The 115,343-nt window shown below is 42.2% G+C and carries 108 protein-coding genes, 6 tRNA genes, 1 other RNA gene and 2 pseudogenes (1 of these 117 running past the window's edge); 53 read left to right on the forward strand and 64 right to left on the reverse strand.

What is annotated here, in order from left to right; genetic code table 11:
- Positions 1-228: 228 nt before the first annotated feature.
- The 5 genes from FTU98_RS04610 (at position 229) to bioD (ending at position 4,962) form a co-directional block, all read left to right on the forward strand.
- The gene (locus FTU98_RS04610) at positions 229-960 is read left to right on the forward strand and encodes an alpha/beta fold hydrolase (protein ID WP_180050569.1); all 732 of its coding nucleotides are present in this window, start codon (positions 229-231) and stop codon (positions 958-960) included.
- A 99-nt stretch (positions 961-1,059) separates the two neighbouring features.
- On the forward strand, positions 1,060-2,343 hold the full coding sequence (gene bioA / locus FTU98_RS04615) for an adenosylmethionine--8-amino-7-oxononanoate transaminase (protein WP_179988561.1): 1,284 nt from the start codon (positions 1,060-1,062) through the stop codon (positions 2,341-2,343).
- Positions 2,340-3,497 (forward strand): 8-amino-7-oxononanoate synthase, encoded by a 1,158-nt coding sequence (locus FTU98_RS04620; protein WP_004972348.1) that lies wholly within the window; start codon positions 2,340-2,342, stop codon positions 3,495-3,497. Before bioA ends, FTU98_RS04620 begins: the two co-directional genes overlap by 4 nt.
- An 8-nt stretch (positions 3,498-3,505) precedes the next feature.
- A complete protein-coding gene (gene bioC / locus FTU98_RS04625; protein WP_179988531.1) occupies positions 3,506-4,315 on the forward strand; it encodes a malonyl-ACP O-methyltransferase BioC in 810 nt (269 codons plus the stop codon).
- Positions 4,312-4,962, forward strand: coding sequence for a dethiobiotin synthase (bioD, locus tag FTU98_RS04630; RefSeq protein WP_096902081.1), 651 nt, complete (start codon positions 4,312-4,314; stop codon positions 4,960-4,962). Before bioC ends, bioD begins: the two co-directional genes overlap by 4 nt.
- Positions 4,963-5,366: 404 nt before the next feature.
- On the opposite strand, the pseudogene rluB reads toward bioD, so the two are convergent.
- From rluB to FTU98_RS04660, 6 genes and pseudogenes are all read right to left on the reverse strand, one after another.
- Positions 5,367-6,287, reverse strand: a pseudogene (rluB, locus tag FTU98_RS04635) (23S rRNA pseudouridine(2605) synthase RluB); the annotation flags it as partial.
- Positions 6,288-6,328: 41 nt separating this feature from the next.
- Positions 6,329-6,922, reverse strand: coding sequence for an SMC-Scp complex subunit ScpB (scpB, locus tag FTU98_RS04640; protein WP_004972340.1), 594 nt, complete (start codon positions 6,920-6,922; stop codon positions 6,329-6,331).
- Positions 6,919-7,713: a ScpA family protein gene (locus tag FTU98_RS04645; RefSeq protein WP_096902076.1), complete on the reverse strand. Its 795-nt coding sequence runs from the start codon at positions 7,711-7,713 to the stop codon at positions 6,919-6,921. The genes scpB and FTU98_RS04645 overlap by 4 nt, the downstream gene beginning before the upstream one ends.
- Before the next feature lie 219 nt (positions 7,714-7,932).
- Positions 7,933-8,214: a hypothetical protein gene (locus FTU98_RS04650; protein WP_180006171.1), complete on the reverse strand. Its 282-nt coding sequence runs from the start codon at positions 8,212-8,214 to the stop codon at positions 7,933-7,935.
- Between the two features lie 68 nt (positions 8,215-8,282).
- Complete coding sequence (locus tag FTU98_RS04655) at positions 8,283-8,900, reverse strand: L-threonylcarbamoyladenylate synthase (protein ID WP_004972336.1); 618 nt, start codon at positions 8,898-8,900, stop codon at positions 8,283-8,285.
- A gap of 91 nt (positions 8,901-8,991) precedes the next feature.
- Positions 8,992-9,654: an elongation factor P hydroxylase gene (locus tag FTU98_RS04660; protein WP_180050572.1), complete on the reverse strand. Its 663-nt coding sequence runs from the start codon at positions 9,652-9,654 to the stop codon at positions 8,992-8,994.
- Between the two features lie 98 nt (positions 9,655-9,752).
- Here FTU98_RS04660 and FTU98_RS04665 point away from each other — a divergent pair, with 98 nt between their 5' ends.
- From FTU98_RS04665 to lysM, 6 genes are all read left to right on the forward strand, one after another.
- Positions 9,753-10,310: a DUF177 domain-containing protein gene (locus tag FTU98_RS04665; protein ID WP_104853113.1), complete on the forward strand. Its 558-nt coding sequence runs from the start codon at positions 9,753-9,755 to the stop codon at positions 10,308-10,310.
- Between the two features lie 76 nt (positions 10,311-10,386).
- Entirely contained in the window at positions 10,387-10,572 is a 186-nt protein-coding gene (gene rpmF / locus FTU98_RS04670) for a 50S ribosomal protein L32 (protein ID WP_000290730.1), read from the forward strand.
- Positions 10,573-10,776: 204 nt separating this feature from the next.
- A complete protein-coding gene (gene fabD, locus FTU98_RS04675) occupies positions 10,777-11,763 on the forward strand; it encodes an ACP S-malonyltransferase (protein ID WP_180050575.1) in 987 nt (328 codons plus the stop codon).
- The gene (gene fabG, locus FTU98_RS04680) at positions 11,760-12,494 is read left to right on the forward strand and encodes a 3-oxoacyl-ACP reductase FabG (protein WP_019837736.1); all 735 of its coding nucleotides are present in this window, start codon (positions 11,760-11,762) and stop codon (positions 12,492-12,494) included. The genes fabD and fabG overlap by 4 nt, the downstream gene beginning before the upstream one ends.
- An 83-nt stretch (positions 12,495-12,577) precedes the next feature.
- Entirely contained in the window at positions 12,578-12,814 is a 237-nt protein-coding gene (gene acpP / locus FTU98_RS04685) for an acyl carrier protein (protein WP_001279871.1), read from the forward strand.
- Between the two features lie 246 nt (positions 12,815-13,060).
- On the forward strand, positions 13,061-13,534 hold the full coding sequence (gene lysM, locus FTU98_RS04690; RefSeq protein ID WP_004972325.1) for a peptidoglycan-binding protein LysM: 474 nt from the start codon (positions 13,061-13,063) through the stop codon (positions 13,532-13,534).
- A 342-nt stretch (positions 13,535-13,876) separates the two neighbouring features.
- On the opposite strand, the gene FTU98_RS04695 is transcribed toward lysM, so the two are convergent.
- From FTU98_RS04695 to FTU98_RS04700, 4 genes are all read right to left on the reverse strand, one after another.
- Positions 13,877-15,160: a ribonucleotide-diphosphate reductase subunit beta gene (locus tag FTU98_RS04695; protein ID WP_154320991.1), complete on the reverse strand. Its 1,284-nt coding sequence runs from the start codon at positions 15,158-15,160 to the stop codon at positions 13,877-13,879.
- Between the two features lie 139 nt (positions 15,161-15,299).
- Positions 15,300-15,434, reverse strand: coding sequence for a hypothetical protein (locus FTU98_RS13925; protein WP_004972322.1), 135 nt, complete (start codon positions 15,432-15,434; stop codon positions 15,300-15,302).
- 62 nt (positions 15,435-15,496) lie between these two features.
- Positions 15,497-15,619, reverse strand: a complete 123-nt coding sequence (locus FTU98_RS13930; RefSeq protein WP_257220019.1) for a hypothetical protein — start codon at positions 15,617-15,619, stop codon at positions 15,497-15,499.
- 290 nt (positions 15,620-15,909) lie between these two features.
- On the reverse strand, positions 15,910-18,732 hold the full coding sequence (locus tag FTU98_RS04700; protein ID WP_180050579.1) for a ribonucleoside-diphosphate reductase subunit alpha: 2,823 nt from the start codon (positions 18,730-18,732) through the stop codon (positions 15,910-15,912).
- Between the two features lie 587 nt (positions 18,733-19,319).
- Between FTU98_RS04700 and bfmR the strand changes: the two genes are divergently transcribed.
- Both bfmR and bfmS read left to right on the forward strand, forming a co-directional pair.
- On the forward strand, positions 19,320-20,036 hold the full coding sequence (bfmR, locus tag FTU98_RS04705) for a response regulator transcription factor BfmR (RefSeq protein WP_070152993.1): 717 nt from the start codon (positions 19,320-19,322) through the stop codon (positions 20,034-20,036).
- A gap of 62 nt (positions 20,037-20,098) precedes the next feature.
- A complete protein-coding gene (gene bfmS / locus FTU98_RS04710) occupies positions 20,099-21,766 on the forward strand; it encodes a sensor histidine kinase BfmS (protein ID WP_368856235.1) in 1,668 nt (555 codons plus the stop codon).
- A 91-nt stretch (positions 21,767-21,857) separates the two neighbouring features.
- Here bfmS and putP read toward each other — a convergent pair whose 3' ends face one another.
- The 5 genes from putP to FTU98_RS04735 form a co-directional block, all read right to left on the reverse strand.
- Positions 21,858-23,360 (reverse strand): sodium/proline symporter PutP, encoded by a 1,503-nt coding sequence (gene putP, locus FTU98_RS04715; RefSeq protein ID WP_180050582.1) that lies wholly within the window; start codon positions 23,358-23,360, stop codon positions 21,858-21,860.
- 221 nt (positions 23,361-23,581) lie between these two features.
- Entirely contained in the window at positions 23,582-24,439 is an 858-nt protein-coding gene (locus FTU98_RS04720) for an SPFH domain-containing protein (RefSeq protein WP_004972306.1), read from the reverse strand.
- Position 24,440: 1 nt separating this feature from the next.
- On the reverse strand, positions 24,441-24,926 hold the full coding sequence (locus tag FTU98_RS04725) for an NfeD family protein (protein WP_096902094.1): 486 nt from the start codon (positions 24,924-24,926) through the stop codon (positions 24,441-24,443).
- Between the two features lie 129 nt (positions 24,927-25,055).
- Complete coding sequence (locus tag FTU98_RS04730; RefSeq protein ID WP_096902052.1) at positions 25,056-25,973, reverse strand: patatin-like phospholipase family protein; 918 nt, start codon at positions 25,971-25,973, stop codon at positions 25,056-25,058.
- A gap of 62 nt (positions 25,974-26,035) precedes the next feature.
- The gene (locus tag FTU98_RS04735) at positions 26,036-26,689 is read right to left on the reverse strand and encodes a 1-acyl-sn-glycerol-3-phosphate acyltransferase (protein ID WP_004972299.1); all 654 of its coding nucleotides are present in this window, start codon (positions 26,687-26,689) and stop codon (positions 26,036-26,038) included.
- A 227-nt stretch (positions 26,690-26,916) separates the two neighbouring features.
- On the opposite strand from FTU98_RS04735, the gene FTU98_RS04740 reads away from it, so the two are divergent.
- Complete coding sequence (locus FTU98_RS04740) at positions 26,917-28,200, forward strand: MFS transporter (RefSeq protein WP_218948268.1); 1,284 nt, start codon at positions 26,917-26,919, stop codon at positions 28,198-28,200.
- 270 nt (positions 28,201-28,470) lie between these two features.
- On the opposite strand, the gene FTU98_RS04745 is transcribed toward FTU98_RS04740, so the two are convergent.
- Positions 28,471-29,148 carry a YetF domain-containing protein gene (locus FTU98_RS04745; RefSeq protein ID WP_180050585.1) on the reverse strand — a complete coding sequence of 226 codons (678 nt, stop codon included), beginning with the start codon at positions 29,146-29,148 and terminating at the stop codon, positions 28,471-28,473.
- Between the two features lie 149 nt (positions 29,149-29,297).
- On the opposite strand from FTU98_RS04745, the pseudogene FTU98_RS04750 reads away from it, so the two are divergent.
- Positions 29,298-29,686: pseudogene (locus tag FTU98_RS04750) on the forward strand (endonuclease domain-containing protein).
- Between the two features lie 148 nt (positions 29,687-29,834).
- On the opposite strand, the gene FTU98_RS04755 reads toward FTU98_RS04750, so the two are convergent.
- Together FTU98_RS04755 and FTU98_RS04760 are read right to left on the reverse strand one after the other, a co-directional pair.
- Entirely contained in the window at positions 29,835-30,410 is a 576-nt protein-coding gene (locus FTU98_RS04755) for a hypothetical protein (RefSeq protein WP_136144609.1), read from the reverse strand.
- 64 nt (positions 30,411-30,474) lie between these two features.
- The gene (locus tag FTU98_RS04760; RefSeq protein ID WP_180050588.1) at positions 30,475-33,369 is read right to left on the reverse strand and encodes a valine--tRNA ligase; all 2,895 of its coding nucleotides are present in this window, start codon (positions 33,367-33,369) and stop codon (positions 30,475-30,477) included.
- 251 nt (positions 33,370-33,620) lie between these two features.
- On the opposite strand from FTU98_RS04760, the gene FTU98_RS04765 reads away from it, so the two are divergent.
- From FTU98_RS04765 to FTU98_RS04775, 3 genes are read left to right on the forward strand one after another with little or no spacing between them, the layout of a single operon-like run.
- Positions 33,621-34,289: a hypothetical protein gene (locus FTU98_RS04765; protein WP_004972289.1), complete on the forward strand. Its 669-nt coding sequence runs from the start codon at positions 33,621-33,623 to the stop codon at positions 34,287-34,289.
- A gap of 42 nt (positions 34,290-34,331) precedes the next feature.
- Positions 34,332-35,138, forward strand: a complete 807-nt coding sequence (locus tag FTU98_RS04770) for an SDR family NAD(P)-dependent oxidoreductase (protein ID WP_004972288.1) — start codon at positions 34,332-34,334, stop codon at positions 35,136-35,138.
- A gap of 56 nt (positions 35,139-35,194) precedes the next feature.
- A complete protein-coding gene (locus FTU98_RS04775; protein WP_180050591.1) occupies positions 35,195-35,992 on the forward strand; it encodes a hypothetical protein in 798 nt (265 codons plus the stop codon).
- A gap of 27 nt (positions 35,993-36,019) precedes the next feature.
- Here FTU98_RS04775 and FTU98_RS04780 read toward each other — a convergent pair whose 3' ends face one another.
- From FTU98_RS04780 to sdsA, 8 genes are all read right to left on the reverse strand, one after another.
- Positions 36,020-36,481 carry a YbjQ family protein gene (locus FTU98_RS04780; protein WP_004972286.1) on the reverse strand — a complete coding sequence of 154 codons (462 nt, stop codon included), beginning with the start codon at positions 36,479-36,481 and terminating at the stop codon, positions 36,020-36,022.
- 31 nt (positions 36,482-36,512) lie between these two features.
- Complete coding sequence (locus FTU98_RS04785; RefSeq protein ID WP_004972285.1) at positions 36,513-36,869, reverse strand: YbjQ family protein; 357 nt, start codon at positions 36,867-36,869, stop codon at positions 36,513-36,515.
- Positions 36,870-37,010: 141 nt separating this feature from the next.
- Positions 37,011-38,456: a multidrug efflux RND transporter AdeIJK outer membrane channel subunit AdeK gene (gene adeK / locus FTU98_RS04790; RefSeq protein ID WP_178319252.1), complete on the reverse strand. Its 1,446-nt coding sequence runs from the start codon at positions 38,454-38,456 to the stop codon at positions 37,011-37,013.
- Positions 38,456-41,635, reverse strand: coding sequence for an efflux RND transporter permease subunit (locus FTU98_RS04795; RefSeq protein WP_004972283.1), 3,180 nt, complete (start codon positions 41,633-41,635; stop codon positions 38,456-38,458). The genes adeK and FTU98_RS04795 overlap by 1 nt, the downstream gene beginning before the upstream one ends.
- 13 nt (positions 41,636-41,648) lie before the next feature.
- Positions 41,649-42,911 carry an efflux RND transporter periplasmic adaptor subunit gene (locus FTU98_RS04800; protein ID WP_004972282.1) on the reverse strand — a complete coding sequence of 421 codons (1,263 nt, stop codon included), beginning with the start codon at positions 42,909-42,911 and terminating at the stop codon, positions 41,649-41,651.
- 21 nt (positions 42,912-42,932) lie between these two features.
- Positions 42,933-43,550: a phosphatase PAP2 family protein gene (locus tag FTU98_RS04805; RefSeq protein WP_180050594.1), complete on the reverse strand. Its 618-nt coding sequence runs from the start codon at positions 43,548-43,550 to the stop codon at positions 42,933-42,935.
- 142 nt (positions 43,551-43,692) lie between these two features.
- A complete protein-coding gene (locus tag FTU98_RS04810) occupies positions 43,693-45,753 on the reverse strand; it encodes a site-specific recombinase (RefSeq protein WP_179993602.1) in 2,061 nt (686 codons plus the stop codon).
- 12 nt (positions 45,754-45,765) lie between these two features.
- The gene (gene sdsA, locus FTU98_RS04815) at positions 45,766-46,743 is read right to left on the reverse strand and encodes an All-trans-nonaprenyl-diphosphate synthase (RefSeq protein WP_104853134.1); all 978 of its coding nucleotides are present in this window, start codon (positions 46,741-46,743) and stop codon (positions 45,766-45,768) included.
- A gap of 472 nt (positions 46,744-47,215) precedes the next feature.
- Here sdsA and rplU point away from each other — a divergent pair, with 472 nt between their 5' ends.
- The 7 genes from rplU to FTU98_RS04850 all read left to right on the forward strand — a co-directional run bounded on the left by rplU (position 47,216) and on the right by FTU98_RS04850 (position 53,381).
- Positions 47,216-47,527, forward strand: a complete 312-nt coding sequence (rplU, locus tag FTU98_RS04820; RefSeq protein WP_180050597.1) for a 50S ribosomal protein L21 — start codon at positions 47,216-47,218, stop codon at positions 47,525-47,527.
- Between the two features lie 19 nt (positions 47,528-47,546).
- Positions 47,547-47,801 carry a 50S ribosomal protein L27 gene (gene rpmA, locus FTU98_RS04825; RefSeq protein ID WP_004760935.1) on the forward strand — a complete coding sequence of 85 codons (255 nt, stop codon included), beginning with the start codon at positions 47,547-47,549 and terminating at the stop codon, positions 47,799-47,801.
- Between the two features lie 230 nt (positions 47,802-48,031).
- On the forward strand, positions 48,032-48,730 hold the full coding sequence (gene lolA, locus FTU98_RS04830) for an outer membrane lipoprotein chaperone LolA (RefSeq protein WP_179990204.1): 699 nt from the start codon (positions 48,032-48,034) through the stop codon (positions 48,728-48,730).
- A 455-nt stretch (positions 48,731-49,185) separates the two neighbouring features.
- On the forward strand, positions 49,186-49,983 hold the full coding sequence (locus tag FTU98_RS04835) for an RsiV family protein (RefSeq protein ID WP_180050600.1): 798 nt from the start codon (positions 49,186-49,188) through the stop codon (positions 49,981-49,983).
- A gap of 120 nt (positions 49,984-50,103) precedes the next feature.
- Positions 50,104-51,375, forward strand: a complete 1,272-nt coding sequence (serS, locus tag FTU98_RS04840; protein WP_004972265.1) for a serine--tRNA ligase — start codon at positions 50,104-50,106, stop codon at positions 51,373-51,375.
- A 63-nt stretch (positions 51,376-51,438) separates the two neighbouring features.
- The gene (cysG, locus tag FTU98_RS04845; RefSeq protein ID WP_179991149.1) at positions 51,439-52,809 is read left to right on the forward strand and encodes a siroheme synthase CysG; all 1,371 of its coding nucleotides are present in this window, start codon (positions 51,439-51,441) and stop codon (positions 52,807-52,809) included.
- A 92-nt stretch (positions 52,810-52,901) separates the two neighbouring features.
- Positions 52,902-53,381: a tRNA (cytidine(34)-2'-O)-methyltransferase gene (locus tag FTU98_RS04850; protein ID WP_004972260.1), complete on the forward strand. Its 480-nt coding sequence runs from the start codon at positions 52,902-52,904 to the stop codon at positions 53,379-53,381.
- A 194-nt stretch (positions 53,382-53,575) separates the two neighbouring features.
- Here the strand turns inward: FTU98_RS04850 and FTU98_RS04855 are convergent, their stop codons facing one another.
- The 6 genes from FTU98_RS04855 to rpoD all read right to left on the reverse strand — a co-directional run bounded on the left by FTU98_RS04855 (position 53,576) and on the right by rpoD (position 60,135).
- Positions 53,576-54,970, reverse strand: coding sequence for an APC family permease (locus tag FTU98_RS04855; RefSeq protein ID WP_004972258.1), 1,395 nt, complete (start codon positions 54,968-54,970; stop codon positions 53,576-53,578).
- 267 nt (positions 54,971-55,237) lie between these two features.
- Positions 55,238-56,422, reverse strand: a complete 1,185-nt coding sequence (locus tag FTU98_RS04860; RefSeq protein ID WP_096901030.1) for an iron-containing alcohol dehydrogenase — start codon at positions 56,420-56,422, stop codon at positions 55,238-55,240.
- 1 nt (position 56,423) lies between these two features.
- On the reverse strand, positions 56,424-56,957 hold the full coding sequence (locus FTU98_RS04865) for a hypothetical protein (RefSeq protein WP_179991148.1): 534 nt from the start codon (positions 56,955-56,957) through the stop codon (positions 56,424-56,426).
- Positions 56,958-57,032: 75 nt separating this feature from the next.
- Positions 57,033-57,689 carry a lipoyl(octanoyl) transferase LipB gene (lipB, locus tag FTU98_RS04870; RefSeq protein WP_004972253.1) on the reverse strand — a complete coding sequence of 219 codons (657 nt, stop codon included), beginning with the start codon at positions 57,687-57,689 and terminating at the stop codon, positions 57,033-57,035.
- Between the two features lie 152 nt (positions 57,690-57,841).
- On the reverse strand, positions 57,842-58,135 hold the full coding sequence (locus FTU98_RS04875) for a YbeD family protein (protein ID WP_019837061.1): 294 nt from the start codon (positions 58,133-58,135) through the stop codon (positions 57,842-57,844).
- A gap of 113 nt (positions 58,136-58,248) precedes the next feature.
- The gene (gene rpoD, locus FTU98_RS04880; RefSeq protein WP_180050603.1) at positions 58,249-60,135 is read right to left on the reverse strand and encodes an RNA polymerase sigma factor RpoD; all 1,887 of its coding nucleotides are present in this window, start codon (positions 60,133-60,135) and stop codon (positions 58,249-58,251) included.
- Between the two features lie 373 nt (positions 60,136-60,508).
- Between rpoD and FTU98_RS04885 the strand changes: the two genes are divergently transcribed.
- Both FTU98_RS04885 and FTU98_RS04890 read left to right on the forward strand, forming a co-directional pair.
- Positions 60,509-60,712: a PA3496 family putative envelope integrity protein gene (locus FTU98_RS04885; protein ID WP_180050606.1), complete on the forward strand. Its 204-nt coding sequence runs from the start codon at positions 60,509-60,511 to the stop codon at positions 60,710-60,712.
- Between the two features lie 78 nt (positions 60,713-60,790).
- On the forward strand, positions 60,791-61,315 hold the full coding sequence (locus tag FTU98_RS04890) for a YecA family protein (protein ID WP_004972244.1): 525 nt from the start codon (positions 60,791-60,793) through the stop codon (positions 61,313-61,315).
- A gap of 105 nt (positions 61,316-61,420) precedes the next feature.
- Here the strand turns inward: FTU98_RS04890 and FTU98_RS04895 are convergent, their stop codons facing one another.
- From FTU98_RS04895 to FTU98_RS04915, 5 genes are all read right to left on the reverse strand, one after another.
- Positions 61,421-61,963 carry a hypothetical protein gene (locus FTU98_RS04895; RefSeq protein ID WP_096901027.1) on the reverse strand — a complete coding sequence of 181 codons (543 nt, stop codon included), beginning with the start codon at positions 61,961-61,963 and terminating at the stop codon, positions 61,421-61,423.
- Positions 61,964-62,188: 225 nt separating this feature from the next.
- Positions 62,189-62,605, reverse strand: a complete 417-nt coding sequence (locus tag FTU98_RS04900) for an ABZJ_00895 family protein (protein ID WP_004972241.1) — start codon at positions 62,603-62,605, stop codon at positions 62,189-62,191.
- A 48-nt stretch (positions 62,606-62,653) separates the two neighbouring features.
- Positions 62,654-63,268, reverse strand: coding sequence for a DedA family protein (locus tag FTU98_RS04905; RefSeq protein ID WP_004972240.1), 615 nt, complete (start codon positions 63,266-63,268; stop codon positions 62,654-62,656).
- 75 nt (positions 63,269-63,343) lie between these two features.
- On the reverse strand, positions 63,344-63,631 hold the full coding sequence (locus FTU98_RS04910) for a hypothetical protein (RefSeq protein ID WP_179996282.1): 288 nt from the start codon (positions 63,629-63,631) through the stop codon (positions 63,344-63,346).
- 342 nt (positions 63,632-63,973) lie between these two features.
- Positions 63,974-64,906 (reverse strand): rhodanese-related sulfurtransferase, encoded by a 933-nt coding sequence (locus FTU98_RS04915; protein WP_104853141.1) that lies wholly within the window; start codon positions 64,904-64,906, stop codon positions 63,974-63,976.
- Positions 64,907-65,123: 217 nt separating this feature from the next.
- Here FTU98_RS04915 and FTU98_RS04920 point away from each other — a divergent pair, with 217 nt between their 5' ends.
- Positions 65,124-65,609, forward strand: a complete 486-nt coding sequence (locus FTU98_RS04920; protein ID WP_004972234.1) for a DUF1289 domain-containing protein — start codon at positions 65,124-65,126, stop codon at positions 65,607-65,609.
- 95 nt (positions 65,610-65,704) lie between these two features.
- On the opposite strand, the gene panD is transcribed toward FTU98_RS04920, so the two are convergent.
- From panD to FTU98_RS04975, 11 genes are all read right to left on the reverse strand, one after another.
- The gene (gene panD / locus FTU98_RS04925; protein ID WP_004972232.1) at positions 65,705-66,085 is read right to left on the reverse strand and encodes an aspartate 1-decarboxylase; all 381 of its coding nucleotides are present in this window, start codon (positions 66,083-66,085) and stop codon (positions 65,705-65,707) included.
- A gap of 146 nt (positions 66,086-66,231) precedes the next feature.
- Positions 66,232-66,813, reverse strand: coding sequence for an aminoacyl-tRNA hydrolase (gene pth, locus FTU98_RS04930; RefSeq protein WP_004972230.1), 582 nt, complete (start codon positions 66,811-66,813; stop codon positions 66,232-66,234).
- Between the two features lie 18 nt (positions 66,814-66,831).
- Entirely contained in the window at positions 66,832-67,128 is a 297-nt protein-coding gene (gene rplY, locus FTU98_RS04935; RefSeq protein WP_004972228.1) for a 50S ribosomal protein L25, read from the reverse strand.
- Between the two features lie 101 nt (positions 67,129-67,229).
- A complete protein-coding gene (locus FTU98_RS04940; RefSeq protein WP_004972226.1) occupies positions 67,230-68,183 on the reverse strand; it encodes a ribose-phosphate pyrophosphokinase in 954 nt (317 codons plus the stop codon).
- 36 nt (positions 68,184-68,219) lie between these two features.
- A tRNA-Gln gene (locus FTU98_RS04945) sits at positions 68,220-68,294 on the reverse strand.
- 93 nt (positions 68,295-68,387) lie between these two features.
- Positions 68,388-68,462 (reverse strand) — tRNA-Gln (locus FTU98_RS04950).
- A gap of 19 nt (positions 68,463-68,481) precedes the next feature.
- Positions 68,482-68,556 (reverse strand) — tRNA-Gln (locus FTU98_RS04955).
- Positions 68,557-68,583: 27 nt separating this feature from the next.
- Positions 68,584-68,658 (reverse strand) — tRNA-Gln (locus FTU98_RS04960).
- A complete protein-coding gene (ispE, locus tag FTU98_RS04965; protein ID WP_131260682.1) occupies positions 68,657-69,487 on the reverse strand; it encodes a 4-(cytidine 5'-diphospho)-2-C-methyl-D-erythritol kinase in 831 nt (276 codons plus the stop codon). Before ispE ends, FTU98_RS04960 begins: the two co-directional genes overlap by 2 nt.
- 19 nt (positions 69,488-69,506) lie before the next feature.
- Entirely contained in the window at positions 69,507-70,085 is a 579-nt protein-coding gene (gene lolB, locus FTU98_RS04970; RefSeq protein ID WP_154320977.1) for a lipoprotein insertase outer membrane protein LolB, read from the reverse strand.
- An 8-nt stretch (positions 70,086-70,093) separates the two neighbouring features.
- Entirely contained in the window at positions 70,094-71,806 is a 1,713-nt protein-coding gene (locus FTU98_RS04975; protein ID WP_180050609.1) for a tetratricopeptide repeat protein, read from the reverse strand.
- Between the two features lie 78 nt (positions 71,807-71,884).
- Here FTU98_RS04975 and hemA point away from each other — a divergent pair, with 78 nt between their 5' ends.
- Positions 71,885-73,159: a glutamyl-tRNA reductase gene (hemA, locus tag FTU98_RS04980; RefSeq protein ID WP_131260679.1), complete on the forward strand. Its 1,275-nt coding sequence runs from the start codon at positions 71,885-71,887 to the stop codon at positions 73,157-73,159.
- A 63-nt stretch (positions 73,160-73,222) separates the two neighbouring features.
- Here the strand turns inward: hemA and FTU98_RS04985 are convergent, their stop codons facing one another.
- Together FTU98_RS04985 and FTU98_RS04990 are read right to left on the reverse strand one after the other, a co-directional pair.
- Positions 73,223-75,193: a DNA primase gene (locus tag FTU98_RS04985; RefSeq protein WP_180050612.1), complete on the reverse strand. Its 1,971-nt coding sequence runs from the start codon at positions 75,191-75,193 to the stop codon at positions 73,223-73,225.
- Between the two features lie 198 nt (positions 75,194-75,391).
- A complete protein-coding gene (locus FTU98_RS04990) occupies positions 75,392-76,372 on the reverse strand; it encodes an outer membrane protein assembly factor BamD (RefSeq protein ID WP_154320974.1) in 981 nt (326 codons plus the stop codon).
- Between the two features lie 71 nt (positions 76,373-76,443).
- On the opposite strand from FTU98_RS04990, the gene rluD reads away from it, so the two are divergent.
- The 3 genes from rluD (at position 76,444) to FTU98_RS05005 (ending at position 78,920) form a co-directional block, all read left to right on the forward strand.
- The gene (rluD, locus tag FTU98_RS04995; protein ID WP_004972212.1) at positions 76,444-77,496 is read left to right on the forward strand and encodes a 23S rRNA pseudouridine(1911/1915/1917) synthase RluD; all 1,053 of its coding nucleotides are present in this window, start codon (positions 76,444-76,446) and stop codon (positions 77,494-77,496) included.
- 71 nt (positions 77,497-77,567) lie between these two features.
- Positions 77,568-78,311 (forward strand): peptidoglycan editing factor PgeF, encoded by a 744-nt coding sequence (gene pgeF, locus FTU98_RS05000; protein ID WP_167845845.1) that lies wholly within the window; start codon positions 77,568-77,570, stop codon positions 78,309-78,311.
- Between the two features lie 39 nt (positions 78,312-78,350).
- Positions 78,351-78,920, forward strand: coding sequence for a flavodoxin family protein (locus tag FTU98_RS05005; RefSeq protein WP_004972210.1), 570 nt, complete (start codon positions 78,351-78,353; stop codon positions 78,918-78,920).
- A gap of 78 nt (positions 78,921-78,998) precedes the next feature.
- Here the strand turns inward: FTU98_RS05005 and smpB are convergent, their stop codons facing one another.
- The gene (smpB, locus tag FTU98_RS05010; protein ID WP_004972209.1) at positions 78,999-79,475 is read right to left on the reverse strand and encodes an SsrA-binding protein SmpB; all 477 of its coding nucleotides are present in this window, start codon (positions 79,473-79,475) and stop codon (positions 78,999-79,001) included.
- Between the two features lie 179 nt (positions 79,476-79,654).
- Here smpB and coaD point away from each other — a divergent pair, with 179 nt between their 5' ends.
- The 4 genes from coaD to FTU98_RS05030 all read left to right on the forward strand — a co-directional run bounded on the left by coaD (position 79,655) and on the right by FTU98_RS05030 (position 80,966).
- Positions 79,655-80,146: a pantetheine-phosphate adenylyltransferase gene (gene coaD / locus FTU98_RS05015; RefSeq protein ID WP_004972207.1), complete on the forward strand. Its 492-nt coding sequence runs from the start codon at positions 79,655-79,657 to the stop codon at positions 80,144-80,146.
- Between the two features lies 1 nt (position 80,147).
- On the forward strand, positions 80,148-80,411 hold the full coding sequence (locus tag FTU98_RS05020; RefSeq protein ID WP_004972206.1) for a YfhL family 4Fe-4S dicluster ferredoxin: 264 nt from the start codon (positions 80,148-80,150) through the stop codon (positions 80,409-80,411).
- 27 nt (positions 80,412-80,438) lie between these two features.
- An RNA gene (gene rnpB, locus FTU98_RS05025) (RNase P RNA component class A) lies at positions 80,439-80,816 on the forward strand.
- Positions 80,817-80,889: 73 nt separating this feature from the next.
- A tRNA-Met gene (locus tag FTU98_RS05030) sits at positions 80,890-80,966 on the forward strand.
- A gap of 38 nt (positions 80,967-81,004) precedes the next feature.
- On the opposite strand, the gene FTU98_RS05035 is transcribed toward FTU98_RS05030, so the two are convergent.
- A complete protein-coding gene (locus FTU98_RS05035) occupies positions 81,005-81,418 on the reverse strand; it encodes a hypothetical protein (RefSeq protein ID WP_179990215.1) in 414 nt (137 codons plus the stop codon).
- Between the two features lie 193 nt (positions 81,419-81,611).
- Between FTU98_RS05035 and FTU98_RS05040 the strand changes: the two genes are divergently transcribed.
- A tRNA-Met gene (locus tag FTU98_RS05040) sits at positions 81,612-81,688 on the forward strand.
- A gap of 143 nt (positions 81,689-81,831) precedes the next feature.
- On the opposite strand, the gene FTU98_RS05045 is transcribed toward FTU98_RS05040, so the two are convergent.
- The 3 genes from FTU98_RS05045 to gltA all read right to left on the reverse strand — a co-directional run bounded on the left by FTU98_RS05045 (position 81,832) and on the right by gltA (position 85,795).
- Positions 81,832-83,457 (reverse strand): NAD+ synthase, encoded by a 1,626-nt coding sequence (locus FTU98_RS05045; protein ID WP_004972204.1) that lies wholly within the window; start codon positions 83,455-83,457, stop codon positions 81,832-81,834.
- Between the two features lie 355 nt (positions 83,458-83,812).
- Positions 83,813-84,328, reverse strand: a complete 516-nt coding sequence (locus FTU98_RS05050) for a hypothetical protein (protein ID WP_180050615.1) — start codon at positions 84,326-84,328, stop codon at positions 83,813-83,815.
- Between the two features lie 192 nt (positions 84,329-84,520).
- Entirely contained in the window at positions 84,521-85,795 is a 1,275-nt protein-coding gene (gene gltA, locus FTU98_RS05055; protein WP_096901013.1) for a citrate synthase, read from the reverse strand.
- A gap of 1,156 nt (positions 85,796-86,951) precedes the next feature.
- Here gltA and sdhC point away from each other — a divergent pair.
- From sdhC to sucD, 9 genes are all read left to right on the forward strand, one after another.
- Positions 86,952-87,350: a succinate dehydrogenase, cytochrome b556 subunit gene (sdhC, locus tag FTU98_RS05060; protein WP_026438062.1), complete on the forward strand. Its 399-nt coding sequence runs from the start codon at positions 86,952-86,954 to the stop codon at positions 87,348-87,350.
- The gene (sdhD, locus tag FTU98_RS05065) at positions 87,350-87,715 is read left to right on the forward strand and encodes a succinate dehydrogenase, hydrophobic membrane anchor protein (RefSeq protein WP_004972200.1); all 366 of its coding nucleotides are present in this window, start codon (positions 87,350-87,352) and stop codon (positions 87,713-87,715) included. Before sdhC ends, sdhD begins: the two co-directional genes overlap by 1 nt.
- Before the next feature lie 12 nt (positions 87,716-87,727).
- Positions 87,728-89,626: a succinate dehydrogenase flavoprotein subunit gene (gene sdhA / locus FTU98_RS05070; protein ID WP_168418040.1), complete on the forward strand. Its 1,899-nt coding sequence runs from the start codon at positions 87,728-87,730 to the stop codon at positions 89,624-89,626.
- A gap of 14 nt (positions 89,627-89,640) precedes the next feature.
- A complete protein-coding gene (locus FTU98_RS05075; RefSeq protein ID WP_180050618.1) occupies positions 89,641-90,351 on the forward strand; it encodes a succinate dehydrogenase iron-sulfur subunit in 711 nt (236 codons plus the stop codon).
- Positions 90,352-91,234: 883 nt separating this feature from the next.
- The gene (locus FTU98_RS05080) at positions 91,235-94,057 is read left to right on the forward strand and encodes a 2-oxoglutarate dehydrogenase E1 component (RefSeq protein WP_179990217.1); all 2,823 of its coding nucleotides are present in this window, start codon (positions 91,235-91,237) and stop codon (positions 94,055-94,057) included.
- Positions 94,058-94,073: 16 nt separating this feature from the next.
- Positions 94,074-95,288 (forward strand): 2-oxoglutarate dehydrogenase complex dihydrolipoyllysine-residue succinyltransferase, encoded by a 1,215-nt coding sequence (odhB, locus tag FTU98_RS05085; RefSeq protein ID WP_004972191.1) that lies wholly within the window; start codon positions 94,074-94,076, stop codon positions 95,286-95,288.
- Positions 95,289-95,348: 60 nt separating this feature from the next.
- Entirely contained in the window at positions 95,349-96,782 is a 1,434-nt protein-coding gene (gene lpdA, locus FTU98_RS05090) for a dihydrolipoyl dehydrogenase (RefSeq protein ID WP_004972188.1), read from the forward strand.
- Between the two features lie 174 nt (positions 96,783-96,956).
- On the forward strand, positions 96,957-98,123 hold the full coding sequence (gene sucC, locus FTU98_RS05095; protein ID WP_180050621.1) for an ADP-forming succinate--CoA ligase subunit beta: 1,167 nt from the start codon (positions 96,957-96,959) through the stop codon (positions 98,121-98,123).
- An 11-nt stretch (positions 98,124-98,134) separates the two neighbouring features.
- Positions 98,135-99,028 carry a succinate--CoA ligase subunit alpha gene (gene sucD / locus FTU98_RS05100; protein WP_180050624.1) on the forward strand — a complete coding sequence of 298 codons (894 nt, stop codon included), beginning with the start codon at positions 98,135-98,137 and terminating at the stop codon, positions 99,026-99,028.
- Between the two features lie 592 nt (positions 99,029-99,620).
- Here the strand turns inward: sucD and trpS are convergent.
- A complete protein-coding gene (trpS, locus tag FTU98_RS05105) occupies positions 99,621-100,634 on the reverse strand; it encodes a tryptophan--tRNA ligase (protein WP_004972183.1) in 1,014 nt (337 codons plus the stop codon).
- Between the two features lie 206 nt (positions 100,635-100,840).
- On the opposite strand from trpS, the gene FTU98_RS05110 reads away from it, so the two are divergent.
- The 3 genes from FTU98_RS05110 to FTU98_RS05120 all read left to right on the forward strand — a co-directional run bounded on the left by FTU98_RS05110 (position 100,841) and on the right by FTU98_RS05120 (position 103,127).
- A complete protein-coding gene (locus FTU98_RS05110) occupies positions 100,841-101,767 on the forward strand; it encodes a DUF808 domain-containing protein (RefSeq protein WP_004972181.1) in 927 nt (308 codons plus the stop codon).
- Between the two features lie 34 nt (positions 101,768-101,801).
- Positions 101,802-102,707 (forward strand): neutral zinc metallopeptidase, encoded by a 906-nt coding sequence (locus FTU98_RS05115; RefSeq protein ID WP_180050627.1) that lies wholly within the window; start codon positions 101,802-101,804, stop codon positions 102,705-102,707.
- Between the two features lie 84 nt (positions 102,708-102,791).
- Positions 102,792-103,127: an MGMT family protein gene (locus FTU98_RS05120; RefSeq protein ID WP_004972177.1), complete on the forward strand. Its 336-nt coding sequence runs from the start codon at positions 102,792-102,794 to the stop codon at positions 103,125-103,127.
- A gap of 155 nt (positions 103,128-103,282) precedes the next feature.
- Here FTU98_RS05120 and FTU98_RS05125 read toward each other — a convergent pair whose 3' ends face one another.
- From FTU98_RS05125 to carA, 6 genes are all read right to left on the reverse strand, one after another.
- Positions 103,283-103,723 carry a universal stress protein gene (locus tag FTU98_RS05125; RefSeq protein ID WP_004972175.1) on the reverse strand — a complete coding sequence of 147 codons (441 nt, stop codon included), beginning with the start codon at positions 103,721-103,723 and terminating at the stop codon, positions 103,283-103,285.
- A 189-nt stretch (positions 103,724-103,912) separates the two neighbouring features.
- On the reverse strand, positions 103,913-104,551 hold the full coding sequence (locus FTU98_RS05130) for a CatB-related O-acetyltransferase (RefSeq protein WP_180050630.1): 639 nt from the start codon (positions 104,549-104,551) through the stop codon (positions 103,913-103,915).
- Positions 104,552-104,686: 135 nt separating this feature from the next.
- The gene (locus FTU98_RS05135) at positions 104,687-104,899 is read right to left on the reverse strand and encodes a hypothetical protein (protein ID WP_004972171.1); all 213 of its coding nucleotides are present in this window, start codon (positions 104,897-104,899) and stop codon (positions 104,687-104,689) included.
- Positions 104,900-105,014: 115 nt separating this feature from the next.
- The gene (gene greA, locus FTU98_RS05140) at positions 105,015-105,491 is read right to left on the reverse strand and encodes a transcription elongation factor GreA (protein ID WP_004972169.1); all 477 of its coding nucleotides are present in this window, start codon (positions 105,489-105,491) and stop codon (positions 105,015-105,017) included.
- A gap of 82 nt (positions 105,492-105,573) precedes the next feature.
- Positions 105,574-108,804, reverse strand: a complete 3,231-nt coding sequence (carB, locus tag FTU98_RS05145) for a carbamoyl-phosphate synthase large subunit (protein ID WP_004972166.1) — start codon at positions 108,802-108,804, stop codon at positions 105,574-105,576.
- 15 nt (positions 108,805-108,819) lie between these two features.
- Positions 108,820-109,959 carry a glutamine-hydrolyzing carbamoyl-phosphate synthase small subunit gene (gene carA / locus FTU98_RS05150; RefSeq protein WP_180050634.1) on the reverse strand — a complete coding sequence of 380 codons (1,140 nt, stop codon included), beginning with the start codon at positions 109,957-109,959 and terminating at the stop codon, positions 108,820-108,822.
- Between the two features lie 323 nt (positions 109,960-110,282).
- Between carA and FTU98_RS05155 the strand changes: the two genes are divergently transcribed.
- On the forward strand, positions 110,283-110,765 hold the full coding sequence (locus tag FTU98_RS05155; RefSeq protein WP_004972162.1) for a hypothetical protein: 483 nt from the start codon (positions 110,283-110,285) through the stop codon (positions 110,763-110,765).
- Between the two features lie 125 nt (positions 110,766-110,890).
- Here FTU98_RS05155 and FTU98_RS05160 read toward each other — a convergent pair whose 3' ends face one another.
- A complete protein-coding gene (locus tag FTU98_RS05160) occupies positions 110,891-111,430 on the reverse strand; it encodes a DOMON-like domain-containing protein (protein WP_154320967.1) in 540 nt (179 codons plus the stop codon).
- A 6-nt stretch (positions 111,431-111,436) separates the two neighbouring features.
- Positions 111,437-111,760 carry a ribosome assembly RNA-binding protein YhbY gene (yhbY, locus tag FTU98_RS05165; protein WP_004972158.1) on the reverse strand — a complete coding sequence of 108 codons (324 nt, stop codon included), beginning with the start codon at positions 111,758-111,760 and terminating at the stop codon, positions 111,437-111,439.
- 297 nt (positions 111,761-112,057) lie between these two features.
- On the opposite strand from yhbY, the gene rlmE reads away from it, so the two are divergent.
- The 3 genes from rlmE to folP form a co-directional block, all read left to right on the forward strand.
- Positions 112,058-112,708 carry a 23S rRNA (uridine(2552)-2'-O)-methyltransferase RlmE gene (gene rlmE / locus FTU98_RS05170; RefSeq protein ID WP_180050637.1) on the forward strand — a complete coding sequence of 217 codons (651 nt, stop codon included), beginning with the start codon at positions 112,058-112,060 and terminating at the stop codon, positions 112,706-112,708.
- A gap of 136 nt (positions 112,709-112,844) precedes the next feature.
- The gene (gene ftsH / locus FTU98_RS05175) at positions 112,845-114,734 is read left to right on the forward strand and encodes an ATP-dependent zinc metalloprotease FtsH (protein WP_004972155.1); all 1,890 of its coding nucleotides are present in this window, start codon (positions 112,845-112,847) and stop codon (positions 114,732-114,734) included.
- Positions 114,735-114,911: 177 nt separating this feature from the next.
- Positions 114,912-115,343, forward strand: partial view of a dihydropteroate synthase gene (folP, locus tag FTU98_RS05180; RefSeq protein WP_096900999.1) — the 5' portion only. 423 nt of this gene lie beyond the right edge of the window; only the first 432 of its 855 coding nucleotides appear in the window; its start codon is at positions 114,912-114,914; its stop codon lies off the right edge, out of view.

Raw genomic sequence — 115,343 nt, forward strand, 5'->3', positions numbered from 1 at the left:
GTTCAAATGGCGATTCAGCGTTTAATTGGTTTTGGGAAAAAAGAAGAGTTTAAGGAAATTTTGGCAATTTTAAGAAAGCAGAATCCTGATAGGATAAGGGTTCTGTGAAATTTGTCGTGTACAGAGATCAATTGGTTTTTTTAAGGATGTATCTTGGTGCTTTGCAGATGTCGATTGAGCCGATTCAGTATTATACTGAGGTGATTTTCTAACTTGAGAGCAAGCCACGTGCAACAACAGATTTTATTGATTACAGGCTGGGGCGGTGGTACTGCACTCTTAAATCCGTTACAGCAAGCCTTAACTGCACAAGGTTTTCGGGTTGAGCTCATCAATATTTTTAACGCTACTGATGCTCAAGTCATGCAGCAACAGGTTGAATTTGCACGTCAGTTTGATGTAATTGTGGGCTGGTCACTGGGTGGGCAATTGGCAACGCTACTGGTCGATGCGATTGCCAGCCAATATGCAGGATATAAAACCTTAATTACCATTGCATCCAATCCGTGTTTTGTTGCACAAGCCGATTGGGATACCGCTATGCCACAAGCCACGTTTGCCCAGTTTAAACAATCTTTTGCACAAGACCCAATTCTGACCCTAAAGCGTTTTGGTTTTATGGTGTGTCAGGGTGTCACTAGTAGTAAAACCGACCTATTACAATTACAAAGTTTGGTTCAGCCACAGCCGCAATCTTTGCTTCAACACGGTTTGGATTTATTGGAAAACTTAAACTTGGTGACTAAGCTTAAAAATTATACAGGTCTGCAGTATCATCTTTTTGCCGAGCAGGATGTTTTAGTTGATTGCAAAGTTGCAGCTAAACTGCAAAATTTAGCTGCAAAGTTTTTAAGCGTAGATGTTTTGCAAGGCTCGCATGGGCTGCCATTGTTCCATGCCGATGAGTTGACTAGCAAAATCTGCCAATATTTACAGAAAAACCCGCCAACAGGTCCATAAGTGACAAATCTCGCAATTTATTTTATCTGTAGACAGGTTTAAGATTTAGCACATCAAGTTTTTTACAAGATCAAGGATGATGGTGGGATGACAGAACAGATGGATTTGGCTTTTGATCGTGAACATCTTTGGCATCCTTACACCTCTATGACTCAGCCCTTAACAACCTTTAAGGTTAAGCGGGCATTTGGCAGCACCATTGAACTTGAAGATGGTCGCCAGTTGATTGACGGCATGTCATCGTGGTGGTGCGCGATTCATGGCTATAACCATCCTGAGCTGAACCGTGCTGTGACTGAGCAACTCGACAGTATGGCGCATATCATGTTTGGTGGATTGACCCATCGTCCTGCTATTGAGTTAGGGCGTTTGTTGCTCGAAATTACCCCACCGAGTTTAGATAAAATTTTTTATGTAGATTCAGGCTCCGTCGCCGTTGAAGTGGCGCTGAAAATGGCTGTGCAATACTGGACTGCACAAGGCAAAACTGAAAAAACCAATTTTATTACCACCCGTTCTGGCTATCATGGCGATACATGGAATGCCATGTCGGTTTGTGATCCTGTTACAGGGATGCATCAGGTTTTTGGCTCAAGTTTGGCGCGTCGTTATTTTGTATCTGCACCACAAACAGGTTTTGACCAAGAGTGGAATCCTGCCGATATTGCAGAATTGGCACAAAGTTTGGCCGAGCATCATCAACAGATTGCCGCCATGATTATTGAGCCGATTGTGCAAGGTGCAGGCGGCATGCGCTTTTATCATCCTGAATATTTGCGTCAAGCCAAATTGCTCTGTGAACAATATGATGTGTTGTTAATTTTTGATGAAATTGCCACAGGTTTTGGGCGTACAGGCAAGTTGTTTGCATGGGAACATGCTCAGGTCGAACCCGATATTATGTGTATCGGCAAAGGGCTGACAGGCGGTTATATGACTTTGTCTGCCACATTGACCACGAAGCATGTTGCAGAAATGATTTCGCAGGGTGAGGCAGGTGTGTTTATGCATGGCCCGACCTTTATGGCAAATCCACTGGCCTGCGCGGTTGCAGTAAAAAGTACCCAATTATTATTAGAACAAGACTGGCAAGCCAATATTCAACGCATTCAGCAGCAACTTGAACAGCATTTAACGCCATTGGCTAATTTGGCATGGGTGCAGGATGTGCGGGTTTTAGGTGCAATTGGTGTGGTGGAGCTAAAACATGCTGTCGATATGCAAAGCCTGCAACAAGAATTTGTGCAACGCGGTATTTGGGTGCGTCCATTTGGTAAATTGGTTTATGTGATGCCGCCGTATGTGATTACAGCAGCAGAACTAAATACTTTATTGCAGCAATTGGCTGAGGTGGTGACAGGTATGCAAGGAGCGAGCGCATGAGTTTACTCGATCACTATGCAGAACAGCTTGATCAGCTTCGCCAACAGGGCAATTTTCGTCAATTTCGCAGCAATCAGCAGCAAGGTAAAACAATTGAAATTCAGCAACAGCAGATGCTGAATTTATCTTCCAATGATTATTTGGGTTTAGCCTCTGATTTGCGCTTACGTGAACAGTTTTTTGATGAAACGCCCAATGCACAGCGTTTAATGAGTGCATCTTCATCACGTTTGCTGACTGGAAATTTCCCTGCCTATGAACAGCTTGAAGCCACATTAACGCAATTATTTCATGGGCGAGCTGCCTTGCTGTTTAATAGCGGCTATCACATGAATATTGGTATTTTACCTGCATTGGCAGATGCGAAAACCCTAATTTTGGCCGATAAACTGGTACATGCCAGCATGATTGATGGCATTCGTTTGTCATCTGCAAAATATTTGCGTTATCGGCATAATGATTTGGCACATTTGCAGCAATTGCTGACGCAATATCATGCCGATGATAATTATGAACGCATTATTGTGGTGACTGAATCCATTTTTAGTATGGATGGTGATGAAACTGATTTAGCCGCATTGGTCGCGCTGAAACAGCATTTTGCCAAAGTCATGTTATATGTCGATGAAGCACATGCGATTGGCGTACGTGGGCAGCAAGGTTTAGGTTGTGCCGAACAATATGGCGTGATTGATGCCATTGATTTTCTGGTTGGGACGTTTGGCAAAGCCGTTGCTTCAGTTGGGGGATATTTGATCTGTGATCCGATTATCCGTGATTACCTAATTAATCGGATGCGCCCGCTAATTTTTAGTACCGCACAGCCACCTATTTGTATGGCGTGGACGCAGTTTATGCTGAATCAGATTGTGCACATGCAGGCACAGCGTCAGCATTTGGCGGCCTTGAGCCAATCTATACAGCAGGGGATTCAGGCCAAAGGTTTTGCTTGCCCATCAACTTCGCAAATTGTACCTGTGATTATTGGCGACTCTACTGCAACTGTAAGCAAAGCCCGACAGTTACAGACTGCAGGTTTTTATGTGATGCCTGTACGTCCACCGACTGTGCCGCAAGGCAGTTCAAGACTGCGGATTTGTTTAAATACGCAATTTGAAACGGCAGATTTAACACAGTTACTGGATTTGCTTTGAGTGTGCGTATGCGTATAGATAAGGCACAAGTGGCACAGCGTTTTGCCCGCGCTCATCAGAGTTATAAAACGCATGCCGTGGTACAGCAGCAAATTTGTCAGCAGTTAATGGCAAAAATGCAGCAATATATTGTGCAGCAAAAGTTGTCAGATCAACCTCAGCCTTGCTTTGAAAACGTCTTGGAAATCGGCTGTGGTTCAGGGAATTTAACCGACTTGCTACTGCGTGAATTTCAAATTCAACAGCTGACTTTAAATGATTTATATGCCGAAGTGTTGCATGCGTATCTGCATCATCCTCAAACAACTAGTACGCAAATTCATGGCTTAATTGGCGATATAGAACAGCTCGATTTTCCGCAGTCTTTGGATTTAATTTGTTCGAGTTCGGCTTTGCAATGGGTGGAAGATTTTGGAGCATTATTGCGCAAGGCGAATCAAGCGTTAAAGCCGCAAGGGTATTTGTGCTTTTCGACGTTTGGCCCTCAAAACTTGACTGAAATTAAGCAATTAACAGGTCAAGGCTTACATTATTTGAGTATGGATGCGTTACAACAACAGCTTAAACAGCAGGGCTTTGAAGTATTACACTGTTCAGAGCAGCTTGAATCATTAAGTTTTGAACATCCTAAACAGATTTTGCAGCATTTAAAAGCCACAGGTGTCACGGGTACAGCACAAGGGCAGCGTTGGAACAAAACGACTTTAACCGAATTTTATCGGGGCTATGAACAGTTTAGTCAGCAGCATAGCTCACAGCAAAAAAGTTATACGCTCACGTATCATCCTATTTATTGTCTTGCACGGAGAATGCCATGACAGCTCAAGTCTATTTTGTGAGTGGTATTGATACAGGGATTGGCAAAACCTATGCCACGGGTTATTTAGCCAAGACCATGAATGAACAGGGTATTCAGACCATTACCCAAAAACTGATTCAAACGGGCAATCAAGACGTTTCAGAAGATATTGAGCAGCATCGTAAAATTATGGGCAGTGAATGGTTGCCTGAAGATGATGACAAACTCACCATGCCTGAAATTTTTAGCTATCCTGCTTCACCGCATTTGGCTACACAAATTGATGGTCGTGAGATTGACTTTGCTAAAATTGAGGCTGCGACTGCGCAACTGGCAGCAAAGTATGATGCAGTATTATTAGAAGGTGCGGGTGGACTCATGGTGCCGCTGACCACAGACCTACTCACCATCGACTATATTGAGCAAAAACAATATCCTGTTATTTTGGTGAGTTCTGGGCGTTTGGGCAGTATTAACCACACTTTGCTCAGTTTGGAAGCTTTAAAAACACGTGGTTTGAATTTACATGCATTGGCATATAATTTGAACGATGAATCACAAGACCCTTTAATTTCGCAGGATACTGCCAAATATTTAAAAAATTATTTGTCAAAAAGCTTTCCAAAAGCACAGTGGATTGAAATTCCTGTATTGCCAAATATTTAATTTTTATTATTTTTTGTCCAACCAATTTGCCCAATAAAAAAGCCACACATGAACGTGTGGCTTTTTATCAATTTGGCGTATTTCAGCTTTTAGAATTTTTTAAAGCTTTTATTGCCAAACGGTTTGCGTGGTGCATTTTCGTCACGACGTTCACGGTTGCCGTAGCTGTTGCCATCCTGACGTGGTTCACGGTTGCTGTAGCTGTTACCATCCTGACGTGGTTCGCGGTTGCCATAGCTGTTACCGTCTTGGCGACGCTCACGGTTGCCATAGCTATTGCCGTCTTGGCGACGTTCGCGGTTGCCATAGCTGTTACCATCTTGACGACGCTCACGGTTGCCGTAACTGTTACCGTCTTGGCGTGGTTCGCGGTTGCCGTAACTGTTACCGTCTTGGCGTGGTTCGCGGTTGCCGTAACTGTTACCGTCCTGACGACGTTCACGCGGTGCAAAACCTGTGTTTTGTGCAGCTTCTTCGATGTCACGACGTTGCTGACGCAAGAAACCACCACGACGTGCTGCCAATGGTTTTTCTTGCATACGCTCATTGCGACGTTTTGCCATGCCGTACAAACCTGTGCCTTGACGTGGTTTTAATTCAACTGCTTTGGCAAGGTTGTCGATGTCATTTTTATCCAATTCCATCCAGCGACCTGTACGCAATTCACGCGGTAAAATTACCGTGCCGTAACGGGTACGCAATAGACGGCTGACTTTCAGACCTTGTGATTCAAAAATACGACGAACTTCGCGGTTACGACCTTCTTTTACCACCACTTGATACCAGCGGTTAATACCATCACCGCCAATTTCAGAGAAAGATTCAAACTTGGCAGGGCCATCATCTAGCACTACGCCGCGCAGCATGTTGTTTTTCAGTTGTGGTGTCACTTCACCCATCACACGAACTGCATATTCACGTTCAATTTCGTTCGATGGGTGCATTAAACGGTTGGCTAATTCACCATCGTTGGTGAATAGCAATAAACCTGTCGAGTTAATGTCCAGACGACCAACCATTACCCAACGATCATTGGCAATTGCAGGCAGGTTATCAAATACAGTTGGGCGCTGTTCAGGGTCGTTGCGTGAGCAAATTTCGCCTTCTGGTTTGTAGTAAATCAGAACGCGACGACGAATTTCATCTTCAATTTGGAACTGAACTTTACGACCATCGATGCGAAGCTCATCACCTGGTTCGATACGTTCACCCACTTGGGCAACTTGGCCGTTGACACTCACACGACCAGCGGCAATGACTTCTTCCATATAACGGCGAGAACCCAAGCCTACTCGTGCGAGTACCTTTTGCAACTTTTCACTCATGACAGCATAACCTTAGAAATGATCATCAACAGTTTACCTATTCAAGACACAGACGCAGATGCATCGAGTGCCATGAAAGCTTCCTTGGCATCCTGTAGGGGAGGCAATTGACTTAAGGAATTCAAGCCAAACGCATTTAAAAATTGAGGCGTTGTAACCAACAACGCAGGTCTTCCTGGGAGTTCTCGGAAACCTGATTCTTTAATCCAGTTCCAATCAAACAATGTGCGTAAAATTTGACTATTGTTTGATACTCCGCGAATTTGTTCAATATCTGCTCGGGTCACAGGTTGGTGGTAGGCAATCACCGCCAGTATTTCTAGCAGTGAGGGCGAAAGTCGGGTCGGACGTTCAGGCCACACCTGTGTAATAATTGTACGATACTTTGCCCGCACCTGAAAACGGAAACCTTGTGCGGTTTCGATCAGTTCAATCGAGCGACCATGTTGTAACATGGCCAATTGTTGTAAAAACTGGCGTAATTGCGCTTTGCTATATTTATCTTGAAAAGCTTCTTTCAGACGCGCTAAAGACACAGCACTGTCACTGGCAAAAATAATTGCTTCGAGTTGCATCAGCACTTCATGCTGTTGTTCGCCTTCAGACAAGCTCGAAATTATGGGTTCTGGATTCATGCCTGCGCCCCTTGAATGCTCAATGGTGCTTCAATCCCACTGCTGATAATGCACACTTTTTGCTGGCGAGTCAGTTCTAAAATCGCCATAAAGGTCACAACCATGCCCATGCGTCCCTGACTTGGTTTTAGCAACGCATCAAAACTCAGTACTTCACCCGATGCGAGTTTGGCTTCAATAAATGCAATCCGTTCTTCAAGTAAAACAGGTTCTTGCAAAATTTGATGGGTGACAGGTTCAGGACGATTAAAAATACAGAACAAGGCATCACGTAATTGATCGGCTGCATAGCCGACATTATTGACTGCGGTATGCCCTAAGCTAACATTGGTAGCAAAAGTATCGCGTTCTAAAACAGGCATTTGCCCCAAGCGTTCAGCCGCTTGTTTGACTCTTAAATAGGTTTCTAAACGGTCAATCAGCTCTTGTTTTGGGTCTTTTTCAATACTGCTGATACTAGCAGGTTTAGGCAACAATAGGCGAGATTTTAAATCGGCCAGTAATGCCGCCATCACCATATAATCGGCAGTCAGTTCAATATTTAGCGATTTCATGGCATCCATATACGACAAATATTGCGATGCAATCGGGGCAATATCTAACTGAAGTAAATCGAAGCCATTTTTTTGAATCAAGTAAATTAAAAAGTCGAGTGGTCCTTCGAAATGCTCTAACAGAATTTCAAATGCTGCAGGAGGAATATACAAATCCTCAGGAATCGACTCTTGCCACTCATCTAACACACGAATGTGTTGGGCAGGTTCCATCGCATTGTGGAGGGATTGATTCATTACAGTGTTGGGCCACGCGAATTTTCAAAAGCATGCAAATGCTATTTCCGCTTCAGATAAGAAGGAGATGGAGAAATAGCTCAGAATTAATAGCGGTTAGTCTAAAGGATATCGTGATTGAAATAAATCTGTTCTACGACCAAATATCAAAAAAAGCCTAAAATAAATCGGGATTGAGGGAGATTTAAGGCAAGTTGTAAAAATTAACTCATTCAATCTTTAAGTATTTATTTCTGTTTTATTCTGTAATGCGTATTCAATCATTGCCATGCAGCTGTCTTGTAAACACAGATTACGAGTTTGCGATTGCGCTAAAAGTGCTTTACATAGTGCTGCATCTAAAAAGTAAGTATAAGAATCGGGAGGTTCAGGTATTGTTGCTGTGAATGTAGTTTGGGAACACACGATTGCATCGGACTCTAGCGTCCACGGATGTTGCACATAAATGTGCATCTCATCCGAAAACTGCTGCAAATTTAACAATACCTGAAATAAAGTCATGGGTTTAATTCGTGCAAGTAAGGCTTTTAAACCGTAGTGCTGTCAATCGCTTTGCAGGTGGTGAATGCTTATTCAAAAGCACTCACATCTCCCACACCACGACGCACAATTTGCGGGTTGTCGCCCGATAAATCAATAATACTGGTGGTGCTAAGTGTGCCTAAGCCACCATCAATCAGTACATCAATACGTTTGTTGAGTTGTAGATCAATCTCGTATGGATCATCTAAAGGGTCTTCTTGCCCCGGTAAAATCAGGGTGCTGGTCAGTAAAGGTTCGCCTAATTCTTTAAGCAGCATGCGACAAATGGGGTTGCTTGGAATACGCAAACCAATGGTTTTTTTATTGGGATGCATCAAGCGACGCGGAACTTCACTGGTCGCAGGTAAAATAAATGTGGTGACCGCAGGCGTATTGTTTTTCAGTAGACGATACATGGCATTGTCCACTTTGGCGTAGGTGGCAATATCCGATAAATCGGCACAAATAATGGCGTATTGGTGTTTTGCGCCTAAACCACGAATTTGTGAAATGCGCTCCATCGCGTTTTTATTACCAATTTGGCAACCAATCGCATAAGCAGCATCGGTTGGATAGACCACCACATCGCCTGCGCGTATGCGTTCAACCGCTTGGCTGATTAGACGCGGCTGTGGATTTTCAGGATGTACTCTTAAATGCAACATATGAATTCCTCAGTAGCGTAAATGTGACGTTAGGCTCATTATGAAAGGGGATTGATGTCAGTTGCAATCATTGCCTTGTGCTTTATTACATTTAATCCAAATTTTTTCGTTCAAACTCTGCAATTTGTAATGTTTTGCCACCTCGGGTGCAGTAACAAATACATTCAATCAAGCGTTTTGCATCGCGTGGTAATTTGGCTTCGCCATTAAAATAACGCTGCACTTGTGCAAAGACATTGTCTTTAAAAGTGCTGCCATCTCCACCTTCACCCGTCAGGTTGTCTAAAGACACGCGGAATTTACGCCCAAACGCTTGAGCAAACAGCCATTCTATTGCCTGCGGCTTTATTTCGACTTGTTCAAACAAGGCTTGTTGTTCTTGAGTGCGACCATCGGGGGCATACCAATAGCCTAAATCGGACAATAGGCGGCGTTGTTCACCTGCAATGGTCCAGTGGCTAATTTCATGCAGTGCACTATTAAAGAAGCCATGCGCAAATTGAATTCGTGCAGGTTGGTCTGTTGTTGCAGGAAAGTACTCAGGTTCAAAGTCACCTTTGACCAAGTTCACATTTAGGTGGGAAAACCAGTGATTAAAGTGTAAGATGAGCCAGTCCACCTGTTCCGCTTCTGTATTCAGTTTGGCCCAGTCCGAGAGTTGCACTTGGGGGGGCGAAGTGTCAGAATTGGTGGTTGGAAGTGTGCTCACAAGTGATGAAAAATTCACTTCTGTTTGCGGCTGCAACAGATGCATGACTGTGTTACCCAAAATTGGTCTGTCTAAATAAGTACAAAATTGTATCTTAATCTTTGACAGAGTACTGATGAATTTGTAGAATTGCCGCCTTAATTATGTCAGCAAATACCTTTCCGGCACAGATTGAGCCGTTTAAATGGGCTGAACAGGGCTTTACATGGTCAGGTAATCTGCCATTGTCTCGCTTTGCTCGTATCGCCCGTGAAGCTGTTGGATCAATTGATGATCAATTGGTTAACATAGACTGTAAGCTATCAATGGATGCGTATCATCGCATTGCATGGCTAGATGGTCATATTGAAACGAAAGTTCCAATGGAATGCCAGCGTTGCTTGGGTTCTGTAGAAATAGACCTCGTTTCAGATTTTCATCTAGCTCTTGTAGATGATGAGTCACTGATAGAGCGCTTGGATGAGGATGCTGATTTCATTGTATTAGGTGAAAGTGAAGCCACCAGCAAAGGCGATTATGACTCGCCAGCGACGGCTAATTTACTGACACTTATAGAAGATGAATTGTTATTGTTGTTGCCTTTATCTCCTAAGCATGATGCTTGCGAGCATAAGCATCAACCTGCCATTCAGAACATTGCTGAAGAAAAACGTGATAATCCGTTTGATGTTTTGGCAAGTTTGAAAGGTAAACTTAACTGAAAATTATGTTATAATTTCCAGTTAAGACAACTCAATTTGTTCTGATCCATTTTTTCGATCTTTGTAAGGAGCCATCATGGCCGTTCAGCAAAACCGTAAAAGTCGCTCTCGCCGTGACATGCGCCGTTCACATGACGCTTTAACCGAGAATGCATTAACTGTAGACCAAGCTACTGGTGAAACTCATCGTCGTCACCACGTAACTAAAGATGGTTTCTACCGTGGTCGTCAATTATTCGCTAAAGCAGCAGATGCTGAATAATTGGTGATGTATTAAGCGTCAAGCTTAGTAGAAAAAATGGGAGCGTAAGCTCCCTTTTTTTGTGCCCGATTTTTGTTGTATTTGGCAATTACTAAAAGCAAAATTAAGTGTTAAATTTTCGCTCCATAACTGAGCTTACATGAGAGGGTGTGGATTGTAGCTGCTAAAAACTACAATTTGCGCATCTTAATTAAAGGATTTTTTATGTCTGCTAAACGACTCGAGCAAGCAGCTCAAGCCACTAAAACTGCATTTGTCTTTCCTGGTCAAGGCTCCCAAAAAGCCGGTATGTTGGCTGAGCTTGCAGAACAGTTTAGCAGTGTGCGCGAAACATTTGCTGAAGCCTCTGAGGCGATTGGCTTTGATTTATGGCACATTGCACAAAGTGGTGAAGGTTTAGACCAAACAGAATTTACTCAGCCGGTATTACTCACTGCAAGTATCGCATTATGGCGTGTGTGGTTAGAGCTGGGTGGTGTTGCACCAAAATACTTGGCAGGGCACTCATTAGGCGAATACAGCGCATTGGTTGCAGCAGGCAGCCTAAGCTTGGGCGATGCAGTCAAATTGGTGAACTTACGTGGTAAGTTAATGCAAAATGCTGTACCACAAGGGCAGGGCGCTATGGCGGCTATTTTGGGTCTTGAAGATGCCAAAGTGCTAGAGCTATGTGAACAAGTCAATGTGCAAGGTCGTGGCTCGGTAGAAGCAGCGAACTACAACGCGCAAGGCCAAGTCGTGATTGCAGGCGATAAAACTTTAGTCGAAGCTGTTATGGCATTGGCCAAAGAAAATGGTGGTAAAGCTATTGCCCTGCCTGTATCTGTACCTTCGCACTGTTCATTGATGAAACCTGCGGCAGAACAGTTTGCACAAGCTTTGGAACAAACTGCCATTGAGCTACCGCGTATTCCTGTAATACAAAATGTCAACGCTGGAATCGCGGCAGATGTTGCGCAATTAGGTCAGGCACTCACTGCGCAATTGTATCAATCGGTGCAGTGGACACAAACTATGCAATACCTACAAGATCAAGGTATTGAATATATCGTGGAATGTGGCCCAGGCAACGTATTGGCGAATCTTGCGAAGCGTTTACCGAATATCGAAAAAGCATTCCCACTCGACACACAAAGTCGTATGGAAGATGCGCTAAATGCCATTTTGGTGGCAGAAGGGAAAATTGCATGACACAAGAACGTAAAGTTGCATTAGTCACAGGTGCAAGCCGAGGGATTGGTGCAGCCATCGCTCAGCAACTTATTCAAGACGGTTTTTTTGTGGTAGGTACTGCCACTTCTGAAGCGGGCGCAGAAAAATTATCGGCAAGTTTTGCAGAAAACGGTGCAGGTAAAGTTTTAGATGTTCGTGATGGTGCTGCCATTGATGCCTTAGTTTCTGACATTGAACAAAGCTATGGTTCAGTTTTGGTATTGGTCAACAATGCGGGTATCACCAAAGATAATTTGTTACTGCGTATGTCAGAAGATGATTGGGATGACATTCTCAACATTCACTTAAAGGCAGTTTACCGTTTATCTAAACGTGTCTTGAAAGGCATGACCAAAGCACGTTTTGGACGCATTATTAATATTAGTTCTGTGGTGGCACATTTTGCGAACCCAGGACAAGCCAACTATTCTGCGGCAAAAGCCGGTATTGAAGCATTCAGCCGAAGCCTTGCCAAAGAAATGGGCAGTCGTCAAATTACAGTAAACTCGGTTGCGCCGGGCTTTATTGCAACTGAAATGACAGATCAGTTAAGTGAAGAAATTCGCAAAAAAATGAGTGAGCAAGTGGCATTAAACCGTTTAGGTGATCCACAAGATATCGCAAATGCAGTGAGTTTCTTGGCTTCTGACAAAGCTGGTTACATCACTGGTACAGTGTTACACGTAAATGGTGGTTTATACATGAGCTAAGCTCAAGTATAAACTTTCAAAATTTTATAGATTCAATTAAACTAACGGCATTAAAAACGCCACAAGCAATGAGGAGAATTCCTGTGAGCGATATCGAACAACGCGTTAAACAAGCGGTTGCAGAACAACTTGGTCTTAAAGCTGAAGAAATCAAAAACGAAGCATCTTTTATGGATGACTTAGGTGCTGACTCTTTAGACTTAGTAGAGCTTGTAATGTCTTTCGAAAACGATTTTGACATCACAATCCCAGACGAAGATTCTAACGAAATCACAACAGTTCAATCAGCAATTGACTACGTAACTAAAAAACTTGGTTAATTGTTGATTTCAGCTCTGCTGAAATGAAAGCCACCGCAAGGTGGCTTTTTTATGTGCTGGAGTTTTAAAATGAAACATGAAAAACGGCTTGTTTTTGAATATGTGATGCAGTTTACATTTTGTTACCAAGCTAATGTCTAATCACAACCGAAGTGGCTTATTTTTTAGTTATAAATAAATGAGAACATCGTGCTCATGCAAATGAGTGACGCTTTATAACAGCAGAAAAGAAAATAGGAGCACCTCATGGGTCTTTTTGATTTTGTAAAAGGGATTGGTAAGAAAAATACAGCACCTGCAGAGCCACAAGCTGCACCAAGCACACCTGCAGAACCATCAGCACAAGAAATTGCCAATAAACTTTTGGGGCATGTGAAAAGTTTAGGCTTACCTGTGACAGGTTTATCGGTGAGTTATAACGCAACTACTGACTTAGCGACAGTGCGTGGACAGGTCAACAGTCAGGCAGACCGTGAAAAAATTATTCTTGCAGTGGGTAATATTGACCATGTTGCACAAGTAGATGATCAACTCACAGTTGCAACCCCAGAACCAGAAAGCAAGTTCTATACAGTAAAATCAGGCGATACCTTATCTAAAATTTCTAAAGAATTTTATGGGGATGCCAACCAATACAACAAAATCTTTGAAGCTAACCGTCCATTATTGAAAAATGCCGATGACATTTTCCCTGGTCAAGTGTTGCGTATTCCAGCTTAAATGTGAGCAGCCTGAATAAAAAAGGCGCGTGATGCGCCTTTTTTTATTTTATTTTTTGTCATTTTTGGGGGGTTAGATTATTGTCCTATTCTCATAATGAATAAAAGAAGTAAAAAAACGGCTTTGTTTTATAAATATTTTGTAAGATGACGATTTTTAAAGGTTTGTAGAAATTTTAAAAATAAATAAATTAAACAAAATCAAATTTTTAGGTATTTGTACAACCTAGCCATTAAATACTAGATCGTATCTATAAAAAAACCGCCATGAATGGCGGTTTTCTCAATGACAACTCATGTGTCGCACAATGACAGCATATGTATCGCGTGACGCAGCGCTGTATTACCAGCTCAATGCACCGCCAGTCTGGTAATCGGTTACACGCGTTTCAAAGAAATTCTTCTCTTTACGCAAGTCCATCATCTCAGACATCCATTGGAACGGGTTGTTTACGCCAACAAACTGTTCAGGTAAACCGAGCTGACTTAAACGACGGTTACAGATGAATTTCAAATATTCTTCCATCATACCTGCGTTCATGCCCAATACACCACGTGGCATAGTGTCACGCGCATATTCAATTTCAAGCATCGTGCCTTCAAGAATCATTTGAATCACTTCTTGCTGGAATTCTGCAGTCCACAAGTGTGGGTTCTCAATCTTGATTTGGTTAATCATGTCGATACCAAAGTTCAAGTGCATAGATTCATCGCGTAAAATGTATTGGAATTGCTCTGCAACACCGTTCATTTTGTTACGACGACCCATCGACAAGATTTGGCTGAAACCGCAGTAGAAGAAAATACCTTCAAGTACACAATAGAATGCGATCAAGTTGCGTAGCAAAATTTGGTCGTTTTCAGGTGTACCTGTTTTGAAAGTAGGATCACTTAAAGATTGCGTGTACTTCAAGCCCCATGCTGCTTTACGCGCAACCGATGGTACTTCGCGGTACATATTGAAGACTTCGCCTTCATCCATACCTAAAGATTCGATGCAGTACTGGTAAGCGTGAGTGTGAATCGCTTCTTCAAAGGCTTGACGCAAAATGTACTGGCGGCATTCTGGGTTGGTAATGTGGCGATAAATAGCCAATACCAAGTTATTAGCAACCAATGAGTCTGCAGTAGAGAAGAAACCAAGTGAACGCATAACAATGGTGCGCTCATCTTCAGTTAAACCATTTTCAGACTTCCACAACGCGATGTCGTGGTTCATGTTCACTTCTTGCGGCATCCAGTGGTTTGCACAACCATCTAGATATTTTTGCCATGCCCATTCGTATTTGAACGGTACAAGCTGGTTTAAGTCTGCACGACAGTTGATCATGGCTTTATCATCAACCTGTACGCGAGATGCGCCCATTTCTAGTTCTTCAAGACCAGGTGCAACGTCCAATTGATCTAGAGCGTTAGATGCTCTTGCCAACGGATCGGTTGAATCTGTTGCTCTACTTCTAGGGGCTGCAGCGGGTTGTGCAGCTGCCACAGGCGTCTGTGGTTGCTCTGCATGAGATACCATCTGCGTATCATGCGCTTTTTGCGGCTCGACGGGCGCAGACTTGTGTTCAGGAGCAGCCGGTTTTTGCGAATCATCTTCGAAATCGTCCCAACTTAGGATAGACATATCAATTCTCTCTTCGTTGCTTTATATCTTTTATGGACATCCAGCTACGCTGAGATGTCTTAATATACGCTTAATTTGTGAAAGCAAAATTAAGTTTTGCTCATCTTGGTCTGAAAAATGTACATTCCGACCAATTTGCTCACGACTTATTTTGCTTTCGCTGTTGTTTTGCCGCTTGTACCCAAAAGTAAGCAATTGGTGCGTAAAACAACACTACAAAGGAAACCAGCAAGACCGCGAGTCCTAACATATAGTTGTGGGTCATGTGTGGCATGGTGGATTCCTTTTAAGTTTTATAAAGTGAATCTTAGCCAAAGCTAAGATTCACAGCTAAAGTCATTTTTTAGATGATTTAGTTGGCTTCACGGTTTCAATTACAGTAGTTTTTGGATGTTTTTTAGCATACTCCAAAGTTACGTATTGACCTGTGATTGCACTACGAGCAGCTTTATTAGCCATGACTCAATACCTCACGGATACAAAATCAAGATGACTCTTACTGGCTCAATAGATAATTCAATGTTAGAATCTCTATCGCATTCTCATATGCCAGCCTCGTCGTGACCATCTTGGTATCACTTCGAGGTTGAAAGCCTTCTACGAGTTTTGATCGGCCTGTAGAGGGCTTTTTTATTGCCTAAATTTTTTAAATCTCCTAAATCCCCCTTTTGCAAAGGGGGGTACTCCAGCCATTTGCTTCGAGGAATCCCCCCTCCTTTTAGGAGGGGTTAGGGGAGGTCAAGTGAAGCTTATTGACACGCCTCACAATCAGGATTATCAATACTACATGCCATTGGCACTGGTGCTGCTTGAGCAAAATCTCCATCAACAGCTGCTGCCGCTTCTGGTGCAGGAGTTGCTACAGGCGCTGCCGTAACAGTTGCAGGTTTTACTGCGTTCAATGCACCTGTGTTAATGGTTGATTTCTCTGCAGATGTTGCACCTAATGCACGTAGGTAATAAGTCGTTTTCAGACCACGCAACCATGCCATTTTATAAGTCAGGTCAAGTTTCTTACCGTTTGCACCTGCAATATACAAGTTCAACGATTGCGCCTGATCAATCCATTTTTGACGACGTGATGCTGCATCTACAATCCAGCGTGGTTCAACTTCAAACGCAGTCGCAAAAATTGCTTTAAGCTCTTCAGGAATACGTGAAATTTTTTGTACTGAACCTTCAAAGTGTTTCAGGTCGTTAACCATCACAGAATCCCACAAATCACGCGCTTTCAATGCACGAACAAGATAAGGGTTGATTACCGTAAATTCACCAGACAAGTTCGATTTCACATATAAGTTTTGGAATGTCGGCTCAATAGACTGAGAAACACCACAAATATTTGAAATAGTTGCTGTTGGTGCAATTGCCATCACGTTTGAGTTACGCATACCATCTTTTTGAACTTTGGCACGTAGGCTGTCCCAATCTAAACGCTGTGTACGGTCAACTTCAAACATACGCTCAGGACGTGATTTCGCTACGATGTCTAAAGAGTCGATTGGCAGGATGCCTTGATCCCACAATGAACCTTTAAATGTTTCGTAAGTACCACGCTCAACTGCCAAGTCACTTGAGGTTTGAATCGCGTAGTAGCTAATCACTTCCATAGACTCATCGGCAAAATCAACTGCAGCATCTGAACCATAAGCCAAGTTCATTTCATACAGCGCATCTTGGAAGCCCATGATGCCCATACCCACAGGGCGGTGTTTCAAGTTTGAATTGCGTGCTTGCGGCACTGCGTAGTAGTTGATGTCGATCACGTTGTCGAGCATACGTACTGCAGTTTTAATAGTACGTGCTAATTTTTCACGGTCTAACACACCACCTTGAACGTGTTGCACAAGGTTGATTGAACCCAAGTTACATACCGCAATTTCATCTTGGTTGGTATTGAGGGTAATTTCAGTACATAAGTTAGATGAGTGCACTACGCCAACGTGTTGTTGCGGTGAACGTAAGTTACATACGTCTTTGAATGTGATCCACGGGTGACCTGTTTCAAACAACATTGACAACATTTTGCGCCATAAGTCCTTCGCACGAAGTTTTTTATGCAGCATGTTAGTTTCTTTAGCAATGCTTTCGTAGTACGCATAACGCTCAGCAAAAGCTTCGCCCGTCAAGTCGTGTAGGTCTGGTGTTTCAGATGGCGTAAACAATGTCCATTCTGCATCTTCAAAGACACGTTGCATGAACAAGTCAGGCACCCAGTTGGCTGTGTTCATATCATGGGTACGACGACGGTCATCCCCTGTGTTTTTACGCAGCTCTAGGAATTCTTCGATGTCTAAGTGCCAAGTTTCTAAGTACGCACATACCGCACCTTTACGCTTACCACCTTGGTTGACCGCAACAGCAGTATCGTTCGCTACTTTTAGGAACGGAACAACACCTTGAGATTTACCGTTTGTTCCTTTGATGTAGGAGTTCAAAGCACGTACTGGTGTCCAGTCATTGCCTAAACCACCTGCCCATTTAGACAGCATCGCATTGTCACGCATCGCGCCATAAATGTTGTAAAGGTCATCGGAAATTGTAGTTAAGTAACAGCTTGATAACTGTGGGCGTAGCGTACCTGAGTTAAACAGGGTAGGCGTAGATGCCATGTAGTCGAAGCTAGACAATAAGTTATAGAACTCGATTGCACGTGCTTCACGGTCATCTTCATTGAGCGCCAGACCCATTGACACACGCATAAAGAACAATTGTGGAAGTTCAAAGCGTACGCCATCTGAGTGAATGAAATAACGGTCAAATAAAGTTTGCAGACCTAAATAGGTAAACTGGTTTGAGCGTTCAGGTTGAATCGCTGCAGCAAGTTTGGCAAGGTCAAACTCAAGTAAGTCTGCAGAAAGCAAATCAAGTTCTACACCTTTTTTCAGGAAAGTTTCTAATGCTTCGCCTTCAGGTGTATCTGTTGCCAAACCTAAAAATTCTAAGCCTGTTGCTACCAAGTCATTACGCAATAAACGCGCAGTCACATAGGTATAGTTCGGCTCTTGCTCAATACGGGTACGAGTCGCCATCATCATGGTGGTTGAGATGTCAGACTCTTTTACACCGTTGTAGAGGTTTTTCACGGTTTCATCAATGATGGCATCTACATCAATGCCTTCTAAACCTTCTGCCGCTTTATTCACGGTTGCTTTTAACTCACCTAAATCTAGTGGTTTAAGCTGACCGTTTGCATCAGTGACTTGTAAAGTTGGGTGATGGTTTTCACCTGCTTGCTTACGTGCTTCTGAGCGTTGTTCACGGTAGATGACATAAGCACGAGCAACTTTTTGCTCGCCTGTACGCATGAGCGCAAGTTCAACTTGGTCTTGAATTTCTTCAATGTGAATGGTTCCGCCAGACGGTAAACGGCGGTTGAATGTGTTCAACACCATTTCAGTCAGTTGTTCGATCCGATCATGAATGCGGCTTGAATCGGCGCTTTGTTGACCTTCTACAGCCAAAAACGCTTTGCCAATTGCAACTGCAATTTTTTCAGCATCAAAAGCGGCAACATCACCAGTGCGTTTAATCACTTGTAATTGACCAGGGGTTGAGGTGATTACGCTCATGTCAGCATAGCTCCATTGTCATCTATTGTTATGTTTATGGACCATTAAACTGGGCAAAACTTAGGCCGCAGTGATTGAGGAATAAACACAAGACTTAGTGGTTTAAAATTGAATTGAACACAAGATACGGGAAAATTGAGGGTAGATCAATATTGACTTTTTTTTAAATTTTGACTTTTTCTGAATTAAAATTTATCTCAAAAATACCGAATTTTGTCCTATTGGCTATAAGCCTTATCAGACAAGGGCATAGCATAGCAAAGCTCGGAAAAACTGCTTATAGATAACCTTGTGGATAACTTGGAAAGTTAGGAGATAATTTTTCTAAATCAAGCAAGGGCTTGATCTAGTGCAAAAAATACCCATTTTGTAACTTTATATTTCTTAAATATGTTTAAAAATCACCAAAACTAGAAAAGTACTATAAATTCAATGCTTAATAAAAATATAACAAAATACTACGCAGATGTATCATTTTGGTGAACAGTATCTTGTTTACAATGTAAACGTGTGTATATTGCAAACTATATCAAGCCCTATCTCTCAGATTTTAAAAGGATAGGTTGAATCCAATAAAGGGACAGACTATGAGTCAAGAAGAAAAGTTAACAAAAATTTTAATTGTTGAAGATGATGAACGTCTTGCACGACTTACGCAGGAATACTTAATTCGTAATGGTTTAGAAGTTGGGGTAGAACCAGATGGCAACCGCGCGATTCGCCGTATTATTGCCGAGCAACCAGATCTTGTGGTGCTCGATGTGATGTTACCAGGTGCCGATGGTTTAACTATTTGCCGTGAAGTTCGTCCACATTATCACCAACCGATTTTGATGTTGACTGCACGTACCGAAGATATGGATCAGGTGCTAGGTTTGGAAATGGGTGCCGATGACTATGTTGCAAAACCTGTGCAGCCGCGCGTATTGTTGGCGCGTATTCGTGCTTTATTACGCCGTACCGACAATGTGACTGAAGATGAAGTCGCACAGCGCATTGAATTTGATGATTTAGTGATTGATAACGGTGGCCGTTCTGTGACTTTAAATGGTGAATTGGTTGATTTCACCAGCGCAGAATATGACTTATTATGGTTATTGGCTTCGAATGCAGGGCGTATTTTATCTCGTGAAGATATTTTTGAGCGTCTGCGCGGCATTGAATATGATGGTCAAGACCGTTCAATTGATGTGCGTATTTCGCGTATTCGTCCAAAAATTGGCGATGATCCTGAAAATCCAAAACGTATTAAAACGGTACGCAGTAAAGGTTATTTGTTCGTTAAAGAAACCAACGGCATGTAATACGCTTTTTTCTGAGTTTAATACCGACTCAAATATAAAATAAGTCACATAGGACGGGTTTTGTGCTTAAACACAGTATATTCTTGCGCATCTATGCAGGATTGGTGATCTTAGTTGCGGTAGTTGCCATTTTGGCTTACTTATTGGTGCAAATCATCAACTATCAGCGTGCGCAAGAATATCGTGAGTCTTTAACTGATGGTATGGCTTATATTATTAGTGAAGGGATTGCACGACAACAAAACGAACAGCAAAAGAAAGACTGGATTTCTGATGCATCGGATTTGCTAGAATTGCCCATGTATTATGTGCAGGCAGACAAAGTAGATTTGTCGCGCACAGAGCTTCGACGGATTAAAGAACGTAAAGCCGCTGTGCGCTTTGATGCCAAAAATATGATTGCCTATATTATTTTGGGCATGAAAGACGATCCCAAGCATTTTCTCTACATTAAGGTGCATAAAATTAGGGAGCGGCAGATGAGAGCGCTGCCGATTTTTGTGCTGGACTACCTGAGCTTTTATCCAGGTCAAGAGCGCGAATATCTGGAAAAAATTAAAAAGCACTTCTATTATCCCATTGAAATTGCCGATATCCGAGACATTAACCTCGACCCTGAGCAGATTAGCCGTTTGCGTCAGGACCAGAGCGTGCTGCTGTATAAAGACAGTGTCAGCATGCGTGGTACAACCATCTCGATTGTGTCACCGATGCCAAACTCCCCCTCAGAAGTTTTGGTTTTAGGGCCTGTACCGTTATTTGACTGGATGCCATTCCAGTTGGCAGCAGGTATTACCTTGCTCAGTATGTTTATGTTGAGTTTAGGGGTTTACGGTCTGATCTTGCCTATGCAGCGTAAAATTCGCCAAGTGAACTATGCCTTAGACCGTACCAAATCGGGCGATTTAAACATGCGTTTGCCTGTAGATGGCACAGATGAAATGGCAAGTTTAGCATCGAGCTATAACAGCATGTCCGACCATATTCAGCGTTTGATTGAGGCGCAGCGTGAACTGATGCGTGCTGTTTCGCATGAGCTGCGCACGCCTGTGGCACGTATCCGTTTTGGTATGGAAATGCTGGCAGAAGAAGATGATTATGAATACCGCTTACAGCAAGTCGAAATGATTGATAAAGATATCGAGGCTTTAAACACCTTGATTGATGAGATCCTGACCTATGCCAAGCTTGAACAGGGCATGCCATCTTTAGAGATTGAAAAAATTGTTTTGGTTGAAGTGCTAGAGCAGGTGGTTACGGAAACCGAAGCGCTGAAAACTCAAAAAGATATTCAGTTGCTTGCACCACCTGTAACGTTGGAAGTGGAAGCTGAACGCCGTTACCTGCACCGTGTGGTACAGAATTTGGTGGGCAATGCAGTCCGTTACTGTGAGCATAAAATTTTGATCAGTGGCGGCATTAACGAGCAAGGCATGGCCTATGTTTGTGTGGAAGATGATGGGCCAGGGATTCCTGAACAAGACCGTGCACGTGTATTTGAAGTCTTTGCCCGTTTGGATGACAGCCGTACCCGCGCTTCAGGTGGTTACGGTTTAGGATTACCTATTGTGAGCCGCATTGCTTATTGGTTTGGTGGGAAGGTTGAAGTCGATCAGAGTCCGAACTTGGGCGGTGCACGTTTTACGATGGTTTGGCCGGCCAAACGGTTTCGTAAGCCAAGAAAAAAAGCCGCAGCAGAGAAAGAAAAAACCACCGATTCATTGACTTGATTTGAGTGCATCAAAACTAATTTTAGACATAAAAAAACCAGTGCAATTCAAGGCACTGGTTTTTTTTATTGCTTTTTTATCTCTATGCAGATCAATCTACAGCTGATTGCGATTCTTTATATTGCTGATCGGCCTGTTCAAAACGGTCTGTCACTTCATGACTTGGTGCTTTGCCCAATAAACTGACCACCACAATCGCAATCCAAGAACACACAAAACCTGGAATAATTTCGTAAACATCCGTATCTGCGCCTAAGTTTTTCCAAAGAATGACCATGGCTGCACCCACAACCATCCCCGCCAATGCGCCATTTAACGTCATACGTTTCCAGAACAAAGAAAGAATGATGAGCGGGCCAAATGCAGCACCAAACCCTGCCCATGCATAAGACACTAGCCCGAGTACTTTTGCTTCAGGGTTACCTGCCATCCAAATGGCCAATAATGCAATCATGAGTACCATGCCACGACCGACCCAAACCAATTCATTCTGTGAGGCATTCTTGCGTAAGAAAGATTTGTAAAAGTCTTCGGTTAAGGTACTTGAGCAGACCAAAAGCTGACAGCTTAAGGTACTCATGACCGCTGCTAGAATTGCAGCCAAAACTACACCTGCCACCCATGGATTAAACAAAATTTTTGTCAGTTCCATAAATACAGTTTCAGGGTTGGCATTGACCACACTTGCAAGCTCAGGATGTTGCTGGAAGTAAGCGATACCAATAAAACCTGCTGCAACTGCGCCGCCTAAACACAGGGTCATCCAAGTCATACCAATACGACGTGCATTCGGAATAGACTTGACTGAATCAACTGCCATAAAACGCACTAAAATATGTGGCTGTCCAAAATAGCCTAAGCCCCATGCCATGAGGGAAATGATCGCGACCCAGCTTAAATCTCCGACTAAATTCAGCGCCTGCGGACGAGCCGCTTCTAAAGCAAGTGTGACTTGGCTTAGGTCAGAAAAGCTGAGTAGGGTAATGATAGGGGTCAGCAAGAGCGCAAAAATCATCAAGCCAGCCTGAATGGTGTCCGTCCAGCTGACTGCCAAGAAACCACCAATAAACACATAGCTGATGGTGGCAATAGCACTAATCCACAATGCAGTGCTATAAGGCAGATCAAACATACTTTCAAATAAACGCGCACCTGCAACCATGCCCGAAGCACAATAAATCGCAAAGAAAATTAGAATTACGCAGGCAGATACAATCCTTAAAATTTTTCTTTGATCATTAAAACGGTTAGAAAAATAATCAGGCAAAGTCAGTGCATTGTGCTGTACTTCGGTGTGTACTCGTAAACGACCTGCCACCAAAAGCCAGTTTAGCCATGCGCCAATAATCAGACCAACGGCAATCCACATTTCAGACAAACCTGAAAGATAAATGGCACCGGGCAAGCCCATCAGCAACCAACCACTCATATCGGATGCGCCTGCAGAAAGTGCAGTGACAAAACTGCCAAGGCGACGACCACCTAAAATGTAGTCCGAGAAATTTCGAGTCGCGCGATAAGCCAATAAACCAATGACAATCATGGCGACAATATAAAACAGGAAAGTAATAATGGTGGGGTTGAGTGCGCTCATACAGTATCCATTTGGGTTTTGGACAGTCGATGAAAATACAGACTGCTGCTAGACGTGAGTCACTCAATTTTGTGAGTGCAGACATCTCATCTGCGGTGCTGATTTCATCAAGAAACGCGAAATTTAACCATACATTAAAAAATATTTCAGATTTTTTTCTGAATGGGCATAAAATAGGCAGCTTGAAAGCTGCCTATCATCTTGATGTTTATCTGATTTGCTTATGGATTATTGCGACCCATAACACCACGAATGGTATTCAGGACATCTGCAGGTAAGACCACAGTTTTGGCATTGTTGGATTTCGCCATATCTTGCATGGCTTTTACATATTGCTCACCCAATAAGTACGCCACAGGAATTTCTTTATCACCTACCGCAGAGCTGACCATTTCAATGGCACGTTGAGAAGATTCTGCCAATACAACTTGCGCTTCTGCATCACGACGTGAAGCTTCCAAACGACCATCGGCTTCTAAAATAGCCGCTTGTTTTTCACCATCGGCTTTGGTTACGGTAGCACGACGCTGACGTTCTGCTGCAGCTTGTTCTTCCATAGCTGCCTGCATGGTATGCGATGGTTTAATATCCTGAATTTCTACAGTTTTAAGGGTAATTCCCCAGTCTGAAATATCATCAGAAATGGCTGCTTTGAGTTTGGCTTTGATGTGATCGCGCGAAGACAAGGCATCATCCAAATCCATTTCACCCACAATAGAACGCAATGAGGTTTGAACAAGGTTTTGAATCGCCCAAGTATAGTTTTCAATGCCATACACTGCTTTTTCAGGAGTCGTGAGATTAATGTACGCTACCGCATTCATGAGCAGAACTGCGTTGTCACGGGTAATGACTTCCTGAGATGGAATATCTAATACAATATCTTTGGTGGTGACTTTATAGGCCACTTCATCGACATAAGGAATGACGAAGTTAAGTCCCGGTGCAAGTGTGGTGTGGTATTTACCCAGACGTTGCACAATCCACTTATAACCTTGCGGAACAATTCGCACGCCTTTAAAAATGGTAATTCCAACAAAGGCTAAAATCGCTAAAACAATAATAGATCCACCAGACATTTTAATTTCTCACTTTTTCATTGTCATGTGCGCTGTGATGCGGCTGCACCACCAAATCATTACCCAAAATATCAATCACGCGAATACGATCTCCCACTTGCACAGGGCTTGTGGTGCGGCAGTTCCATTCGTCTGAACCAAGTACGGGCATCGGGAAACGGACTTTAATTTGATCATGTTCCAAGTTGGTTTGAATAACCATGCCAATTTGTCCAATAGTGGCTTCGCGTGACAAGCCTGCTTTGGTTTTATCGGTAGATAAGGGTTTGATAAATTTAAACCACGCCAAGGTACATAGTACCGACAAGATAATCCACATCACCAATTGGGTGGTGGTACCCATCATGGGGAACATCCAGTATAAAATACCGACCATGACTGCCCCAATACCAAACCATAAAGCGGCAAACGCAGGCAAGACTAGTTCTGAAAGCATTAACAGAACGCCTAGTACAAACCAGTGCCAAGGTTCAAGAACGAATTCCATACATCTACTCGCGTATTTTTACGATTGGTTAATTCTAATTGCTTAGAGAAACGCATCGACTTAAAAAGATGCGCTCTCATCACTTTAACAGATCAATAAGTTTATGAATATTAAAAAAATCACTGAATCCTAAAATTTCGGACGCGGTGCAGGTTTCAGCGCGGCAGGTGATTTTTTAAAGTTATTGATGGCTTGCAGAATTGCTTTGACCTGTAATTGTGCGGCTTTTTCACCTTCTAAAATGGTTTGGTTACTGGCTTTTAAATCTAGAGTACCAATATGTCCAACTTTAGGTTGAATCACAATATTGGCCTGCGCCAATTCCTGATTGATACTTTGCTGTCCCATAATATTTAAAGTTTGATCGAGTAAGCCCCACATGCTGACAGGTTGATTGCCTGTTGGACGTGCAGAAATATCCACTGCAATGACTAAGTCGGCACCCATCGCTTTAGCCGTCTGTACGGGAATTGGGCTGACCAAGCCGCCATCCACATATTGTGTTCCGCCAATGGTGGCAGGTACAAAAACATTCGGAATACTGCAAGAGGCACGTACGGCTTGACCAGCATTGCCTTTAATAAAGTCGGCTTTACGTCCATTATCTAAACGTGTGGCAACGGCAGCAAAACGAATTGGAAATTTTTCAATCGGTTTATTGGCTACGTGTTGATTGACAAAGTCTTGTAACTTTTGACCTGCAATAAAACCCTGACGGTTTAAGGTTAAATCACGAATGTCGGATTCTTTAAAGGTTAGGGCAATATGTTGGAGCTGATAAGGACTTTTACCACTGGCGTATAAACTGCCGACAAAGCTGCCTGCACTGGTGCCTGTGACAATTTTTGGTTTAATCCCGTGAGACTCTAAAACTTTAATGACGCCAATATGTGCAAAACCTTTAGCACCACCGCCACCCAGCGCCAGTGCAATTACAGGTTCACGTGCTTGGATAGGTGTGGTGCTTGGCGGTGTTTTTGTTGTTTTGTCGCAGCCAGCCAAAGTTAGAGCTAGTACGCCCACTAAAGAATAACGAATCAGTTGCATATCAAATCTAAATTTAGATCAAAGAATATTGCGCCCATCTGAACAAAAAATAGAAACTTTGACTAGCCCTTTTTCAAAAGCTTTTGTAACGGTTTTGCCAACCAATGTGGATTTTTAGCCGAAAACTTGCCGTGATATTGCGTATAAATTGCATCTAAATCTTGAGCATAATCGCCCGTAGGATGAAACACGCCCAAAATATGAATGGTTTTGTGTGCATAATCAAAAGAGAACATCACAATTGGGATATTGGCGCCGTAGGCAATATGGTAAAAGCCACTGCGGATATTTTCGGCTTGTTTACGTGTGCCTTCGGGCGCCATACCAATCCAGATTTTTTCTTTTTTTCGTACAATCTCAATAATATCTTGGGTATGTCCTTGAGGAGAATGGCGCACCACAGGAATTACCCCAATCCAGTTTAAAAGTGGCTTGAGTGGGGTTTCAAATAAAGTGTGCTTACCAAAAATAGTAATTTGAATACCTAAACCGAGTAGGGCGGTAAAACCATGCCACGCATCAATATTTGACGTATGCGGTGAGATAATAGCAACTGCTTTGGGCAAGTTGGGAAATTCGCCCACCATTTGCCAGCCTTGCGCCAAAAAAATATTTTTAAATAAAGCACGACTGCTGGCTGTTCCACGTTGTGGAACTTGGTCGGGTAACTGTGGAAATTGCCGTGCACTGCGTGCAAAAGGATTGGTGATTTTCATGAATGCGATGTCATCCTGACGTGCGTGATTAACAACAATAAATACCCAATATCATGACGCATGAATCTAAATCTATTCAAGATATTAGACTTTCGCTTTGTCTGATTCATTGGCAAAATAGTCGAAATCTGAATGTGAAAGTGATGAAAAATAACAATCCATTATTCAAAATTTTAGTGTAGTACTGCGTTTTTTTGATCTTTTGCCCATATCTAAATTGAGATGCTATGCCCAATTTGCGCCAAACTTATTTGTTGTTATTTTCTCTGTATTGGGCGCAGGGCTTGCCTGTTGGTTTTATGACCCATGCCTTGCCTGTGATTTTACGTGCGCAAGGTGTGTCTTTGGCACATATTGGCGGTTTCGGTTTGTTAATGCTGCCATGGTCAATCAAAGTGTTTTGGGCACCTTTGGTGGATCGCTTTGGACATTCATATTTTGGGCATTATCGTAGCTGGATTTTGCCGTGCCAGTGGCTGAGTGTTTTGGTGCTGATTGGGCTGTCCTTTTTACCGATTGAGTCCTTAAATCATCCTATATATTTGTGGGTGTTTTTTGTGGCTTTGCTCGGTATGAACTTGGTCGGTGCAACCCAAGATATTGCCACCGATGGTTTGGCGGTCAATATTTTACAAGCCAAACAGCAACATTGGGGTAATACCTTTCAGGTGGTTGGTTCACGACTGGGCTTTATTGTCGGTGGTGGAGCAATTCTGTGGGCATTGGATTGGCTAGATTGGCAAAAAACCTTTCTGATTTTAGCGGGATTGGTGTTTTTAAATACCTTGCCAATTTTAATGTTTAAAGAGCCACAACATGCTGCTAAACAAGTGCTTGTTCAAGCTCAAAGTAAAATGTCATTTCACGCACGTCTTGCTGCGATTCGTGAATATCTGCGCTATTTTGTGGAAACGCCTGTACTGTACGCATGGCTATGGGTGTTACTCAGCTTTAAAATTGCCGATGGTTTGGCTGGCCCTTTATTAAAACCTTTAATGGTAGATTTAGGCTTAAGCTTTTCTCAAATTGGCATTTATGTGACCATGTTGGGAGCCATGGCCGCTTTGTTAGGTGCAGGCATCGCAGGGTTGATGCTGAAATGGTGGTCTAGAGCGCATGCCCTCATCATTTTTTCTGTGCTTAAAATTTTGAGTTTAGTGGCCTATGCTTATTTGGCTGAATTGTATGAACAGCAAGTTGATGTTGCACACTGGCTGATTTATAGCATTAATGCTGCAGAAGATTTGTGCTCTGCCATGTTACTTGTGGTGATGCTGACCTTGATTATGCAGTACAGCCGTAAACAATACGCAGGGACCGACTTTACATTTCAGGTTGCGATTATGGCGACTGTGAGCGGGGTACTCTATACCCTGAGTGGAATGTTGGGCGATGCTTTAGGCTATGCGAATTACTTGCTGTTGATTTGTATTGTTGCGATTTTTTGTATTGTACCGATTTGGAAATGGGCAAAGCTTGCGAAAAGCGCTCGCTCGTCAGCACTTGAATAAGAAGGTAGATCATCAATGTAGAATAATAGGCTTGAACCACGTTAAAAAGTCATTGCGTGGAAAAAATAAAAGCGACCCTTAAAGAGTCGCTGGAGTATAAAAGGTATCCACATTGAAGCCAATACCGATCTCGTTTTTGTATTTTCAAAAATTATTATTTGCGCTTTCAGTGCTTCACTTCGGCAGCGCAGGCAGTATAACTTTAAATTATGACAATCCTGCGACAGTTTAAGTCGCATAGAGATGTGTTGCAGGTAAAATCAGCATATTCTAGCTGCGGTATGGGGTATTGATTGCCTGTGTCCATTGTTGGTGATTACAACGCGGGCAGACTTCATTGGCATGTTTAAGTAAACGGACATGCCCGCAATACATGCAGGCATAATAAGTGTGTGGAACTATGCGGTACGCGAGTTGGCAAGCTTTAGGAAATAAGGGTAAACCATAGCGTGTGGCATCGCCATGAAAAAACAACATGCTGAATTTTCCATCACTTTCTAGTAAGCCAACACGTACTTGCCCTAAATGCTCCACGCCTTGTTGGCGCATTTCGGCAAAGAATTCATCATGCGACATTTTACCGTACTTAATTTTTTCTAAGACCAATTCACCATCTTCTACAATATATAGCGATTTACCTTCAATCAAATCTTCAAAGGGTTGGTATTTCATCATGAGCCATGTGGTCAGGCGATACATCCCAATCACCACTGTCATCACCGCCAAGGCATGTACCAAGGGTAAATCTTCAGTGAACATAGGGTCGCCCGCAATAGAACCGAGCGATAAAATAATGGCCAATTCAAAAATAGAAAGCTGGCGTACTCCGCGTTTTCCTGTGAGGCGTAAAAATAGAATAATCATGCCAAACATGAGTGCAGCACGAATCATTAATTCTGCAACAAATGTCCATGTGGTGTCGTGAATGAAGATGGTGAACCAATCCATAGATTGTCTATTTTGTTATTTTGATGCTTGATACTATGCTTAAATTGAGTGGGTAAAATAGTGGTTTTGAGTAAAGAACTGCAATTATTTTAGTGGTTTAGAAACATAGAAATTTGTTATATTGCCTAAAAACTATAAATACAAAAATAATGAATCAGAAGATGAATTCACAACTATTACAATTTGCCAAATCTATGCGTCATGCTGCTACGGATGCTGAAAATTTGCTGTGGCAACTACTTAGTGCAAACGCTTTATGGTGCTCAAATTTAGACGTCCGTAGATGATTGAACCGTATATTGTAGATTTTTACTGTCATGAGATTGGCTTGGTCATTGAGTTGAATGGCGGTCAGCACAATACGGAAAATGGTCAGGCTTATGATGTCGAGCGCACTCAGTTTTTAGAGACTTTGGGCTTAACTGTCGTGCAGTATTGGAATTCTGATGTGTTGGGAAGGGTGGATGTGGTGTTGGAGGATTTGTGGCAGGTGTGTTCTGAATTGAAAAATACCTCTTTTATTAAAGAGGTATTTTGAAAATTATCGACGATTGCTTGATTCAAAATCTACACGGGGATCAGCACTTTCCGTAGTTACTCTGTAATTTGACGGTAAATTAACAGAATCTTTAACCCATGTAGGTCTAGGACGGCTAGAAGCTGTTAGGGTTGTTAAAGTATTTTGATTATTTCTTGATGTAGAGTTTTGAGAGTTCTGTGTATGTCTGGACATTGCATTCTCCCGTTAACCATAAAATTAATAGATATAGACATAATATGCTAAAAATAGCTGCTGCACAATTAATCTCTGAATAAGCTTTTTCTAAAGCAATAACTTTGTCTTCAAGCATTTGGGCATTTCGAGAAATTAAATCCTGATAAATTTCTCCCATATACCACAGGCATGTTCTTTCGTCATTATCCATAAAAGTGTTAATTAAATTGGTGTCATCCAACGGAACTTTTTCTAGTGCAGAAAGACTAAGTACTTTTGCAATTTTATACCAACAGCTTAGAATTGCTATAAACAAGATTACACATAAAATATATAAAATCCATTTAGTTAATGAAGTGCAAGCATAAGCAGTAAAAGTTTCTAACTTGGTTAGTGCTGCTGAGTAGGCAACTATCACAATACCAACCATTGTTGAATATTTAATTGCTTTATCATCCAGTGATTTACTTCTATCGATCTCTAGTTGATATTCATGCTTGGAAACTTCAAATAGAATTTTATATTTATTGATGTCATCTTGGCTCATATTGAAAAACAAAGGGCTGAATAATCAGCCCTTTATACACAAATTAGATCAAACTAACAACACATTAAAGCGCTGCAATCTGCTCCATATTCGCTTTAATTTTCGCTAACTGATCTGCAAATTCAGCAAGTTTCACTTTCTCGCCTTCAACCACAGCCGCAGGGGCTTTCGCCACAAAACCTTCATTTGCAAGTTTAGTTGCAATTTGGTCATGCTGCTTTTGAACCTTGTCTAAGTCTTTTTGTAGACGACCCAATTCTGCTTTCGGGTCAATCAAACCCTTCATTGGAACGAATACAGACACGTGACCGACTACAGAAGAAGAAGACAATGGTGGTTGTTCACCATCTGCCAAGAAGGTAATGCTTTCAACTTTCGCCAATGCTTTAAACAACGGTTCAATACGAGAAATTTGTGCTTTTTCTGCTTCAGTCGTGTTCTGTAAAAGTACAGGCAATAAACGTGCATTACCTAGACCCATTTCACCACGAATGTTACGCACCGCACCAATCAAACCTTGTAGCCATTGCATATCTGCTTCGGCTTGTTCGTTGATTTTGGCTTCATCTGCAACAGGGTAGTTTGCCAACATAATGGTTTCGCCACCCAAGCCAATCATTGGCGCAAGGGTTTGCCAAATTTCTTCAGTTAAGTACGGCATGATTGGATGAGCAAGACGTAAAGAAGCTTCCATCACCGCAAGCAATACACGACGAACTTCGGCTTTGCGTTCTTCAGAAACAGACTCATCATTCAGAACAGGTTTGGTTAGCTCTACATACCAGTCGCAGTATTCATTCCAAATAAAGTCATAAATCGCTTGCGCAGCCAAGTCTAAACGGTAAGTTGCAAACGCTTGATGAACAGCTTGCTCTGCCTTTTGTAAACGGCTCACAATCCACTGTTCAGGCAATTCCCAAAGGTCTTGACGTGCCTCTTGACCAACCGTTTGACCTTCAACATTCATCAATACAAAACGGGTAGCATTCCAAATTTTGTTGGCAAAGTTACGATAACCTTCCACACGTTTCATATCAAACTTGATGTCACGACCTGTATTTGCCAATGCGCAGAAGGTAAAACGAACCGCGTCTGTGCCATAAGCCTGAATCCCTTCTGGGAATTCTTTGCGGGTCGATTTTTCAATTTTCGCTGCTTGTTTCGGGTTCATCAAACCCGTCGTGCGTTTCTGTACTAAAGTTTCAAGATCTACACCGTCAATCAAGTCTAATGGGTCAAGCACGTTGCCCTTAGACTTCGACATTTTTTGACCTTCGCTGTCACGTACCAAACCGTGAACGTAAACTGTTTTGAACGGTACTTGTGGCGTGCCATCTTCATTCTTCATGAAGTGCATGGTCATCATGATCATACGCGCCACCCAGAAGAAGATGATGTCAAAACCTGTCACCAATACATCAGTGGAGTGGAAGGTATTTAAGAAGTAGTTTTCTGCATCTTTCTTGGCATCACCCGTCCAACCTAAGGTCGAGAATGTCCAAAGTGCAGAGGAGAACCATGTATCCAGTACGTCTTCGTCTTGGTTTAATTGAACATCGGCAGGGATATTATTTTTCGTACGAACTTCTTCTTCGTTACGACCTACATAAACATTGCCTTCAGCATCGTACCAAGCAGGAATACGGTGACCCCACCACAATTGACGCGAGATACACCAGTCTTGAATGTTGTTCATCCACGCCATATACATATTGCTGTATTGCTCAGGCACGAACTTGATGCGACCATCTTGCACCGCTTCAATTGCAGGTTGCGCTAACGGTGCAATTTTCACATACCATTGGTCAGTCAATAATGGCTCAACAATTACGCCCGAACGGTCACCGCGAGGTGGTTTCAAGGTGTACGGTTGGATTTGATCTAACCAACCTTCGCTTTCCGCTTGTTCAACTAATTTTTTACGTGCTTCAAAACGCTCTAAACCAATGTAGTCTGCAGGTGCAGGAATGGTTTTAGAAATTTGTTCGCCTGCTTTCGCAATATATTCAAACTCAGCCAATACTTCAGCATTTTTGTTGAAGATGTTGATGATTGGCAATTCGCAGCGTTTACCCACTTCATAGTCATTGAAGTCGTGTGCAGGGGTAATTTTTACACAACCTGTACCGAATTCTTTATCGACATACTCATCTTTTACGATTGGAACGGCACGACCTGTAATTGGGAGGATGATGTTTTGACCAACAAGGTGCGAGTAACGCTCATCATCAAGGGCAACCGCAACCGCAGTATCACCCAGCAATGTTTCAGGACGAGTGGTTGCCACTACAATGTGATCTTTACCATCGTGAGTGCGTAGTGATTTATCTTCAAAGAAATATTTGAAGTGCCACAATGAACCTTGTTCTTCTTTATCCGACTCAACTTCTAAGTCAGAAAGGGCAGTTTGTAATTTTGGATCCCAGTTTACAAGGCGTTTGCCGCGGTAAATTAAACCTTCTTCGTGTAGTTTCACGAAAACTTCTTTCACCGCATTCGATAAGCCTTCGTCCATAGTGAAGCGTTCACGTGACCAATCTACCGAAGAACCTAAACGGCGGATTTGACGGGTAATGTTACCGCCAGATTGTTCTTTCCATTCCCAGACTTTTTCGATGAATTTTTCACGACCTAAGTCATGGCGGCTGATATTTTGCGCGCCCAATTGACGCTCTACTACCATTTGTGTGGCAATACCCGCGTGGTCTGTACCCGGTTGCCATAAAGTATTTTTACCCGACATACGGTTAAAACGAGTCAGGGCATCCATAATGGCATTGTTAAAACCATGACCCATGTGCAAGCTACCAGTGACGTTTGGCGGCGGAATCATGATACAGAATGATTCGCCCTTTTCAGATGGCTTGAAATAGCCGTTGTCTTCCCAAGTCTTGTACCATTTTTTCTCGATCTCGGTTGGATCGTAGGTTGTAGCAATATTTTGCGCTGAATCAGTCATAGTAAGAACAGGTTAAAAGTGAATAAAAAATTGCAACTATTGTAGCAAAAAAATTGCCCGCTAAGCGAGATTCAACTCAGCCAAACTTATCGCAATTGGCAGTTGGGCAAACTCATCGTATGATGGGCGACAAGTATGATAAAAACTTCAAGTTCTCCGTTGCCTGTAACACTGTTTTAAACTGGGTTTAAGCAATGGATTTTAAAATAGATGAAAACACATCAATACGGTCAAAATAGGCAAGTTCAGTTATGACTTATGCTGTATCTTTAAAATTAAAACCAGAAACATATCAAAGATTTCAACACATTCATCAACAACTCAATGCAGGTGAATCGGAAAGTTTATCTAAAGCTTTGGGGGCGGTACTGACCGATATTTCTTGTGAAATTATTGAGCAACTTTTTGGTGAATTGTCACGTTCTAGTCATTCACTGGATGGTGAATCTGAAAAAATTATTCAGCAAGTCATACAAACCATGCAAAAATATATGCCATGGTCGGTGTCGTTTTTTGGCAATGAACGCTTAACGCCTATGGTGAATTATCTGGCAAGCATGATGTATCAGCAGGAAGGGCAAGGTTTTGTGACTTATCCTGTCGATAGTATTGTTATGAAAGAAACGTTGGGTTGTATTGAGCAAATTCGGCAGGGCAACAGTGCATGTATTGCGCCTGCATTTAAAGGGTTTACTCAAATTATTGATCAGGGCGTGGGTTATTTAATTCGTGATCCGAAAAAAATGCTGAAATTTAATTTGGTGGTCGATAAAACTTTAAACGGCGTGATTCATTTGACTACGCAACTGGGGTATAAACGCCTAGAAAAAATGGGTGCGCAATTCGATTTGGAAAGTGCAGAGATATATTTAAACCATTTTCTTGGGTTTTTGCAGCATCCTGCAAAACCTAAGACTTAAATTTTGATGACTTAAATTTTTAAATAACGCGGACAAACGGTTATGGCAAAACGGGAAAACTTGGAACATAAAGTGGTGTGGATTACAGGTGCATCTTCTGGCATTGGTAAGGCATTGGCAAAAGAGTGTGCTTTACAAGGTGCACAAGTGATTTTAACCGCACGTCGTTATGAAGAACTTGAAAAAGTACGCGTGAGTTTGCTGAATCCTGAACGTCATCTTTCTGTATGTGCAGATATTACCAATGAAAGTCAGGTGTTACATGCGTATGAACAAGTTTTGGCACGTAAAGGACGCATTGACTGGCTAATTAATAATGCAGGTTTAAGTCAGCGCGCTTTAATTGCTGATACGACCATGCAGACTGAACGCACCATTATGGAAGTGGATTATTTTTCTCAGGTCTTTCTGACCAAAACTGTCTTGCCGACCTTTTTACAGCAAAAACATGGTCGCATTATTTTTGTATCTAGTGTTGCAGCATTATTGGGTACGCAATATCGCGCGTCATATTCTGCAGCGAAAAGTGCCATTCACATGTGGGCGAATAGTTTGCGTGCCGAAGTAGCGGAGCAGGGCGTACAGGTTTCAGTTGTTTTCCCAGGCTTTGTAAATACCAATGTGTCTTTTAATGCATTAAATGGTGAAGGCAAACCACAAGGACATCAAGATGAAGCCATTGAAAATGGTTTAGATGCTGATGTTTTTGCTAAAAATACAGTTAAAGCACTCATGGCAGGCGATGAATATATCGTGGTCGGGGGCGCTAAAGAAAAACTGGGCGTGTTGGTGTCGCGTTTATCGCCAAGTACTTTATATAAAATGATTCGTAAAACCAAAGTGAAGTAATTTTTAATCAAAGTGACTTCAAAATAAAATAATAAAAACAAAAAGAAGGATGAGCCATGCGTTTAATGATGAAAGGTATTTTTTTATTTATCAGCGCGTGGTTTTTCGCTTTCTTAGGGATGACTCAAACGACATTTGCCAAATTACAAACAAACGATGATTCGTTGTGTAAACAACCTGAATATATTGAAAAGATTTTACGACAGCACACAAATACAACCACAGTGAATGAGGACTTTTTGGCTTGTGCGGATTTCCCCAATGTTCCTGAACAAACTTTAATTGCTTATGCTGAAACTCAGACAAAAGATGATCAACCTGTAGATGATTATCAGCTGACTTTTTTAACCGTAAATAGTAAAACGCAAAAGCTTCATTCAATCTATCACGTGAAAGAGCTTTTGCCTTCAGATGCAATTGAACTGCGTTCTATCCATTTAGATTTGGCGCCGTATCAAGTTTCTGAAAGCTTAAGGGCAATTGGTTTAAGAAGGAATTATGCAGGACGTTCAAGTGCCAATCCTTTTTCGGCGCAAGTACTCGATTTATATGATTTACAACATAACAAGAAAATTTTAAACGGCTTAATCGTAGCGCGCTATCAGGCAGAAACCGATACACGTTGTAATGCCAAAGTAATAGAAAGCAAAGCTATTTTAATGATCTTGCGAAATACAACTCGACAATATTTTGATATGCAATTACGTGATCGTATTCAACATTATGAAATGTCGGGAGATTTAGAAAATTGTAAAGAAACTAAACGAGTGTCTACTCAACAGCGTTTCACTTTAAAATTTGATGGTCGGCAATATCAAATTCCTCAGCCTTATCGAGATCAGTATTTATACTAAATTCTTTACAAACGCTGAAAGATGTACTCAGCGTTTTGCAGAGAATTGACTAACGCTATTTTGAACCGCCGTTCCATAAGCAAAGACTTCGACCATGCCGCCTTGCATCCCCAATTCTGTGGTGCTTAAACGCAGCCCCATAATATGATTTGCGCCCATTTTTTCAGCTTCTAATTTTAAACGGACGATGGCTTCACGACGCGCCCGCTCGACAATACTTTCATAACTGGTCAAGCGCCCGCCAAAGAAGTTCTGAATATTGGCAATCACAAACTTAAAATAATCATGAGAAATGACCACATTGCTGTGTATCAATTGCCCAAAATTGGGACTGGTCTGGAAGCGGTTATTATCAATCTGAATATAACTTAAACGCAGTTCTTGCTCGGCTAAATATTTGAAATGTTTGCGTTCGTTGTGTCGCCCAAAACCAAAGCCTACGGCAAATAAAATCGCAAAGACAACAATTTGCAGAATTAAATTATCCATGTGATGTTATTCCTGTTCAATAATCTTTGCTTTAGTGTGATGCTGGAAATGGGTCTGGAAGTTTAGGAATATCTGCCTCGACCACCACTGCTGTACCATAAACAAACAATTCCGAAGCACCTTGAGCGATATTTGAAGTAGAAAAGCGAATCCCAACAATAGCATTGGCACCTAAACCACGTGCTTTAGCAATCATACGATCCATCGCTTCTTGGCGTGATTCTTCTAGTAATTCGGTATAAGCCGTTAATTCACCACCGACAATATTTTTGAGTCCTGCCAAGAAGTCACGCCCCACATGCTTACTGCGTACGGTGCTGCCATAGACCACATCAATTTGCCGTGAAATACGATGACCTGGTACAGATTCAAGATTACTAAGCAACATAAGATTCTAATATTTAAAAACAAGACGTATTGAAGATATGAAATGTGCTTGCAAAAAGCAATAAAAAAGCCCACCGAAGTGAGCTGATTTAGTCTTTATATCTGAGCTGTTAAGCAGCAAATTTAAGGTAGACGCAAAGACTTATTGCGCTTTACGTTCTGCCGATGATGCAGGTTGTGATGTGGCATCTGAAGTATTGGCTTTCACACCGCCACCCAAAGATTTATACAACTCCACCTGATTGTTCAAATTGGCTTGTTCCAACAACAATAAACCTTGTTCTGCTGCATAAGACGTACGCTGTGCATCCAACACGGTTAAATAGTTGTCAATGCCTGCGCGGAAGCGTGCATTAGATAATTTATAAGTGGTATTGGTCGCATCAACCAAGCGTTTTTGTGCCGCTAAACGATCACCAATATTTTGACGAACTGCCAAAGCATCATTCACTTCACGGAATGCAGACTGAATTGATTTTTCATAGTCAGCCAAAGCAATTTGTTGATCCGTTTCTGAAATTTTGATGTTGGCTTGGCGTGTGCCCCAATCAAAAATTGGCAAGTCGATGCTCGGGCCTACTGCCCAAACAAAACTGCCCGATTTAAACAAATCACTCAAGTCAGTTGATGCATAGCCTGCATTGCCCGTGAGGCTAATGCTTGGGAATAAACGTGCTTTTGCTGCACCAATATTGGCACCCGCAGCCGACAGTCGATACTCTGCAGTACGAATATCAGGACGGTTATTCAGCAAGTCACTTGGTAAGCCAGCGCCAATTGCGGTAGTTTTGGTAATGTGCGTCACACGCTGCGTTGGCAATAACGCACTTGGAACTTGTTCGCCCACCAACAAGTTCAGCAAGTTTTGTGCTTGCGCGACTTGGGTTTTGTAGTTGGCGACATCATTACGTGCAGTTTCAACTGAAATTTGTGCCTGACGGACAGGTAATTCACTATCAATGCCGACATCAAAACGCTTTTTGTTGAGGTTATAAGACTCAAGCTGTGTTTTTAAGGTTTGGTCTGCCAGTTTTAAATTGGCATTGGCAAAAGAATAGTTGAGCCATGCTTGCGCCACCTGACCAATCAAGGCAATTTGTGTGGCATCACGCGAGCTTTGAGTTGCCAAGAAGTTATCTAATGCATTGTCTTTTAAGCTGCGTACACGACCCCAAAAATCTAGTTCGTAGGCAGTTACACCTAAACCAACGTTATAGCGTGTGTGTGTGCCTAAAGCAGTACCTTGGTCTTGACGCAGTACGCCACCGCTAGCACCAATGGTAGGTAACTGGTTGTTTTCGGTAATTTGATAGGCTTGTTGGGCACGTTGGATATTCAGCGTCGCTGTGCGTAAATCACGGTTATTGTTCAATGCCATATCCAAAACTTGTAATAAGCGTTGATCGGCAAAGAAATCTTTATAACCTTGTTCAGCCACTGAAGTACCCGATGCAGCAGCAGTATAGCTGCTTGGAATACTTGCCTGAGCGACGGGCTCTGGCCCACGCATACTTTGACAAGCTGTCAAAGCAAGCGCGAGGGCAGAAACCGCAATACCACGGCCTGTATGCGACCATAAGTTTTGCATCACGATACATGCTCCTGATTATTTTGTTGTTTTGGTTTGTATTTAAAGATACTTCTAATCCAGACATAGAATACAGGAATAAAGAAGATCCCTAACAAGGTTGAGCTAATCACACCACCTAACACACCATAACCTACTGAGTGTTGGCTACCTGCACCCGCACCTGATGAAAGTGCAAGCGGCAATACACCAAAACCAAAGGCCAAAGTGGTCATAATGATTGGGCGTAAACGCATTTTTGCAGCATGCAAGGTCGCTTCAAACAGGTCTTCACCTTTTTCTTGTAGCTCTTTGGCAAATTCCACAATCAAAATCGCGTTTTTGGCTGATAAACCAATCACGGCAATAATTGCCACTTGGAAGTAAATGTTGTTGGATAGGTTCGGGTTTTTGAACAAGATCATGCCCCCGAAGGTGAGCAATAATGCTCCGACAATACCCAACGGTACCACCAACAGCACCGAGAATGGAATAGACCAGCTTTCATACAAGGCTGCCAAACACAAGAATACAATCAGTAATGACAGTGCATAGAGGAATGGTGCCTGATCGCCCGATTCACGTTCTTCAAGTGATAAACCTGTCCATTCATAGTCAAAGCCGTTTAAGCCCATAGATGGAAGTTTTGCGACAATTTCTTCCATCGCTTGCATGGCTTCACCAGAGCTGACACCTGGCGCAGGTGCACCCTGAATGTTCTTGGCAGATACGCCGTTATAGCGTTCCAAACGAGGTGAACCATAAGTCCATTCACCTGTTGCAAAGGCAGAGAATGGCACCATTTCACCACGGTTGTTGCGGACATACCACTTGTTCAGGTCTTCAGGCATCATGCGTGAATCAGATTCGGCTTGCACATAGACTTTTTTCACGCGACCACGGTCAATAAAGTCATTGATGTACGAACCACCCCAAGCCATGCCCATGGTGCTGTTGATTTCAGCAATGCTGACACCTGCCGCACCTGCTTGCGCTTGGTCAATAATAATACGGTACTGTGGTGTATCTTCCTGACCATTTGGACGTACGCCCATTAAGCGAGGGTCTTTAGATGCTTCACCCAACACAATATTACGTGCCATGGTGAGTTTTTCATGACCATTGCCCGCAGCATCTTTCAGTTGCAAGTTAAAGCCTGAGCTGACACCTAATTCTGGCATCGCAGGAAGCTGTAATGGCATGATGTAAGTGGCATCTTTCACAATCATGTTCAGTGCCATACCACGCTGGATAATTGCACCAACTTGAGATTCAGGGCTTGTACGCTCACTCCAGTCTTTTAACTTAATGAACGCCATACCTGCGTTTTGACCAACGCCTGAGAAAGAGAAGCCTGAAACACTAAATACCGACTGCACATGCTCTTTTTCATTTTCTCTGAAAAAGTTGGTCATGCTGGTCATGGTGGCGTCAGTACGTTCCAAAGTTGCATTTGGTGGGAGTTGTACCAATGTCATCACCACGCCCTGATCTTCATCAGGCAAGAATGATGATGGTAGTTTTTGGAACACTAACACAATAATGCCCAGTACCACTGCATATAAAACCCCCGAGAAGATTTTATGATGCGTCATGCGGTTAACACCACCTTGATATTTAACCGAGAGCTTATCGAAACTGCGGTTAAACCAGCGGAAGAAACGCGCAAAAATACCGTTGCTTTCAGGCTTGTTTGGATCGTGTTGTTTAAGAATCGTGGCACATAGGGCAGGGGTAAAGGTCAACGCTACGACCAGTGACAACACCATTGCAGTCACAAGCGTAATTGAGAATTGACGATAAATAACGCCTGTAGTCCCACCAAAGAATGCCATAGGTACGAATACCGCAGACAATACCGAGGTAATCCCGATCAGTGCGCCTGAAATCTGTTTCATCGACTTTTCAGTCGCCGCCACAGGGTCAAGATGTTCTTCGACCATGACACGTTCTACGTTTTCCACCACGACAATTGCGTCATCGACCAATAGACCAATCGCCAGTACCATGGCAAACATGGTCAGGGTGTTAATCGAGAAGCCAAACATGTTGATCACGGCAAAGGTACCCAGTACCACTACAGGCACGGCCATGGTTGGAATAATTGTGGCGCGCCAGTTCTGCAAGAACAGGAACATCACAATAAAGACCAAAATGATCGCTTCAATTAAGGTTTTAACAACACTCTTAATTGAAAGTTCAATAAATGGCGTGGTATCAAAAGCCAACTCATCCTTTAAACCCGCAGGGTAGTTAGGACGTAATTGCTTAAGGCGTTCTTCTACAGCAGCAGCGGTATCTAGGGCGTTAGCACCTGTAGATAATTTAATTGCGACACCGCCCGCAGGCTTGCCGTTGTATTTAGAAATAAACTGATAGTTGTCTGCACCAAGTTCAATTCGTGCGACATCACCCAAGCGCACTTGAGCGCCCGAAGCGGTATTTTTTAGGAAAATATTGCTGAATTGTTCAGGTGTTTGCAGCAAGCTTTGTGCAGTTACCGTAGCATTCAAAGCCTGACCTTGAATTGCAGGCGCACCGCCCAATTGACCTACCGCAACCTGTGCGTTTTGGGTACGAATCGCTTGAGCAATATCACTTGGTGTGACTTGCAAGCTTGCCATTTTGGCAGGGTCCATCCAAATACGCATTGCGTATGAGCCACCAAAGACTTGTACTTCACCCACACCTGCAACACGGCTCAGCGGTTCAGAAATGTTAGAGTTAACATAGTCTTTAATATCATCGGCAGACAGGCTTTCATCAGGTGAATAAAAAGCGAGAACCTGTAAGAAGCTCGCTCCTGATTTGGTCACTTTCACGCCTTGTCGTTGCACATCATCAGGCAAGAGCGCCGTAGCAGATTGCAATTTGTTCTGTACTTGAACCTGTGCAATATCTGGGTCGATACCTTGTTCAAAGTTTAACGTAATGGATGCAGAACCGTTCCCCGCACTGTTGGATGAAATATAGCGCAGACCATCCAAGCCGTTCATTTGTTGTTCAATAATTTGCGTTACTGTGTTTTCCACAGTTTCAGCAGATGCACCCGGATAGGTTGCAGCAATGGTGACCGTTGGCGGTGCAATGGTCGGATATTGGGCAATTGGCATATTGGTGAGGGTAATAATCCCCGCCAACATGATTACCAATGAAATCACCCATGCAAAAATGGGGCGATGAATAAAAAAGTGAGCCATTAACGTCTACTCCTTATGTATTTGAAGTAGCTTTTGATTCAGTTGCTTGGGCTTCTGAGGCTGGTTTGGCATCCCCCGATTTTGCTGGTGCAGCAGGTGCAGCTTGAGGAGCAGCGCCTTGCGGTTGATACGGCTTAGCGACCACTTGCTGTTCAGGTTTTACTTTGGCAATACCTTCGACAATCACTTTATCGCCAGTTTGCAAACCTTCAGTCACAATCCAGTTGCTGCCTTGCGTACCAACTGTGGTCACAGGACGCGGTTCAACAATACCTTTGGCATTCACAATCATTGCCATTGCCTGACCTGTTGGGGTACGGCTAATCGCAGCTTGTGGAATTAAGATTGCGTTAGGAATCACACCTTGCACAATTTGCGCAGTGGCAAACATACCCGGCAATAATAAATGATTTGAATTTGGGAACACGGCGCGTAAAGTCACGGTGCCTGTTTCTGGGTTCACGCTGGCATCAGAAAAAGCCAAACGACCTTCAACAGGGTAGTAGCTGCCATCTTCAAGTTTTAATTTTACTTTGGTGTTGTTGCTGCTATTTAAACTACCTTGACTCAATTGCTGACGTAAACGTAGTAACTCTGCGCTGGACTGATTGATGTCTACATAAATTGGGTCTAAGCGTTGAATCGTCACCAACGGTTCCGCCTGACTAGCCGTAACCAATGCACCTGCAGTCACAGTAGAGCGGTTAGTTTGCCCTGAAATTGGGGCACGTACAGTCGAATAGCCTAGGTTAATTTCGGCATTGCGTACTTCTGCTTGAGTCGCAGCAACATCGGCTTCGGCAAGTTTTACCTGTGCCACAATGTCATCATATTCTTGTTTAGAGATTGCATTGCTGCCTACCAACTGACGGTAACGACCTTCTTTAATGCGTAACACATTCAATTGCGCTTGCTGGCGGGTGAGTGCTGCACGGCTACTGTCTAGACTGGCACGGTTGGTACGTGAGTCAATTTCATAAAGCGCCTGACCCTCACGCACGTAGCTGCCTTCGGTAAATAAACGTTTCAGAACCACACCACTGGTTTGTGGGCGAACTTCTGAAATTTCAAAGGCTGTGGTACGTCCAGACAGTTCTACAGACTGTTCCACGCTTTGTGGCTGTGCCACCAGTACGCCAACCTCAGTCGGTGGCATTTGCTGAGCTGCACCTGCTTGCTGTGCATCTTTTGGATCTTTGCTACAACCCACAAGTGCTAAACTTGTGGCTAATGCGCAAGCAGTCAGGGCAGGAGCCCAAAGCTTTGCAGACATCATTCTTTCACCTCTATTAGATTTTTATCTAAACTTATGTATGGGTTTGTCTTGCAGATATTGAGCGCAAAACAGATACCACAATGTGATCCAAATAAAACTTATGCTCCAACCAGAGAGGACATCTGAAGGATAGTGCACTCCCAGATACACACGGGAAATGCCCATCAGCAACATCCACAACCATGCACATACAGATAAAATTTTATGCGCTGAATGTTGCAAACTCAGGTAAATCACCAAACAACCTAAAGTTGCAGCATAGAAACTATGGGCGCTTGGAAATGATGTGCCAAAAGTTTCCACTAAATGCAATGCTTCAGGCGGGCGAGGTCGCGCGAATAGGTATTTGAGCAGCCATGAAAGCGCAATACTTACGACCAGTCCTACACTGATAAAAACAATTTTTGTGTATTTTTTATACCATGCCAAATAGAAACACCATAGGCAGGTTAAAAATAATACAAATGGCATGCCACCTAATACAGAAAGTGTGATTGCCAATTGATTCAAATGTGCGGTGCGCTGGGTACTTAAAAACTCCACACTGGCAACATCAAATTGTTGCCAACTTGGAATGTTTAGCACTAACACACTGATTATAAATAGTAAACTACCGAGATAAAGCAGTATTTTAGGCATGCTAAAAATCCCTGTAAGTTTAACCGATTTGAGCACGGTTGATGAATGGAATAAAGTGTACTAGTCAGTACACTTTATTTCAAGCCAATGTAAATGAGAAGAATTTCTTTTTTTGTTACTTTGTGCGCAATGTAAATGTGCACTAAATTTTAGCATTTCGTTCAGTATTTGAGGATGAATCGTCATCCACTGTAATTGGTTGTTTCGGTGGCCAAAAGAAATCACTTGGACGGGTTAAGAAGTGAGTAAGCACCAATTTTGCCAAAGGTTTCCACTGTTCAAAACGTACCCGACGCGCACGCAATGCCACAATAATGGTTAAAGTAAAGCTGACAAATAAGTTGGTTAAACCAATTAGCAGCACGCCTAAAAAGGACACAATAATCAGGCCAATTTCAGGTGAGCCATTAATATTCATTAAACCCTGAATAAAGTTGGCAGAAGCGAAGGCAATGTGGCGAATATCAATCGGTAAACCCAAAATATAACCCAGCGTAGCGGTACTGCCGAGCATAATCCCGAACAGGAAATTACCTGCCAAAGCCCCTAAGTTTCGTTCTATATAATTGGCAAATATATTGAGACGTTCTTGTCCGAGTAACTTCTTTAAATGCAGATGAGCTTTTAAGCGCGGCCCGACTTTACGATACACCGCCATGTTATCGAAATAACCTGCAATCAAACCAGACAGAAATAAAAATACCCCGGCAATAGCGGCATGCGGAATGGCAAGTGACGTAAACGGATTCAAGTCGTGTAGCAAATGGGATGCTTTGGTGTGTGACATCAACGGTTCATGCAATATGGCATCCCAACTAAACGCAATTAAGGCTGCAACTGGAATCGCAATCGAAATATTGCCCAAAATAGCGACGAATTGCGTACGGATAATATTAATAATTAAGGCTGCAAGTTCGGCGATTTGCGCCATCTTAGAGCCTTTGCGGTGTTGAACCGTCGAGGCGAGTGCTGCTGCTGTCATTGCGGGTTGTTTAGTGGCAACGGTAAAGTGCAAGACATGAATTAGCATAAAACCAAATGAATAAATCATGCTGTTGATGATAGCCTGCATCATCGGGGCAAGGACTAAACGCGAGGCGAGGGTTTTTAAAGTCGCCATCATGGCAATTAAAACACCTGCACCTGCTGCAGCTTTATACATGCTCCAAAAACCGTCTTTATCGGTACTTACATAATGCTCACCCGTTTTACTGGCATTTTCAGTAACTTGTAAGGCAATTAACTCACTATTTTCTGCAAGCAAGGAGCGTACACTGCGTTCGCTATACAATGCCGCAGTTACATCTACCAGTAATTGTCCTGCCGAAACATAACGGACTTTGTCTTGCGCCACGATTAAATTCAGCAACAGTTCAATCCGCTCTAAACATTGTTCAAGTAAAGACAATAAGTAGGTCAGACTGATGCTGACGCCAGTTCGTTTGGTGGCACGACGAATTTTACTGCTGACATCATGACATTGGTCAATCATCACCAAAGCTTGAGAGGCATCGGGTGGTTGAATGGCACTGATTTGATCGTGTTGTTGATCGGCAACTTTATAAAGCTGAATAAACTCGTTGATTTCGCGGTTTTGTGCCAAAAAAGGTGAATCATATTCACTTAGTTCAGGATAGGCACTAATAAATTCAGGATATAAACCAATGCCGCTGACCCGATATGACAGCACTGTTAGAGCTTTAATAATTTCACTGCGAATCAGGCGTTTTTGTGTTTGTCCGCCATGTCCGCGATTCAGTAAAGTAAATAGTTGCTGCCATTCGGTATCTTCAATATTGTCGAGCCAGTATTTATCACTACGTAGTGGAAAAACTCGACGGACTAAATCTTGCAGTTGGCTTTCATCATTAATCAGCGGTAAAAAGTGCGCGCCCAAACGCTGAAACAACTGATTCCAAAAACCATCGAGCGATAAAATTCCCGTGTCGGCATATAAACTGGTTTGTTTGTATTGATTGATTAGACGTAAAACAAAATGTTGCAAGGTTGAGCTGGCATCGGGTGTCAGCAGCAAGGCTTGTAAGAAAGCTTGAAACTTTTGATGAGTTTCTTCTAAATCTTGAGTGTCACTAGGACGGATACGATTGACCAGTTCAATCAGCAGATTTTCATCCAGAACAGCTTTGGGTGTATCCAGCTGTTCTTGCATTTTTCTAAATAAGTCGTTGAGTTTTATATGCATAAGCTATTTAAATTATTGAATGCGATGTAAAGCCAATAAGGCTAAATTCTTTAAGGCCTGACGATACTCCGAGTCTGGCAGTGCTTCTAAAGCGGCAATTGCGGCTTCTGTTTCTTCTGTGGCACGTTGGCGGCAATAATCGAGGGCGCCAGAGGACTGCACAATGGCAATAACCTGATCGAGGTCAGAAGTACCACCTGTCGCAATACTGCGACGAATAATTTGATGTTGTTCGCCAGTGGTATTTCTTAATGCAGAGATTAAAGGCAAAGTTGGTTTGCCTTCCATTAAATCATCGCCAATATTTTTACCTAATGTTTCAGCGTCTGATGTGTAATCTAAAATATCATCAATAATTTGGAAGGCATTGCCAAAGTGTCCTGCAAATAAACGCAACGGCTCACGGTACTGTGGCGTGCCTGTTAAAATTGCTGCACCTTCAGTGGCAAGTTCAAATAAACGTGAAGTTTTGCCGTGAATAATGTCTAAATAAATTTGTTCTGTAGTGTCAGGTTGATGCTGTGCCTGTAATTGTAAAACTTCACCTTCGGCAATTTCACAAGTCCCTGTAGAAAAGTCTTTTAGCAATACCAAATCGTTTAAATCGACCAATAAGTCAAAGGCGCGGGAGATTAAAAAGTCACCGACTAAAACCGCTGTTTGGTTATTCCAAGTGGCGTTAGCAGTAGGTCGACCACGACGTAAACCAGACTCATCCACCACATCATCATGCACCAAAGTTGCGGTATGCAGCATTTCAATAATTGCAGCCAGTTTACGTTGACGCTCTAAATCTTCTGCACCACAAGCTTTGGCAGCAAGTAAGCACATAATTGGACGCATGCGCTTACCGCCAGCTTCGACCACATGCTTACTAACCGCCATCACTAACGCGACTTTAGAGGTAATCCCTTCATTAATAAATGTATCCATCGCGGCAAAATCAGAAGCAACAGGGGCGAGAATGTCTTGCTTAAAGTCGATGGTCATGTGAAGAGAAACCTCAATAATATTGAATGACAACTTAGTTGAATCAGTTGTAACTTATGTTACAGCCAAGAAAACTGCTTAAGTCTGCGAAAATAACGCAATGAATGCAATAGTTAGGCAACTGCCAAATGCTGTAATTGTTAATTCTACTAGAAAATGAAGTCAATAACTTTGTGGGTAAATTCAGTTATTTGCTCAAGTTGGGCCTGATTTTAACAAGCACAGCAGTTTACGCCAACACAATCTGTCTGTATTGATTGATCCATTGAATATGGATGAGGCTGCAGAAAGTCATTTACGCGGCTGGGTATTAAATAATCAACCTTGTTGTGCAATAATTGCCGTAAATGGCTTGTTGTTTGTGCGAATATCGCTTAAAATCTTTGCCCTTGAATAACCCCCAGTGGCGTTCGTTTTAAGATCGATATATCCCTTTATCGGCACGACGACACGGGCATGTTTGGAGTACATTATGTACGCAGTAATCCAAAGCGGTGGTAAACAGCACCGTGTTGTTGAGGGTGAAACCCTTAAAGTTGAATTATTGAAAGCTGAAACTGGCGCAACTATTACGTTTGATGACGTATTAATGGTTGTAAACGGTGACAACGTTCAAATCGGTGCTCCAGTTGTTGCTGGCGCTAAAGTAACTGCAGAAGTGATTGGTCATGGTCGTCACGACAAAATCCGTATTGTTAAAATGCGTCGTCGTAAACACTACCGTAAGCAACAAGGTCACCGTCAATGGTTTACCGAGTTGAAAATTACTGGTATTGCAGGCTAATCACTAGGAGTAAATAGACATGGCAACTAAAAAAGCCGGTGGATCGACTAAGAACGGTCGTGATTCGAATCCTAAGATGTTAGGTGTTAAAGTTTACGGTGGTCAAACTGTAACTGCTGGTAACATCATCGTTCGTCAACGTGGTACAGAATTCCACGCTGGTGCAAACGTAGGTATGGGCCGTGACCATACTTTATTTGCTACTGCTGACGGCGTAGTAAAATTCGAAGTGAAAGGTCAATTTGGCCGTCGCTACGTATCTGTTGAAGCGTAAGCTGAAATAGTGAAAAAACCCACAAGTGATTGTGGGTTTTTTTATGCTTGTATGATGGAAAATTAGGGTCAAAGGATAACTTTTAGTTCTTCATCATGATGGATAAATTTCTACATTTTATATTAATAAGCATACAAAACTTCTTATTTTCTATCATATTAGCGCCAGAAATTGGTTTAAGATGGGACATCCAAAACATTGCGATTGAGCAAATATAAAAAGGTGAATCTATGAATATGCTTCGTAAAACGATGTGTGCTGTGGCATTGGGTGCAACCACTTTGGCGCCAATCATGAGTACTACAGTGTTTGCTGCGCCAGTGGCAGCATCGGAGCAACAAGCGACAGCAAACCTTGTTAAACAATTGAATGGTATTAAAAGTTTTACCGCCAATTTTGAGCAAACCACAAAAGTTAGCAACAATGGCAAGGCTTTGCCAAACCGTGGTTTATCGGCACAGCACATGAACCAGAATTTTAAAGGGGTTATGAAAGTTGAGCGTCCGGGTAAATTCTTTTGGGAAACCACCAGTCCAGCCAAACAAACAATTGTGACTACGGGTAAAACCGTATGGATTTATGACCCAGACTTACAACAAGCTGTACGCCAAAGCCTAGATGATCAAGTGGCAAATACGCCTGCGTTGTTGCTTTCGGGCAATACCAATCAAATCATGCAGTCGTATCGTGTGACCCAGCCGAATAAGTCAAAGACTTATTACACCTTATACCCAAAAAGTGATGATGGCGTATTTCAAAGTTTAACCATTAGTTTTGGTGCACGTAACGCGCCAACCTTAATGATTTTGCAGGATTCATTGGGACAAACCACGCATGTGCGTTTTAACAATGTGAAAGTCAATGCCAAAATTCCTGCATCGACTTTTAATTTCACGCCGCCAAAAGGCACGGACATTATTGATCAATAATTGAATGTTTTATACGTTCTTTTAAAAGCATAATTTGCTATCCCTTTCTAGCCTTCTCCCACAGGGAGAAGGTTTTCAGCTTCAGCATAGCGGAAATTTATTTGAATATTCTTCCTGAGAAATCCACAATTTCTGTGGATAAATCTCGGGATAATTCATATTTTGCAGTATGCGGGATATAGATTGAGTCATCACAGATCATTATTTTATATTAAGGATTTGTTATCAAAATTTTGATTTATAATGAAAAAATAAAAATAATCACGCAAAAATTTGAGTAGTAATTTTAAACAGTTTTATCCACCGATTATTCCGTTACACAACTGCTCTAGGATTGAACAGCAAGAGTTATCTATAGTCTTGACTAATTCAATTGAAGCAATTTTATCGCAAGATTTGTGCAGGCTTGCATTTCAAATCATTAGACTTTGTGAATCGTGGCTGAGGGGAATTTAATGCAATATTTAAAATCACAGGTGTTTTTGGGTGCTGTCGCTTTAAGTTCAGTATTGCTATTGACTGCATGTCAGCCAAAGAGTGAGGCAACTTCTAAAACCGAAGCAGAGCAAGCTGCGCCTGCATCTATCGCAGCTGATATTCCTGTGATTCAAGCTAAAGTGGTGGCGCTTAAATTGCCACAACAGCAAATTTGTGATGAAGGTGGTTGTACTGCTTACGATATTCAGACGGTAAAAACCAATGTGGCGTGGATTGATGAATATTTTATGCAGCGCTTGCAAAAGGCAGACCCAATTGCATTTTCAAAAGCTGCGGCATCAACTGCAACGCCAAAGGTAGAAGAAACTGATCCTATGCGGCTGAGTCAGAGTTCAAGCTATGTGCGATATATCGGGCAACATGCCAATTTAGCGACGTTTAGTTTGCAAAGCTACAGTTACCCTGCGGGTGCGGCGCATGGTATCCATCACCAAGAATTTGTGACTTTTGATTTAAAACAGAAAAAGCGTTTGGCGTTGCAAGATATTATGCTGCCCAATACGGAAGCCAAAATGACCGAAGAATTGTTTAACCATAATTATAATTGGTTAAATGAACATGATATTTCCCGTGAAAAGTTTAAATTGAGCGATAATTTTTATTATGGCGCTAAAGGTTTGGTCTTTGTCTATCCGTTGTATGAATTAGCATCTTATGCAGAAGGTATGCCTGAGTTGATTCTGCCTTACTATGCGACGGAAAAATTAATTAAGCCTGAATATTTGCCAAGTTTGCCGCAGTATCCTCGCCAATAAAATTGCACAAAAATACGCAGAGATTGCTGTAATAAGGTGCAGCCGTGAATCGGGTTACTGTATTTTTTAACCCGAAGCGCTTACACTATAGCCAGTTTTTTTCTTATTCCAAGATTGGCTATGATTGACCCGAAATTACTCAGAAATAATATTGAGGCTGTAAATTTAGCCTTGGCAAAACGTGGTGTGCAATTAGATGTGGCAGAGTGGGCAGCACTTGAAGCACGTCGTAAAGAATTGCAATCTAAAACCGAAGCATTACAGGCAGAGCGTAATTCGGGCGCAAAACAAGTCGGTCAGATTAAAAAAGCAGGTGGTGATGCTTCTGAAATTATGGCGCGTATGGCTGCTATTGGCGATGAAATCAAAGCCGCTGAAGTGGCTTTGGCAGAGTTGCAAGATGAGTTAGAAGCTAAATCATTGTCTATTCCAAACTTGCCAGATGAGTCTGTGCCTGAAGGTAAAGACGAAGCTGATAATGTAGAAGTATTGAAATGGGGCACACCACGCCAGTTTGATTTTGAAATTAAAGATCATACCGACCTTGGCGAAATAATGGGTGGTTTGGAATTTGAAACTGCAACCAAATTAACAGGTTCTCGTTTTAGTGTTTTAAAAGGGCCATTGGCACGTTTACAACGTGCAATTACACAGTTCATGTTAGATACACATACTGTTCAAAATGGTTATACCGAAGCGTATGTGCCGTATTTGGTCAATGCAGATTCATTGCGTGGTACAGGTCAGCTGCCTAAATTTGAAGAAGATTTGTTCAAATTACAAGGTGAAAAAGAATACTATCTAATTCCAACTGCCGAAGTTCCAGTAACCAACTTTGTGCGTGATGAAATCATTGACCCTGAACGCTTGCCATTAAAATATGCAGCGCATACCCCTTGTTTCCGTAGCGAAGCAGGTTCTTATGGTCGCGATACTCGTGGTTTAATCCGCCAACACCAATTTGATAAAGTCGAAATGGTGCAGATTGTAAAACCAGAAACCTCAATGCAGGCTTTAGAAGAATTGACTGGACATGCAGAAGGTATTTTGCAGGCACTTGGTTTACCGTACCGTAAAATTATTCTATGTGGTGGCGATATGGGCTTTGGCGCAACCAAAACCTATGACTTAGAAGTTTGGGTGCCAAGTCAAAACACTTACCGTGAAATTTCATCATGCTCGAATATGGGTGATTTTCAGGCACGCCGTATGAAAGCACGCTACCGTGCCGACCAAAAGAAAACTGAATTTGTGCATACATTAAACGGTTCAGGTTTGGCGGTAGGACGTACTTTATTGGCTGTTATGGAAAACTATCAACGTGCCGATGGTTCGATTGAAATTCCTGCAGTATTACGTCCGTACATGGGCGGTTTAGAGTTTATTGACTAAGTTGAGTGCAGGTCGACTTAGGATGAAATTGCTTACAATCAGATTTAAATATTGAGGTTTAGTGTGGATATTTTTCCAATCTCGTTAAAGTTGCAGCAGCAACCTTGTCTGATTGTGGGCGGTGGGCATATTGCTTATCGCAAAGCGGTGTTACTGGCTAAAGCGGGCGCAAAAGTTGATGTGCTTGCCCCTGAAATTGATGTCAATTTATTGCAACTGGTGCAACAAAGTCAGGGGCAGTATGTACAGGATGTTTTTAGTCCATCTACTGCGTTACGTCACTATCGTTTGGTGATTGCTGCAACGGATAACAATTTGGTCAATCAGCAAGTTTTTGCAGCTTGCGAAGCCGAAAATGTGCTGGTCAATAGTGTTGATGATCCACCACATTGCCGTTTTATGGTGCCTGCCATCATTGACCGTTCGCCTTTGGTGATTTCAGTCGCGAGTAATGGCACATCGCCTGTATTGTCACGTCAAATTCGTACACAACTGGAAAGTACCATTCCGCATGGTATGGGCAAACTGGCAGAGTTTTCAGGTCAGTGGCGTGCCGCAGTAAAACAGAAAATTGTCAATCCAGATGAGCGCCGTATTTTTTGGGAGGAACTCTATGCGAGTCCCCTGAAAGAACAGGTGTTCAATGACAATCTTGAGGCTGCTAATCAAAGCATCCAACAAGCTTTGGCTGAATGGGACACGCCAAAAGGTGAAGTCTATTTAGTGGGTGCAGGCCCTGGTGATCCTGAATTATTGACTTTAAAAGCACTGCGTTTAATGCAGCAAGCCGATGTGGTGATTTATGACCGTTTGGTGTCTGCTCCCATTTTGGAGTTGTGCCGCCGTGATGCCGAAAAAGTTTATGTCGGCAAAGCACGTTCCAATCATGCCGTGCCGCAGGAAGGCATTAATGCCTTATTGGTCAAATACGCACAAGCGGGTAAACGTGTCTGTCGTTTAAAAGGCGGTGATCCCTTTATTTTTGGGCGTGGCGGTGAAGAAATTCAAGAATTGTATGAAGCAGGTGTGTCATTTCAGGTCGTACCGGGCATCACCGCAGCCTCGGGCTGTTCGGCTTATGCTGGTATTCCACTGACTCATCGAGATTATGCGCAAAGTGTGCGTTTTCTTACTGGACATTTAAAAGAAGGTTCGCCTGAATTGCCGTGGTCAGAATTGGTGTATGAACAGCAAACTTTGGTGCTGTATATGGGCTTGGTTGGCTTAGAAAGCATTTGTGAAAAACTGATTGCACATGGACAACGGGCGGATATGCCTGTCGCCTTAATTTCTAAAGGCACGACACCTGAACAAAAAGTGGTGGTGGGGACGTTGGCGGATATTGCCAGTAAAGTCGCACAGCACCACATTCAGGCGCCTACCTTGACCATTATTGGTGAAGTGGTCAATTTACGTGAACAGTTGAAATGGTAATGAATCTCCCCCAACCCCTCTTTTAAAAAGAGGGGAGTTCCTACATTTTCTAAAGGGAGCTGGGGAGGGATTGTGAAAAGTAGAGAAAATTTGTGATCCACGTTGTTTTATATGAGCCTGAAATTCCAGCCAATACAGGAAATATCATTCGTTTGTGTGCCAATACAGGTGCGCAATTACATTTGATTAAGCCATTAGGTTTTGAGTTGGATGATAAAAAGCTGAAACGTGCAGGTTTGGATTATCACGAATGGGCACGTATGCAGATTTGGGACAATCTTGAGCAATGCTTGGCTGATTTAGACAGCAAAGGCGTGGGTTTAGATGCGATTTATCCATTAACCACCAAAGGCACAGAAACACCACATACTTCGGATTTAAACCGACCTGTTGCCTTGTTGATGGGGCCTGAAACACGCGGTTTGCCAGAAGCCGTACGCATGTTGTTTCCGCAGCAGCACTGGATTCGTTTACCCATGGCAGAAAACTCACGTAGTTTAAACTTGTCCAATGCAACGGCTGTGATTGTGTATGAGGCATGGCGTCAGCAAGGTTTTAAAGCATTGCTCTAATTTGAGCATCAATTCATTTCAAATTTAATGCGATCTTTAGCATCAATGCGTACAATTGATAGATAAAAAGCTGAGACAAAACTGTACTCAGCTTTTTTGTTTTCGCTATTTTGCTGATTTAACGCTGCAATCCATTTGAGGCATAAGAAAAGGCGCATAAAGCGCCTGATCTTAAAGTTGTGATGCTATTTGTCTTAGCGATCATCAAACTCATTGTGCTGCGGAGCAGGGTGTTTAAAGCCTTTGGTTTTATAACCGAGGTATAAAACCCCAAACATTGCCCACCATAAGCCATACTTCAATGAAGTTTCATCGACTTCGAGCCATAAAGCAAAGACTGCAATAAAGCCGCACAACGGTACGATCACAAAATTGAGAAGGTCTTTAAAGCCTTTGGTACGACCATCACGTAGCGCGTAACGTGAAATCACCGATAAATTCACAAAGCTAAATGCGGTGAGGGCACCAAAACTGATTAATGAAATGACAAAATCCAAGTTCATAAAACCAGCAGTTAACGCCACAGCACCTACAATTAAAATATTGTATGAAGGTGTATAGCTACGTGGGCTGATATGACCAAAGATTTTTTTGTTAATCACGCCATCACGACCCATCACGTACATTAAACGCGAAACGCCTGCATGAGCCGAAATACCAGATGCCATTACCGTTACAATAGCAAAGGCAAGCACATAAGACTGGAACAGCGAGCCGCCTACCAAGAGCAGAATTTCTGGCTGCGTTTCTGCAATATTTTTAAAGTAGCTGCCCGGTTCATTTGGGAAGAAAATCTGCATGAAATAGGTGCTGACAATAAAAATTACACCCGCAATTAGCGCAGTTAAGAACATTGCCTTCGGTAAGGTTTTTTCAGTGTCTTTGGTTTCTTCTGCAAGTGAGCTGAGTGAGTCAAAACCTGTAAATGAGAAGCAGAGTAGGGTTGCACCTGTAATCAATGCGCCTACCGAAGTAAGTTCATTCCAGAAAGGTTCTAAGCTCCATAACTGATAACGTTGCTCGGCAGTAATTGGACCATCGGCATTGAAGCCTGCCTGAAGTTTGGTGTACATCATCCATGTAAATACGCCAATGACCACCAACTGTACCAAAACGATCATACTGTTAAAGTTGGCGACAAAACGCGCGCCACGCAAGTTGACACCCGTCATAAATGCCGTGAGTACCACCACCCAAATCCAGTGATTCACATCAGGGAATAAGGCTTCCAGATAAATCACCGCCAAGATGATGTTGACCATTGGCGAGAGTAAATAATCTAGCCAAGATGACCAACCCACCATAAAACCAACGTTGGGATGAATCGATTTTTGTGCATAGGTATACGCCGACCCAGAAGAAGGATAACGACGAATCATGTGACCATAACTTAAAGAAGTTAAAAGAATGGCAACCAGTGCAAAAATATAAGATGTGGGTACGTGAAAATGACTTTCTTCCGATACTAAGCCGAAAGTGTCGAATAACGTCATCGGTTGAATGTAGGCTAAACCAATAATAATAATGTGCCAGAGTCCTAGCGTTTTTTGCAGTTTAGCTGCCGATTGAGTCCCAGAGATATTTGTCAACGGCGTTATCCTCTTAATCGTTGATCAAGGATCAGTCATGTTTGTTCAGGATTGTTTGAGACGAACAATCCCCCCTACATAAAAAGTAAAAACGCGCCAATCTACTCCATAATGACGCGCCTTGTCAGTATCTTTGCTTTCTTTTTTAGCAGAAAAAACGCCATATTGATGAAAAAACATCAGACGCAGCAGTCTACCAATGAAAAGCCCGATGTTTAGAAAAACATCAGGCTAGATTTTCGGCTATGTTCGCCTATTTTGTAGGAATTACCAAGCCTTTTTTAAGATAGCTTTGAGTTCTTCTAAATTGGCTTCTTTCGGGTTGTAAATAATCGAACCATCGTTCAGGGCTTTTTCAGCGACTTCATCTAATTGTGCTTCGCTGACTTTACCAGTTTCTTGTAAAGTGCGTGGCAATTTGGTCAGTGCATATAAGCGGTCACGAATAGCTAAGAGTGTCGCAATGGTTTTATCGGCACGTAAATGTGCAGGGGTTTGCGCATAGACGTCTGCGCCTGCCAACGGTAATAGCAGCTCGGCAATTTTATCGGCATTGACGTCTTTGTTGTATTCCAACACGTATGGCAAGAATAAATTCATGCACAGTCCATGTGGCAAATGTGCCACAGCACCCAAGGCATGACCTAAGGAATGCACCAACCCGACCATAGAGTTTGAAAACGCAATCCCCGCCATAGTCGATGCTTGTGCCAGTTCCAAACGGCCTTGTTCATCGCTTGGGTTGTCTAATACATTGAACAGGTTATTGCTGATTTTTTTAATTGCTGCAGTAGCATAAGCATCAGAAATTGGGTTGGCTGCCATGCAACTATAAGCCTCAATGGCGTGCGTCATGGCATCCATAGCCGTCATTGCCGTTAAATGTGGTGGCAAAGTTTGCGTCATACGTGAGTCTAAAATGGCTGCATGTGGCATTAAGTAATACGATGCAAATGGCATTTTGACGTTCTTTTCGGTGTCGGATACCACCGCAACCATAGTCACTTCTGAACCTGTGCCTGATGTGGTTGGAATCACAAAAAAAGGTTTCAGTGGACGTGGTAAGTTATGCGCACCTGAATATTGCAATAAGTCATCACCACCTTCACTGACTAAAATATTGGTGGCTTTAGAGGTGTCAATGACTGAACCGCCACCCACCGCGATAATGGCATCACAGTTGTTTTCGCGGTACAACTGCGCAGCACGGCGAACTGTCGCCACACTTGAATCTTGCGGGACATCATCAAATACATAGCCAATCACGGCATCGGTAGATTCAAAAGCCGCTTCAATCGGTGCAAGCAAATTGTTGGAACGCACGCCTTTGTCGGTAATGATCATTGGGCGCTGCGAACCGAGTGTCGCCAATTCAAACGGAATATGTTCAAGCGCGGCATGACCTGCAATGACTTTGACTGGGCAAAAAAATTCGTAATAAGGCTTCGCCATGTTATGCACTCCGTTTGAAATAAGATTGGGCAACTTTTAGATAGATACTGGCTGCACCTGATAGTTTTTCTTTTAAGCTGAGTTCAGTCGGATATTGTTTTACCGCCAGTTCTGCCAGTAATTTAGGCAAGATCAGTGCTTCCATTTTGTTCAGGCAACGTACCAAGCGAATTGCATAAGACACATCACCATCGGCAATCATGCGGTCATGCGCAAAGGCCTGTGCGGTACTTTCCTGAAATGAAAACACTAAAAATGCATGATTTAAGTGTTTAAAGGTAATGGTTAAATCGGGTTTTTGTGCCGTATTCTGTAACAGTTCTAATTGATGATCTGCAGTGACTTTGGCAACAAAGGCTGGACCATTCGGAAAAACTTTCATAGACAACACAAAGTTGCTGGGAAATTTGGCAACTTCTTGTTTAATTTCTTCATCGACCTGACTTGCCATGACTAAACCTCTGCCAATCACATCCATCATGAGTTTGACATAGGCCAGTTGCAAAGCGGGTTTCACAGATTTAGTTGAAATCACGCGCTGAATCCCTGTGTTATAAATCATTATTTAGAGTAAATACTCTATTTTATTTCTTATTGAAAAGAAAGCCATTTATACGTGAATGACTTGAACGTCATTAAAGTAACCGCTGTTTTGTAAAGTTTCAATGATATCTGCGCAGAAGTTTTCAAAATGTGGATAGTCATTGACTAAATCCATCACACGTACCATTTCCAAACCTGCATAGCCGCAAGGGTTGATACTTTGAAAACCAGTCAAGTCACAATCAATATTAAGGGCTAAACCATGATAACTACGGCCTTTACGAATTTTAAAACCAAGTGAGCCAATTTTCCGTTCATTGACATATACCCCCGGTGCATCGGCTTTGGCATAGGCTTCAATGCCGTATTTTTTAAGCAGCTCAATCATCAAGTTTTCAGCATAAGATACCAAAGTGCGGACATTCCAGCCTAAACGGTTCAGGTCAAACATGAAGTAGGCGACCAATTGGCCTGGGCCATGCCATGTGACTTGACCACCACGATCAGTCTGTACCACAGGAATATCTGTCGCCATTAAAATATGTTCGGCTTTGCCTGCTTGCCCTTGGGTCAGTACATTCGGATGTTGCAAAATCCAGAGTTGGTCAGGGCTGTCTGCATCACGTTGTTCAGTCCAGTCTTTCATTTCCTGAAAGCGAGCTTGATAGTCAGTCAGGTCATGATATTGACGAATAATCAGGTTTGGCCGTTGTGCAGTATCCACAGTGATGCAGTCCTATCCATAAAAGCAAGAAATTGATTTTATTATACGAAAATGTGGCGGCTGTAGGGGATTTGTGGATTGAATAAGATTTTGGCAGCGCAGAAACAAAAAACACGCCCGAAAGCGTGTTATTTGAAAATCAATCTACAAAATTACAATGCAGTTTTAATCAGTGGGCAAGCTGCCAAATCTGCATAAATGGCATGCACTTGTTCCAATTCTTCAAAACGCAATTGTGCTGTAATTGAATGATACTTGCCTGTGCGTGATGGGGTAATGCTGATGCTTTGTGCATCAAACTCAGGGAAGTGCTTCACTAAAATTTCAACCACAGCAATACGCAGTTCATCACCCGCGTCACCAATGAGTTTAATTGGGTAATCCATTGGAAACACCCAAAGATGCTCTTGTAGTTCACGAGATGGGGTACGGTTGAATAACGTCATAAGCGTGTGTCTCTATCTCTATATCAAACGCCTGCATAGGGCAGGCGTTTTTTGTCTTGTTGAATAAATGAGGCTGAATTTAAAAATTTCAATAGCTCATTTATGCAGCAATCTTAGTCATTTTCCAAGAACGAGCGTAAGTGTTCAGAACGAGAAGGGTGACGAAGTTTACGTAAGGCTTTGGCTTCAATCTGACGGATACGTTCACGGGTCACATCAAACTGCTTCCCAACTTCTTCCAAAGTATGATCGGTTGGCATATCAATACCAAAACGCATTTTCAGAACTTTGGCTTCACGTTCAGTCAAGTTTTCAAGCACTTCACGAGTCGCTTCTTTTAAGCCTTCAGAGGTTGCCGCATCAACAGGTGAGGTGATGTTGCTGTCCTCAATGAAGTCACCCAAATGTGAATCTTCATCATCACCAATTGGCGTTTCCATAGAAATCGGCTCTTTGGCAATTTTCAGAACTTTACGAACTTTAACTTCATCCATTTCCAAGCGTTCGCCTAATTCTTCTGGAGTCGGTTCACGACCCATTTCCTGAAGCAATTGACGCGATACACGGTTGATCTTGTTAATGGTTTCGATCATGTGTACTGGAATACGAATGGTACGCGCTTGGTCGGCAATAGAACGGGTAATCGCCTGACGAATCCACCATGTTGCATAAGTCGAGAACTTATAACCACGACGGTATTCGAACTTGTCTACCGCTTTCATCAAGCCGATGTTACCTTCCTGAATCAAGTCTAGGAATTGTAAACCACGGTTGGTGTATTTTTTTGCAATCGAAATAACCAGACGCAAGTTGGCTTCAACCATTTCTTTCTTCGCACGACGGGCTTTGGCTTCGCCTACTGCCATACGCTTAGAAATTTCTTTGATGCCTTTAACATCTAAGCCTAACTCTTTTTCAATGTCGGCAATTTTTTGTTGGAACGCCAAAATATCTGGACGTACTTTTTCCAAATAGCCTTTTTGGTCGGCAGGTGCTTTGGCAATGTGCTCGTCTAACCAAGCAAAGTTAGATTCCTGACCTGGGAATGAGGTACGGAATTGAGTACGATCCATACGACCACGACGCACCGCATAACGCATCACTTCACGTTCAGCAGTACGAATTTGTTCATGTGTACCACGAATCATTTCCGAAATAATATCGAATAAACGTGGCGTAAATTTAAACATCATGAATACAGTCGCTAAAGCTTCTAAAGCCTCTTGAGCTTCGGCACTTTCACGACCATGTTTTTCAATGGCAGCAATTTTTGCAAGATAAGCCTGTTCCAATTCACCAAAACGCATTCTTGCAATTTCTGGGTCTGGACCTGAATCTGCTTCAGATTCTTCTTCGGCTTCAGCTTCTTCTTCCTCATCGTCATCATCAAGTTTGACGTCTTTGGTTGGTTTGTTGCTGGTGTCTTCTTCTTTGTCTAACTCGGCTTCGTCTTCTAAAACTTCTGGAATTTCTTCATCGGTTTCAGGGTCTAAATAACCTGATAAAATATCGGCAAGGCGACGTTCGCCTGCTTCATAATCTTTATATTCTTGCAGTACCACTTGCACTGCGTTTGGCCAGTAGGCAATCGAGTGAAGTACATCGCGAATCCCTTCTTCAATACGTTTCGCAATGCTAATTTCACCTTCACGCGTTAACAGCTCAACCGTACCCATTTCACGCATATACATACGCACAGGGTCTGTGGTGCGACCAGGCTCATTTTCTACAGAGGCAAGTACCGCTGCAGCTTCTTCTTCAGCAACTTCGTCGGCAGCTTCCGCATTATCCTCGAACATTGCATCATCAGATTCAGGCGCACGTTCATGCACAGGAATACCGACGTCTTGAAGCATTTGAATAATGTCTTCAATCTGCTCGCTTTCTGTGATTGAGTCCGGGAGATGATCGTTAACCTCAGCGTAAGTTAGGTAACCTTGCTCTTTGCCTCGGCTAATCAGAGCCGCTACTTGCGAAGTAGGGGAATTCATATCGCTCATCTTTGCTTACTCTTCGTTGAATCTGTGGCAGTGAAAAACCGTGCATGATAGCACAATTCGCTTTAAATAGGGGGTGAATTGATCAATCAAGCATGATTTTAAAATGATGTTTGAATGAAGAATGTGATAGGAATATGGGGCTTCATTACTGTTTTTCAAGTCAATTTCCTTTTTGCCCGCAAAATATTTTTATGATTGGGGCGAATCTCAAATAATGATACTAACTTGTTCATAAATACACAAATTTGCCGCAATGTTGCAAGCTGTCTATGTTGCAGTTTTTTGAAAAAAATAAATAAAACTTGACAATATTTATAAAGGCAGATAAATAGCGGCTAGACCCTTCACATTTTTTCATTCTGAGGTAGTTTTAGTGTCTTCTACAGATTTTGAACTAGATGATAACTACGGTGATGATGATGTTAATTTCGATGAGGCATCAAACAAAATAAGCGCGAAAGAATCTTTAGAAAAGCGCCGTTTGATTGATGATTTACTCGCACAACGTCGTTTGGAACGTGAGCTCAAAGATTTTGATTATGATTTTGACGATGACGACGATTTTGACGATGGATGAAGATGACTAAAATCAGGTACTGTATCTGGCATTGAAAATGCTATGCTACACCCCTAAATTGACACCGATGGATTTGAAATGACTGCTTTAGATTTAGACCTGTTAAGTGAATATCTAGATGGTGACCAAAACGAGTATGGTCTAGACTTCGCTGCAACGCATGGTTTCTTGTGTGCCATTGCAGTTGGACCTCAATTTGACCCATGGTTAAATGAATTGTTTGAAGGCAACCAAAAGAAAGTGCCTGCTGAAATTATTGCGCAAATTCAGGCTTGGTTAGAAAGCATTCGCCAAAGTTTAGCCAATGAAGAAGGCATTGAGTTTCCATTTGAAATTGAAGAAGCAGAAGTTGATTCAAGTTTGGGTGATTGGAGCGTTGGCTTTGTCGATGCGATGTTCTTAAACGAAGAAGCATGGTTTACGCCTGAATTTGAAGAGCAATTGGTTGATTTAACTTTGCCAATGATGGTGTTTAGCGGCATTGATGAAGAAGATCCACAAATGGAATCTTTCCGTCGCAATGGTCAGTTAATGGACGAAATTGCAGAAGAAATTCCTGAAAACCTGAATGAATTATATTTGATGTACCACACGCCTGATTAATGGCTTGGTTTACATATTGTGTAATATGTAATCCTCATAAAAAAAACGCACTGCGCAAATCGCAGTGCGTTTTTTATTATGGCGCTTCAATGATCATGTTACCAATTAGCGTGTCGCACGATCCCAAGCATCTTTGACAGCAAATTTAGCTTGTTCCCACGTTAAGCGTGAACTGCCTTTAATTTGCTCCCATTTGCTTCTTAGATCGGGCTCAACATCTTCGAAACGTGTGTGCGTATCATAATGTGGGCGGTTTTCATAACCAATGCGATAGGCATTTTGATAGTCACGATCATAATCTAAATCATGATAATGGTTGCGTGTTTCTGTAAAGTAGGTTGTATTTAAGCTATTGGTACGCCAGTAAGCTTCTTCTTCGGTAGGGTTCACAACTTCTGCTGCACCTTTACCTGCCAAACCACCCACTACAGCGCCTACAGCACCACCGACCACAGCACCTACTGGACCACCCAGCGCACCTACTGTTGCACCAGTAGCCGCACCGCCAACAGCACCTAAACCAGTACCGACAGGGTGTGCACCAGGTTCTCCTGTAATTGGATCGGCATTTAAGCGATCACGTTCTTCTTTTGGTAAGTTCTTAACCACATCACGGTCAATTTTTTCATTGCGTTCAAAATCTGACATTCGAATCACCTTTTTATCTTTGTATGCGTTATAGCGTTCCTATATTCATAAATCGCTATGAATAGGCTTAATCTACGCTGCTACAATGTAGGCTTATAGCCTATTCAGAATGCATTTCAGTTACAGCGCATGTCAGACGTAAATTTATGTGTGATATATCAGCCTGATGTTGATTTTAAGTGTTTGATGTTGCGGTTCAGTGTGAAATACGTACTTTAGGTAAGCTTATAAGTACTTTTTTTGATAATAACGGTTCGCATACCAACCATAGGCAACATGAAAAACTGCACCATGAATCGCAATCAAACACAGCATCACCACCGCAGCCAGTGCTAGTCCTGCTTTATCTGCAGCTTTTAAAATGGCTTCTGCATTCGGATTCATCAGCACCAAGAAAAACACAAAGAAGCTACCAATAATAATTGCCACCGCACTTGAGCCCCAAACCAGTTGAATTTTTTCATCACTGCTCGGTAAGCGTTGTTCTTTTTTGACAAAATGTCCTGCGCTAATGAATGCTGCGGCAATTAATGCAGGGAGCAAGGTCAAGCCACCTAAGTTCAGACCAAAAATCAATACGGTAATGAGTAAGACCAGCGTAATACTGTAAACCGCAGCAAAAAATAATAAATATGGTTTCATGTCTGATTTTCCCCAAAAAATTGATTCAATTGCGCAGCAACACAAGCATTAGTCACGCATTTTACGGCGATGCCTACGGTATAAAATAATTGCGATGACTAAGAGCACCAAGCCTATAATGACATGGCTGACCTGACTGAAAATTTGCTGCATCAATTGTTGGTTTTCACCAAAATAATAACCCACGCAAGCTAAAAAAGTGGTCCAAATAATTGTGCCTAAACCACTATAAAACATAAATTTCCAAAATGGCATGTGGCTCATGCCTGCAGGAATACTGATGAGAGAACGAATAGCGGGAATCATGCGCCCAAAAAATACAATCCGATGTCCATATTGTTCAAACCAATGCAGGGAGTTTCGGACGTCTTGTTCTTTAATCCATAGATATTTACCGTAGCGATTGACCCAGTGGTAAATACTTTCATGTTTGCAGCGATAACCTACCCAATATAACACTGCCGCTGCGAACAACGAGCCGATACAGCCTGCAATGATGACACCCAATAGCAGTAATTGCCCTTGCGATGCAGAATAGCCTGCAGAGGGCATAATAATTTCAGAAGGAACGGGTGGAAAAACATTATCCAGAAACATTAACAGGGCAATACCAAGGTAGCCCAGTTGTTCCATAATGGAAATAATCCATTCAGTTAAGTTCATGCCAGTTGTGCTTTAGAAAAGTGCTTCTATCCTAAGCAGTACTGGACGAACAGTAAAGTCTTGCGCAATCTAGACTTAATCAAGCTCTGCATGGGTCAGGGTATAGATATATACACGTCTTAAGCTATATGCCACAAGTATAGGAATGGCACAGAGCAGGGCGTAATTCAAGAAATGCGCTTGCAGATGGTAGCCCACAAATGCTGCAATAATACCGCCTAAAATTGCACCTAAAGCCACAATAAAAGTATGAGATTCATGTTCCAAACCATCTTGCATTGTTGTGCTATGCGCAGCAGTCACAGATTTTACAGGCGTAAAACGTAGTGTGTGCATTGAATTTGAAATTGTTGTTTTAGGCATAGCGTCACTCCTGATTGCGGCATATAAATTTAGGAATACATAACGATCCTTGAATTTTGGGTTATGGGAGATGTTGAGTTTGTGCTAAACATCTGCACCAATATAGCCACAGATTTTGTGGCTTATTTTGATTGAATGCTATCACCCAATCTGGGGATATTGCGCAATGCTTGGTAAACAAGCGTTGTATTTTTATGTTCTATGTAATCTTGCGTGAAGCATATATGTAGACATAAAAAATCCCCATACTGGATGAGGACTTTTTCAATATGATTAGAGTGGTCGATACAACATCAACATGGCTTTTGTTAGACCTTGTTGATGTGTATGAGCCTGTACGGATTACAGACGTTTACGTTTAGCTGCGGCAATTTGTGATTGGCGCATACGGAAACCTTCTTTTTGTTTCTCACTGGTTTTATCAATACAGTACACACAAGATACACCGTGTTCATAGCTTGGTAATTCAACTTCTTCAGGCAGTAATGGCCAACCGCAAGCATGACATTTGGTGTTTTGACCTTCTTGCATACCATGTGTCACCGCAGTACGGCCATCAAATACGAAACATTCACCTTCCCATAAGCTTTCATCTGCTGGTGTTTCTTCTAAGTATTTAAGTACGCCACCTTTTAAGTGGTAAACCTCGGTAAAACCTTCTTGCAACAATAAAGAGGTCGATTTCTCACAACGAATCCCGCCTGTGCAGAACATCGCAATTTTTTTATCTTTATGCTGTTCTAGGTTTTGTTTCACATATTCTGGAAATTCACGGAACGTTTCAGTTTTCGGGTCAATTGCGCCCTTAAACGTTCCTGCTTTGTATTCATAGTCATTACGGGTATCAATCAGAATGACATCGTCACGGGCAATCAGTTCATTCCATTCTTTCGGGTCTAGGTAGTGACCGACTAAATCACGTGGTTTTACTTCTACACCCAAAGTCACAATTTCTTTTTTCAGCTTGATTTTCATTTTACGGAATGGCTTTTCAGAGCTGTGCGACTCTTTGTATTCCATTGTAGTAAAGCCTTCATTCAACAGAAATTGGTGAACTTGATCAATCGCGGCACGATCACCCGCTACAGTTCCATTAATGCCTTCACCTGCCACAATAAGAGTACCGCAAAGGTTGATTGAATTTACCAAATCTAATAAGCGTTGTTGAAGATCGGCAGGATCTGCAACTTCTTTGAATTGATAAAGTGCGGCAACAACCCAAGTCGTGGTCGCTGGCTGTTCTACAGGTGCAAGCTGTTCTACAGTAGCGTTCATGGAGTACTCCAATAGATGAAAGACAAAAATTTAAGGCGCATATTCTAACCTGCTTTGTGTGAATATGCGAGAAAACCGAGTGCGGTACATGGTTTTAAAGCACGACACAACATTTTAAAAATGTAGCAGAACGGGGTATGATGCCACTCGTTTCAAAGAAGAATGTTGTGTTCATGTTGATGCGCCAACAGGTGTTGTTAAATATTGGAGTGTTGTGTTGAGTAAGGATCGTCAAATTGCCACTTTAACCCCGTGTGCAGGTCGTTGTTCTACGGTGTTTGGTGATGCTGTCTGTCGAGGTTGCCGTCGCTTTAACCATGAAGTGATTCAATGGAACAGTTATACGTCTGAACAACACACTGCCGTTTGGCGTCGTTTAGATGCACAGCTCGATCAGATTTTAGTGCCTATGTTGCCTTTTGCTGACCTGCGTCATGTCGAAGGGTTTATCCGCTCTAAGCGGGTGCGTTTACGTGATGATGCTTCAAAAGGGCGTAAGTTGTATCATGCACTGAAAATTTGTGAAAAAAATCGACATTTTACCGATGAAAGTGGCTTGGGCATTCACTACAAAGAAGTGCGACCTTTGTGGCAGGAATTTGAGCGTCGCGTGTTGGCGCTTGCAACCGCAAGTTATGATTTTGCATTTTTAAGGGCTGATGGTATTAGCCATAGCTTATTGCATAGCTTGCACGATGACTAATTTGTAATTCTTGCGATTAAAGACTAGAAAGACTTTTATTGAGCCATAAAAAAACTCGCAAAATTTGCGAGTTTTTTATTTTATACAGGAATGGCTTAAGCCACTTGTACAGGAATACAGTTTGCAGTGTGGCTTACGGTATTGTCTGGGTTTGCATAGACCAAACGTGGTTCGTGCGCATTGGCTTCTGCTTCAGTGAAGTCACCAAAGGTTGCAATAATAATAATATCGCCTACATCGGCTTGGTGTGCAGCACCACCATTGACTGAAATGATGCCTGAGTTGTCTTCACCACGAATTGCATAAGTTGTGAAGCGCTTACCATTGGTCACGTTCCATACGTGGATTTCTTCATATTCACGAATGCCAGCCAAATCCATGAGTGTTCCGTCAATTGCACATGAACCTTCGTAGTGAAGTTCTGCATGAGTTACAAAAGCACGGTGGATTTTGCATTTTAATAAACGAGATAGCATGGTGAGCGTCTCCTTAGTGGACCTAAGATTTTATCTTATGGTTGAATTCAAACACTGCTTGCTGGATGTCAGTTCCGAGCAGAAAGCGCATTTTGCTCTGAAAATTGCGACATGGCAAGTGTGATTGTTCAACAATTGTGGATTCATCAGTTCGGTTTATAGGCATTGATTTGATTCATGGCTTGTTGTACTTCGCCATTGACCAGTAACTTGATACGACCTAATGCATGTGCAAGTGCATCATCCATTAAAGTTTGCTCGCTACTTGGTGCTTTGCTCAGTACATGACCAGACACGCGTTCTTTTGAACCCGGATGCCCAATACCAATGCGTAAACGATGGAAGTTTGGACCTGTGTGCGGCACGATGTCACGTAAACCATTATGTCCACCATGACCACCACCCGTTTTTAGGCGAATGATCCCTGGGTTCATATCCAGTTCATCATGAGCAATCAGCATTGCTTCAGGTGCAATTTGATAGAATTTGGCGAAGGGAACAACACTTTGACCAGAACGATTCATAAAGGTTGTGGGTAATAACAGACGAACGTCTTGACCTTCGATATTACCACGTCCGCTGATCCCGTGAAATTTAGGATCGGCTTTTAATGTAATGCCATATTGATCTGCAAGGCGTTCTACAAACCAGAAGCCTGCATTATGGCGGGTTTGGGCATACTCTTTACCAGGGTTGCCCAAACCAACAATCAGTGAAATATTAGCCACTAATTATACCATGAACACTTATGCGCGTTTGAAGTCAGCGTGCATAGGTGTGTTTTTAGCAGGGTGACGTTGTAACGCTTGGATTTTCACGTTTTCAACTTTGTCGCCTACTTTGATTTCTACAACTTCTTCAAAGAAAGCATTGCTTTCTAAAGCTTTTACAAGCTCACGAAGTTCTAAAGTGATTGTTACAGGCTCAGCGTCGCCACCATAAATGATAGCTGGAACTAATGCAGCGTGACGAAGGCGGCGGCTCGCACCTTTCCCTTGGTTAGCTGCTTCACGCGCTTGAGCGTTTAATACGAAGTTTGCCATGATAGACATCCTTATTTTGAGTTTAAATAAACTAGATCTGCGACCAATCTAGTGATAGAAAACCCTGCCAAGTGGCAGGGCTTTGAAAATTTAGCGCTCTATTATAGATAAGAATCGAACATTGCGCTAATAGATTCTTCGTTGTTAATACGGCGAATTGTTTCTGCAACCATACTTGCTACAGATACTTGGCGAATTTTACCAAGTGCTTGAGCTTCTTCTGAAAGAGGAATGGTGTCTGTAACAACCAGTTCATCAATCACAGAATTTTTCAGGTTTTCAATCGCTTTGCCTGAAAGTACAGGGTGGGTAGCATAAGCAACAACGCGGCGAGCACCAAAAGTTTTAAGTGCATCGGCAGCTTTGCATAATGTACCTGCAGTATCCACCATGTCATCTACAATGACACAGTCACGATCTTTTACATCACCAATCAAATGCATCACTTGTGATTCATTCGCTTTTTGACGACGTTTATCGATAATTGCAAGATCGATATCACCCATTTGTTTTGCAACAGCGCGCGCACGAACCACACCACCAACGTCTGGTGAAACTACCATGAGATTGTCGTGTGACTGTTGACGCAGGTCAGCCAATAGCGCAGGCGTACCATAAATGTTGTCTACAGGGATGTCGAAGAAACCTTGAATTTGGTCTGCGTGCAAGTCAATCATCACTACACGGTCAATCCCTACAGTGGTGAGCATATCTGCAACCACTTTAGCGGTAATTGGAACACGTGTAGAACGAGGACGACGGTCTTGGCGGGCATAACCGAAGTAAGGAATAACGGCAGTAATACGACCTGCACTTGCACGACGCAACGCGTCAGCCATCACCAAGATTTCCATGAGGTTGTCATTGGTTGGCGCACAAGTAGGTTGTACGATAAATACGTCTTTACCACGGACATTCTCGGTAATCTCTACAGCAATCTCACCATCAGAGAAGGTAGAAACTGATGCAGCACCTAAAGGAATGTGCAAGTGGCTTACGACTTTTTGAGCGAATTGTGGATGCGCGGTTCCACTAAAAACGACAAGATTGGGCATGAAGCACCCTTGGCGGTTGGTGTATGTAAGAATAGATGGCAGGGGTAGCTGGATTCGAACCAACGGATGCCGATATCAAAAACCGGTGCCTTACCACTTGGCGATACCCCTAATGCGGCAGAACTTTAATATTTTTACTGCGTTCTGTCAAGGTAAATTAACAGGATAGCGGTAATATTGGGGGTTCTGTCTAATGCGAGAAAATGGCAGGGGTAGCTGGATTCGAACCAACGGATGCCGATATCAAAAACCGGTGCCTTACCACTTGGCGATACCCCTAGATTTGATCACTGTAAGATGGCAGGGGTAGCTGGATTCGAACCAACGGATGCCGATATCAAAAACCGGTGCCTTACCACTTGGCGATACCCCTAATACAGTAATCTACAGGTGAAAGAGATGGCAGGGGTAGCTGGATTCGAACCAACGGATGCCGATATCAAAAACCGGTGCCTTACCACTTGGCGATACCCCTATTGTACTGTGAAATGTCGTAATGGAGATTCATCTAAGCTGTTCACAACGTACGCAGTACATGGTGAGTGTGCCAAAATGTCGTCTACATTCATTTCTGCAGTCACTTCAGTAAAGACACAAGCACCTGTACCTGTAAGCTTTGCTTGACCAAATTGGTCTAAATAACGCATTGCTTCATCAACTTCGGGGTATAAATTTCGTGCCACAGGCTCAAAATTATTTCCAAAGTCAGATGGCTTTATCTGATAGCCGCAGAATTTAGTGGGCTTCGTGTTTCTTGTCAATGTTTTTTGTGAAAAAAGTAGTTGAGTGCTGATAAAACAGTCAGGTTTTAACACAATATATTGTTTTGGGGCTAAGTCTATGAATGTTAACTGTTCACCAATGCCTTCTGCCCATGCATTACGACCATGCACAAAGATCGGTACATCTGCTCCGAGCTGTAAACCAAGTTCAGCTAGTTTTTGAGTATCCAAGCCACATTGCCAAAGTTGATTGACTACAATTAAGGTGGTTGCGGCATTGGATGAACCTCCGCCAAGCCCTGCACCCATAGGGATGTGCTTCTCAATTTTAATATTTAAACCTGTGGCTTGTTTCGCGTAGGGTTTTAAAATTTGCGTGGCTTTGTAAATCAGGTTTTGCTCTAAATTGACACTGTTTAAACCCTGAATTTGAATGCTTTGAGTATCATTGACTTCAAATTCTAGCCAGTCGTATAAATCAATCAGTTGAAAAATAGTCTGCAATTCATGGTAGCCGTTGTCACGACGCCCAGTAATGTGCAAAAACAGATTTAATTTGGCAGGTGAGGGTACACGAATCATGGCGAAACTTGGCAAGTGATTAACGATTTTGGATGAGCATTGTAATACGGTTTTCTTGCCCTGATTCAAGTGCTTGTTTCAAAATCAGACGGTTTGGCAAACTGGCACTGTCGTTATAGCTCAAATCGACCGTCCAACCATCTTCAATAAATTGAGTCGGGCGCTGTTGGGGGTCTTTTTGAATTTGGGCATTGACCGTTGCAGGTCGGGCTTGTACCCAATCGACCAAGTGGGTGATGGGCGCTTGCCAACCTGTGGCTTGTTCTAACAGTTCTTCAGGACTTTCGGCATAAATTATCCCTGTTTTGGCACTGTTGAGGGTGACTTGTCCTGGTTGTCCGCTAATTTGCGTTTTACCAACGCCCAAAATGCCGCTCAGTTCAATATCAAACTGCTGTTGCTGCTGTACCCAAGTAAAAAAGGCACTGCCAGATTGCTGCGGAGTGCGCACACCAATTTTGCCTTGTAGGTTAAACTGATTTTCGGCTTCAACTTGCTGTGAAACATGGGCAGGAGATTGCACAAAAGGCTGACAACCTGTGATGAACAGACTGGTACTGACAAACAGGGTAAGACCTAATTTTGAGAATAAACGCATAAAATCACTTAACTCTTTTTAACGGGCTGCGCTAACAATAGCGAATTTAATTGTTGCAATTGCGGATCATTCGGATGATTTTGTTGTAATTGTTGTAACACTTGGCTGAATTTTTGAATATCTCCTTGCATATACAACGATTTTGCATAACGTGAGCCAATCGCGGCACTATGACTCAGCGCGTAGGCTTTTTCCAAAGCCTGTGCCGAAGCAGTGTAGTCATTTTGCAAATAGCTGACATAACCTAAAGTATCTAAAATAGAGGCTTGTTCAGGTGCAAACTCAAGTGCTTGCTCTACATAGCGACGCGCTTCATCCAAACGACGATTTTGCAGTGCAAGAGTATAGGCGTAGGCATTTAAATAGGTTGGGCTGTTCGGCTCAATTTCCAGTAACTTGGTGAGCAGTTGATCCAGTTTGTCTTTTTCCTGATGTGCATCCAATAGTAAGACTTCTGAATAGATCAGGTCAGGATCATCGGGCAGGTTTTTGATGGCTTCATCTAACAAACGCAGTACTGCTTTTTTATTGTCCATGCGTTTTAAAATATCGGCCTGTGCCTGATATAAAAAACTGGCGTGCTGCGGATAGTTGACCCGTTCCTGCGTTAAAAAGCGCAGGGCATCGTTCAGTTTATCTTGCTGGGCAAAAATACTGATCATGTTGCGACGTGAAACCGTATAAAGGCTACCATCGACCAAACGATAATAGGCTTTGGCTGTTTCAAAGTGCTGTTTACGCTCGGCATTGACTGCCAAATAGAAATAGGCTTCGTTTTGATATTGGGCTGAATAGCGCAACTCTACTAAATATTTTTCGGCTTTTTCGTATTGTTTCAAGTCAATACTGGTCAAACCTGCAATAAATAAGGCTTCATCTTCCGTAGGCCATTTTTTTAAAATAGCTTCTAGCTTTGTTAGCGCCAAAGTTGCTTCATTTTTTTTGACCAAATATTTGGCTTCGGCTAAACGGACTTCAAAATTATTTTTGTGTTTACGGCTGGATTTTGCATACCAAGCTGCCGTTTCTTCTTCATTGCCAAGTACGCTCAACAAATTGGCTTTCATTAAAATATAGCCAGTGACTTTCGGGCGTTTGCGCAACGCTCTGTTAATGGTGTCGAGCGCGGCTTGATATTGTCCATTTTGCGCTTTTAAACCTGCAATCAATACCAAAATAGATGGATTGTCTTTGGCTTTGCTGGTGCGCAGGGCTTGAATCAGAAATTCACGGTCTTCTACAGATTCAGGGGAAATTCCCGCCAAAATTTGTTCTAAGTCAGCCGTGGCATCAATATTTAGAATTTTATCTAAGGTTTCTGCAGCCAAGTCATATTCATGCGCTTTGAGTGCAATGTGCGCCAAATAAAACAGTGCAGGGACATCGGATGGTTCTTGTACCACCCAATGTGTTGCAATATCTAATGCGGCACGTAGGTCATTTTGTTCAATGGCAATATTCAGGGCGCGTTGTTTAATGGAAGTCGAATTGTTCTTAATTGCCAAGACCGTGTAGTTGTGTAATGCAGTTGGAATATCGCCATAAGCCAAGGCAAATTCTGCCACCATGGTTTGTTTTACCGCATTATAATTTGAATTTGCATGATAAATTTCTTCAGATGCTCTAAGATGAGCAACTGAAGCCATGCTACCGACCAGTAAGAATGTGGTAGAATATTGCTTAATTGTCGCGCCGTATGGTCGGCTATTTGTTTGACGCAATTTTTCTTGATCCAAGTAATGCTTTTTATGACACCGTTATTGCACAATAGCATAAATTTAGCGAAATGATGATCTGATATGTCTTTCTTTGCATTGGGTGTCAACCATCAAACCGCCTCTGTAGAGTTGCGCGAGCAAATTGCATTTAACCCAGAAAAGTTAAGTGCCTTACTTGCTGAGCAAAGCCAACATCCCGAACTGAATGATTTGGTGGTGGTGTCTACCTGCAACCGTACCGAAGTCTACGCCATGTCTGAACATCCAGAACAGGTGTTGGATTGGCTTGCACACGTCAATGGTATTGATGCGAAGCAATTGAGTCGTCATGTTTATCGTTATGAAAATGCACAGGCGGTGTCGCATTTAATGCGCGTAGCCAGTGGGCTAGATTCACTCATGTTGGGTGAGCCGCAAATTTTAGGTCAGGTCAAAACTGCGCTGTCTTTAGCCAAAGACTCACATACGGTTTCGCAACAACTCAACCGAATTTTTGAATATGCGTTTTATGCTGCCAAACGGGTACGTTCAGAAACTGCCGTAGGCAGCCATGCCGTGTCTATGGGTTATGCGGTAGCGCAACTGGCGTTACAAGTATTTAGCCATCCTGAAAAACTAACAGTGATGGTGGTGGCTGCAGGCGAAATGAATAGCCTTGTGGCGAAGCATTTGGCCGAGATGGGCGTCGCTAAAATTTTAATTTGTAACCGTACCCGCGCTCGTGCCGAAGCTTTGGCACAAGAAATTGCGCATCGGGTTGAAGTTGAAATTATTGAATTTGATCAGTTAGCGGCCAATTTACACCGCGCTGATGTAATTTCAAGCTGTACGGGTAGTTTGCATCAGGTGATTGCTTATCCTGAAGTAAAAGCAGCGTTAAAGAAACGTCGCTATCAGCAAATGTTGTTGGTCGATTTGGCCGTACCACGTGATATTGATCCTAAAATTGAAAACTTGGATGGCGTGTATTTGTACGGGGTCGATGACCTGCAAAGCGTGATTGATGAAAACTTGGCGCAGCGTCGTCAGGCGGCTGTGGAAGCAGAGCTAATGGTCAATCAGCTTGTGACTGAGTTGGTGACCCATCAAAAAGTTCAGCAAGCAGGTGCGACCATTCATGCTTACCGTGAACATGGCGAAAGCTTGCGTCAGGAAGAATTAAATTTGGCGATGGCGCGTATTGCCAAAGGTGAAGATGCTGCACAGGTTCTGCAGGAATTTTCCTATCGTTTAACCCAAAAACTGCTGCATCCAACTTCTATTTTATTGCGTGAAGCAGCCAAAGGTGATGAGCCTGAATGTTTTGAGTTTATGCAGGAAAATTTAGCAGCGACTGCCAAACATCGTCGCAAATAAGCAAGATTAACGTGATTCACAAAAAAGATTTTTGATGATACAAACTTAATCTAATCAGATCGCTTATTCCTCTAACAAGGTCAGCGATCTTTTTTTATCAATTTCATAAATTTGATGTTTCAATCGCTTCATTTCTTCAATACTGCTGAATTTTTTGGAGCGAATTTTTTGCTGTAAACAGTCGTATTGCAATTTGGTTGAAAAATCCTGCGCCAACTTATCAACATGCTCAGGAGAAGTTGTGTAATCACTGACATTGGCTTGTTGCAAAATGCGCTGCAATTCATAGTGATATGCTGAGCATGCACCCAAAATATAATATTTGGCTTGTTCAGGATCGTCGGGTAGATCATCAAAAATAGTATTTAAAATATTTAAGATTTGATGCAGCAGGTGATCATTTGGAATCAGCGCACGTAACGGTTCAAAGTGAATATATAAATATGGATGATTGATTAGAATCGCAATCACATATTCTTCGGCATCGACTTTGGTGCTAAAACTCAAAGATGCATCGTTATTGGTCTGTGCCTGCCATTTACGGTTAAAGCCTAATTTTTCGCGGAAAAACTGTTGCAGCAAATAGCGATAAGAACCCGTTTTGGGCAAAAGTTCGGTCAACTGCCGCAGTTCACCCATGACCTGACTTTTGCCTTCAGGGGTACTGATATTATGGTTTTGGGTGAGATGCGCAAAGACAAAATCTGATAGCAAAGGTGCTTGATCTAATAAACGTCGGAAATTTTCGATGCCTTCACGACGAATAAGTGAGTCAGGGTCGTGCTCATTGGGTAAAACAAAGAACTTCAGTTCACGTCCATCATTGAGCAAAGGCAGTGCAATTTCCAGTGTACGACGTGCGGCTTTTTGACCTGCGGCATCGCCATCAAACGCGATGGTAATGCGGTTGTTTTGGCGGAATAGAATGTTTAAATGATCGGTATTACTGGCTGTACCGAGTGTCGCTACAGCACCATGAATGCCGTATTGCTGCAAGGCAATCACATCCATATAGCCTTCGACCATTAAATAATCTTGGGCTTTTTGTTTGCGTCCTTCATATAAACCATAGAGCAATTGGTTTTTATGAAACACTTCCGAATCGGGCGAGTTGATGTATTTGGGTTTGATTTCATCATTAAGTGCGCGACCACCAAAGCCGACCACACGTCCTTTGCTGTCACGGATTGGAAAAATCACCCGATCACGTAATAAATCGAAGTCACGTCCCTTGTCACTGGTACGAATTAAGCCTAGCAGTTTTAAACCTGCAATGTCTTGCGGAAAGGCTTTTTCTAAATGCTGCCAATCTTCGGGTGCGTAACCCAAGCGCCAAAACTGCAAGGTTTGTGCGGTTAAACCACGTTTTTGAAAATACTGTTGCGCGGCAGGGCTGTGCGGCAATTGCTGCTCATAATATTGCGCTATATTTTCTAGCAAGTCGTATAAGTTGCCTTCTTGTGCAGGTGTGTCCTGCATGGTGTCCCATTGCTCAAAACCTGCAAACGGGTCGGCATTGTTTTGAAATTCCGAGTTCTGAAATTCCGAGTTTGCGTATTCAGTACTTTGAAACTCGGCAAAAGGATCAAAGTCGATGCCAGAAGCTTCAAAAGTATGTTCGCTTGATGTGGTTTGAGCTGCAGAAGTTTCATTCTGGTCTTTTGCTGTTGGTTTGGGTTGAGCTATCGGTGTTGGCTTTTTGGCTTCACGTTTATAAGAGAGTTTTTTATTGTCGTGCTGATCTTTTGGGAGTTCGATGCCTGTTTGACTGGCCAAGTCTTTCATGACATCTACAAAATTGCGGTTATCAATATCCATTAAAAAACGGATGGCGTTACCATTTGCCTGACAGCCAAAGCAATGATAATACTGCTTGTCACGGTAAACGTGAAAAGACGGGGTTTTTTCCTGATGGAACGGGCAGCAGCCCGAATAGGTACGACCAGTTTTTTTTAATTTCACGCGCTGACTAATCAGATCGACAATATCAGTGCGATCTAAAATTTGATCAATCGTGTGCTGTGGAATGGCCATACGGTTTTGTCTGTTATCTCTTGGTAGTGAAAGGTTCGCCGAACAGGTTGAATACATCAGACTGTGCTGATTGACTCAATGAGTATTCTCTTTTGTATCTTTTTCTAGGACAGGAAACAAGCCCATAAAAGAACAAAGGGCAAGTATCATAACTTGCCCTTTGCATTTTTCAAAACTGAAAAATCAGTCGGAATGGTTTTATTCAGTGCTGTCGTTTTGAGATTTTGGACGATCGAGCAAGCCAAAACTCAAACGGTTGGTGAGGCTGCGTGATGGCTCTGCTTGTGCTTTAGTATCTGACTGTTGTGTTTCAGTGCTGCTTTGCGCTTCACGTCCGAAAATACCCAAAGTTGCACGGTTAATCCAGCTTGCGTCATGACGGGCAGCACGTAAATTCACGCTACCATCTGCTTTAACCAAATTTGGATAGTTCAGTTTCAACACATCAATATATTGCTGAGCTGTGGCTTGATCGCCCAGTTTGCCATAACCATAAGCCACCGTTGCCAACGCTTCTGGAATTTGCGGAGTTTGCGGATAATGCTCAACTACCCACAATGAACGCTCTACTGCAGCCACCCATGCTTTACGTTTAATGTTATAACGTGCCGCATTCATTTCGGCTTCCGCCAGTTCCTGACCAATAAACTGCATGCGCTGTGCAGCATCTACCGCATAAGTGCTTGATGGATAGCGACGGATAAAATCGACAAAGTTTTGATAGGCCAGTTTTAAATAGCTAACATCACGGTGTGATTGCTTGAGCGAGGTATAACGCAACAAACCATCATAGTTTTGTTCCATATTCGCCACACCACGTACATAGTAGGCATAATCGGCTTTAGGATGCTGCGGGTTCATGCGGATAAAACGATCTGCAACAGCAATTGCGCCTTCATAATCTTTTTGCTGGAATTTTGCATACAACAATTCAAGCTGCGCTTGCTGCGCATAATCACCCGTTGGATAATAGGTTTCTAAAGCTTCAAGATGCTTAACGGCATCGGTGTATTGACCACGATCCAGTGCTTTTTCTGCTTTTTCAATATAAACCTGTTCGCTAGATTGCGGACCAGTATCGACCACTTCTTTTTTTGGATTGCTGCTACAGCCCACAATTGCAGACGCAACGCCGAGTGAAAGAGCAAGCATTGTTATTTTATAACGTGGTAGCGACATAAAAATTCCTCTGTTAATACGGGCAATGAGCTACAATTGCGCTATTAAACCACTTTTGTCTGAATGAGCAAATGAGTCAAGCACAATCTACCCATTCCAATTTACCTGAAACTGAGTTCAATTTACTTGAAGATGCTGAGGATGCAGATAACCATACTTCAGACTCAACTGCAACACGTTTATCGTTGCAATTTCAATTGGATGACAGCCACTTAGGACTACGCATCGACCAAGTTGCAGCCATCATTTGGAGTGAATTTTCACGTGAAAAGCTAAAACAGTGGCTCAAAGACGGTCATTTGTTGGTAAATGGTAACACGGTCAAACCTAAATATAAGTGTGAAGGTGATGAGCTTCTTACCCTAGAAGTCGAGCTTGAAGCGCAAACCCGCAGCCTGCCTGAAGATATTCCACTGGATATTATTTATGAAGATGATGACATCATGGTGATTAATAAACCTGTGGGCATGGTGGTGCATCCGGGGGCGGGAAATAGCTCTGGAACTCTGGTAAATGCCTTGCTGCATCATTATCCAAAATCGGCAGAGTTAACTCGTGCAGGTTTGGTGCATCGTATTGATAAAGATACTTCGGGTTTGCTGGTGGTTGCCAAAAATCTGGAAGCACAGTTTGCCTTGACCAAGCAACTGGCGAAAAAGTCAGTTTATCGTTTATACGACTTGGTGGTGTACGGCAACATGATTGCGGGAGGCACTGTCGATGAGCCGATTAAACGCCATCCTGTAGATCGAGTGAAAATGGCTGTTTTGCCGGGCGGCAAAGACGCCGTCACACATTACAATGTTAAAGAACGCTTTCAGCATTTCACTCGTGTTCAGGCGCGTTTGGAAACTGGACGTACTCATCAAATTCGTGTGCATCTAAGTTATATTGGTTATGGTTTGGTTGGCGATCCTGTTTATACGCCACGTGTACGTGTGCCAGCAGGCGCATCGGCATTATTAAACGATACCTTGCGTAACTTTAAACGTCAGGCCTTACATGCCGTCAAACTCGGTTTGGTGCATCCACGTACTCAAGAAGAAATGATGTTTGAAGCGCCGTGGCCTGAAGACTTTAAACAATTGGTAGACGTGTTACGCAGTGAAAATGCTGCCTATTAATTGTTGCATAGACAGCATTAACAAGATCAACTCAGATACGGCAATGCCAGAAAACGACTAAGGATAGATTTATGCAATTTGTTCAAGGATTACCTGCAGGTGTGTATGTTGGGCAAACCCGCATACAACATGTGCAAGCTTTAGCGACAGACTGTGCCGATGTATCTGGTTTTAATCTGGCGCTGCATGTGCAGGATGATGCATGGCGTGTGCAGCAGCATCGTATGAGTTTACTGGCAGAGTTTGCTGAATATGGGGTCGATAAAATGACGTGGATGACGCAAACACATAGCGTGTTGTGTCAGACCATTAATGAGCAAATCACTTGTGAAGCTTTAGAAGGCGATGGTTTGGTCACTCAGCGTAAAGCGCATGCTTTAATGATGATGACCGCAGACTGTTTACCTGTGGTTTTGGGCAATGCCGAAGGCACTGAGGTTGCGAATCTGCATGCAGGCTGGCGTGGTCTTGCCAACGGTATTATCGAAAACACCATCGTCGAAATGCAAAGTGCTCCAACATGGGCGTGGTTGGGTGCGGCTATTAGTCAGCCGTGTTTTGAAGTTGGGGCTGAGGTGAAACAGGCATTTTGCGATAAATATCCTGAATTAGACACGGCTTTTATTGCAGGGCAGCAGCAAGGTAAATATCTTGCTGACTTGTATGCGATCGCGCGTTTTATTTTGCAGCAGCATGGTGTTACAACGGTCTTGGGCGGTGATCAGTGCTCGTATCAACAAGCCGATGATTACTATTCTTACCGCCGTCAAGCACGTACAGGACGTATGGCAACATTCGTGTTTATGCAGGCTTAGTGTTAAACTTGACTTAATTATTTGGTTTTAAACATTCTCATGTCAGTGACTCATTCAACATCTTCTTGCGCTGCTATTCGTGTGGCGGTGGTTTATCACAGTCCTTATGGTCATACTGCTAAGGTGGCACAGCATATTGCACAAGGTGCTGCGCAAATGGATGCTCAGGTGACTTTGATGGATGTGGCTGAAATTGAATGGGATAGCCTAGATCAAGCCGATATTATCATTATGGGCTGTCCAACTTATATGGGCAGCATTACTTCGGCTTTAAAACAGTTTATGGAGCAATCGTCTAAGCGTTGGTTGGCCAGAACTTGGCAGGGCAAACTGGCGGCAGGTTTTACCAATGGCGGTGGTTTAAGTGGCGATAAACTGGCGGTGCTGCAACAAATTAATTTATTTGCGATGCAGCATGGCATGTTGTGGTCAGGTTTACCGTTTATGCCGACAGGGCGTAGTCCACACGATATTAACCGCATGTCGAGCTTTTTGGGTTTAATGACGCAGTCTGATAATGCCAGTGTTGAAGTTACGCCACCCGAAGGTGATTTGGAAACTGCAGTCAAATTTGGTAAATATTTGGTGGAATTAAAACTTAAAGACTAAGCATTTTTAGTTTTAAAACTTCCATAAAAAATGCTCGAGATCAACATCGAGCATTTTTTATGGGCGGAATGTGCAAAATTATTTGTGCATCAAACGTGCTTTATCACGCTGCCAATCGCGGTCTTTTTCAGAAGCGCGTTTATCGTGCAATTGTTTACCTTTCACCAAAGCAATTTCAAGCTTCGCTAAAGGGCCTTTCCAATAACATGCTAAAGGTACGCAAGAATAACCTTTTTGATTGACTGCACCCATCAACTTTTCAATTTCACGTCGTGAAAGTAAGAGTTTGCGGGTACGGGTCGCTTCAGGCACTACATGCGTTGAAGCCGACAAGAGTGGTTGAATTTGTGCACCAAATAAAAAGGCTTCATTGTCACGAAACAGGATATAACTTTCGGTAATAGTCATACGTCCTGCGCGCAAAGATTTGACTTCCCAACCTTGCAAAGAAAGTCCTGCTTCAAATTTTTCTTCAATAAAATAATCGTGGCGTGCACGTTTATTCTGTGCAATTGTTCCGCCCGTATTTTTTTTAACTACAGTTAGCTTCGCCATATTCAATTACTTCCAAACTTATGACTATTGTGCCTCAAACCAAGGCTTGCTGACAAATCAAAATCATCACAACTGTTGGCTAAACTGCTTTGATATTTCATAATTTGGTAGACTTTAGTTCACTAAAATTTTTTGTATTTGTTAAACTAACTTTGACAAAACCAACTAGAGCATAATGGATGTCTAAAACTCGCGTAATTTATCCGGGCACCTTTGACCCGATTACTAATGGTCATATTGACTTGGTGACACGTGCTGCAAAAATGTTTGATGAAGTCGTGGTCGCAATTGCCATTGGACATCATAAAAATCCAATTTTTACTTTGGAAGAACGTGTGGAATTGGCACAGGCATCTTTAAAGCATTTGCCTAATGTTGAATTTGTCGGATTTGATGGTTTATTGGTTAATTTTTTCCGTGAGCAAAATGCGACTGCAGTTTTGCGTGGTTTGCGTGCTGTTTCAGATTTTGAATACGAATTTCAGTTGGCAAATATGAACCGTCAATTAGATGCGAAATATGAAGCGGTATTTCTGACTCCTTCAGAGCAATATTCATTTATTTCTTCTACATTAGTTCGTGAAATTGCACGCTTAAAAGGTGATGTGACTAAATTTGTTGCACCTGTTGTGGTCGAAGCCTTTGAGCGTAAATTACGACAAGGTTGGTAGCGTGTCTTTATATATTACCGATGAATGTATTAACTGTGATGTCTGTGAACCTGTATGCCCAAATGAGGCAATTTATATGGGTGAGCTGATTTATGAGATTAATCCAGCATTATGTACTGAATGTGTAGGACATCACGAGCAGCCGCAGTGTCAGTTATTTTGCCCAGTCGATTGTATTCCGCTCGATCCAGAGCATGTAGAAACACAGGAACAATTGCTGGAAAAATATAAAAAACTGATTGCTCAAAAAAGCGCAAGCAATTAACTTATAATTTTGCTAAAATGCGCCTTCGAAGTGAACCAGACGATCGCTGCTGTGGAGGTCTCCGTGACTGAAACAGGGGAGGAAAGTCCGGGCTTCATAGGGCAGGGTGCCAGGTAACGCCTGGGCGGCGTGAGCCGACGGAAAGTGCAGCAGAGAGTAGACCGCCTTCGTATGGTTTCTTTTTCGGAAGAAATTGAAGGTAAGGGTGAAAGGGTGCGGTAAGAGCGCACCGCATGGCTGGTAACAGTTCATGGCATGGTAAACCCCACCAGAAGCAAGACCAAATAGGAATCCTGAGGTACGGCCCGTACTGGATTCGGGTAGGTCGCTTGAGCGTATGAGTGATTGTACGCCTAGAGGAATGATCGTTCTCGACAGAACCCGGCTTATCGGTTCACTTCACCAAATTTTAAGCAATTGATGCGTGATAAGGCTTGACGTTGCCTAGATTACAGCAGATAATGCGCGCACAGTTTTTGGCTATGTAGCTCAGTTGGTTAGAGCACCGCACTCATAATGCGGGGGTCACAGGTTCAAGTCCCGTCATAGCCACCATTTTTCAGACCACGTTCACTAACGTGGTCTTTTTTTGTTTAAAATTTATTTGTGCAATCTATTTGAGCTGTATCCAGTTGAATCTGCATTTGTTGGTTTTGAATCTGTTGCCAATTGGCTTGTTGATCAGAGTGAGCAAAAATTTTGGCATCGACCTGATTTAATTTTTTTAGCGAAATGTGTTGTGATGCACAATAACGCCCTACAGCACGCTCATAAGCCAGTTGTTGCTGCGCTGCAGCATTGAGTTGATGTGCCGTTAAAATCTTTTGCTGCCCTTTGGCATAAGCAACCAAGACACGTCGGTCTGCGATGCTATAACTCATTTTAGAATTAATAAATTGCGCAACATCACGCCGTACACCGTTGTAATCTACAAAAATAGGTGAAACCAAAGCGCAGGAACTTAAGCCAACAACAAGGCTACTCAGTATTATAGACTTCAAGATCATGGTTGAATTTATTCTCTTTTTTCTGTGTGACTTGATATAGATTTTGCTGCAAATATTTAAGAATCTCCGTAAGAAAATAGTAATTTGATTAAAATTAAACAAATTGCACTGTTTTTGCTTAAACTGTGAGCGTTTGTAAATTAAAATACTTGACGATGCAGGGCTAAGTTTAGATAATGCGCACACAGTTTATGGCTATGTAGCTCAGTTGGTTAGAGCACCGCACTCATAATGCGGGGGTCACAGGTTCAAGTCCCGTCATAGCCACCATTTTTATAGACTAAGCTCTCAGCTTGGTCTTTTTTTATGTCAAAATTTTAGGCTACTTTTTGCAGCATTGGTTTAATGGCAGGTACAAAAAAACCAAGCCGTAGCTTGGTTTTTTATATCTTTGTTTAAGCAATGCTTTAGCGTTAAATCCCTGCTTTCCAACCATTGACGAGCGGATAGCGACGTTCACGACCAAAAGCGCGTGAACTAATACGTGGTCCTAATGCACCTTGGCGACGCTTGTACTCGTTGCGATCAACCAATTGAATGACTTTCTCGACCATCGCGCGTTCAAAGCCTTTGCTAATGATGTCTTCTTGGCTCTGATCTTCTTCAATATACGCATACAAAATCGCATCGAGCACTTCGTATGGTGGTAAAGAATCTTGGTCTTTTTGGTCAGGACGTAATTCTGCTGAAGGTGGGCGCGTGATCACACGCTCAGGAATCACAGGAGTATCGGCAATACTGTTACGGTATTTAGCCAGTTCAAACACAATGGTTTTGTACACATCTTTGAGTACCGCATAACCACCGACCATATCGCCATAAAGCGTGCAATAGCCAACTGCTAACTCAGATTTGTTACCTGTAGAAAGCACGAGGTTACCAAACTTATTCGACAGACCCATTAAGATTGTGCCGCGGGCACGGGCTTGTAGATTTTCTTCTGTGGTATCGCTAGGGCTGTTACCAAAGAAAGGATACAGCGTTTGCATAAAGCTATTTACGATCGGGTGAATTTCGGCAATACCAAAAGTCACGCCTAAAGTTTTGGCTTGCTCTGCAGCATCTTCCACACTAATTTGCGCGGTATAAGTGTACGGCATCATTACCGCTTGTACCTTATCTGCACCAATTGCATCAACCGCAATAGCAAGAGTGAGCGCTGAATCAATTCCGCCCGACAAGCCAAGAATTACACCAGGGAAGCCAGAGCGTTGCACGTAGTCACGGGTTGCTAATACTAAACCTTGATAGATTTCTGCAAGGGTGTCTAAAGCTGGGCTAATTTCGGCAGTTTTAAAGTGCTTCTGTGCAGCGTCATATTCTGCGTAGAATAAACCTTCTTGGTAGGTTGGGGCTTGTAATGCAACATTGCCTGCTTGGTTAATCACAAAGCTCGTACCATCGAAGATTAAATCATCTTGACCGCCAACTTGGTTTACATACACCACATTGAGATGTAATTGTTTTGCCAGTTCGGTCATGGTCTGTACACGATGCTGCGGTTTACCCACTTCATAAGGCGATGCGTTCAAGACCAATGCAGTTTCTACATTCAACTGTGCCAATTGCTGCACGGTTGGCAAAGACCATAAATCTTCGCAAATCAAAACGCCAAATTTATGACCAAGGTATTCAAAAACTAAGTGTTGATGACCTTCATCAAAATAGCGTTTTTCATCAAATACAGCATAATTTGGTAAATTTTGCTTGTTGTAAATACCTAAGATGTTGCCATCTTTCATGACGGCAGCCGAGTTAAAGCGCTGACCATCTTCAGTTTCATTGACAAAGCCGAAAACTAAAACAATATCTTTAATTTCACGTAATTGTTCAAATGCTTGTTGTGTGCGTTGATTCAAGCTTGGGCGCAGTAATAAATCTTCTGCAGGGTAGCCCAAAATTGAAAGTTCAGGAAAAATAATCAAATCTGCATGTTGTTTTTTCGCTTCATTTGCTTGTTCAAGCATTTTTTGCGCGTTTGCTTCGAGATTGCCAATGTGTGGAGAGAACTGTGCAAGGGCAATTTTAAAAGATTTCATTTAAATTAAGTCCTATTCCTATAGGTGTAGAATACACGTAAGTGGCTGATGATTATTGTTATAAAAATTTCAGCGTAGTGTATTGTGGATTAAACGACTGCCGAAAGGCACAAATAAAAACCATTTATTATCTAACAGATAAAGATCTTATTTTGCAGTGCAAAAATGGAGACTTTTGCTATTTTATCTTAATTTAGAATAGATGCTAGCATCGAATACACTTTATTGTCTTGTCTGCAAGAATATCATTGAAATGTGACAGAATTTTTATGCTATTTATTTGAAAAGCATTATATTTTTAGGTTGTATGATGCATGTGTTTTTCGTGAAATAAGCATGTACCAAGATGAGTGAGCTAAGTCGAGCGGTGCGGGCTGTTTAAAATAATATTGTCTATTTTTTTAAGAAAAATATCTTTGGCAATTTCACCTTGTTGTTCAATGTTATAGGCAAAAAAAGGCTTGTTTGTAATCAATTGATAGCGATATGGATTGTACTGTTTAAAACTTAAATAATATGCCGTTTGTAAGAGTGCGCCATGTAGCAAGACATTGATTTTATGTTGGTATTGTAAAACATGCGCCATTTCGTGAATAAAAATGGCTTGATAGCCTAAATGTGCTTGTGTGTAGTCTGAACGGTAATGCAAATTGCGTACATGAATATCACCACAGGGTGCCATAAATATATGTTGTGGTTGCCAAGGTAAATAGGGGTGATTCATGACTCTGACTTTGCTGTAGTCAATTAAATGGCCGAACACAGACTGGCAGAGCTGTATTTCTGCAGGTGTTAAGTAGCGATATTTAAACTGCGCAAGTTTTAAAAAACGCATGAGCAGACTTAAAAATAAGAAATGCAGTTGCGGCATGTAAATTGATCATGAAAGGCTGACATTAAAAATATAGCGTAAAATGGGTTGCGACCCAATTTAATTATGTTGTCTAAGTCAAACTACCAAGGCTTTGTATTCTAGTGTGGATAAATATTCAAAAATAAAAAAAACCACCCGAAGGTGGTTTTTTGAGTCGTACTCGTTTTACAAGGTACAACGCGAACCGAATTAACGGTTGATGTCGCGTTGAGTGTAACCTGTGTAAAGCTGACGTGGACGACCGATTTTGTAAGGACCGCTGTGCATTTCTAACCAGTGGCTGATCCAGCCTACAGTACGTGCAAGAGCGAAAATTACAGTAAACATTTCTGTTGGGATACCAATCGCTTTAAGAATGATACCTGAATAGAAGTCTACGTTAGGGTATAAGTTACGCTTGATGAAGTATTCATCAGATAACGCAATACGCTCAAGTTCCATTGCAAGTGCAAGTTGTGGATCGTTGATACCTAAGTCGTTAAGAACTTCGTCACAAGTTTGCTTCATTACTGTTGCACGTGGGTCGAAGTTTTTATAAACGCGGTGACCGAAGCCCATAAGCTTCACTTCTTTAGTCTTCACTTTTTCCATGAAGTCTGCAACGTTTTCTACAGAGCCGATTTCGTCAAGCATCTTAAGAACAGCTTCGTTCGCACCACCGTGAGCAGGACCCCAAAGTGCAGAAATACCTGCAGAGATACATGCGTATGGGTTAGCGCCAGTAGAACCAGCTAAACGTACAGTTGAAGTAGACGCGTTTTGTTCGTGGTCAGCGTGAAGCGTGAAAATACGATCCATTGCGCGAGCGTGAACAGGGTTTACTTTGTAATCACGGTCTGCTGGTGTAGCAAACATCATGTACAAGAAGTTTTCTGCGTAGCTTAAGTCGTTACGTGGGTAAACAAATGGTTGACCAACAGTGTACTTGTAGCTCCAAGCCGCTAAAGTAGGAATCTTCGCGATTAAACGAATCGCTGTGATTTCACGGTGGTTAACATCTTCGATGTCTAAGTTGTTGTGATAGAACGCAGATAACGCACCAACAACACCTACCATGATTGCCATAGGGTGAGCGTCACGACGGAAACCGTTATAGAAACGTTTTACTTGGTCGTGAACCATAGTGTGGTTACGAACTTTAGCGTCAAAATCAGCTTTTTGTTCTGCAGTTGGAAGCTCACCATTTAATAATAAGTAGCAAGTTTCTAAGTAGTCAGCTTTAGTCGCTAATTGGTCAATTGGGTAACCACGGTGTAAAAGAATACCTTTGTTACCGTCAATGAACGTAATTTTAGACTCGCAAGACGCTGTTGCCATAAAACCAGGATCAAAAGTAAAGTGACCTGCCGCCAACACATCCTTAACGTCAATTACATCTGGGCCTAATGTGCCGCTGTAAATTGGTAATTCAATTTCTTTTCCATCAAGCTGTAATACGGCTTTTTTGCCAGTTGCTTCAGACATTCAATAGATCTCCTGTCCTGGTGAATGTTGATCTGACTCGAAGTATCAATCTTTTAATGCGCAAGTCAGACGGATTAAAAATTAGCTCTAAGATTAGAGAGTACTGAAATTTTGTCAATTATACTTATGGATTAAGCAGACGACTATTTATAGAAAAAGTCGAAAAAATTCCAGTAAAAAAATCAATAAAATCACAGCACAGCCGCCGTATCATAAGTCAAAATTTGTCGGATGTGCAGAAAAAAATCATCAATACGGATTAATTGTAAGCAATTTTAAATACTAGTTTTGATGTGCTATTTCTTTAGCAGGATTCAGTCCAATACTTAAATTTATCTAATTCTCATAACTTACACGTTTTTACATACACGGTAGGGTGGTCAGATTGGTTGTAATAGGCAGTAAGTCTGGTATTTAAATTCGATATTGATTGATCAAAAAATGACTGATTAAACTCCTGAAAATAGCCATAACCCATCATATTTTGATTAAAAAATGACGAAATCTTTGTGAATAAAGTGTGGTTTTGTGCCCATACAGATACAGAAAATACTGGATAAGTCATTCATTCGCATGATGATTGTCATTTTTAATATTTATTCAGGTGTGGTGTTTAAAGTAAATATAAGTTGTATAAATAGATTGAGGTATGTGCCGACATTAAAGTTTAATCCATGATCAGGTGTACCTTGACCAAAGCAAAGTGATGGGCTGTCTGGGTCTAAGAGTCTTGTGTTGTGGTTGTAAATTGCTGCAACGAAGTAGAGTGCATACATATATAGCGCTACATACTTATATATAAGTATGTGAAAATCCAAAGAACATCAGAAAATCAAAGTACAAATTTATCTTTAGTCTAAATATTCTAAAGCTGTTTATTGCGCTTCTAGGAATTTTTATTTTAATAATTGATTTAAAAACAAGGTTTTATGTTTTCTTGTGTGGCTATTGATGGCGAGTGGTTTACTTTTATACTTGTTAATGATTCTTATTTAAAGGATTTTTAGCCAAAAAGCCGAGTAGAGTTGTTTGTATTTTAACAGTTGACGTTTTATAATTCAGTGTCGTTTTAAGGTTAGGCATGAATTTGCCTAACAATGCCAGCTTTCCTTCGAATTTATTCCAACAAACTCCGGATGGAGTTTTTACTTACAGGATGCCCGCTGTGAAAAGCAACAGACCTGTCAATTTGTCCATGGGTCAAGTTTTAGAAGTAAACTTAAAATCGCCCGTGGCTATTGCATCAATTCTACACCGTCTTTCTGGTGTCATCGTATTTTTACTCGTACCGGTACTTTTATGGTTGTTAGACAAGTCTTTGTCTTCACCTGAAGGTTTTGCTCAAGTTCAAGAAATTTTTAACGGTTTCTTCGTGCGCTTTATCGTATGGGTATTTGTAGCCGGCTTAATCTATCACTTCATTGCTGGTGTTAAGCACTTACTTGCTGACCTTGGTTTTGCAGAAGAACTGCAAAGTGGTCGCATTGCAGCTACTATTTCATTGATCTTGTCTGCTATCGGTATCGTTGCAGCATTTGTATGGATTGTAATCTAATGAAAAGTGCTACAGGTTTAACGGGTTCAGGTTCTCGCGATTGGTTTATCCAACGTATTAGTGCTGTTGTTCTTGCTGTTTATACCGTTGTGGTATTTGGTTGGATTCTTCTTAACGGTGGATTCAACTTTGAACAGTGGTACGGCTTTATGATGACATTACCAATGAAGATTATGTCTTTATTGGCAGTCTTATCTCTTGTTGCACATGCTTGGATCGGTATGTGGCAAGTATTCACTGACTATGTGACTACTCGTCAAATGGGTCCTTCAGCTTCAGGTTTACGCCTAGTGCTGACTTCAGCAGTGATTATTGCTGTTTTTGCATACGCAATCTGGGCAATCCAGATTTTCTGGGCGAATTGATAGGAAAATATCATGGGCGCGATTAACCCTAAAGAAGATTATACAAATATTCCACACCAATTCTTTGACGCAGTCATCGTTGGTGGTGGTGGTTCAGGTATGCGTGCATCTTACCAACTTGCTCAAGCAGGTTTGAAAGTTGCGGTATTGACCAAAGTATTCCCTACACGTTCACACACTGTTGCAGCGCAGGGTGGTATTGGTGCATCTCTTGGTAACATGCAAGAAGATAACTGGCACTACCACTTTTACGACACAGTAAAAGGTTCTGACTGGTTGGGCGACCAAGACGCGATTGAATTTATGACGCGCGAAGCGCCACAAGTGGTTTATGAATTAGAACACTTGGGTATGCCATTTGACCGTAACGCAGACGGTACAATTTACCAACGTCCATTCGGTGGTCACTCTGCAAACTACGGTGAAAAAGCGGTTCCACGTGCATGTGCTGCAGCTGACCGTACAGGTCACGCACTTCTTCACACGCTTTATCAAAGCAACGTGAAAATGGGTACTCAATTCTTCGTAGAATGGATTGCTCTTGATTTGATCCGTAACGAAGCAGGCGATGTACTTGGTGTTACAGCAATTGACCAAGAAACTGGCAAAATTGCAGTATTCCAAGCGAAAGCGACATTATTTGCTACAGGTGGTGCAGGTCGTGTTTACCGTGCATCTACAAATGCATATATCAACACTGGTGACGGTCTTGGTATGGCTGCTCGTGCGGGTATTCCATTACAAGATATGGAATTCTGGCAGTTCCACCCTACGGGTGTTGCGGGCGCAGGCGTATTGTTAACGGAAGGCTGTCGTGGTGAAGGTGGTATCCTTCGTAACGATTCAGGCGAACCGTTCATGGAGCGTTATGCACCAACATTGAAAGACTTGGCGCCACGTGACTTCGTATCACGTTCTATGGACCAAGAAATTAAAGAAGGTCGTGGTTGTGGTCCAAACAAAGACTACATCTTGCTTGATATGACGCACTTGGGTGCAGACACCATCATGAAGCGTCTTCCATCTGTATTCGAGATTGGTAAGAAATTCGCGAACGTTGACTGTACAAAAGAGCCAATTCCAGTAGTACCGACCATCCACTATCAAATGGGTGGTATTCCAACAAACATTCATGGTCAAGTGGTTGTGCCAGAAAGCCGTGAAACTCAAGAGTTGGTTGCGAACTACAACGCAGAAACTGATACTTATACAACAAACTCGGGCGACCGTGATTTTGCTAAACCAGTAAAAGGTTTCTATGCAATTGGTGAATGTTCATGTGTATCCGTACACGGTGCAAACCGTTTAGGTACAAACTCATTGCTTGACTTGGTTGTATTTGGTAAGGCTGCTGGTCAGCACATCATTGAGTATGTTACTAAGCAACACGATGGTGAGTATGAACCACTTCCAACAACTGTTCTTGAAAACACTGTGAACCGTATTCGTAAACTTGACGAATCAACTTCAGGTGAAAACGCTCAAGAAGTTGCAGATACGATTCGTAACATCGTTCAAGATCACGCAGGTGTATTCCGTACTTCAGCATTGCTTGAAGAAGGTGTTAAGCAAATTCTTGCGCTTGAACCACGTGTTCGCAACATTCATTTGAAAGACAAATCTAAAGTATTTAACACTGCACGTGTAGAAGCTTTAGAAGTTGAAAACTTATATGAAGTTGCTAAAGCGACATTAATCTCAGCTGCTGCACGTAAAGAATGTCGTGGTGCGCATACGGTTGTAGACTTCGAGTTACCACCAGATCACCCAACTTATTCTTATGGTCGTCGTGATGATGAGTGGATGAAGCACACCTTATGGTTCTCTACAGATAACCGTCTTGAGTACAAACCAGTACGTTACAAGCCGCTTACTGTAGCTGCTATTCCACCTAAACCACGTACATTCTAATTGGGAGAAGTAAGATGAGTAGAGGTACTCGTACATTTAATATCTACCGCTACGATCCTGATAAGGATAAAGCACCGTACATGCAAACTTTTAAGCTTGAATTGACTGATAAGCACCGTATGTTGCTTGATGCGCTTCTTGCATTGAAAGTACAAGACGAAACTTTAACGTTCCGTCGTTCATGTCGTGAAGGTATTTGTGGTTCTGATGGTGTAAACATCAACGGTAAAAATGGTTTAGCGTGTCTTTGGAACCTAAACGACTTACCAGAAGTAATTACGATTCGTCCACTTCCAGGTCTTCCAGTAATTAAAGACTTAGTTGTTGATATGAATCAGTTCTACGATCAGTACAACAAGATTCATCCGTTCTTGATCAACAACCAACCTGCGCCACCAAAAGAGCGTTTACAATCTCAAGAAGAGCGTGAGCATCTTGATGGTTTGTATGAATGTATTCTTTGTGCATGTTGTTCAACTTCATGCCCATCATTCTGGTGGAACCCAGACAAGTTCTTGGGTCCTTCAGCGTTGTTGAATGCATATCGTTTCATTATCGATTCGCGTGATACTGCAACTCAAGAGCGTTTGGCTCGTCTTGACGATCCATTCTCTTTGTTCCGTTGTAAAGGTATTATGAACTGTGTATCTGTATGTCCTAAAGGCTTGAACCCAACTAAAGCAATCGGTCACATCCGTAACATGCTTTTAGATATGGCTGGCTAATAGACTGCGTGATCAGTTGAAAAAAGCACACCTAGGTGTGCTTTTTTTTGTGCCAAAATTACGATAAAAGTCGTGTGATAAGTTGCTTATTTTTGATGAGTACGTAAATGAAAAATGTTGCATGCAAAGAAGTGATTAAAAAGTGAGTATTTGATATTTTTTAGGTATAACTGTTGGATAAATAGACAAAAACAGCATTTAGCCGACTAAAGTTGCACACAATTGTAATCCAGTGCTGCTATTTTGTTGTAAAGCATGGGCAAATGCCAAGTTTAGCTGCAATATTTATTTTTAGATGTTATCATGTAACGTGTAAGTGAGAGGGCAGATTGAGAGATGTGCTCTCTTTTATTTTATCTGAAATAGCGGTGTTGGACTTTGGTCTAAATTGCATCTGTTTTTTAAATAAAGCACCATATGTTAGATGAAAATAGAATCAGTGTATTTCGCCAATTTATAGGAGGTATGTGTCAAAAAAATCAATTGCATTTCTGAGATCATGTTACGATTAACAAATGACTATATCTGAAAAATGTTGAATTTTTGTACATTTTATCAACATTTTAAGTGCAAATGATGTGTTATTAAATCAGGACTATTGCAGAAAAGTCGTATTAGAAAAGCTAAGACTGAGCACTTATTTTTTCTAAAACGATTTTGCAAAAAATTGCTCGGCTTGGGTCGAGTATATAAATGAGTGATGATGCCAATGAGGGCGTTATGATTCATAAATGACATTGGGTTTTCCTAATGTAGTGATAACGCCTCATGACATATGTCAACTGGGGACTAATGTCATGTTACCAATTTGACATTATCAATCATGGGTTTTGCTTAAAAAGCATCCTGGAAAATGTTTTTGCAATAGGAAATGGGTCCACAAATGCAAGAAGTTGCTGACGCACTGCGTCTTGACACTGAACTTTCCGCTGATAGTGCAGCGTATATTGAAGAACTTTACGAGCATTATTTGACGTCACCGGAATCAGTCGGTGCTGATTGGCGCGAATATTTCGATAAATTCCCGAAGGGTGATCAACCACACAGTAATGTACGTGAGCAATTCCTTTTATTAGGTCGTAATTCAAATCGCGTTCAAGCCATTGTTCAAGGTTCAGTGAGTTCTGAACATGAACAACGTCAAATTGGCGTGTTGCAACTGATTGCTGCTTACCGTAACCGTGGTCACCAAAAAGCAAAATTAGATCCACTAGGTTTGGCAAAACGTGAAGACGTGCCAGATCTTGATCTTGCTGCACATGGTTTAACCAAGTCTGATTTAGATACTGTTTTCCATACAGGTAATTTGGAAATTGGTAAGTCTGAAGCAACACTAGGCGAAATGGTTGATGCCATGCAGGCGATCTACTGCGGTTCAATTGGTGCAGAATACATGCACATTGTTGATACCAAAGAAAGACGCTGGATTCAACAACGCTTAGAAAGCGCACGTGGTAAGTTCACATTTACTGCAGATCAAAAGAAACACGTTCTTGAACGCTTAACAGCAGCTGAGGGTCTAGAAAAATATCTAGGTAATAAATACGTTGGTGCGAAACGCTTTGGTGTAGAAGGCGGTGAATCATTTATCCCTATGGTGAATGAAATCATTCAACGTGCGGGTGCTGTTGGCTGTAAAGAAGTCGTCATTGGCATGCCACACCGTGGTCGTTTGAACCTGCTTGTGAATATCATGGGTAAAAACCCAGCAGACCTATTTGGTGAGTTTGAAGGTAAGAGCTTGCATAAAAAAGGTTCTGGCGACGTAAAATATCACCAAGGTTTCTCATCTAACGTGATGACTCCGGGTGGTGAAGTGCACTTGGCACTTGCGTTTAACCCATCGCACTTAGAAATTGTTGGACCTGTGGTTGAAGGTTCTGTACGTGCGCGCCAAGTACGTCGTAAAGACATTGGTGGTGATGATGTATTGCCATTAATCGTTCACGGTGATGCCGCATTTGCAGGTCAAGGTGTTAACCAAGAAACCTTCCAAATGTCACAAACTCGCGGTTATACCGTAGGTGGTACAGTTCACATTGTGATTAACAACCAAGTTGGTTTCACAACATCTGACCCACGTGACGCACGTTCTACTGAATACTGTACTGACATTGCAAAAATGATTCAGGCGCCAATTTTCCACGTGAATGGCGATGATCCTGAAGCGGTGATTTTTGTATCTCAATTGGCACACGATTTCCGTCATACATTCCGTAAAGACGTTGTGATTGATTTGTTCTGCTACCGTCGTCGTGGTCACAACGAAGCGGATGAACCTGCAGCAACTCAGCCAATGATGTATCAAGTGATCAACAAAAAGACCACTACACGTACTTTGTATGCTGACCAATTGGTGCAAGAAGGTGTGTTGGATCGTGCAGCAGCAGATCAAATGATTGAAGATTACCGCGCAGATTTAGAAGCGGGTAATCACGTTGCGAACGCATTGGTACTTGAGCCAAATACTAAAATGTTTGTAGATTGGTCGCCATACTTGGGTCACGACTATACAGACGTTTGGGATACAACTTTCCCTATCGAGCGTTTGAAAGAACTTGGTCAAACCATGCGTAAACTTCCAGAAGGTTTCGTGATGCAGCGCCAAGTTGCCAAAGTGATTGACGATCGCTTGAAAATGCAAACAGGTGAAATGCCACTAAACTGGGGTGCAGCTGAAACTTTAGCTTACGCATCTTTGTTGGATGAGGGTTACCTTGTTCGTTTGACTGGTGAAGACGTTGGTCGTGGTACTTTCTCGCACCGTCATGCAAAACTGCATAACCAAGTCGATGGTAAAACTTATATTCCACTTTGCCACATCAAAGAGAACCAACCACGCGTTGCAATCTACGACTCATTATTGTCTGAAATGGCAGTATTGGCATTTGAATATGGTTATGCGACGACCCTTCCAAAGAGCTTGATTATTTGGGAAGCACAATTCGGTGACTTTGCCAACTGTGCTCAAGTGGTAATCGACCAGTTCATTTCATCTGGCGAAACCAAGTGGGAGCGTGTGTGTGGTTTAACGATGCTTCTTCCACACGGTTTTGAAGGTCAAGGTCCTGAGCACTCATCTGCACGTTTAGAGCGTTTCTTACAGCTTTGTGCGGAAGAAAACATGCAAGTGATTACACCAACAACACCTGCACAGATTTTCCACGCTTTACGTCGTCAGGCGATTCGTCCAATCCGTAAGCCAATGATCATCATGTCGCCGAAGTCTTTACTTCGTCACAAGTTAGCAGTGTCTAACCTTGATGAGCTTGCAACTGGTACATTCCAGACTGTGATTGATGAAATTGACAACATCAACAAATCAGACGTGACGCGTTTGGTATTGTGTGGTGGTAAAGTGTATTACGACTTGCTTGAAAAGCGTCGTGAATTAGAATTGAACAATACTGCAATTGTTCGTATTGAACAGTTGTACCCATATCCAGAACAACGTCTTGCTGAAGTTCTTGCTTCTTATCCAAACGTAAAAGAATTAGTTTGGACTCAAGAAGAGCCGAAGAACCAAGGTGCTTGGTTATTCATCGCGCCACGTTTATATGATGACGTAATGAAAACTGGTAAACAGATTCGCATTAGTTATGCGGGTCGTGAAGCATCTGCAGCACCAGCGTGTGGTTCACCATATTTGCATGCAAAACAACAAGCTCAGCTCATCAATGACGCGCTTGCGATCGTAGCTGAATAACAGGAGATTCGAAGTAATGGCAACCGAAATTAAAGCACCGGTATTTCCAGAGTCAGTTGCAGACGGTACGATTGCAACTTGGCACAAACAACCAGGTGAAGCAGTTTCACGTGATGAGGTGATCTGTGATATTGAAACCGATAAAGTTGTTTTGGAAGTAGTCGCTCCTGCTGATGGCACAATCTCTGCAATCATCAAAAACGAAGGCGATACAGTTCTTTCTGACGAAGTAATTGCTCAATTTGAAGCGGGTGCTGTTTCTGGCGCTGCTCAAACTCAAGCAGTTCAGTCTGAAGCACAAGTAGAGCAAGCTGCGGCGAAAACTGAAGCAGGTGCTGCACCAGTTGTTGAGCGTGCACAACCAGTTGCTGACCAAGCACCAGCAGTACGTAAAGCGTTGACTGAAACAGGTATCAATGCTGCAGACGTTTCTGGTACAGGTCGTGGTGGTCGTATCACTAAAGAAGATGTTGCAAATCATCAAGCTAAACCTGCTGCTGCAGCTGCGCCATTAAGCGTTGCGGTAGGTGAGCGTATCGAGAAACGTGTTCCTATGACACGTTTACGTAAGCGTGTTGCAGAGCGTTTACTTGCAGCGACTCAAGAAACTGCAATGTTGACAACATTCAACGAAGTGAACATGAAGCCAATCATGGAAATGCGTGCACAATACAAAGACGCATTTGAAAAACGTCATGGTGCACGTTTAGGCTTTATGTCTTTCTTCGTGAAAGCTGCAACTGAAGCATTGAAACGTTACCCAGCAGTAAACGCTTCTATTGATGGCGAAGATATCGTATATCACGGTTACTACGACATCGGTGTAGCGGTTTCTTCTGACCGTGGTTTAGTGGTTCCTGTATTACGTGATACAGACCGCATGAACTATGCTGAAGTTGAAAACGGTATTCGTGACTATGCTTACAAAGCACGTGATGGTAAGCTTGGTATTGAAGATATGACTGGCGGTACATTCACCATTACTAACGGTGGTACTTTCGGTTCATTGTTATCTACACCAATTCTAAACACGCCACAAACTGCTATTTTGGGCATGCACAAAATCCAAGAGCGTCCTATGGCGGTAAATGGTCAAGTTGAAATCTTGCCAATGATGTACTTAGCGCTTTCTTATGACCACCGTTTAATTGATGGTAAAGAAGCTGTAGGTTTCCTTGTAACAATCAAAGAATTGTTAGAAGAGCCAGCTAAACTCATCCTTGACCTTTAATTCTAAAGAATAAATCAGTGGGCTTGGAGCGATCCTCTAAGCCCATTTTTGGAGATAAAAATGTCTCAACAATTTGATCTTGTTGTTATTGGCGGTGGCCCAGGTGGTTATGAAGCGGCAATTCGTGCGGCTCAACTTGGCTTTAAAGTTGCGTGTATCGAAAAACGTATTCACAAAGGTAAACCATCTTTGGGCGGTACATGCTTAAACGTGGGTTGTATCCCATCTAAAGCATTACTTGATTCTTCACATCGTTATGAAGATACGGTTCATCACTTGGCTGATCATGGTATCACCACAGGTGAAGTACAGTTTGACCTTGCGAAGCTATTAGCACGTAAAGACAAAATCGTTGACCAATTAACTGGCGGTATTGATCAGTTATTAAAAGGTAACGGTGTTGAGTGGTTAAAAGGTACAGGTAAATTACTTGCAGGTAAAAAAGTTGAGTTCGTTTCTCACGAAGGTGAAACTCAAGTTTTAGAGCCTAAATATGTGATTCTTGCGACTGGTTCAGTTCCTGTAAATATTCCTGTTGCTCCTGTAGATCAAGACATTATTGTTGATTCTACTGGTGCATTAGAATTCCCAGAAGTGCCTAAGCGTTTAGGTGTGATTGGTGCAGGCGTAATTGGTCTTGAACTTGGTTCAGTATGGCGTCGTCTAGGTGCAGAAGTTGTTGTATTTGAAGCAATGGATGCATTCTTACCAATGGCTGACAAAGCTTTGGCAAAAGACTACCAAAAATTATTGACCAAGCAAGGTATGGATATCCGTATCGGTGCGAAAGTTTCAGGTACTGAAGTTAATGGTCGTGAAGTGACTGTTAAATATACCCAAGGCGGCGAAGACAAAGAACAAACTTTCGATAAATTGATCGTTTGTGTAGGTCGTCGTGCTTATGCTGAAGGTTTATTGGCAGATGACTGCGGTATTAAACTGACTGAACGTGGTTTGGTTGAAGTAAACGATTGGTGTGCAACTTCTGTTGAAGGTGTATATGCAATTGGTGACTTGGTACGTGGTCCAATGCTTGCACACAAAGCAATGGAAGAAGGCGTAATGGCAGTTGAGCGTATTCATGGTCATGCTGCACAAGTCAACTACGACACAATCATTTCAGTAATCTACACACACCCTGAAGCGGCGTGGGTTGGTTTAACTGAAGAGCAAGCGAAAGAAAAAGGCCACGAAGTGAAAACTGGTCAATTCGGTTTCGCGGTAAATGGTCGTGCTTTAGCTGCAGGCGAAGGTGCTGGTTTCGTGAAGTTTGTTGCAGATGCAAAAACAGATCGTTTATTGGGTATGCACGTGATTGGACCTGCTGCGTCTGACATCGTTCACCAAGGTATGATTGCACTTGAGTTTGTATCTTCAGTTGAAGATTTACAATTAATGACATTTGGTCACCCAACCTTCTCTGAAGTGGTGCATGAAGCCGCTTTAGCTGTAGATGGGCGTGCGATTCACGCGATTCAGCGTAAACGCAAATAAAACTAAAAAGAGCGGCTTAGGCCGCTCTTTTTGCATTTGATGGTTGTATTTATGGGAATAATCATCTAAAAGTAAAGAGCATAGGAAAAACACCACACAAGGAAAGCAATATTAAAACTTCGGTTTGATATTGGTGGTGATAACTGAATAAAAGAAGTAGTAAAAGGTTAGTCAATGAATCTACATGAGTATCAAGCAAAAGCGCTATTAAAAAAATATGGTATGCCAGTACAAGAAGGCATTTTGGCAACTACAGCCGTAGAAGCCGTGCAAGCTTTCGAGCAACTGGGCGGTAAATTTGCGGTGATGAAAGCTCAGGTGCATGCAGGTGGTCGCGGTAAAGCGGGCGGCGTGAAGGTCGTAAAATCTGCACAAGAAGCAGCAGACTATGCCAACCAAATTCTTGGAACACGTTTGGTAACCTATCAAACCGACGCTTATGGTCAGCCTGTAAATAGTATTTTAGTGGCTGAAGATGTTTATCCTGTAGAGCGTGAACTGTATTTGGGTGCAGTGGTAGATCGTTCTAGCCGTCGCGTCACTTTTATGGCATCTACCGAAGGTGGTGTTGAAATTGAGAAAGTGGCTGAAGAAACCCCAGAAAAAATTATTAAAGTAGAAGTTGATCCTTTGGTGGGTTTATTGCCATTTCAGGCACGTGAAGTGGCTTTTGCATTAAAACTCAAAGACAGTCAAATCACGCAGTTTGTGAAGATTATGACATCGGCTTATCAGGCATTTATCGACAATGATTTTGCCTTATTTGAAATTAACCCATTGTCTGTACGTGAAAATGGCGAAATTTTATGTGTGGATGCCAAAGTTGGTATTGATTCCAATGCGTTGTATCGTTTGCCTGAAGTCTTAGCACTGCGCGATAAAACACAAGAAAATGAACGTGAATTGCGTGCATCAGAATTTGACCTGAACTATGTTGCCTTAGAAGGCAATATCGGTTGTATGGTGAATGGTGCAGGTTTAGCAATGGCAACTATGGATATTATTAAACTCTATGGCGGTCAGCCTGCGAACTTCTTGGATGTAGGTGGTGGTGCAACCAAAGAACGCGTAATTGAAGCCTTTAAAATTATTTTGGCAGATCACTCGGTTAAAGGCGTATTGATTAATATTTTTGGTGGAATTGTACGTTGTGACATGATTGCAGAAGCAATTATTGCAGCGGTTCAGGAAGTAAATGTGACAGTACCTGTAGTGGTTCGCCTAGAAGGGAACAACTCGGAACTTGGTGCAAAATTACTGGATGAATCAGGATTAAAACTTATTTCTGCTAATGGCTTATCTGATGCCGCAGAAAAAATTGTTGCTGCAGTGAAAGCTTAAGGAGAATCAGGATGAGCGTATTAATTAATAAAGACACCAAAGTATTGGTACAAGGTTTCACTGGTAAAAATGGTACTTTTCACTCAGCACAAGCACTTGATTATGGAACCAAAGTGGTGGGCGGTGTAACGCCAGGAAAAGGTGGTCAAACTCACTTGGAATTACCCGTATTTAACACCATGAAAGAAGCCGTACGTGAAACAGGCGCAGATGCATCGGTGATTTATGTACCTGCACCGTTTGTTTTAGATTCGATTGTAGAAGCAGTCGATTCAGGCGTGGATTTGATTGTGGTGATTACGGAAGGTGTGCCAACCATCGACATGCTCAAAGCCAAACGTTATTTAGAAACCAATGGCAATGGTACACGTTTGGTGGGACCAAACTGCCCAGGTGTGATTACACCAGGTGAATGTAAAATTGGCATCATGCCAGGGCATATTCATCAACCAGGACGAATTGGCATTATTTCACGTTCAGGTACTTTGACCTATGAAGCTGTGGCACAAACCACCAAATTAGGCTTAGGGCAATCGACCTGTATCGGGATTGGTGGTGACCCAATTCCAGGTATGAACCAAATTGATGCTTTAAAATTGTTCCAAGACGACCCAGACACCGATGCGATTGTTATGATTGGTGAAATTGGTGGTACGGCAGAAGAAGAAGCTGCGGAATATATCCAGTCGAATGTTAGCAAACCTGTGGTGGGTTATATTGCAGGAGTGACAGCACCTAAAGGTAAGCGTATGGGACATGCGGGTGCAATTATTTCAGGCGGTAAAGGCACTGCGGAAGAAAAATTTGCAGCCTTTGAGCGTGCTGGAATTGCTTATACGCGTAGCCCTGCTGAATTGGGTTCTACCATGTGGCAAGTATTAAAAGATCAAGGTTTGCTTAAATAACAAATTTTGAAGATCTTGATTTTATTCAGTACTCAATCCCCAATTTTGGGGATTTTTTATGTTGAAAAATTAGCCACATTTGAGAGATAAAGTATATGATAAGAGTTAATTTGGTATTGCTTTGTTGCATAAATATGTAAGCATCTGATTTAAATAAATTTAATTTTGTATCAAAAAATAATCAAAACTTTTAAATCATATAGTTATGAAATCTTTGTGCGACAAAGCCGTTCAAGTAATTTTTTGCATCTCGGGAAATTATTTTTATTGTTGTACAAGCTGTATAAACAGCTGATTCAAATGAAAAAAATACGCAATGATTGGGGTGATCATTGCGTATGAAAAACGAATCTGCTTTCACAGCTTCGATAACGGAGAAATGTTATGAAATTAGGATGGCTCCTAAAGCATGTAAGTATACTAAACTGAGAATGAATACTATTCCGCAGTATTCAGGTTACGTGATGTTAAATCACGTAAGTAATAAGTGTTTTTTGTGAGTCGAGTCAGCTTGTGTTGATTTTTCACTCAAATAAAAAGTCTCTTATTCATGTGAATAAGAGACTTTAAAATATTTGTATCTACAAAATGCTTAGAAGCGGAATACACCCAAGCCAGCTTTCACTTCATCTAAAGTTTGCTGGGTAATATCACGGCATTTGTCGGTGCCTGTTTTCAAAATATCCATAATGTAGTCAGGATCTTTAGCAAGTTCGATACGACGTTCACGGATCGGCCCAATCAATTCTTTTAGAATGCCTTCCAAACGCTTTTTCACCGTACCATCGCCCAAACCACCACGACGATAATGCGCTTTCAGTTCTTCAAGTTCTTCTTTGTTGGTATCGAAGGCATCTAAATAAGTAAATACTACGTTGCCTTCAACCTGACCTGGGTCTTCGATACGCAGGTGATTTGGGTCGGTGTACATTGCATTGACAGCTTTTTTAATGTCTTTGTCTGTGGCATCTAACACAATGGTATTGCCCAGTGATTTTGACATTTTCGCTTTACCATCAAAACCAGGTAAACGTCCGACATTTGACAACAATGCCTGACATTCAGGTAGCAAGTCATGACCAATTTGACGATTCACCCGACGCACAATTTCATTGGTCTGTTCAATCATTGGAATTTGGTCTTCACCTACAGGAACGACCGTTGCTTTAAATGCAGTAATATCGGCTGCTTGAGCTACAGGGTAGCACAGGAAACCTGCAGGAATATCACGCTCAAAACCACGCATCTGAATTTCAGATTTAATGGTTGGGTTACGCTCCAAACGTGCCACAGTCACGAAGTTTAAATACAACATGGTGAGTTCGTTTAATGCAGGCAGGCAAGATTGCACGCAAATGGTGGTTTTTGTTGGATCAATCCCCACCGCTAAATAATCGGTTGCTACCTCAATAATATTACGACGGACTTTTTCAAAGTTATCGGCGTTATCGGTCAGAGCTTGAGCATCGGCAAGTAACAGATGTTGATGATGTGAGTCTTGTAAACCTACACGTGAACGTAAAGAACCCACAAAGTGACCTAAATGTAGTTGTCCAGTTGGACGATCGCCTGTCAAAATCACAGGACGATTATCTTGATTACTCATTTTTTATTCCAAGTCGTATCTACGACATCTATGTACCGATGAATTGCTACATTGTAAGGCATAACATTTTTCAATGTCACTTCCTTAAGTGAGTTGAATAGAATTTACTGTAAAAAATTTTGCTGTAAAAATTAATGAAGTAAATACAGACCCTATATAAATTCAGTTTTAAAATAACTTGAAAATCATATAAGGATAACAACGCAATGGCGAGCAGCTTATTACTTTTATTAGATGACATTGCAACAGTTTTAGATGATGTGGCAGTTATGAGCAAAATGGCTGCAAAAAAAACCGCAGGGGTTTTGGGCGATGATTTGGCGTTGAATGCGCAGCAAGTCAGTGGTGTACGTGCAGAGCGTGAGTTGCCTGTGGTATGGCGTGTGGCTAAAGGTTCATTCATCAATAAGCTAATTTTAGTACCGCTCGCGTTATTAATTAGTGTCGTTGCGCCGTGGTTAATCAATCCTTTATTGGTGGTTGGTGGTCTATTTTTAAGTTATGAAGGTGTGGAAAAAATCATGCACACCTTACAACACAAAAAAGCCCAAACGGCTAAAGAAGCGCAACTTGAGCTAATTCAAACTGAGCAAGACCTTGCGGCTTATGAAACCGAAAAAATTAAAGGTGCTGTGCGTACTGACTTTATTTTATCGGCGGAAATTGTGGTGATTTCTTTGGGGACTGTAGCTGCGGCAGGCTTTCTAACCAAAGTGACAGTATTAAGTTTAATTGCGATTGCCATGACGGTGGGTGTCTATGGGTTCGTTGCGTTAATTGTCAAAATTGATGACATTGGTTTATACCTCACAGAACAAGCTGCCAATTTTAAACAACGTATTGGGAGTGGTTTACTGGCATTTGCTCCAATTTTAATGAAGACTTTATCTGTGGTGGGTACTGCAGCGATGTTCTTGGTTGGTGGAGGAATTATCAATCATGCTATTCCTTTTGTGCACCATTTCACAGAAGATACGGTAGAGTATGTACAAGACATCCCAACGATGGGCAGTATTGTAGGTTCAGTCACGCCAATGTTGATGAACCTTGTCGTGGGTATTTTGGCAGGCATCTTGGTGGTGATTGTGGTCGCACTTGTTCAAAAAGTGTGGTCAAAGTCTAAATCGGCTTAATCTATTATCAGAGTTTAAGAGAAGGATAAGAATAATGCGTTGGAAAGGTCGTCGAGTTAGCACGAATGTAGAAGACCGCCGTGGTGGCGGTGGAGCAAAAGCGGGCGGTATCAGTATTTTGGGCTTAGTGGTGGCCTTTGTTGCATGGAAGTTCTTTGGCATCGATCCGCAATCGGCTTATCAAGCGACCAAGCAAGTCACCTCACATGCGCAAAGTGCTGAAACTAAAGGTTTAGATAATCCAACTCCTGAACAACAAGAGGCGATGGAGTTTGTGGGCACTGTTTTGGCCGATACAGAAGATACGTGGTCACAAGTGTTTCAGCAGCAGTTAAATAGCCAATATATACCACCTAAACTGGTGTTATTTACAGGTGTGGTCAATTCTGGCTGTGGTACGGCACAATCGGCAATGGGGCCATTTTATTGTCCTGCCGATCAAAAAGTATATATTGATACTTCATTCTTCCAAGCCATGCGTCAGCAAATGGGCATTGGTGGTGAACAAAATCAGACTGAATTAAGCCGAAATGATCAGGCGGGCGATTTTGCTCAAGCCTACGTGGTGGCACATGAAGTTGGGCATCATATTCAGACCGTTTTAGGAATTTCAGAGCAAGTTCATAAAGCACGTCAGCAAGTCAGTGAAGTACAGGGCAACCAGCTTTCGGTGCGTCAGGAATTGCAAGCGGACTGTTTATCGGGAGTGTGGGCGCATCATAACCATCAACGTACTCAATTCCTCGAACAAGGTGATATTGAAGAAGCAATGGATGCGGCACATAAAATTGGCGATGACTATTTACAAAAACGTGCACGTGGGCAAGTCGTGCCTGATAGCTTTACGCATGGTACCAGTGCACAGCGCGTACAATGGTTCCAGACTGGCTTAAAATCAGGCTTGATCAGTGATTGTGATACATTCAATGCCGCAATTTAACTGACTTAAAAATCAAGTTTTATAAACAAAAGGAGTGCTGCCAGTCGCTCCTTTTTTATAGGCTAAATGAATGCGAGTGGATAGATGCAAACAACGTTAAGCCGTAAACCGAGTGATGAATTAGCACACATGATTTTGAACGTGGTGTGTTTGATTCCAGCAGGTCAGGTTGCGACCTATGGGCAAGTGGCACGCCTAGCGGGTCTGCCCAAACATGCACGTTTGGTCGGTTATGTCCTCAGGCATTTATCGGCAGAACATACTGTGCCGTGGCATCGGGTGATTAATGCGCAAGGAAAAATTAGCCTAAGCAAACTAAACGCCCAAGGAGAAAATATACAAACTTTAAAATTACAGGAAGAAGGGATTGTGGTAATTGCAGAGAAGGTGAATTTAAAACAATACCAATGGCAGAATTAAACTGAGCTGCTAAATCGAGCGTTTAATATTGAGATATGGTGATACTGAGAAAATTTGCTGAATAGAGTGCTGCAAATAAAAATTTTAGAACAAACAAAGAAATTTAAATGAGAGGGGAAGTTCCTCACTTCCGTAGAAATGAGGAACACGCAATCTTATTGACGTACAACCAATACAGGTGTTGTACCTTCACTTAGGATGCTTTGCGCAACGCTACCTAAGAATAATTTTTTCAAGCCAGTGCGGCCATGTGAACCAATCACGATAAGGTCAGCATTTAAGTCTTTTGCAGCATTGGTAATTTCGCGTGCAATTACTTGACCTTCAAGTAGTTTAGTTTCAGCTTCAACACCTTGTTCAGTGAATTTTTGCTTTGCTTCTTCTAAAGTTTTTACGATAGAAGCGCGAGCGCGTTCAATCAAGTCATTGGTTTGGTTTGCAGTGATGTATTCTGCAGCAATATACGGGTCAAGTGTAAGTACTTGTACCACAGTGATTTTACTACCAAATGCTTTTGCAAGTTCAGCAGCTTTTGCAACAGCGGCAAAAGAAGTTTCAGAACCGTCCACTGGTACGAGGATGTTTTGGTAAGCCATGAGTGTTTCTCCTTATTGTAATTTCAATACTTTAATAAAATATTCGCTCTGAGTCCTGTCTTATCTTACGCTGAATTCATATAGAATAAAACCCAGTAATTTCATAAAGATAATTGAGTGCTGTAAGTCCTTATTTCACCTTAATTTAGCATGAAATTATGAAGCTGTGCTTTCAATTCAACTAAAGTTTTAGTCATTTTTTGTTTGCGTGTTTGTCAAAAAATCGATCAGTTGATTGACATCATTACTCTGCAATTGTTCGCGGATTTTCAGTAAATATTTTTCATCAAAATCATACAGTTTTAGCGTCAAAAGTTGAGCAATCTCTGTTTCACTAAAGCGGTATTTAATTACTTTGGCAGGCACACCTGCCACAATAGCGTAAGGCGGTACATCTTGCGTAACCACTGCACCTGTCGCCACAATTGCACCTTCGCCTAGTTCAACACCTTGCATAATCATGGCGCGACTGCCAATCCAGCAGCCATCGCCAATTGTGGTATCACCTGCCGCAACAAAACTGCGAGTATCAAACGGAAAAGCCGAAACCCAGTCACTGCGATGCAATTGATTGCCACCCATCATAATCACGCATTCCGCACCAAAACAGACAAAATTGCCAATATGTAATTGATCAATTGGCTTGTCTGCTGTTGCAGGTTTGTCATGTAAATAACGCACCACACAACGTTCAAAACCCTGATCCCAATAGGCTGAATAATAAGAGTAATTGCCTTTGATGTGGATGTTGGGGTTTTTCACAGTTTTGGAGATGAACTCAAATTCGCACCAGTGTTTAACAGGGGAATTAATCAGCGTTTCGGACATGGTTTTTTCGTGTGGAGAGATGAGGGGATTATATCTGAAATTTTGAACCTCTCCCTAGCCCTTTCCTAGAAGGAGAGGGAATGTTCAAAATATTAGTTGACCACTACACTTTAGTGATTTGAAAGCTTAAAGTATCTATCTTAAAAAATTCCACAAATACATAAAAACATTTTTAACACTGTTTGGAAATAAGAATCCCCAAATAGCAAAAAAGAGTGATGATGCCAATACGATACTGACAGGACTGGTTTGTGTATTGATAAAGAGTCCCCAGACTGGAATTAAAATCAGTCCTAACACAGCCCCAGAAAGCGCATAAACAAATGCATGAATGATGCGATTTTCCATCTTATTTTCCTCTATTTTTATCGCAGTATAATCTATAAGCTCGGCTGTATGATTTATAGGCAATAAAAAAAACCCCTCAAAGAGGGGCATCGCGTGTAGTCATCTTTATTAAAACTTAAAGATATTCTACATTCACAATTTCATATTCCACTTCGCCTTGCGGAGTGACAATTTTGGCTTCATCGCCTTCATTTTTGCCCAACAAACCGCGTGCAATAGGCGAATTCACTGAAATTTTATTGATTTTAAAATCAGCTTCATCATCACCTACAATTTTGTAGGTTTTTTGCTCTTCGGTGTCTAGGTTTTCAATGGTCACAGTCACACCAAAAACCACACGTCCGTTTTGTTCCAATTCTTTAACATCAATTACTTGGCAAGCGCCTAATTTACCTTCGATGTCTTGGATACGACCTTCGCAGAAACCTTGCTGTTCACGTGCGGCATGGTATTCAGCATTTTCTTTTAAATCGCCATGTTCACGCGCTTCTGCAATCGCTGCAGTAATACGTGGACGTTCAACCGATTTAAGTTGTTGTAATTCTTGCTCTAAAGCGTGTTTACCTTCAGGCGTCATAGGATAACGTTGCATGTTGTCCCTCTTTAAAAATATTGAAGTCTATAAATGAAAAAAGCCCGCCACCCGAAAGGTGACGGGACTTTATTGAAATGTATTAACCTACAGTAAGATCTTGCAGGCGATATACATCCATTGGTAATTTAATCGCTAAGGCTTGGCATACAGCATCTGCGCCATTCAAGGTCGTGGTGTAATACACTTTACCTTGCAATGCAGAACGACGGATTGAGAATGAATCCTGCTGAGCTTGTTTGCCTTCAGAAGTATTGATGATGAGGTGAATCTCACCATTTTTCAAGCGGTCTACAATGTGTGGGCGACCTTCAGTCACTTTATTCACACGTTCACACTCAATACCTGCATCGGTGATGACTTTATGCGTACCACCCGTTGCAACAAGTTTGAAGCCAAAATCAGCCAATTGTTTTGCAATACGCGCCACATGCGGTTTATCTGACTCACGTACAGATAAGAATGCATGTTTTACTTCGCCTTCAGTTGGGATTCCTGGTAAGCGATCATTCGAGCCTAACACAGCTTTATAGAATGCTTCACCAAAAGTTTTGCCCACACCCATCACTTCACCTGTAGATTTCATCTCAGGCCCAAGCACAGGGTCTACACCAGGGAACTTGTTGAATGGGAACACAGCTTCTTTCACAGAGAAGTGTTGCGGAATAATTTCTTTAGTAAAGCCTTGTGCTTCTAAAGATTGACCTGCCATACAACGTGCTGCAACTTTAGCCAATGATTCGCCAATACACTTAGAAACGAACGGAACAGTACGTGATGCACGTGGGTTCACTTCCAAGATATAAACGTCATTGCCTTTCACTGCAAACTGTACGTTCATTAGACCAATAACGCCCAACTCTTTTGCCATTGCAACAGTTTGACGACGCATTTCGTCCTGTACTTCATCTGACAATGAATAAGGTGGAATTGAACATGCTGAGTCGCCAGAGTGAATACCTGCTTGTTCGATGTGCTGCATAATACCGCCAATCACCACATCTTTACCGTCAGATACGCAGTCTACGTCAACTTCAATCGCATCATCCAAGAAACGGTCTAACAGTACAGGTGCATCGTTAGATGCTTGAACTGCATCACGCAAGTAGCGTTTCAATTCTTCTTCGTTATACACGATTTCCATTGCACGACCACCCAATACATAAGATGGACGAACAACGAGCGGGTAACCCACTTTCGCTGCTTCTGCGATACCTTCTTCGGCAGATTTTACAATGCTGTTGTTAGGCTGACGCAATTGCAGACGTTGAATCATTTGCTGGAAACGCTCACGGTCTTCTGCACGGTCAATTGCATCTGGTGATGTACCAATAATTGGCGCACCTGCCTCTTCTAAAGCGCGTGCCAATTTCAATGGAGTTTGACCACCGTACTGTACGATAATGCCTTTTGGCTTTTCAGTACGTACGATTTCAAGTACATCTTCCAAAGTAATTGGTTCAAAGTACAAACGGTCTGAAGTGTCGTAATCGGTAGATACTGTTTCAGGGTTACAGTTCACCATGATGGTCTCAAAACCATCTTCACGCATTGCAAGCGCAGCGTGTACACAGCAGTAATCGAATTCGATACCTTGACCAATACGGTTTGGACCACCGCCAATCACCATGATCTTGTCTTTCGCTGAAGGATTTGATTCACACTCTTCATCGTAAGTTGAATACATATATGCTGTGTCAGATTCAAACTCTGCAGCACAGGTATCCACACGTTTGTAAACTGGGGTTACGCCCAAGTTCCAACGGTGTTTACGGAATTGCTTTTGTGAAATTCCCATCAAGTTCGCAATACGCAAGTCAGATAAACCTTTACGTTTGAACGAACGGATGTTGTCAGCGTTTAGATCGCCAAAACCTAAAGTTTTGATTTCATTTTCAGTGTTAACGATGTCTTGAATTTGAATTAAAAACCAACGGTCAATTTTGGTCGCTTCAAAAACTTCGTCCAAGCTAAAGCCGTGACGGAATGCGTCTGCCACGTACCAAATACGCTCAGGACCTGGAACTTTCAATTCAACTAAAATCTTGTCGCGTGCGCCTTCAGCACCCACTTCAATTTGTTCGTCAAAACCACAAGCGCCAGTTTCTAAACCACGAAGGGCTTTGTTTACAGATTCTTGGAAATTACGGCCAATTGCCATGACTTCACCTACAGATTTCATCTGCGTGGTTAAAGTCGCGTCTGCTTGAGGGAACTTTTCAAAGTTGAAACGTGGAACTTTAGTGACAACGTAGTCAATTGATGGTTCAAATGCCGCAGGAGTGGTACCGCCTGTGATGTCATTTTTCAGTTCATCAAGGGTATAACCCACAGCCAATTTCGCTGCAACTTTTGCAATTGGGAAACCAGTGGCTTTAGATGCAAGTGCAGATGAACGAGATACACGTGGGTTCATCTCAATCACAACCATACGACCAGTATTCGGGCAAATACCGAACTGAACGTTAGAACCACCTGTTTCTACACCAATTTCACGAAGTACCGCTAAAGATGCATTACGCATCAATTGGTATTCTTTGTCCGTCAAAGTTTGCGCAGGAGCAACGGTGATTGAGTCACCAGTGTGCACGCCCATTGGGTCAAAGTTTTCGATTGAACATACGATGATACAGTTGTCGTTTTTATCACGTACAACTTCCATCTCATATTCTTTCCAACCAATAAGTGATTCATCAATCAATAATTGTTTGGTTGGAGAAAGATCGAAACCGCGTTCACAGATTTCAAGGAATTCTTCTTTGTTATATGCGATACCGCCACCAGAACCACCCATGGTGAATGATGGACGAATAATCACAGGGAAGCCAAAGCGAGATTGAATCTCAAGTGCTTCTTCCATAGATTCAGCAATTGCTGCTTTTGGACACTCAAGACCAATTTTGCGCATTGCTTCATCAAACAATTTACGGTCTTCGGCTTTTTCAATCGCGTCTTTGGTTGCACCAATTAATTCAACATTGTATTTGGCTAAAATACCGTTGGCATCTAATGCAAGCGCACAGTTCAATGCAGTTTGACCACCCATGGTCGGAAGTACTGCATCTGGACGTTCTTTTTCAATGATTGCTGCAACAGTCTGCCAAGTGATTGGCTCGATATAAGTTGCATCTGCCATTGCAGGGTCAGTCATGATGGTCGCAGGGTTCGAGTTTACCAAAATAACGCGGTAACCTTCTTCACGCAGCGCTTTACATGCTTGAGCACCAGAATAGTCAAACTCACAAGCCTGACCAATAACAATAGGACCAGCACCAATAATTAAGATGCTTTTAATATCCGTACGTTTAGGCATTATTTCGCTCCTTAATTACTTCTTAGCGGCTTCAATAAGTTCGATGAAATGATCGAACAAGAGTGCGCAGTCATGTGGACCTGAACTTGCTTCTGGGTGACCTTGGAAGCTAAATGCAGGCTTGTCTGTACGATGAATACCTTGGTTTGTGCCATCGAACAATGAACGATGCGTTGAACATACATTGCTTGGTAAGGTGCTTTCATCTACCGCGAAGCCGTGGTTCTGAGAAGTAATCATCACTGTACCAGTTTCTAAGTTCTGTACAGGATGGTTTGCGCCGTGGTGACCGTGCGGCATTTTCATTGTTTTTGCACCTGATGCAAGTGCAAGAATTTGGTGACCTAAACAGATACCAAATACAGGAATATTCGTGGTTTCTACAATTGTTTTTACAGCTTCAATTGCGTAGTCACATGCAGCAGGATCGCCAGGGCCATTTGACAAGAAAATGCCATCTGGGTTTAACGCAAGGACTTTTTCAGCAGGGGTTTGTGCAGGAACAACGGTTAATTTGCAACCGCGGTCTGCGAGCATACGCAGGATGTTGGTTTTGACACCGTAATCGTATGCAACCACATGATATTTAAGTTCAGGTTGAGTAAAGCCTTTGCCAAGTTCCCATGAACCTTCAGTCCATTCAAAACCTTCAGGGTCGCAGCATACTTTTGCAAGATCCAAGCCGTTTAAGCCGCCAAATGCACGTGCTTTTGCAATTGCTTCTTCTTCAGTGATATTTTCACCAGCAAGAATACAACCGTTTTGCGCACCTTTGGAACGTAAAATACGGGTCAATTTACGGGTATCAATATCGGCAATTGCAACAACATTGTGTTGTTGTAAGTATTCGCCTAAAGATTGAGTAGAACGGAAGTTACTGTGTAATAAAGGCAAATCACGGATAATTAAACCGTTTGCCCATACTTTATGAATTCGACCTGACTCAACATCTTCATCATTGCAACCAGTGTTCCCAATATGTGGGTAAGTTAAAGTCACAAGTTGTTGTGCATAACTCGGGTCGGTCAAAATTTCTTGATAGCCAGTCATGGCAGTGTTAAAAACGACTTCACCAGTCGTGCTTCCCATTGCACCGATAGACGTACCTTTAAAGATTGTACCGTCGGCGAGGGCTAAAATGGCGGGGGTGCTCAAACCAAAGCTCCTGAACTAAAACCACAAAAATAGGGCTGTAAAAAAGCGAGTAGACGAAAAAAAAGGAAGGTCAATATTTAAACCTACCCTCCTATGTCTGCTCGCTTGAACTTAACATTGCATTATACGCATGAGCTCGCCAAAAGTCCATTGTGAATCTAACGAATATGTAAGATAAAAGACTTGCTTTTTTTGCTAGGTTTATGTTTTAGCGTGTAGTCCAAATGTAAGCAATCTACGATTGTTAGACAATCCAAAACCCATTTGAGTCTAAATTGCCTTATGCTTAATTTATAAACAACAACGACCTTGGGTAAAAGCGAATGACTGAACAAGATAAATCAGCCACTGAACCACAAAACAGTGCAATCAAAGCAGTAAGTGAAGGCGCTGAAAAGCTTGAAAAAGTAACGCATGATGCCAAAGAGCAGGTGCTTGATGTGGTTGCAGAAACGCAAGAAAAACTTCAAGCCGAAGCAAAACAACTCAATGCCAGCGTGCAAGAGCAATTGGGTCAGTTAAAGCAAGATGTGTTGCAAAAAATTGAAGCTTTAAAAGCACAATTTGGCAGTTCACCTAAAGATTTGGGTGAATTAAAAGACTTTGTAAAAACTGAATTTAGCGCAATTATTGAAGATCTTTCTAAACTTGGTAAAGAGTTGAAAGAAGATGTCAGCAGCATTTCAGTAAAACACAAAGATCAATTGGCTGAAACTTTTAAGCGTTCTAAAGAGCACACACTAGAAGCGTGGAAAAAAGTAAATCCATCAAAAACTGAAACTAATGATGAAACTGATCAAGCATAATCCAGTTTAATCTGTTGCTGATTCAGCCATAAAAAAAAGTGAGGTCATGCGCCTCACTTTTTTATTTAAATTTCTTGCTCAAACCAAAAACTAGTTGTTTCAATCTAAACTACTATTAATCACAGTTAGAACTGATGTAGCCAATCGCGCTTATTGTGAAAATCGGCGGCAGGGCTGCTGTGTTGCATGGCATAAAACTGCTCGCCCTGACTGGTTTTTAATACAGCTGTGAGCCCAATAAACAAATCTGTCCATTTCAGTTTATGTTTCAGTATAAATTCGGTTAAATCCAAACTGACATTTAAACCGTAATGCGTACGTTTTAGCTGATTCAACTCAATATCATAAGCGGCCACAGGTGGCATTTGCTCAGGATAACGATATTCTTCAAAGGCATAGGCTTGCCAAGCTTGAGAAGGGGAGAGATTGATTTCACGATAAAAATCTTCGCCCTGAACGCCAATGAAAATTTCAAAGCAGGTCTGTTTCCACAAAAAGTCCTGACGTGGATGTGAAGCTACCAATGCAGGCCATTCGACCCATTGATTCGGATCACGCAGCCAATAACCTACATTTAAGCTAAACGGACTTTGTTGTTCAATTGCACCGACCAAAGAAATCGCTTGAAACTGACGATCAAAGGCGCTGAGTTCGTAACTTGCCATATAAGCTTAGTTAGACAAATGAGCGTGACGAACTAAATTTGACAACTTGGCATTTTGTTTTGCTGCTTTTTTATAAAGTAAAGCAATTTTACCAATTGTTTGTACCACTTCAGAACCTGTTGCTGCAGCAATTTCAGTAATTACAGCTGCACGTACTTCACGGTCTTCACCACCAATTTTAACTTTAATCAATTCGTGATCGTTTAAAGCACGGTTGGTTTCTTCAATTACATTTTCAGTCAAACCTTGACCGCCAACCATCACTACAGGGTTAAGTGCATGACCAATTTGACGTAAACGCTTGCGTTCCTGAATAGAGAGAGCCGCCATAAAGATAACCTAATTTTAAAAACGGCTTAGTATAACAAAAGCCAATTTGAAACGCTGTAAATTCTATGCAAATAATCCGCGATCTTGCAGCAGTACAAAAATATCAAAATTGAACATTTGCTTAGGTTTATCCATTAGTGATGAGTGTGGTTTTTTATGCCACAGTACAGAAATAAGCGATGGATTTAATAGAAAAAACTTGTCAGTTATTGGCATTTAGATACAGATGTCTACTGCAAGCTTGCTAATTTTCACGTACAATCGCAATTTAGATGGCTATTCGTTACTAAGAGAGTTATGGCAACACGCATTACCAACCAAAAGTTATCCAAAAGTAGTCGTGCGTGGATGAGAGAGCACCTAGATGATCCCTTTGTGAAAAGAGCGCAAAAAGAAGGGTATCGTGCACGTGCTGCATACAAACTACTTGAGATTCAAGAAAAATATAAACTGATCAAACCTGGCATGACGGTGGTGGACTTGGGAGCAGCACCAGGCAGTTGGTCGCAAATCGCAGGGAAACTTGTCGGCGACAAAGGTTTGGTGATCGCTTCCGATATTTTGGAAATGGACGCATTACCAGATGTGACCTTTTTACAAGGTGACTTCCGCGAAGAAGAAGTGTTCGAAAAATTGTTAAATATTTTAAACGGACGCACGGTAGACGTTGTAATTTCCGATATGGCCCCCAATACATCAGGTAATAAAGCTGTAGATCAACCGCGTCAAATTTACTTATGCGAGTTGGCGCTCGATTTTGCCAACCGTGTATTGGGACCCAATGGCCAGTTTGTGGTCAAAGTGTTCCAAGGTTCGGGGTTTGACGAATTTCGTAAACAGGTCGTGGGCAGTTTTGATGTTCTAAAGACAGCAAAACCCGCTGCTTCACGGGCGCGTTCCAAAGAAGTATTCCTTATTGGACAAGGACGTAAAAAAGCGTCTAAATAAAGTTTACTTGCCAAGCCGTTAAAAATTGTGCATTTTGTACGTTTTTAATGAATTGTCTAGCTGATCTTCAGCTTTTTGAATGAAAGGTCACCCAGTAACGGGCATGATCAAATTAGATTGATATGGGAATAAAGCTTTGAGCGATCTCTTCAAGAATGCCGTATTGTGGCTGATTATACTTGGTGTGCTGATTCTAATTTTCAGCAACATCAATAACAGTGAAAAGCCAACTGCAATGAACTATTCAGAGTTCGTTACAGCGGTGAATGCTGGTCAAATTAAGCAAGTCACAATTGATGGCGAAAGAATTAGTGGCGAAAAAGTCAACGGCTCGTCCTTTGAAAGCATTCGTCCAGCAGTTCAAGATCCTGAACTGATGCCGAATCTGATTAAAAACAACGTTGTTGTTGAAGGTACTGCACCTCAACGTCAAGGTTTGTTAATGCAACTATTGATCGCAAGTTTCCCTGTACTTTTAATCATTTTGTTATTCATGTTCTTTATGCGCAACATGGGTGGCGGTGCAGGTGGTAAAAACGGCCCGATGAGCTTTGGTAAATCTAAAGCCAAAATGTTGTCTGAAGACCAAATTAAAGTCACATTTGCCGATGTAGCAGGTTGTGACGAAGCAAAACAAGAAGTGGTTGAAATTGTAGATTTCTTAAAAGACCCTGCTAAATTCAAGCGTTTAGGTGCAACTATTCCTAAAGGTGTGTTGATGGTAGGTCCACCGGGTACAGGTAAAACCTTATTGGCCAAAGCCATTGCAGGCGAAGCCAAAGTTCCATTCTTCAGCATTTCTGGTTCTGACTTCGTTGAAATGTTCGTGGGTGTAGGTGCTTCTCGTGTTCGTGATATGTTTGAGCAAGCTAAACGCCATGCACCATGTATCATCTTTATTGATGAGATTGATGCGGTAGGTCGTCACCGTGGTTCAGGTACAGGTGGTGGTCACGATGAACGTGAGCAAACACTTAACCAAATGCTTGTTGAAATGGATGGTTTTGAAGGCAATGAAGGCATTATTGTTATCGCTGCGACAAACCGTGCCGATGTACTGGATAAAGCTTTATTGCGTCCAGGTCGTTTTGACCGTCAAGTAATGGTTGGCTTGCCAGACATTAAAGGTCGTGAGCAAATTCTGAATGTTCACTTGAAAAAACTGCCTTCAGTTACAGGTGTAGATGTCAAAGTCTTGGCACGTGGTACACCAGGCTTCTCTGGTGCGCAATTGGCGAACCTTGTGAATGAAGCTGCATTGTTTGCTGCCCGTCGTAATAAAAATACGGTGGATATGCACGACTTTGAAGATGCTAAAGATAAGTTGTATATGGGCCCTGAACGTAAGTCGATGGTGCTGCGTGAAGAAGAACGTCGTGCAACGGCTTATCATGAAGCAGGTCATGCGATTGTTGCTGAAATGCTGCCGGGTACAGACCCTGTGCATAAAGTAACGATTATGCCGCGTGGCTGGGCATTGGGTGTGACATGGCAATTGCCTGAACATGACCAAACTAGCCATTATAAAGACAAAATGCTGAACGACTTGTCTATCTTGTTTGGTGGTCGTATTGCAGAAGAAGTCTTTATTAATCAAATGTCGACAGGTGCATCGAATGACTTTGAGCGTGCGACTAAATTAGCACGTGCGATGGTGACCAAATACGGTATGTCTGACAAGTTAGGCGTAATGGTCTATGAAGACGATACACAACAATCATTCATGGGTAGTTTAGGCAGCCGTACGATTTCTGAAGCCACCCAGCAACAAGTGGATGCTGAAGTTCGTCGTATTATTGATGAGCAATATAAAGTTGCCCGCGATATTTTGGAAAATAACCAAGACATTGCCCACGCAATGGTAAAAGCATTGTTGGAATGGGAAACCATTGATCGTGACCAAATCCGTGACATTATGGAAGGTCGTGAGCCACAGCCACCGAAGGTGTATATTGCAGACAATCCTGTGATTGATGTAACACCAACCGATGGTCCAAGCACACCGCCACCATTACCAGCGAGCTAATCAGCTCACATGATGTTAAAAAAGAGTCTTTGTATAAAGGCTCTTTTTTTTATTCGTGTGGTTTATGTGCAGTTGTGACCGGAATATTGAGGTCTGTTGACGCTCATCGAAAAGAATTCCACATCTTTAAAATTAGCCTTGTTAAAATAAGCTTTTCAAATTGAAAGGAAGACCAGCATGCAGCTAATGCCATTACCCAAACGTGTATTGCAATGTGGACGTTTGCGTTTAGATTTATCTCAGCCGCATGTGATGGGAATTCTAAATGTGACACCAGACTCGTTTAGTGATGGTGGGCGACATAATGAAAAAGATGCTGCTGTGGCGCGTGCTTTGGAAATGATAGCCGAAGGTGCAACCGTGATTGATATTGGCGGTGAGTCTACACGTCCGGGGGCAAGTCCTGTGAGTGTAGAAGAAGAAATTCGTCGTGTGGTTCCTGTGGCGGAAGCCTTATCTACTTATGATGTAGTGCTTTCGATTGATACGTCACAGCCTGAAGTGATTCGTGCTGCCGTAGCTGCGGGGGCGCATATCTGGAATGATGTACGTGCGCTGACCCGTCCAAATGCGTTGCAAACAGCTGCTGAGTTAAATATCCCCGTGATT

This window comes from Acinetobacter sp. YH12211, assembly GCF_013418015.1.
Classification (GTDB): Bacteria; Pseudomonadota; Gammaproteobacteria; order Pseudomonadales; family Moraxellaceae; genus Acinetobacter; species Acinetobacter towneri.

Coding starts and splice junctions, on each gene's coding strand:
- FTU98_RS04900 (WP_004972241.1), bottom strand. CDS start 62,605: ATGAAACCATATTTATTATTTTTTGCTGCGGTTTACAGTATTACGCTG.
- FTU98_RS05080 (WP_179990217.1), top strand. CDS start 91,235: ATGCAAGAAGTTGCTGACGCACTGCGTCTTGACACTGAACTTTCCGCT.
- hemA (WP_131260679.1), top strand. CDS start 71,885: ATGTCTTTCTTTGCATTGGGTGTCAACCATCAAACCGCCTCTGTAGAG.
- FTU98_RS04770 (WP_004972288.1), top strand. CDS start 34,332: ATGGCAAAACGGGAAAACTTGGAACATAAAGTGGTGTGGATTACAGGT.
- sdhD (WP_004972200.1), top strand. CDS start 87,350: ATGAAAAGTGCTACAGGTTTAACGGGTTCAGGTTCTCGCGATTGGTTT.
- rpoD (WP_180050603.1), bottom strand. CDS start 60,135: ATGAGCGATATGAATTCCCCTACTTCGCAAGTAGCGGCTCTGATTAGC.
- FTU98_RS04795 (WP_004972283.1), bottom strand. CDS start 41,635: ATGGCTCACTTTTTTATTCATCGCCCCATTTTTGCATGGGTGATTTCA.
- FTU98_RS04645 (WP_096902076.1), bottom strand. CDS start 7,713: ATGAATCAATCCCTCCACAATGCGATGGAACCTGCCCAACACATTCGT.
- sdhC (WP_026438062.1), top strand. CDS start 86,952: ATGCCCGCTGTGAAAAGCAACAGACCTGTCAATTTGTCCATGGGTCAA.
- FTU98_RS04775 (WP_180050591.1), top strand. CDS start 35,195: ATGCGTTTAATGATGAAAGGTATTTTTTTATTTATCAGCGCGTGGTTT.
- lpdA (WP_004972188.1), top strand. CDS start 95,349: ATGTCTCAACAATTTGATCTTGTTGTTATTGGCGGTGGCCCAGGTGGT.
- FTU98_RS04700 (WP_180050579.1), bottom strand. CDS start 18,732: ATGAGCGTAATCACCTCAACCCCTGGTCAATTACAAGTGATTAAACGC.
- fabD (WP_180050575.1), top strand. CDS start 10,777: ATGTCTGCTAAACGACTCGAGCAAGCAGCTCAAGCCACTAAAACTGCA.
- sucC (WP_180050621.1), top strand. CDS start 96,957: ATGAATCTACATGAGTATCAAGCAAAAGCGCTATTAAAAAAATATGGT.
- FTU98_RS04665 (WP_104853113.1), top strand. CDS start 9,753: ATGTCAGCAAATACCTTTCCGGCACAGATTGAGCCGTTTAAATGGGCT.
- putP (WP_180050582.1), bottom strand. CDS start 23,360: ATGAGCGCACTCAACCCCACCATTATTACTTTCCTGTTTTATATTGTC.
- FTU98_RS05110 (WP_004972181.1), top strand. CDS start 100,841: ATGGCGAGCAGCTTATTACTTTTATTAGATGACATTGCAACAGTTTTA.
- scpB (WP_004972340.1), bottom strand. CDS start 6,922: ATGAATCCAGAACCCATAATTTCGAGCTTGTCTGAAGGCGAACAACAG.
- serS (WP_004972265.1), top strand. CDS start 50,104: ATGATTGACCCGAAATTACTCAGAAATAATATTGAGGCTGTAAATTTA.
- FTU98_RS04765 (WP_004972289.1), top strand. CDS start 33,621: ATGACTTATGCTGTATCTTTAAAATTAAAACCAGAAACATATCAAAGA.
- FTU98_RS04875 (WP_019837061.1), bottom strand. CDS start 58,135: ATGACGTTATTCAACCGTACCCCATCTCGTGAACTACAAGAGCATCTT.
- FTU98_RS05035 (WP_179990215.1), bottom strand. CDS start 81,418: ATGATCTTGAAGTCTATAATACTGAGTAGCCTTGTTGTTGGCTTAAGT.
- FTU98_RS04740 (WP_218948268.1), top strand. CDS start 26,917: ATGCCCAATTTGCGCCAAACTTATTTGTTGTTATTTTCTCTGTATTGG.
- FTU98_RS04905 (WP_004972240.1), bottom strand. CDS start 63,268: ATGAACTTAACTGAATGGATTATTTCCATTATGGAACAACTGGGCTAC.
- FTU98_RS04745 (WP_180050585.1), bottom strand. CDS start 29,148: ATGGATTGGTTCACCATCTTCATTCACGACACCACATGGACATTTGTT.
- sdsA (WP_104853134.1), bottom strand. CDS start 46,743: ATGACCATCGACTTTAAGCAAGACATTCTCGCCCCTGTTGCTTCTGAT.
- panD (WP_004972232.1), bottom strand. CDS start 66,085: ATGCTATCTCGTTTATTAAAATGCAAAATCCACCGTGCTTTTGTAACT.
- rplU (WP_180050597.1), top strand. CDS start 47,216: ATGTACGCAGTAATCCAAAGCGGTGGTAAACAGCACCGTGTTGTTGAG.
- gltA (WP_096901013.1), bottom strand. CDS start 85,795: ATGTCTGAAGCAACTGGCAAAAAAGCCGTATTACAGCTTGATGGAAAA.
- FTU98_RS04910 (WP_179996282.1), bottom strand. CDS start 63,631: ATGCCTAAAACAACAATTTCAAATTCAATGCACACACTACGTTTTACG.
- sdhA (WP_168418040.1), top strand. CDS start 87,728: ATGGGCGCGATTAACCCTAAAGAAGATTATACAAATATTCCACACCAA.
- FTU98_RS04735 (WP_004972299.1), bottom strand. CDS start 26,689: ATGAAAATCACCAATCCTTTTGCACGCAGTGCACGGCAATTTCCACAG.
- FTU98_RS05075 (WP_180050618.1), top strand. CDS start 89,641: ATGAGTAGAGGTACTCGTACATTTAATATCTACCGCTACGATCCTGAT.
- rluD (WP_004972212.1), top strand. CDS start 76,444: ATGAGTCAAGCACAATCTACCCATTCCAATTTACCTGAAACTGAGTTC.
- FTU98_RS05160 (WP_154320967.1), bottom strand. CDS start 111,430: ATGGCAAGTTACGAACTCAGCGCCTTTGATCGTCAGTTTCAAGCGATT.
- rpmA (WP_004760935.1), top strand. CDS start 47,547: ATGGCAACTAAAAAAGCCGGTGGATCGACTAAGAACGGTCGTGATTCG.
- lysM (WP_004972325.1), top strand. CDS start 13,061: ATGGGTCTTTTTGATTTTGTAAAAGGGATTGGTAAGAAAAATACAGCA.
- FTU98_RS13925 (WP_004972322.1), bottom strand. CDS start 15,434: ATGCCACACATGACCCACAACTATATGTTAGGACTCGCGGTCTTGCTG.
- FTU98_RS04800 (WP_004972282.1), bottom strand. CDS start 42,911: ATGATGTCTGCAAAGCTTTGGGCTCCTGCCCTGACTGCTTGCGCATTA.
- odhB (WP_004972191.1), top strand. CDS start 94,074: ATGGCAACCGAAATTAAAGCACCGGTATTTCCAGAGTCAGTTGCAGAC.
- FTU98_RS04655 (WP_004972336.1), bottom strand. CDS start 8,900: ATGTTGCATTTAAGAGTACATCCTGAAAATCCACAGCCGCGTCTAATC.
- FTU98_RS05050 (WP_180050615.1), bottom strand. CDS start 84,328: ATGCCGCAACTGCATTTCTTATTTTTAAGTCTGCTCATGCGTTTTTTA.
- FTU98_RS05045 (WP_004972204.1), bottom strand. CDS start 83,457: ATGAAATCTTTTAAAATTGCCCTTGCACAGTTCTCTCCACACATTGGC.
- bioC (WP_179988531.1), top strand. CDS start 3,506: ATGCGTATAGATAAGGCACAAGTGGCACAGCGTTTTGCCCGCGCTCAT.
- lolA (WP_179990204.1), top strand. CDS start 48,032: ATGAATATGCTTCGTAAAACGATGTGTGCTGTGGCATTGGGTGCAACC.
- FTU98_RS04895 (WP_096901027.1), bottom strand. CDS start 61,963: ATGTCAGATTTTGAACGCAATGAAAAAATTGACCGTGATGTGGTTAAG.
- bioD (WP_096902081.1), top strand. CDS start 4,312: ATGACAGCTCAAGTCTATTTTGTGAGTGGTATTGATACAGGGATTGGC.
- FTU98_RS05005 (WP_004972210.1), top strand. CDS start 78,351: ATGTCAGTGACTCATTCAACATCTTCTTGCGCTGCTATTCGTGTGGCG.
- FTU98_RS04650 (WP_180006171.1), bottom strand. CDS start 8,214: ATGACTTTATTTCAGGTATTGTTAAATTTGCAGCAGTTTTCGGATGAG.
- yhbY (WP_004972158.1), bottom strand. CDS start 111,760: ATGGCGGCTCTCTCTATTCAGGAACGCAAGCGTTTACGTCAAATTGGT.
- FTU98_RS04780 (WP_004972286.1), bottom strand. CDS start 36,481: ATGGATAATTTAATTCTGCAAATTGTTGTCTTTGCGATTTTATTTGCC.
- FTU98_RS05130 (WP_180050630.1), bottom strand. CDS start 104,551: ATGTCCGAAACGCTGATTAATTCCCCTGTTAAACACTGGTGCGAATTT.
- FTU98_RS04695 (WP_154320991.1), bottom strand. CDS start 15,160: ATGTCTATCCTAAGTTGGGACGATTTCGAAGATGATTCGCAAAAACCG.
- FTU98_RS04985 (WP_180050612.1), bottom strand. CDS start 75,193: ATGGCCATTCCACAGCACACGATTGATCAAATTTTAGATCGCACTGAT.
- fabG (WP_019837736.1), top strand. CDS start 11,760: ATGACACAAGAACGTAAAGTTGCATTAGTCACAGGTGCAAGCCGAGGG.
- greA (WP_004972169.1), bottom strand. CDS start 105,491: ATGCAACGTTATCCTATGACGCCTGAAGGTAAACACGCTTTAGAGCAA.
- FTU98_RS04860 (WP_096901030.1), bottom strand. CDS start 56,422: ATGGCGAAGCCTTATTACGAATTTTTTTGCCCAGTCAAAGTCATTGCA.
- carB (WP_004972166.1), bottom strand. CDS start 108,804: ATGCCTAAACGTACGGATATTAAAAGCATCTTAATTATTGGTGCTGGT.
- bioA (WP_179988561.1), top strand. CDS start 1,060: ATGGATTTGGCTTTTGATCGTGAACATCTTTGGCATCCTTACACCTCT.
- rlmE (WP_180050637.1), top strand. CDS start 112,058: ATGGCAACACGCATTACCAACCAAAAGTTATCCAAAAGTAGTCGTGCG.
- FTU98_RS05155 (WP_004972162.1), top strand. CDS start 110,283: ATGACTGAACAAGATAAATCAGCCACTGAACCACAAAACAGTGCAATC.
- FTU98_RS04730 (WP_096902052.1), bottom strand. CDS start 25,973: ATGCAACTGATTCGTTATTCTTTAGTGGGCGTACTAGCTCTAACTTTG.
- FTU98_RS04990 (WP_154320974.1), bottom strand. CDS start 76,372: ATGTCGCTACCACGTTATAAAATAACAATGCTTGCTCTTTCACTCGGC.
- FTU98_RS04755 (WP_136144609.1), bottom strand. CDS start 30,410: ATGAGCCAAGATGACATCAATAAATATAAAATTCTATTTGAAGTTTCC.
- FTU98_RS04915 (WP_104853141.1), bottom strand. CDS start 64,906: ATGAACGCTACTGTAGAACAGCTTGCACCTGTAGAACAGCCAGCGACC.
- rpmF (WP_000290730.1), top strand. CDS start 10,387: ATGGCCGTTCAGCAAAACCGTAAAAGTCGCTCTCGCCGTGACATGCGC.
- FTU98_RS04835 (WP_180050600.1), top strand. CDS start 49,186: ATGCAATATTTAAAATCACAGGTGTTTTTGGGTGCTGTCGCTTTAAGT.
- FTU98_RS04620 (WP_004972348.1), top strand. CDS start 2,340: ATGAGTTTACTCGATCACTATGCAGAACAGCTTGATCAGCTTCGCCAA.
- FTU98_RS05120 (WP_004972177.1), top strand. CDS start 102,792: ATGCAAACAACGTTAAGCCGTAAACCGAGTGATGAATTAGCACACATG.
- adeK (WP_178319252.1), bottom strand. CDS start 38,456: ATGCAAAACTTATGGTCGCATACAGGCCGTGGTATTGCGGTTTCTGCC.
- FTU98_RS04760 (WP_180050588.1), bottom strand. CDS start 33,369: ATGACTGATTCAGCGCAAAATATTGCTACAACCTACGATCCAACCGAG.
- FTU98_RS04725 (WP_096902094.1), bottom strand. CDS start 24,926: ATGGAATTCGTTCTTGAACCTTGGCACTGGTTTGTACTAGGCGTTCTG.
- FTU98_RS04890 (WP_004972244.1), top strand. CDS start 60,791: ATGACTGCTTTAGATTTAGACCTGTTAAGTGAATATCTAGATGGTGAC.
- FTU98_RS04785 (WP_004972285.1), bottom strand. CDS start 36,869: ATGTTGCTTAGTAATCTTGAATCTGTACCAGGTCATCGTATTTCACGG.
- FTU98_RS04805 (WP_180050594.1), bottom strand. CDS start 43,550: ATGCCTAAAATACTGCTTTATCTCGGTAGTTTACTATTTATAATCAGT.
- smpB (WP_004972209.1), bottom strand. CDS start 79,475: ATGGCGAAGCTAACTGTAGTTAAAAAAAATACGGGCGGAACAATTGCA.
- coaD (WP_004972207.1), top strand. CDS start 79,655: ATGTCTAAAACTCGCGTAATTTATCCGGGCACCTTTGACCCGATTACT.
- FTU98_RS05125 (WP_004972175.1), bottom strand. CDS start 103,723: ATGGCTTACCAAAACATCCTCGTACCAGTGGACGGTTCTGAAACTTCT.
- lolB (WP_154320977.1), bottom strand. CDS start 70,085: ATGCGTTTATTCTCAAAATTAGGTCTTACCCTGTTTGTCAGTACCAGT.
- FTU98_RS04720 (WP_004972306.1), bottom strand. CDS start 24,439: ATGTCTGGTGGATCTATTATTGTTTTAGCGATTTTAGCCTTTGTTGGA.
- FTU98_RS04660 (WP_180050572.1), bottom strand. CDS start 9,654: ATGCATCTGTTGCAGCCGCAAACAGAAGTGAATTTTTCATCACTTGTG.
- FTU98_RS04940 (WP_004972226.1), bottom strand. CDS start 68,183: ATGCCCAATCTTGTCGTTTTTAGTGGAACCGCGCATCCACAATTCGCT.
- FTU98_RS05135 (WP_004972171.1), bottom strand. CDS start 104,899: ATGGAAAATCGCATCATTCATGCATTTGTTTATGCGCTTTCTGGGGCT.
- FTU98_RS05115 (WP_180050627.1), top strand. CDS start 101,802: ATGCGTTGGAAAGGTCGTCGAGTTAGCACGAATGTAGAAGACCGCCGT.
- FTU98_RS13930 (WP_257220019.1), bottom strand. CDS start 15,619: ATGGCTAATAAAGCTGCTCGTAGTGCAATCACAGGTCAATACGTAACT.
- sucD (WP_180050624.1), top strand. CDS start 98,135: ATGAGCGTATTAATTAATAAAGACACCAAAGTATTGGTACAAGGTTTC.
- ispE (WP_131260682.1), bottom strand. CDS start 69,487: ATGATTCGTGTACCCTCACCTGCCAAATTAAATCTGTTTTTGCACATT.
- rplY (WP_004972228.1), bottom strand. CDS start 67,128: ATGGCAAACTTCGTATTAAACGCTCAAGCGCGTGAAGCAGCTAACCAA.
- FTU98_RS04810 (WP_179993602.1), bottom strand. CDS start 45,753: ATGCATATAAAACTCAACGACTTATTTAGAAAAATGCAAGAACAGCTG.
- trpS (WP_004972183.1), bottom strand. CDS start 100,634: ATGAGTAATCAAGATAATCGTCCTGTGATTTTGACAGGCGATCGTCCA.
- pgeF (WP_167845845.1), top strand. CDS start 77,568: ATGCAATTTGTTCAAGGATTACCTGCAGGTGTGTATGTTGGGCAAACC.
- bfmR (WP_070152993.1), top strand. CDS start 19,320: ATGAGTCAAGAAGAAAAGTTAACAAAAATTTTAATTGTTGAAGATGAT.